A 115,343-nucleotide genomic window follows, 5' to 3' on the forward strand; every position below is an offset into this window, starting at 1 on the left:
TTTAGCAGGGATCTGCATGCAATATTTATCACTATCTAACACTAGTTTACTTGCGATTGCCATTAGTTTCGCTGTAATTTGCATCACCATCGTGCTCCTACGCATCCTAACGCAAATCAAAGCAAAACAAGCGCTTAAGGAAGAACTAGCCCAGCATGATAACTTTGCAATGGGGATCAGCTTTGCCAGTGAAATCTTAGTAGTGATCGCGACTATCGCGTACATTTTTGATGAAATTAGTTTAAGTGCAGCCCAGTCTAACCCACTCAAGGTGGTTATTTTAATCGCGTTATTATTTGCCTTTATTAAAGTCGGCCACTTAATTCATCGCAAATGGATTCTACATCGCTTTAACGAAGAGGCCGCCATTCTCAAGCAAAACGTGTGTGCCGCGCTTGTTGACTCCGGTATGTTAATCGCAAACTGTATTATCAGTTTAGGACTTTACAACTGGTGCCATACTCAAGGATACAGTAGTTTATTAATCGCAACGGTCAGCTTTTTTGTATTACAAGGGATGTTTGCGCTGGACAGTAAAATTCGTGAATACCGCTTTGCTAAAGCAAATCAAGGTGCCTCATTACAAAGTAACTTTAATCTAGAAAACACCTCTATTGGTATTCGCTATGCGGGTAAGTCTATTGGCCTTGCATTGGCGGGTTACGCTGGTCTTGCCAGTGCTTCATTTATTAGTGGTAAGATGGTTGAAAACTTATTTACTTTAGTGTCTCACTGTGGTGCGATGTGGGTATTGTTATATGTGCTAAGCTACATAATTAAATATATTTCACTACCCAATATAGATACATCATTAGAAGTGGATCACCAAGATAACATAGGTATTGCATGCATAGAGTTTGCCGTTTTCGGCGCGATAGGCTATTTACTAATTAGTATGTTTTCAATTTGATACGGAAGTACGTACATCGTGAGGCACCATGCCATTTAAAGTAAACAATTACTTACTTGTTGATGTAGACAGTGACTTTAGTCGCGCATTTACGCAACATTACTTTGCCAACGCACAAGGGTCTACCCTTGTAGTAGCAGGTGCGAATAGCCGTCATATGGTCAAACTGATGTTTGAACAACTCATCAAAGATTATTGCTACTGTGATTTTAGTAATGAAATAAGTGTCTCTGAGCTTGCCAGCTATTTACATGAACACCATAACATTCAAGGTGTTTTAATTAATCAAACCGATTACCAATTAGCAGACGACGCGCAAAAATTTATTTATAACTCACTGCATAAAGTACGCTTTTTAGTAAACCAAGACGAGCAAGGCTTTGATTTCATTCCCTGCCCTGATCCCGCACATATTAACCACCTATCTTGCCAAACAGATATTGCCGAAACACGCGCTGAAATCCTCACTTTAAGCGAAGATTTAAATAAATAATTGCACCTAAGCCGCTGCTTACTTACCATATCGCTAAATTATTTTATAAGTGACAGCCCATGCGAGTTCCTCATATTTATCAACCTTCTGTTATCACATTAGATAACCCCGTCACCCTTGATGAAGATGCTGCTGGCCATATTGGTCGCGTACTTCGTATGAAAGTCGGTGAGCAGGTGTCAATATTTAATGGTGAAGGTGGCGAATACCTCAGTGAAATCATTGAAGTAAGTAAAAAGAACGTCGTTGTACAACCACTCGAGTTTATTGATCATGACGTAGAGTCTCCACTTAAAATCCACCTAGGTCAGGGGGTTTCACGAGGTGACAAAATGGACTTTACTATTCAAAAATCAGTGGAGCTGGGGATCACTGAAATCACTCCTATTTTTAGTCAACGATGTGGTGTCAAACTCAGCGGTGAACGTTTAGCTAAAAAACACCAACAATGGCAAAAAATAGCCATCGCAGCTGCTGAGCAGTCTGGACGAAATTTTGTCCCTGTGGTGCACCCTCCAATTGATATCAAAGAGTGGTTAGAACAAAGCAGCGATGCCATAAAGTTAACCTTGCACCCACGTGCAGAGCACAGCATTAAGACCATTCAAGTTCCTTCGTCAGGCGTGCGGTTCTTAGTGGGCCCTGAAGGAGGATTTACCGATGAAGAGCTTGAGATTGCGAAACAACAAGCGTTCGTTGATATTCGTTTAGGCCCACGTGTACTGCGCACCGAAACCGCGGCATTAACGGTACTGAGTGCATTGCAATTACAGTTTGGTGATTTAGCGAATTGAAAATCGTAAAAACACCCATATATCAAGATCACTAACCACAGTATGGCAATACCATTGAAAGGCAAAAACATGGCAATTAAGTTAGGCATAATCTCTGATCCTATTAGTGGCTTTAATATTAAAAAAGACACTGGCTTCGCAATGATGATAGAAGCACAAAAACGCGGTTACGAACTTTACTACATGGAAATGGACGACCTGTCACTGCGCCAAGGTCAAGGCTATGCCACAGCAGCAAAAGCCCGTGTATTTGATGATGTAAATCATTGGTATGAGCTTGAAGAAAAAGCCTCCATTGCCCTTGCTGATTTAGACGTAATTTTAATGCGTAAAGATCCTCCTTTCGATACCGAATATATTTACGCAACTTATATTTTAGAGCGTGCAGAACAAGCAGGCACTTTGGTTATCAACAAACCACAGAGTTTACGTGATGCCAATGAAAAACTGTTCACCGCTTGGTTTAGTGAGCACACTCCAGATACGCTCGTAACACGAAGCCAAGCCGATATTCGTGCATTTTTAGCTGAGCATAAAGACATTATCTTAAAGCCATTGGACGGTATGGGGGGAGCGTCAATTTTCCGCGTTAAAGAAGATGACGCGAATATTGGTGTTATTTGCGAAACGTTGACTGAACATGGTAGCCGTTTTGCCATGGCACAAAACTATATTCCAGAAATAAAACAAGGCGATAAACGCGTATTAGTCGTTGATGGTGAAGTCATGCCATACTGCCTTGCTCGCATTCCTCAAAATGGCGAAACGCGCGGCAATCTTGCGGCTGGCGGGCGTGGCGAAGCACGTCCTATTAGTGATTCAGACCGTAAAATTGCTGAAGCTGTCGCACCGACACTAAAAGCGAAAGGGCTTATTTTTGTTGGTTTAGATATTATTGGCGACCGCCTAACAGAAATCAATGTGACGGCACCAACCTGTGTCAAAGAAATTGAAGCCGCTTACGACATTTCAATTACTGGTCACTTATTTGATGCCATTGAGAGAAAACTGAGCCATACTTAATTAAACCTAACAAAAGGGGCGACCTATGCAGTCATTAGAGAACCATTTCTTAATCGCGATGCCAAGCATGCAAGACCCTTTTTTCAAGCGTGCTGTTACTTATATTTGTGAGCATAATCAAGATGGTGCGATGGGCTTGGTGATTAACCAGCCTATCAATATCACGGTGGGTGAGTTACTCGATAAAATCGAGATTGATAACGACAAGACGCAACAAGCCGCAGGCCGCGCAGTGTTCGCCGGCGGCCCCGTGAAAACGGATCGCGGCTTTGTACTGCACTCGCCTAAGCCGGGCTACACGGCGAGTCAAAAGCTCAGTAGTGATATTATGATCACCACCTCAAAAGATGTGCTCGCAACTCTCACCACAGCGCAAGCACCCGAGCAGTTTATTATCACCTTAGGTTATGCCGGGTGGGATCAAGGACAACTTGAACAAGAACTACTTGAAAATGCGTGGCTAATCATTAAAGCTGACCCTGAGATTATTTTTAATACCCCCGTAGAAAAACGCTGGGAAAAAGCGGTTTCTATGCTGGGTTTTGATGTCAGTCAACTAAGCTCTGAAGCCGGTCACGCTTAACCTAAACGCACTAATTAAACGGCAACTATGACAAAACGCACTTTTAAGCCCATCGGTGAACGCACTGTAATGGGCTTTGACTTTGGTACCAAAAGCATTGGTATCGCCATAGGTCAAGAGTTAACAGGGACAGCCTCTAGCTTACAAGCAGTGAAAGCAAAAGACGGCATCCCAGACTGGCAACTTATTAAAAAACAGGTCGATGAGTGGCAACCTGATTTGATGGTTGTTGGCTTGCCACTCAATATGGATGGCACCACGCAAGATGTCACATTCAAAGCCAAAAAGTTTGCAAACCGACTACACAATCACTTTGCGATTCCGGTTGAAACCCAGGATGAAAGACTCACCACGGCAGATGCCAAAGCGCGCTTATTTGAACAAGGCGGTTACAAAAATCTAGGTAAGGGTAACGTGGATAATATGTCTGCGGTGATTATTCTTGAAAGTTTCTTTGAACAGTTTTATGGCGACTAAGGTTGTTTATTAATAACCGTATAGTGTGTTAAATCAGGAATAAAGCCTGCCTCGCGGTAGGCTTTTTCTATTGCACCCGCCTCGCGTAATTGCTGCAAGCCTTTTTGCAAAGCCGTATACGCTGCTTTGCCATCGGGGTGTTTCTTCGAAATAATAAAATGACGACTATCATTTAGCTGCAGTAGCACATCAGGCACCGCGACAAGGTTAATATCTTCCAGAATATAGCGATTATTTAAACTTGGCATTAAGGGCATCATCACAAAATCAACCCATTGCATTGATACCATTCGGACTTGGCTCAGCCACTCATCTTCGCGCAGTAATTCTTTTAGCGGTAACGCAGACAGTGTCTGCCAATCGGTTTGCCAGCGTGGTGTAGAAACCGCCGTTAACTGAGAAAAGTCAGACAGCTGGTTTATCTTAAATACTTTTTCATTACGAGGCGAAGTATATACCCCCGCAAAATACTCCCCTTCGCGGATCACCGGGGCTGACACATACACATCCCGTGTCAACTTATTTGCATCGAGTGACCACACACTGTCAAAACTAATAAGCAACTTACCATTTTCTAACAGTTTGGTGTTTCGGTAATTGATATTGCCTTTGTGATATCGAAAAGGCTTGGTAAATCCCCCCAATATCAAAGCTTGCTGGGCAATGATCATATCAACCACATCACGACGAATATACGCGCCGCTAAAGTCTTTTACTTCAATAGGCTCTCGCCCTTTTAAAAACCGGCTGTAATCATCAAACACATCATCGCGAATAAATATAACCACTTCATTTGCATCAATACTGTGCGCGGGCAGCGCACAACTCAACAGCAATAACACAGCGATTAAATTTATTCGCAACAACATCAGTCCTCACTCTTACCATCAAGGCCATCAATGGTGACGCCCTGTAAGAATCCAGCGCCCTTTTGTTCATTATTTTGCAGCTTAATCATCAAGCGTAAGTCGTTTGGTGAATCAGCATGATGCAAGGCATCGGCATAATTGATGCGATGTTGCTTGTAAAGTTCGAACAAAGCTTGGTCGAAGGTCTGCATTCCCATTTCTTTCGATTTTGCCATGGTCTCTTTTATTGAGCCAATATCGCCGCGCTTAATAAGCTCCGCAACCATAGGAGAATTAAGTAAAATTTCAATGGCAGCAACGCGCCCTTCCCCATCAGAGGTCGGCACTAATTGCTGCGCGACGATGGCACGTAAGTTAAGTGCTAAGTCATACTTAAGCTTATCGTGCTTTTCTTTTGGCACTAAATGCATGATACGGTCAATGGCTTGGTTAGCATTATTAGCATGCAGTGTTGCCACACATAAATGCCCTGTTTCAGCAAAGCTTAATGCGTACTCCATGGTTTCTTGCGAGCGAATCTCACCAATCAAAATGACATCTGGCGCCTGACGCAGTGAGCTTTTCAACGCCGATTCGAAACTCTCGGTATCAAGGCCCACTTCACGTTGAGTAATGATACTTTTACGATGTTCATGGACAAATTCAATCGGGTCTTCAATAGTTAAAATGTGCCCGCGCTGGTTTCGATTACGATAACCTAGCAGTGCCGCAAGCGAGGTTGACTTACCCGTTCCCGTGCCACCTACAAACAGAACTAAACCCCGTTTCGCCATGATCACATCGGTAAGAATAGAGGGTAAGCCTAAATCAGTAACATCAGGGATGGTGGTCACGATTCGACGAATAACCATGCCAGCCCGATCGCGCTGCCAAAATGCCGAAACACGGAAACGGCCTTCATCGTTAGCAATCGCAAAGTTACACTCTTTGGTGTCGTGAAACTCTTTGCGCTGCTTCTCGTTCATCGCTGACTCAACCATAGCAAGTGCGCTTTCATCAGAAAGTTTCTCGTCACTTAACGGGATGAGTTCACCATTAATTTTCGCACTTACTGGCAGCTCACTTGAAACAAATAAGTCAGAGCCGTTTTTAGTAATCATCACTTTTAAGTAATGATTTAAAGGTAAAGACATGTCAACTTTCTCCGTTAGCCACCAAATTGGGTTTTATCTTGCGCCTTCGCGCGCGCATCCGCGTTTGTAACAATCCCATAGTTCACTAGATTTGCTAAACATTGATCCATGGTTTGCATACCATGAGATGCTCCCGTTTGAATCGATGAGTACATCTGCGCAATTTTATCTTCACGGATCAGGTTTCGTATTGCAGGCACACCAATCATGATTTCATGTGCAGCCACTCGCCCGCCCCCTACTTTTTTAAGCAGTGTTTGCGAGATAACAGCCCGTAATGATTCAGACAACATTGAGCGCACCATGTCTTTTTCTTCACCTGGGAAAACGTCAATAATACGGTCGATTGTTTTTGGTGCCGAGGTCGTATGCAAGGTGCCAAAAACCAAGTGACCCGTTTCGGCCGCGGTCATAGCAAGACGGATAGTTTCTAAGTCACGTAGCTCACCAACCAAGATAACATCTGGGTCTTCACGCAACGCACTGCGCAGCGCATTCGAGAAACTGTGAGTATCACGGTGCACTTCACGTTGGTTAATCAGACTCAGTTTGTTATCGTGAACAAATTCGATAGGATCTTCAATCGTGAGAATATGATGATGCTTAGTTTGATTAATGTAATCAACCATTGCCGCTAAGGTAGTTGATTTACCCGAACCCGTAGGCCCAGTAACCAACACTAAACCACGCGGGTTATCGGAAATGGTTTTAAAAATATCTGGCGCACCTAAATCATCAAGCGTTAATACTTCGCTGGGGATAGTACGGAATACCGCCGCAGGACCACGGTTTGAATTAAATGCATTAACACGAAAACGCGCAAGATTAGGGACTTCAAATGAAAAATCCACTTCTAGGTTTTGTTCATAGTCCTTACGCTGATTATCGTTCATAATATCGTAAACCAGACTATTTACATCTTTTTGTTCTAATGCTGGAATATTTATACGACGCACATCGCCATCAACGCGTATCATAGGTGACACACCCGATGATAAGTGTAAATCCGAGGCTTTGTGTTGCACACTAAAGGCCAATAATTCGGTAATATCCATTTATGACTCCACAACCAACTGATAATTATATGGTTACAATAGCAGAACGACTCAAATCCGCCTACGCAAGAATTGCCCTAGCTGCAAAAAATAATCAACGCGATGAACACGCTATTAGCTTGTTAGCAGTTTCAAAGACTAAACCAGTCGAAGATATTGTGGCTGCCTACCAGCACGGCCAACGCCAATTTGGTGAGTCTTACGTGCAAGAAGCCGTGACAAAAGTCACTGAACTTGCCCACTTAACAGACATAGTTTGGCACTTTATTGGCCCCATTCAGTCCAATAAAAGCGCCCAAGTGGCCACACATTTTGACTGGGTACAAAGTGTCGACCGTACAAAAATAGCCAAACGTCTTAGCGAGCAAAGACCAAAAGACAAAACACCACTGAACGTATTAATCCAAGTTAATATCAGTTTAGAAGAGGCTAAGTCAGGCTGCCACCCTGATGAGCTAATGTCACTGGCAGAATTTATTAGTGGCTGCGATAATTTATGTTTGCGTGGCGTGATGGCTATCCCAGCCAAAACCGACGATGCACAGCAACAATTACAATATTTTGAGCAATTAAGCGCTTGCTTTGATAAACTAAAGGCCCAATATCCCCAAGTAGACACCTTGTCGATGGGTATGAGTAACGATGTTGAAGCAGCAATTGCAGCTGGTTCAACCATGGTACGCATTGGCACGGATATATTTGGCCAACGAAATTAAAAGGTGATAACAGACATATGTCAGATAAAAAAATCGCATTTATAGGCACGGGTAACATGAGCTACGCCATTATTGGCGGCATGGTAAAGAACGGTTTTGCAGCAAAAAACATCATTGCAACCAATCGCAACCAAGAGAAATTAGCTAAGGTTGCTGCTGATTTCGGGGTGCAAACCACCGCGGATAACAACGCGGCACTTCGTGATGCAGATGTGATTGTATTGTCTGTTAAACCACAAATGATGGGCGATTTATGCCAATCATTCCAAGATTCAGGCGTTGATTTTAGCGACAAGCTATTTATCTCTGTCGCGGCAGGTTTAACCGTAAATCGTTTACGTGAAATGCTGGGCCAAAAGGTAAAAATGGTTCGTTGTATGCCAAATACACCATCATTACTTGGTCGTGGCGTGTCGGGTCTATTTGGCGCTGACGAAACCGCAGAAGAGCATGAGTTTGTACAGCAAGTATTTGAATGTACAGGTATTGTTGTCTGGGTCGAGCAAGAGTCGCAAATAAACGATATCATCGCCGTTACCGGCTCTTCGCCCGCTTACTTTTTCTTATTTATGGAAGCCATCGAAGAAAAGGCAAAAGCACTTGGCTTTAGTGATGAAGATGCACGCCGCTTAGTACAACAAACGGCGCTAGGTGCAGCTGAAATGGCGCTTTCTCAGCAAGACATTAGTATTTCACAGCTGCGTGCAAACGTCACATCAAAAGGCGGTACAACTCACGCAGCCGTTGAGCACCTGAAAGCACAAGGCCTTGTTGGTACCGTTGCCGATGCAATGGATGCCTGTATTGCCCGCGCAGAAGAAATGGAAAAAGAACTTTAAGCTTACTTTGTTGAAGGTAAAACTATGCAAGCCATGCAATTCCTCGTTGAGATTATTTTTGATCTCTTTTTAATGGTGGTCCTTTTACGCTTTTGGTTACAAGCGGCAAAAGCTGACTTTTATAATCCAATTAGCCAGTTTGTGGTAAAAGCTACATCGTTTGCAGTAAACCCATTACGTAAAATCATTCCAGGGTTGGGTGGCTTTGACATCGCGTCGTTAGTCCTTGCGTATTTAGTCGCAGTGGCAAAGCTTAGTGCCGTCTTTTTACTGTTTTATGGTGGTTGGGCTGCCGCGCCTGTCTTTGTGACTGCGTTAATCACGGTAATAAAAGAAGGGTTAAACTTACTATTTTGGGTGTTAATTATTCGTGCTTTATTAAGCTGGGTAAGCCAAGGCTACAACCCTATTGAAGCGGTTTTCCACCAGCTAACTGAACCTATGTTACGCCCTATTCGTAAAGTTATACCACCACTGGGTGGTTTAGACTTGTCAATTTTAGTACTGATCATTGCCTTGCAGTTCTTACAATTTTTATTAATTGATTTGATTGGCTAAACATTGAGTATCTAATTTAGAGGCCGTAAGGCCTCTTTTATTAAGTGAGAAATACCATGAAACAGATTATTCTTTTTACCTTACTTGCCCTCAGTTTATTCACAACAGCAGCGAAGGCTGAACAACAAGCCGGCGCACAATATAAAATACTTGGTCCATTTGAAGTACATTACATCGCTTTTCCTTCAACCTTTATACAACCCGACATTGCCAAAAACTACGATTTAGTGCGCAGCCCAAGCAAAGGAATTATTAATATTTCGGTGCTAAAAAACAGCGATAAAACGGCGCAAACTGCCACACTAACAGGCACGGCACGTAACCTACTCGGCAATAGTAAACAACTTGAATTTAAAGAAGTTGTTGAAGGCGATGCGATTTATTACCTTGCACAAATCGACTACAGCAATGAAGAAATTTACCGTTTTAATATCGAGATTAATAAAAACGGCAAAGTACAAACACTGACATTTCAGCAAAAATTTTACGTAGATTAATGCCCCTATGAACAACACTTTAGTTTTAGCCACGGGTAACCCTGGCAAAGTAAAAGAGCTGGCGAGCATGCTTAGCCCGCTTAACATTAATGTGGTTCCGCAAAGCGATTTTCAGGTTCCTGACGTGCCAGAAACAGGCACTACATTTGTTGAAAATGCGATAATAAAAGCGCGTCATGCAGCAAAGATTACTGGGCTGCCTGCAATTGCAGATGATTCTGGCCTCGAAGTCGATGGCTTACATGGCGCACCAGGTGTTTATTCTGCACGTTTTGCTGGCGAAAATGCCAGTGACCAAGACAACATTGATAAACTTTTAAGCGAGCTGGCTGATAACCCTGTACGTAGCGCTCGTTTTTGGTGTGTTCTGGTTTTAATGCGCCATGCTGATGACCCGACACCGCTTATTTGCAGTGCGAGCTGGGAAGGTGAAATCACGCACAGCCAAGATGGCCAAGGCGGTTTTGGTTATGACCCCATCTTTTATGTGCCTTCAGAACAATGCACCAGCGCACAGCTGACAAAAGAGCAAAAAAATGCCCTGAGCCACCGCGGCCAAGCACTTAAGCAACTACTTGCGCAATTGCAGCAAAAAGGCGGCCTGTGAGTTTACCCCCGTTAAGTTTATATGTGCACGTACCGTGGTGCGTGCAAAAGTGTCCGTACTGCGACTTTAACAGCCATGGTCAAAAAGGTACGATCCCCGAGAAAGAGTATGTTCAACACCTAATTGATGACTTAAAAGCGGATTTACATTTAGTACAAGGGCGTAAAATCCACAGTATTTTTATAGGTGGCGGCACGCCAAGTTTACTCACAGGTGAGGCATACACCCGCTTACTTGGCGAGGTCGATAGATTAATTGGCCTGAGTGAAAACTGCGAAATCACTTTAGAGGCCAACCCAGGCACTGTAGAAACAGGCCGCTTTAAAGAGTACGTCGCGGCTGGCATAAACCGAATTTCGATTGGTGTGCAAAGCATGCAGAACGACAAGCTGAAAGCCCTCGGTCGTATACATGGCGCGGATGAAGCAAGCTATGCAGCAAAACAAGCACACCAAGCTGGGCTCAACAGTTTTAATTTAGATTTAATGCATGGTTTACCAGGGCAATCTCTTGAAGATGCACTTAGTGACCTTGAAAAAATCATCGCATTAAATCCCCCGCATATTTCGTGGTATCAATTAACAATTGAACCTAATACTCAGTTTGCCTCAAAACCCCCCACGTTACCGCACGACGATATATTGTGGGATATTCAAGAACAGGGACAAGCACTCCTTGCAGATGCAGGTTATCAGCAATACGAGATTTCTGGCTATGCGAAACCCGGCTACCAATGTCAACATAACTTAAATTATTGGCGATTTGGCGATTATCTCGGTATTGGCTGTGGGGCCCATGGTAAGGTGACTGACGCAAATACGAAGATCATCACGCGTACAGTAAAAGTAAAACATCCGCGTGGTTATATGGATCTCGCAAAGCCTTATTTGTACGAACAATGGCAGGTTGCTGACGATGATTTAGCGTTTGAATTTTTTATGAATCGTTTTCGTTTAGTTGAGCCTTGCCCAAAAGGTGATTTATCTTTGCTTACAAATTTGTCACTGCAAAGCCAAGAACAAGCCTTGAACGAAGCAATTAAAAAAGGCTTACTAACAGATAATAAAAACAATTGGCAAGTCAGTGCAAAAGGCCAGCGCTTTTTAAATGACCTGCTAGAATTGTTCGTTTAAGAATTCTATTAATAATTAAATTTCTAACAAGAAAGGAACGATAATGCGTAAACTGACCTTCATCGCTGCAGCGGTAAGTGTTGCATTACTTGGCGGTTGCCAACAAATGCAAGAACAACCAACCCCAGCGCCCACTGTACAAACCCAACCTGTACAAAGTGAAATCGATAAAGCGAATGCGTTTTTTGAAGACACGTTTAACCGTGATGTAATGAAAAGCCCTGTTTATCAAACATACATGGGTATCAAAAAAGATTACGATAAATGGGATGATGGTAGCGAAGAACGCGTTCTTGCAGACTTTGAGCAAACCAAAGCTGATCTTGTCGCTTTAAAAGCAATTAACCGCGAACTATTAGATGACGCGACAAAAGTAAGCTACGACCTAAAAAAACAAGCACTTGAAAATGAAATTGCAGATTTTAAATGGCGTCATTACAACTACCCTGTAAATCAAATGTTTGGTGTTCATTCGATGATCCCTGCATTTTTAATTAACCAACATCAAATTGCTGATGTCTCAGATGCGAAAGCGTATATCTCTCGCTTAAACGGCGTAACGATGGTTATTGATCAGCTAATCAAAGACCTCGACGTGCGTGCTGATAAAGGTATCATCGCACCTAAATTTGTATTCCCACATGTCATTGATTCAAGCAAGAACATTCTACATGGTGCACCATTTGATACAGGTGAAGACTCAACTCTTTTAGCTGACTTTAAACGTAAAGTTGCCGCATTAGAGATTAGTGAAAGCGAAAAATCAGCGCTTATCAACGATGCAGAAAAAGCACTAAAAGCGGCTGTTAAGCCTTCTTACACGAAGCTAATTAACTATTTAGCGCAGTTAGAAAAACGCGCTGACGAGCGTGATGGTGCGTGGAAATTCCCAGATGGTGAAACGTTCTACAACAATGCCCTTGCACGCACAACAACAACCGATTTAACAGCAAAAGAAATCCACTCAATTGGTTTAGCTGAGGTTGCACGTATTCACGACGAAATGCGCGCGATTAAAGAAAAAGTAGGCTTTGACGGTGACTTAAAAGCATTCATGCAATTCATGAAAACTGATAAGCAGTTCTACTACCCAAATACAGCTGAAGGTAAACAGCGCTACCTTGATGAAGCGACAGCCCTCATTGATAACATGAAATCTCGCTTAGATGAGCTTTTCATTGTTAAACCAAAAGCCGATTTAAAAGTAAAAGCTGTTGAAGCATTCCGCGAAAAAGCAGCAGGTAAAGCGTTCTATCAACAACCTGCGCCAGATGGCTCTCGCCCAGGTATTTACTACGCAAACCTTTACGATATGGAAGCAATGCCAACTTACCAAATGGAAGCACTTGCTTATCACGAAGGTATTCCGGGCCACCACATGCAAATCGCCATCGCACAAGAACTTGAAGGCGTGCCTAAGTTCCGTAAGTTTGGTGGTTACACTGCGTATGTTGAAGGCTGGGGCTTATACTCTGAGCTAGTACCAAAAGAAATGGGCTTATATGAAGACCCATATTCAGACTTCGGTCGCCTTGCAATGGAATTATGGCGTGCGTGTCGCTTAGTTGTTGATACCGGTATCCATGCGATGAAATGGACACGCCAACAGGGTATTGACTATTACGTTAATAACACACCAAACGCAACGTCTGATGGCGTTAAAATGGTGGAGCGTCACATTGTAATGCCGTCTCAAGCAACCGCTTACAAAGTGGGTATGTTAAAGATATTAGAGCTGCGTGAAGCTGCAAAAGAACAGCTGGGTGATAAATTCGATATTCGTGAGTTCCACGATGTTGTACTTAAAAATGGTGCAGTACCATTAAATGTACTTGAGAAATTTGTTGACCAGTGGGTTGCAAAAAAACAAGCTGCTTAAACTAAATAGACTTTAAAAAGGCCGCTCAGCGGCCTTTTTTATTTATTTAAACAAGTCGTTGAGCTATAAATGTATAAATAATAAAAAACGAGTATTTTCATGCAAAGCGCTATTGATCAATTGAACAGCCGACTTCAGCATCATCAATTAAAAGAACTGCTTAGCGATTACCAACGTTTATCGGGGGTTTTGCAGGCAGCGCAATTACAACACCTCTATCAACTAGCGTGCAGTAGTGAAGTAAAATACCTGTTTTTACAAAATGTTGCAGCGCACTTACTTGAGGCAAGCCCTTTGCCTCGCGAAGCGGTGAGCTTTATAGATGATATTGATAAGCTTAGCTTTTTCACACCCGGTCTGAAATTTCAAAACGCGTTTAGTATCACCGATCAGCAAGGCAATACCCTGTTACATCACCTTTTTAGTCAATGTAGAGCAGACGCGCTACCATTTAACTACCTGCGCTCACTCATGCTCTTTGAAAGTAACGAAAGTTTAGCTGATGCTCTAACAACCCTAAACCATGATCAGTTAACGCCAATTGGCTGCTTTATCGCGTGTAATAAAAATACCCAGATGCTGGCAAAGCATGAGTTTTCAGCTCTGCTGGCCATGATGGAAGTTGACCAACGCCACAGTCCTTCCGCCGTAAATGCATTAATCTCTCAACTAAAAGCGTTTTACGCGCCGCATTTGCCAACAAATGCAGACTGTAAAGTTTTGCTGTGTGCAGCCTATTTACAAGTATCAACGAGTCAATTAATCACGGCACTTAAACAGTCGTAATATGAACAAAGATGTCGTCAAAGGCTTTTTGTCTTTAAGTAGTTTTACGGCCCTTAACCATGGCAGCCGTATCATTCTTACCTTGTGCTTGGCACGGTTACTTACCACTGATGAATTTGGTACTTTTGCTGCTTTATTAGCGCTGTGTGAAATTCTTCTACTGCCAGCCAGTATGGGTTTTTCCTCATCATTAATGCGCATTAGCTACCCGCTATACACACACCAACAACATGACTTATTACGTGGTTTAAGGCATGTTTATTTAGCTGCGTCGGCTATTTTTGGAGTGCTTTTTGTGGCCTCTATCGTTATTAGCTTTCAAGCAATTTCACCGCATCAAAGTGCCAAAGAACACGTTATTTATTTACTGCTACTAGTCCCGATTGGTGCCATTATGCAAAGTCAGTCTGCTTTTTTAGTGGCTTTAAATAAACCTAAAATCGGCCTTATCACCCAGCAATGCATTTTTGAACTGCTCAGCGCGCTTTTATGTCTTTTGCTTTATTTTAGCTATGGCGAATTATCACTAGTCAGTATTTGTGTGTTGTTGTTTTGCAGTATGCTCTGCGTAGTGTGTTATCAATACTGGCTCATCAAAGGCATAATTGAACCACGTATCGCACACTATCAAACGAAACAGTGGTGTAAAGATTCCTTAATCATGTTAGCAAGCGGTGCTGGCACAGTGCTGGTTGCCAAGCTCGATGTGCTTCTTGTTCATCATTGGTTTGGCGCGCAGGGCGTGAGTGTGTTTTTTCCTGCGGTTGTGATTGCAGGCTTGCTGACTATTTTAGGCAATGCCGCCAACCAGTATTTAAAACCGATATTAATGGCCGAAAACGATAATTCAAAAGCCGTTAGTGAATTAATGAGTGTACTGTGGCGATTTAATTTTGGCGCAATCATTATCCTAGCACTATTAGCAAAGCCACTGCTGAGCCTGTATGGCGAAACACAATTACAACAAGGTTTTTGGGTGCTTATGCTCATGTTACTCGGGCAACTTTTTCTGCCTGCACGCATACTCGCAAGCAGTCTTATAAAATTAAAAGGCAATCCGCTGATTAATTTATACGTATTATTAGCGGCGACCAGCGTGACAATTTTAATGGCATTCATTTTAAAAGATCAGTGGGGTTTGCTGGGAGTTGCCATCGCATTTAGTGGCGGGTTTATATTAGGTGCACTGAGTCGCATGGTGATAGTGTGCACTCACATGCGACTGCCTCTTGCTGTTGTATTTGGCTTAGTCAGATAAATAATATTCAATACTGGTCACCACGCGTACTTTTTTAAGTTGTGGTGTGTTTGAATCTCTATCATTAATCGAAAACTGGCCTTGATGCGCCGTTTTTATTTTGCCCAATTTAGACTGTGAGTCTTTGGCAAATTTCATGGCGACTTCACGTGCTTTCTCGGTCGCTTCTTGGACCATTTTTGGTTTAATTTCGTTTAAACCATTAAACAAATATTGAATGCGTGTTTCGTAATTATCTTGTACCACGGCAATGCCCTGCTTGGCTAATTGACTAACTTGGCCCAAAGCATGCTGAACTTTTTCAATATCGCTAGAATATACAATCACATTTGAGCGAGCAATGTAGCGAAATTGCTGATTTTCTCCCCCATACTCTCGGGCTTGTTTATCAATAATTGATTGGCTGCCATTGCTAATTTCTTCGTCATTAAAGCCGTGTAATTTTAAAAATGCCACCACCGCATCATTTTTATTCTCAATGCGTGCAACAAGCTTCTCTAGGTTATTATCGGCATCTGAAAATTGTAATGGCCAAATTACGGTGTCTGCAGCCACTTCCATTTCAGCAAGCCCTTTAACATTGACGGTGCGCTCCATTGCTTTGACATCAAGTGCCGCACTTTTCAATATAAAGCCAAGTCCCAGTAAACCTATTGCCAATGCCACAGCAGCAATAACAATATTAAATGGCTGTGCTTTACTCATGCCTTTCTCCTTGATATAGGTCACTGTTTTCGACTCGAAAAGTCACAGTAAACAGGTTATCTTATATGTATAAAAGGGTTATCTTATGTATATAAACTTAACAGACCCTGAAATGTTTACAACAATGCGCAAGCAAAGGACACAGCATGAGCGTTAAACGCATTAGCCAATTCTTTAATCCAACGTCAGTCGCTGTTATTGGCGCCTCTAATTCCCCTAACCGAGCCGGTTTTGTGGTAATGCGTAACCTTTTGCAAGGAGGCTTTAAAGGTCCAATCATGCCCGTGAGTCTAAATCACACGGCGGTGCATGGTGTACTTGCCTACCCAAGTATTGCCGAGTTACCAAAAATACCAGACCTTGCTGTTATTTGTACTAACAAAAATACCTTAATAAATATTATTAATGAGCTGGGTGAAATAGGCTGTAAACACGCGGTGGTGATTGCTGCGGGGCTTAACCCTGAGCAAAAGCTGGCTCTAAAAGAAGCCGCTTTAACGGCAAATGTATCTTTACTTGGGCCTAATTGCCTTGGCTTATTAATTCCGCATATTGGCTTAAATGCAAGCTTTTCGCACACAATTGCAAGCCCAGGTAAGCTCGCTTTTGTTTCGCAATCAGCCGCGGTGTGTTCAACCATACTTGATTGGGCTAAAAACAAAGAAATTGGCTTTTCGTATTTTGTCTCTGTTGGTGACTGTCTGGATATTGACTTTGATGAGCTGCTCGACTTTTTAGGCCGTGATGCTAAAACCAAAGCCATTCTTTTATATATTGATAACATTGAAGATATTCGCAATTTTATTTCAGCAGCCCGTGCTGCAGCATTCAGCAAACCTGTTATTGCCATAAAAACAGGTAAAACTAGCGCAGGGGCACTGGCCGCCGAAATCCACACCGGTGGAACACAAAGTTCAGATGCTGTGTATGATGCACTCTTTCAACGTGCGGGGATGCTTCGCGTTAACGATTTGCGGGAGCTATTTGCAGCCACACAAACGCTGGCAATGCACCCAAAACTTCTAAAAGTTGAGCAACTCACTATTCTCACCAATGGCGGTGGGCCTGGTGTGATGGCCGTTGATACCTTATTACAAAGTTCAGGTAAGTTAGCAGAGCTTAGCGATGAAACACGCGCAGCGCTTAATAAAGTTATTCCACAATCAGAGATGACCTCAAACCCAGTGGATATTTTTGGCGATTCAGCACCTAAACGTTATCAACAAGCTCTAGAGATATTGCTGCAAGCAAAAGAAGTTAAAAATCTTTTGATTATTCATACTCCTTCGGCCCTTGCCCCTAGCGAAGATTACGCTGAAATTATTGTTGAAACACTGCAAAAAATTCCCAAAATGGCGCGCCCTTATGTGATGACCAATTTTATGGGAGAAGATGCTGCTTACGCTGCGCGTCGAGTGTGTGCCAATAATGCGATTCCTACGTACCGTACTCCTGAAGGCGCGGTGGGGGCATTTATGCACTTAGTAAGTTATCGTCGAAATCAAAAACATTTAACACAGACACCCGAATCAAATACAGATGATGCGAAAATAAATAAAGAAGCTGCCAAGGCGTTGGTCAATGAGTTTCTGCTCGATGAGCAAAGCTACTTATCAACACATCAGGCAAGCCAAATTTTAACCCACTATGGTATTGACTGTATTCAAACCGAAGTTGCTTACACGCCTACAGAGGCGAAAGAACAAGCCATTGAGCTTGGTTTTCCAGTGGCGTTAAAACTAATTAGCCCCAGTATTCCGTCTAAATCAGAAGTAGGCGGTGTGGTACTTAACTTAAACGATGCACAAGAAGTAGAGCAAACCGCCTTTGCGATGCTGCTTAGAATTAAAAACACCTATCCTGATGCGCATATAGAAGGATTTTCACTGCAAAAAATGGCCCCCCGTGCCGGCGCAAATGAACTGCGTATCGCCATTAAAACAGAGCCAAACTTTGGCCCTGTTATTTTACTTGGCGAAGCAGGCACAGGCCTTGAGTTTGGGCAAGCGGCGGTCGCGCTTCCTCCTCTTAATATGAATCTTGCGAAATATTTAATTGCAGCAGCCCACGACAAAGGCGTGTTAAAAGACCGCGTATTACCGGAAAAAGTCGATAAATACCGTTTATGTGCCCTACTCACTCGTATCTCACAATTGGTAATAGACCAGCCTGATATTACCAGCGTAGAGCTCAACCCTATCCTTGCTAGCAACGGGCAATTTTTAGTTCTTGATGCCACAATAAGCTTAAGCCGCTACAAAGCAAAAGCAAACCGCAAGCGCTTGTGTATACGCCCTTATCCCATTGAGTTGGTCAAAGAAGTAACTTTAAAAAACAATACTCAAGCTCAACTTAGACCAATAAAACCCGAAGATGAACAGGCGCACCTTGAGTTTGATCAATCGTTAACAAAAGAAGATCGCTACAAACGCTTTTTTGGCGAACTGCCACAGTTTAATCACGACCAACTGGCAAAAATGACACAAATTGATTACGACCGTGAAATGGCGTTCATTGTTAGCCAAGAGCAAAATGGCTCTGCATGCACGCTAGGCGTGTCTCGCGTATTAATGGATCCTGATAAACAAGAAGCCGAATTTGCAATTGTGGTACGCTCTGACTGTCAAGGTTTAGGGCTTGGCACTATACTCATGAATGCCGCTATTGAACATTGCAAAAGCCAAGGGGTTAAACGCATTGCCGGAATAACATTACCCGAAAACACCGGCATGATCGAACTTGCGCGTAAACTGGGCTTTAAAATTACCCGCGACTTTGAAGAAGGCAGCATCAATATGCTGTTAAATTTAACTTAAAAACGGATTAGAACGTTGCATCGCTTAAGAACTTATACCGCCCGTGTTTTTGAAGGAAACGGCAAGTACCGACGCCTAGGACGAGCACTCGATGTGTTCTTAATGTCACTTATCATGATCAATGTGGTGGCCATTGTTTTAGAGTCTGTAAGTCACCTCGCTAAACAGTATAAGCATGAGTTTTTAATGCTCGAGCTTATTTCTGTCGGTATTTTTACGCTCGAATACATTTTGCGCCTTTGGTCATGTGTCGATAAAAGTGCCCACAAAGAGAGCCCGCTAACCAACTCAAAAATTCGTATTAAATACTTTTTTTCTCCCTTAGCACTCATCGACCTTATTGCCATTTTACCGACCTTGCTAATGGTTTTCGTCAGTGTTGATTTGCGCTTTTTGCGGGTATTACGTTTAATGCGTATCTTTAAACTCACCCGCTATTCTCGAGCTATGCAGCTGTTGTTACAGTCATTTCGCGATGAAAGTAGCTCTTTGCTTGCCGCTTTTTTCATTATGGCGGTTGTGCTGATCATTGCATCATGCGGAATTTATTTAATTGAGCACGATGTGCAACCCGACAAGTTTGGCTCTATTCCATCGGCTATGTGGTGGGCCATGGTCACTCTGACGACTGTAGGTTATGGGGATGTGGTGCCTGTTACTCCGCTTGGACGATTATTTGGGGGTGCCATTACCTTAGTCAGTATGGGAATGGTGGCAATTCCTACCGGTTTATTAGCATCCAGCTTTTCTGAGCAACTTCGTAAGCGCCGTTTGTTGTTTACTGATGCGGTGCATGAAGCGATGGAAGATGGTCATTTATCAGCGATTCAAGAAGAACACCTTGAGAATCTGCGTTACAAGCTCGGTTTAAGTAAGCAAGAAGCAAACAAGGCGATTCATAACGAACTTAAAAATCGTCACAGTAATCTTTATTGCCGTCACTGCGGTAAACGCCAAGATTAACAGTAAAACAGATAAAGCCCGCGGCTTTATCTGTTTTAGTCATCAAATTCTGCATGCCACTGCGCATTTAACAAGGGGCTTACTTCATCCCCCGGAACAGCTTTACTAAACAAATAACCTTGTAAGTATTCACAACCACGAGCGTGTAAGAAGCGAAGCTGGGTGGTATTTTCAACCCCTTCAGCAACACACTCCTTGCCTAGGCTTTTCGCCAATGTGAGTGTTGAATTAATAATAGCTTCGTCATCTTTATCAACCCCGATATCGTGCACAAAGCTTTTATCTATTTTTAAAACATCAACCGGGAACCGTTTTAAATACGTTAGAGAAGCGTAGCCCGTGCCAAAGTCATCCATATAAATTTTACAGCCTAATGCTTTTAATTTATTCATGCTTAATTGGGCTTTCTCTGAATCTCGCATCATCACTGATTCAGTAATTTCGAATACAACAGCACTGGCGGGTACATGGCTGAGTGTTAAAGCTTGATGAATATTTTCGACTAAATGAGTACTTTCAAAATCAAATGCCGATAAGTTAATAGAGATATATAAATCGGGGTGCGACACGCGCCATTGTCGTAACTCGATTAATGCACGCGATAAAGTTTGCAGCATAATTTTGGTGATAAGCCCTGAGCTTTCAGCAGCATTGGCAAAGTCTTCAGGCTGATAATCATCATTACTAGGCCAGCGTAATAACACCTCTAACCCTACAACTTGACGTGTTTTTGAACTAACAATGGGTTGATAGTAATTACAAAATTCATGCTCTTGATACGCTTTGCTTAATTGTGACTCTAAATGCAGAGTCCGCTGCACTTGTAAATTCATCTCTTGCTTATAGAACTGATAACGTCCCTCCACAGACCGCTTAGCATGGTAGAGGGCAACATTCGCCGCTTTTAACAGCGCTTTTGTATCGAGGGCGTCGTCGGGATACACAGCAACCCCAACACTTAAGTTCACTTTTACCGCTTGTTGATTAAGCTCAATATGGCTTTCAACACAATCCATAACTTTCGCGCATAGCGATAATAGCTCATCGACCTGTTTGAGATCTTCAGCGAGGATCACAAACTCATCACCTTCAAACCTTGCCAAACTATCTTGCGGGCGCAGCACTTGTTTCAATCGCTTTGCAACTCGCTTGATAAGCTCATCAGACTCTTCGTGACCCAATGAATCATTAAAGTATTTAAATCGCTTAATATTTACATTTAACAAGGCTGCTTTCGTTTGATGGTAATCAGCTTGCTCGATAGCATGGCTTACACGGTCACTGAATAATGTTTTGTTCGGCAATCCGGTGAGCGTGTCGTAATTGGCTAATAAGTGCAGTTCATTCTCAGCCAGCTTTTGCGCGCTGATATCAGTGACAATAATCACATAACTGTCGAGTTGACGATTACTCCCCGCAACAGCACTTATTTTAATGAGCACTTGACGCTTTTCGCCGTTGGCAACTTCAACAACATCTTCTGCTGAAAAGTGTTCACCTGATTGCAGTTTTTGCATTACTCGTAAATAGTGAATACGTGCCGGAATAGACAACCCGAGAGTTAAAGAACGACTCGAACGCGGATCAGCAGGAAAGCCAAAGGCACTTTGGAACGACTGATTAGTAGCACGAATACGCAAGTTTTTATCCATAATAAACACCCAGTCTCGGGTTTGTTCAAACGCCGCACCAAATAAACGGGCGTTTTCTTCAAATACCAGTTCTCGGGTCATATTCGTGTAGGTGCCAGCCACTTTCTCAGGCGTGTTGTCTTGCCATTCAACCACCTTGCCGAAATCTTTATACCAACGCCATTGACCATCGGCGTGTCGTAAACGATACGTGCAGTTAAAATAGCCTTTTTGAGTAGATAAAAACTCCAGCCACTCTAAGCGAAAGGTTTGTTTATCATGTGGGTGAATCTTTGCCAAATAGTCATCTAGATTAACACTGTCACTGTCATAGCCCAGTTCATTTTTCAGCCTAGGCTGATAAATAATCGGGCTTTGCGACGACCAATCCCAAACACCAGAATGACTTCCCTCTAATGCAAGTTTTAGTCGCGCCTCACTTTCTTTACTTTCTTTGTGTGCGGCAAGCAAAATTTGCTGCATACGATTACGTCTAAAGAGCCAAGCAGCTACAAGTAGCGCCGCTAATATAAGGTAAAGCAAAATAAAATGTGGCGCACGCCATGGTGGGTATTTTACTTCGATGTTTAATGTTGCCGGCGGGGTTAAATCTCCCGTTAAGGGGTCTTTTGCCCACACTTTAAGGTGGTACTTGCCTGCACTTAATTTTGGAAAAAGAACACGGTTATTATTTCGCGTGTAGGTTTTTTGCCCATCGCCAAGTTGATACTCATAAATAACACGCTCTTGGTAATTGAACGCCATGGCTGAGAAAGCAACCTCGAGACCGATGTCATCATGCTCAAGTACCACACTGTCTATTGGCTGTTTAAGCTCAGCAGGTAAGTCACGAGACATTAAATCCAAGTTGGTGATATTAACGTGATCAATCAAAGCTTGCTGATAGTGGTTATCCATCGGGTAAAAATAGGTAAAGCCTTTAAGGGTGCCATAAACAATTTGCCCAGACTTTAATTTGGTAAATGCGCCACTATTAAACTCGGTAGAAAAAAGCCCCTCTGAACCAGTAAACTGTTGAAAGTGCATATTATCGGGGTTGAGTCGCCACAGCCCTTTATGACTACTCATCCAAATCATTCCGGCTTCATCAAGCACCATATCGTACAATAAAGTGCCTAGCTTATTTTTTTCAAGATCAATGGTGTAGATATGCTCGTACGTTGTGGCATCTAGGCCAATCAAGCCAAAATTCGATAACGATAACCACAAGACATTATTGTTATCAATAATGTAAGACATCACATTCACAGCAACATTTTCATGCTGCTCGGGCACCGTATAAATGGTGGTCAGTTCATAACTGTGAGGATCAACCTGATATAAGATCCCCGCATTATAAAATAACGGTGCATCGGGCTTGCTTGATAAGGCCGGCAAGAACCCATAGGCTAAGAAAGGCTCAAATTCATCAAATTTACCACCTAAACGTGTCACCTCTTGGCTATCAATATTGTAAACAAACATACCGAAATCGGGGTGAACGTAATACAAATCGCCCGACGGCATTAATAGAACCCCATGCACCCAATCGTTAATGAGTTCTTGCTGCTTAGGGTCTGCCGTATTAACGGGAGTTACTTCACCCGTCTTTGGATTAAAGCTAAAAATTCCCCGATTCGTGTGCAACCAAAGTTGCGCTTTATAAGGCATTATTTGGTAAACAGTGAATTCGGTCGTGATTAAATCTATTTGGTAGTCTTTTAAAAAGACTTCGCTTTCATACGTGTCTAAGTCAACGGCCGTTAGACCATTGTGGGTCGCAAGCCACAGCCTGCCCTGAAACTCTGCAATACCCCAAATTGAATGATGCGATAAGCCGTCACCTTTAATCGAATTGGCCACCACATTTACAAAGTTATAATTATCATACGAGAGATAAAAAGCGCCATCGTTCTTGGTGGCTAACCACATGCCTCCGGAGCGATCTTTTACGATATCAATGATACTTGTATCAGCAAGGGTGTAACCGTTGTCTTTTAAGCGTGTACTTTTAACCAAGTCGCCGGTTGCCCGGGTAAAGTTAAATAAGCCTTTATCGGTTCCCAAGGTAATCGTTGAATTTTGTGGAATAATTTCCCAAATATTTAAGTCGCTAATTAGGGTCTTATTTTTAAACTGAACCTCAGGCGTGTTAAACATCTCTGGTAAGTTGCTAATATCGACTTCGTATAAACCCCGAACAGCCCCGACCAACAAAGTATGCTCATCTATTACGGCAAACGACTTCACATAGTTTTGATACATGTGTGTTGGCGCTTGGCTTAGATGCTCAAGCTTTCTTACCTGGCCCGATGCGATTTCATAAACAAATGCCCCATTACTCGTGCCCATAAATATGTAACCTTGATAAGGATACAACTCACGAATAACGCTGCTTTTTACACGATCGGGTATTTCAAAAATAGACGTGACTTGCTGCGTTTCTAAGTCGAGTTTTGCAAAATCCCAGCCTCGGCCTAGCCAGAGCGTTTTGTCATCAACCGCAACCATACTAAACACAGATTCTATAAAAATTTGCTCTTCGGTGGTGGGCTTTGCAATAAATTGTTGGTAGCTGTCAGTACTCGGATCATAACGGAATAGCCCTGCTTGCAAAGATGCTATCCAAATATAACCTTGGGGGTCTTGATAAATGCGGTCAATGATGGCGTCTTCAAGCTCTCCATTAGGGCCTTTGATATGCACAACCTCATAGCCATCATAACGATTTAAACCGCCCTCAGTGGATAACCATAAATAGCCACTGTTATCGATAAGCATCGTATTGACATAACTTTGCGACAACCCTTCGCTGGTTGACAAGCGTTTCACTTGCGCAAAACTGGAATGACTAAACAAACCACAAATCACAATAATGAGTAGAGCTGATAAAGAAAAGAACTTAGTCATTGACGTTCCAAATTACTAACTTGGCGCGGTGTCACACGTAAAGTGCATCGCGACGATATTGCGATGCGCATATACCTCAAACAACGATTGCAAAGAATTGGGTAATGTTAATGTATAGTTAAACCCATTTACTAGATAGAAATCAATCAGATTTTCATAGGCAAAGGTAAAAACTGTCCCTTTTTGTTCAGCAATAAGCGTGGTGAGTAACTGTGAGGCTACTTTTTTACCTCGCCATGCAGCATCAACATACAGAGTTGATAAAAATAAAAAGCCCGCTTTATTTTGAACCCGACATGCCGCAACGATATTCAAACCATGGTACGCCACCCACACTTGATCAGCTTTAGTGGCACGCCCCCGCGCATTGTGTTTATCGTAAAACTTATTTACCAACGGGGTTTTGATTGCGTCAAGTAAACAAAATTTCAGCTCCGTCATGATTAACTCATTAAGGATAAATAATGCTCAAACTGTTGTTTTAAAAAGGCTTGCTCTGACATAGGACGATTATTAATTGCTGTATACACCCCTTCGCGGGTATTTTTTCCACGCTTAATCTGGTAGGCCCAAAAAGAGGCTTCGTAGTCTAATTGAATTTGATATTTTTGCTCTCGAGGCAATTTACATAAATTAAAGCTCATACTTTCTCAGCAACAGTGTATTGATTTATGAAGTATAACAAAGTTGCTTCAAATTAATCGCCTATTTTAAACCTTGATTTTGGAAACACATAACAGTAAATTAACGCCGAATACATGCTCGCAAGGAACGCACGTTGCCAAAATTTCTGATACCTAGTTTGACCATTATTCTGCTGTTTTTTTGCTTTCCTAGCAGCGCAAATTCTCATATTTTAATTTTTAATCGCCCAGCCGACACACCGCAAGCACGTTATGTGGTTGACTTATTGAGCACCGCTTATAAAGAGATAGGTTATGAGCTTCACGTTATTGATTTTAATCATCAAGGTTCGTTAGCAGCTGCAAACCAAGGTGTGCTTGATGGACAGTTAGGGCGTATTGATTTTGTTACCCGCGATTATCCAAATTTATTAAAGGTCGACTTTCCCCTGTTCGAATTTAACCTTGTGTTATTAAAAAACTGCAAGCAATGCAATTATCGTGATCTTAAGTCACTCGCTATTCAGTCAAGTTATCCCGCAGCACAGAGCTACATAGAAGAAAATCCCATTAAAGGTGATGTGATAAAGGTAAGAAACGTCACGGCTCAATTGAATTTATTGACTCAAAAACGCGTTGAAGGCACCATTTTATTAGACTTTTTACTCTCTACAAAACACCCTGACTTTAACCAAGCGGCTTTTAATAAAGAGATCTTAATGTCGATGCAAAGCTTTCACTTTGTTCATAAACGCCACGCAGCACTTATTCCGCAACTGACAAATATTCTTAAAAAGCTTGAAGCCGATGGCACGGTGCGCACGCTAAAAACGAAATACAATCTCACCGAGTTTTAAAAATCAAATCCGCCTTGCTCAGGTGTCGGTTGGTTATTTTCTGCCAACTGTTTTTTCTGTAAATAACGCTTATAACGCTGCTGACATAAGCTGATTACTTTGCGTTTTTCAGCATTACTCAGCTGATTCCAGTAAAACCGTTCATCGCGACTGCGATAACAGCCTTTACAATAGCCCCGATTATTAACCTGACAAATCCCTTTACAAGGGCTTGGGATCTCAAATATTTCAATTTGTTGCATCACAATTGCCAGTTAATTAATCATCTTAGAAGTATAGCCCGAAAATTAATCATAAAAAAAGCCACTTCAATAAGTGGCTCATTTAACGAATCAAAACATTGCTTAAAAAAGTAATTAGCACATTGATTTAAATGCGAACGCATTCTATCAACTTTAGATTATTTAATCTGATTCGCTCGTAGAAAGTTCTGCTTTGCGATGAAAAGGTTTCGCGTACATTGCTAAAACCAGTGGCTTTAACTCTTCAGGTACTTTAGCTAAACGCGCATTAAACGCTTCAGCATCTTTTTTATCAATCACGGCCTGCTTACCCCCCCCCGCAATATAGTTACCTGGGTGTAAGAAAAACGAATCAACAATTTGCTGGTCAATCGTTTTTGCAAGCTCTTCTGGTGACTCGCAGCCAGATTCAATTGGCTCACCAAACGCTAAATGTACATGCCCTTTTGCTGTGCTAAAGCCCTCAACAATGCTGGCAATGTCTTCACCTTGTTGCTTTACATATTGGCCGTGATGCTGTTTGTGATAAAGCTCTTTCGCTTTCGCAATCGCACATGGTTCATATTGATACGAGATAGAGACTGGCACTATTTTTAATTCGCGAACGTAATCAGCAAATTCTTTTTTCTGTTTACGACCTTGTAGCTGCAACATTTTAAGCAGTGCAGGATCCGTTTGATCAAAACCATCTTTTGCACGCCCTTCTTTTTGTGCAATCCAAATTGAATGGCCCTCTGACAATGAATCATAAATATAGGCTGAGAGTTGTGATAACGCTTTGAGCATTTCTTTGGGTGCTTTTGCTGAACGTTTCACTATAAAGCTTTTATTTAAGCGCATTAACTCTGTGATATACGGAATTTGCAGCAAATTATCACCAATGGCGATGCGCACTGTCGGCATATTGTGTTTAAACAAACCCCAGTTAACTAACGCTGGATCCAAGACAATATCGCGGTGATTTGAAATGAACAAATACGCTTGTTTTGGATCCAGTTTATCAAGACCCGAAAATGTCACTTCAGATGTGGTACGGGTGATCAGTTTATTTAAATAGCTGGCCACCTCTTGTTGAACTTGCTCAACAGATTGCGTATTTCCCCACTTTTTTCTTAATTGCTGGCGCACTAATGGGCGAGTTATAAATGGAAAATAAGATAAAAAGCGCGGCAGATTATACTTGGCGATAACATCCACAAAGGCATTATCAGCAATTAATCGGGCGACTGAATCAGCGACTTCGTCATCATTGTAAGGTCTAATATCGGCGTATTTATCCACACATTCACTCATAAAAACTGCTTAAGTTAAAAAACGGCACGCATGGCGTACCGTTTAAATAGTTGGCGGATTATAACTCAGGCAATTTTAAATGCGAACCGAGACGCGATAGTTAACCTAAATATTTCCCTATATTGATAAAATTTTTATTTTTACAACAATTAATTAGGCAATGCTCTTACCAGTATCAACGAACTTTTTTAATGCCATTTTGAACACTAATCTCAGCATTAAAATAGCCAAAATGATACCCGAAGCAAGGCTTAACCAATGCGGTAGAACCTCGTGTTCAGTGCCCATCATGGGAGCCACTACAAAGCCAAATTCATCCACTAAATAATCCGTTAAAAAGCCAAACAGTAAAGCCATTCCGATTACCCCAGTTAAATAAGCAAACACCGCGCGTTTACCTAACTCCTTTCCCACCACTCCCAAGGTGGCAATATTCGTCGCAGGACCTGCAAGCATAAACACCAATACCGCACCTGGGGATACGCCACTTAACAGTAACCCTGCTGCTATCGGGGTCGAGGCAGTCGCACAAATGTACATTGGTATACTAATCAGTATCACCACCAGCATCGCAAAAATACCGCTTCCCCATTGACTTAAATAAGACTCAGGAACATACGTTTGCACTAGCGCCGCGAAAAAGAGACCAATCACCAGCCACACCATGGTGTCTTCTAACAGTTTATTGCAGCTAAAACGAATAGCGCGTTTAAATTTAGCAACACGGCTCTCTATCGAAAGACTGGGCTTTTCGCTTTTACAGCAACGGTCTGTTTTTATCGATGCAGAATCTTCAGTGCTAAAGCCGCTCGACTCTTTTTTAACTTCAGCTGAGGTATTACTGCTGCAACAGCTCGGCTCTTTTTTAACTTCAGCTGCGGTATTACTGCTGCAACAGCTCGACTCTTTTTTAACTTCAGCTGCGGTATTACTGCTGCAACAGCTTGACTCTTTTTTAACTTCAGCCGAAGTATTGCTGCTGCAACAGCCTGCACTATTATCATCTGCAGTGGCGGCTTGATGCTTATGCTGTGAATGAATTTCATGGTCTTTCCCAACCAAGACACCCGCAGCTATCGCACTGCACACCGCTGCGATTGGGCGTATAATGGCCATAAATGGCCCCAATAAAACATACGAGACTGACACTGAATCAACGCCCGTTTCGGGTGTTGAAACTAAGAATGCCGTCGTCGCGCTTTTCGATGCTCCCGCTCTTCTAAGCCCAATTGCTGCTGGAATAACACCACACGAACACAATGGCATAGGCGCACCAATAAAAGCCGCCTTAATGGTTGTCCAAAGCCCCTCTTTTCCTAAGTGACGATTGAGAAAATTGGCCGGTAAATACACATTTAATAAACCAGCAATCAATAAACCTAACATTAGCCATGGGGCAGATAATAAGAATAACTGCCAAAAATTATTGAGTAAGTCCATCAATATCCTCCAGTGTCGTCAGTATCGAGCAGTTCTCAGCGGGCTCTTCACCACCACAACATTTATCTGCTAATAATGAAAGAGAGTCATAAAAACGCGTGAGTTCAGCAATGCGTGCGGCCACTAAGTCACGTTTTTGTAATGTCATTGCTTTAACCTCATGACATGAATGCTGATTTTTATGAAACTTAATTTGCAATAACTCTTTTATTTCAGACAGACTAAAACCAACGTTTTTTGCCCGCAAAATGAACGACATTTGCTTGTAATCTGCATCAGAGTAAAACCGATATCCCACCTCAGAACGCGAACTTGGCGTTAACAAACCATGTTTTTCGTAGTACCTTAACGTATCTGTTGAGACGCCTAATTGACGGGCAAACTCACCTATTTTCATCACTGTCTCCATTGTGAAGCGTTTATTTATTATGCTCACTATAAACCTTGGAGTACACCCTAAGGTCAAGCAAAAATTAATAAGGAAAGTATATGAATATCGTCGTCCTTGATGCCGCCACATTAGCAGACACTTCGTTAGATGAGCTGGCACAATTAGGTTCACTCACTTGCTATAACCTAACTAATCAGCACGAATTAATTGAACGCTGCCAAGACGCTGATGTAGTAGTAACGAATAAAGTAGTTATAAATCAACAAGCAATGGCGCAGTTACCTCATTTAAAATTAATTTGCGTTGCTGCAACTGGCACCAATAATATTGATTTACCAGCAGCAAAAGCCCATAACATCGCCGTGACCAATGTGGCTGGATATTCAACACCTTCAGTGGTTCAACACACGTTTACATTGATCACCAATCTGCTTGGTAACACACACAAGTACATTCGTGATTGCCAGCAAGGTTTATGGCAGCAGAGTCCGATGTTTTGTCGCTTAGATTACAGCTTTAATGAAATTGCTGGGAAAACCTTAGCAATTATTGGCTACGGCTCGTTGGGCAAAGCGGTTGCTGAAGTTGCAACCGCATTTGGTGCCCATGTAATTATCAGTGAACGTAAAGGACATACACCGCGTGAAGGTCGCGTTAGTTTTGAGCAAGCATTAAAAACGGCTGATATAATCAGTGTTCACTGCCCGTTAACAGAAGAAACTCGCGATCAAATTGCGGCTCATGAGCTGAACATGATGAAACCCTCTGCCATCCTTATTAATACTGCCCGTGGAGGGATTATTAATGAGGCTGATTTAGCATCTGCGCTTGCTAATAATGTGATTGCTGGCGCGGGTGTTGATGTACTCAGTAAAGAACCCGCCGAGGCAGATAACCCACTTGCCCGATACACTGGCGACAATTTATTACTTACGCCGCACATTGCCTGGGCAAGTAAAGAGTCTATTATTCGCTTAGTGAAAGAAATCGCGTTAAATATCAAAGCATTTAACCAAGGAAATGAGCGCAATAGGTTGGTCTAAATTGCAATTTTTTGGTCAATTGAGCGAACTGGTTTGCAAAAAAGCTCCTAGCCAATTGACCAATTAAAATCTAATTACTTGATTTAATTTACTTTTTAAAATGTGGCAAGCTGATTGCTAATTAAGAGCAACGTAAACATTAAATTCTAGGGATAAAAAAATGAAAAAAGCACTTTTAATTGCAGCGCTTACTGCACCATTTTTAACTGGCTGTGTCATTGCAGTATCTGATGGTGAAGCTGAAACACATTGGGCAGGTGATTCATCGACGAGCTGGCAAAAGCAGCACAAAAATAACCGCGAAATCATTTCGACTCTTGCGCTTGATACTAACTACCAAGTGGTACTTAATAAACTTCACACCCCTAACTTCACTGAATTACTAAAACAAGGTGACGATGTTTACCAAGTATTGTTTTATGCAACTCATAGCATTCACTCTGATGGTAAAATGACAAAAGATGAGTGCACACCACTGGTATTTAAAAACGATAAGCTAATTGGCGTTGGTGATACCATTTATAAATCACTGAGCAATGGCTAATTAGCCAAAAATGGCAGAGTAGGCCTTGCCTACTCTTTACCCACTCACATTCACTAATCGCGAAACAACTTGGTCACGTCCGCCATCTTTAGCCTGATATAACCCTAAGTCAGCTTCTTCAAGCAGCGTTTGTTCAGCGTATACTTGGCCTGTTTCTGTGGTCGCAATGCCGATACTAATTGTCACATGATCCGAATTTAACGAAGCGGTATGGGGAATACCTAAATTACTCACTGCATGTCGTAATTTATTAGCAAATGCGATTGCTTGTGTTGCCGTTGTATTAGGCAAAACAGCCGCAAACTCTTCCCCCCCATAGCGCGCCACAAAGTCACTGCCTCGCTCGCAGGCCCCAACAAGCGCATGAGCAATTCGTTTTAAGCAATCATCACCCGCTCGGTGGCCATAGCAATCATTAAACCGTTTAAAATGATCCACATCCATGAGTAATACAGACAAAGGGGTTTGATCGCGACGACAGCGACGCCATTCTCGGGCAAGATTTTCATCTAGATAACGTCTATTAGGAATTTCAGTCAGGCCATCGATTGACGCTAACATTTCGAGCAAGTCATTTTTTTGTTTGATTAATAACTGATTACGCACACGCGCACGAACAATCGCAGCACTAAAGGGTTTAGTTATATAATCCATCGCCCCCAACTCGAGGCCTTTTGCTTCGTCGTCATGGCTCGAATTAGCAGAAATAAAAATAACAGGCAGCATATTTGTGACGGTATTTTCTTTTATTTTGCTCAGTACCTCATACCCATCAATACCGGGCATAACAATATCCAGAATCAATAAATCAACGGACTGTGTTTTTAAAAACGTCAGTGCCTTTTCACCACTTTCAACACAAAAAACATCATAATCTTGCTGTAATGTTTTTTCTAATACCAAACGGTTCAACGGATCGTCATCAACAATCAGTACCTTGGCTCTTTTTAGCATCTGTAGATCCTTGTTCGATGATAAATGCAATGACTTGTTTGATCTGCCACTGCAACTCATCGTTTAATAACTCAGGGAGTTCGCCTTGTGCTTTAAGCTTAGCCTCACATTGCTGAGCGCAGGCTGACAAACGTTTAAAGCCTAGATTACCGGCCGACCCTTTCACATTATGGACAACTCTGATCAACTCATCGGTGGTCTTTAATGTTGAAATTTGTAATAGCTGTTGTGCTGCCATGGTCGCAAACTTTGACAGCATAGTTAATACTAATTCTGTATTATTTGAAAACTGAGTGAGAACAAACGTTCGGTCAAAAAAAGCCTGTTTCTGTAATTCAAGTTCACTCATCGCCAAAAACAGTGTACTGGCAACAATGGGTTTAGTGAGGTGTTTATTCATGCCCGCCGCAACGGATTGCTCTATGTCAGCCGCTTCGCTGTGTGCTGTTAATGCATAAATCGGCATTTGCTCTTTCGTGAATGACTGGCGAATTATACGCGTAGCTTGGCAGCCATCCATCTGGGGCATTTGAATATCCATAAAGATCAGGTCGGGTCTGAGACAATTAGCAAGCTCAATGCCCTTTTCACCACTGTCTGCACACACAACGGTGATATCGGCTTGCTCTAAAATACTTTTAATAATGCTTAGATTAAGTGGGTTGTCATCTACGGCTAACACTAATAGACCCGATAAATCGGCACTTGAAGGGAGGGATACAACCGCCTTTTTCGCCGGTTCGCTGGTTTTATCTAGCTGTAAGCAGAAACTAAATTCACTGCCTTTGCCTCGTTGACTTGCTAGTTTTATTTCGCCACCCATTAACGCCACTTCGTACTTTACAATTGCAAGCCCAAGCCCAACGCCTTGATGTGAACGTGTAAGTGACTCATCACCTTGTGTAAAGGCATCAAATAAGCGACTTTGATCCGCATCGCTAATCCCAATACCGGTGTCTTTTACAGCAAAGCAAATTAGTTGTTGTTCAGAGGTTTGTTCGACTAAGTTTAAACTTAATTTAACGCTTCCTTGCTCTGTGAATTTAGCGGCATTAGTCAGTAAATTACCTAACACCTGTTGTAAACAGATTTGATCGCCCCTTAGGTTAGAATTGATCTTTTCATCGCACTCAACGCTGAATTCTAACCCCTTCGTTTTACACAGTGGCGCGACGATTCCTTCGCAATAATTAATTAAATCAGACAAGCTAAAGGGGGCTTTAGTTAATTTAACTTGCGAACTTTCGGCTCGGGCAAAATCGAGCATACGGTTTAATAAAGACAATAAGCTGTTGGCTGCTGACTTCGCTTGCTCAGCATGTGTGCGCTGCTCCAACGACAAGCCTTGCAACGCAATCACATCTATTAGGCCCAGTACGGCATTAAGTGGGGTGCGTATCTCATGACTTAAATTGGCAATAAAGCGGCTTTTAGCTAATGTGGCACGCTCGGCGTCATTTTTAGCTTGTATTAAGTCAGTGATATCTTGGACATGGACAACAAAGTAATCTGGATTTTTTTCACCATTCCATACCAATGAAACACTAATTTGTAGCCAACATTTTTGTTCTTGCTGGGGCAAACTAAAGTGATACACTTTTTTCTTTTCGCTGAGCAATTCAAGTAAGGTACCTTTTAACGTGTCTAGTGATTGCTCGCCAAACAAATCATCCAACCTATATTGGCTGCTCAAGGTGTCACTGCGTTCTAGTGAAAATATTTTACGCGCCGCTTTATTCATTTGCAGTACGCGGTAATCAAGAGACAGTAATATAACCCCATTTGCAGCGTACTCCATTGCACTGCGTAATTTGGCTTCAGAGCTTTGTAATGCGTTTAATGCCGCGTGCTGCTCAGTAATATCACGGCCTATCGCCATGGTTCCCAATAATTGTTGATGCTCGTTATAAAAAGGCGCAATACTCAAATGATAGGTTTTATCATTGGTTACTAAACGTTTTTGATACACTTGGCGGTCTTGTAATACTTGTCGCTCAAGTTCACTTAGCTCGCCGTTATCGTCACTGATATCACATAACTGCTGGCCAACGAGTTTCTCTTGCGGTAAACCGATATAACTCTCATACGCCTTGTTACAGCCTAAAAATGAACCATCAATATTTTTAAAATAAATAAGATCTGGCACATTATTAAGCATGGTGTTCAGTAAGGCTAAATGACGTTCTTTGGCATCAATACTGCGGCGCAATTGTTTTGATTTAACTTGCACTTGTGAATCAAGCGCTTTGTTCGCCTCTTGCAATGATTGAACAAGCTCTTCATTACGGGTAAAAACCCGCTTAACTCGGCTAAACCAAGGTTGCCAATCAGCAGGAATACGATAATTTACCAGTGTATGTTGGCCTTCATCATGTTTTTCTAGGTAATTCATCAAGTGAGTCATTGGCTTTACAAATATGCGCTGACTCAACCAAAATACCGCGCTGAACATCATGACTAAAAAAACACTTAAGAACACAAATTCTATAAACATGTCGTAGCGGACAGGCCCACTGAGTGCTTTTTGAGATTCAAAGTAACGGGTATAAATTGGTAAATCAGACGATGGTTGCACTAAGTGACTGTGACTCTTTGTGTTTTTGTTTATCTCACTTTCGGGCCAATAATCATCGGCATTAATCGCTGTTTTTAATATTTTACTTGAGCTGGCTATTACTTGGTTATCTTGATTAATGAAAATATATTCGCCGTTACTCGGGGCAATTTTCATTAACCACTTAGAGATTGCCTCTAAGTCATAAATTAAAATGATGTAGTCGTCGCTTTGTAACGCTCGTCTTTTTCCTATTGCAAAGTACGCGTGGCCATTAACAGTAATAACAGCACTTGAGGCCAGCGCTTTATCATTTAAACGCGACGGTCGAAATTTATTATCCAACACACTCGTCAGCAATTCACTTTCAGCTGTTGAACGGCGCTTTATATAAACAAAACCCTGTTCGTTAACATAGGCAACACCTTGCAACGATTGAATCAATGCCAGCGTTGTGTTGAACGAGGGCCCTAATGCAAGCACTTGACGCCACTGAGTAAGAGCAAAGGCAGTGGATGCAAATTTACCTTGCCCCACAATTTCACCCACTCCTCCCTTTATGGGTTGATAATAGTAGTGATCAAACTGATTTACATTGCGGGCCCAGTTGGGGTCGAAGTCATATGATAGTGGTTGCTCATACAACTTAAACATCGTATCAATCAATCCATCAGCCGCATGCATTGCATGACCAAGCTGAGCAGAGATATTATTAAAACTACTTTGTCGGCTTTCTTGTGAGCGTTCTAGCTTTAGATTATATAAGTGTAAACACAGAATAAACGCCACCAGCAATGGCACAATAAGCGCCACGGCCAGAGAACGATAATAATGCTTTAGTGGTAAAAAATTCACTCGATTTTAAGTACCTTGCCTCGGTAACACCTAGATTAACGAGGCAAAGATTCACTGGCAAGTTATAAATTTTCTTCAGCGAAGCTTGCCAAGCGACTACGAACAACACCATTCAAGTTAACGGTTGCACTTCCTTCAAAATTTTTAAATCGTTCAACAATATAGGTTAAACCTGAGGTAACAGGGGTTAAATAGTTACTATCGATTTGCGCTAAGTTTCCTGAGCAAATTAACTTCGTGCCCTCACCGCAGCGGGTGATTATGGTCTTCAATTGAGAGGCGGTTAAATTTTGACTTTCATCTAATATCACCCCCGAATTGATATAATACTATCATACCCTTAATAAACTTGAACAAAAAAGTTTTTACACACATACTCTAGCTAAGAATCAAAGGTGAACGAAAATGATACTTCGAAATACAACAAAAACTAAAATAATTAAAACATCAGTCAACTTTGGAAAAGGAATGTCTTTTCACCTCGATAAATCAGGGCAACCTATTAAGACTGAAAAAGGCATCAGAACTCACTCATATAGGCACGATAAAATAGAACCTAATTTTCCAGTGCTATATCACCCGACTCGCTTCACAGAATGCCAAGAAATGAACTTATTTTTAATGCACCGCTTTGAAGGTCATTTCAGTCTCAAAAAGAATCAAATAGACAATGAGGCTTTTAGTGACGCTTATCATGCCAGCCAACCGGGAAAGCCATTAGATGTTAAGTCTGTTCGCAGTATAGCTAAGCACTTAAAAGCTTTCTTAGATTGGTTGGATAAAGATGGTGCATCCTATTTTGAAGTAATAGCCGCGCCACTTTCGAAACAGTCTGTAGATGATGAGATTTCTAGGTTACCTGTGTGGAGATATCACGAGCATTTGTGTGAAAGAATCGAAACCAAAGATAAGTCTAAACGCATAAGCTTTAACAGTGCTCAAGAACGAATTAGAGCGGTTAAAGCATTCTATATATGGAGTCATAAACGCGGGGCTATAGATAGCCTCCCTTTTTCGCTCGAATATAAACAGGTACGTATTAAAACAAAAGCTAAATCAGGTGTCAGTTCGTTGTTTCAATTACCTACCAGCAACAATCGTTCTGGGGGCTTATGGAAATGGGTCAGTAATTTGAGCATTCCAAATACATTGAAACAAAAAGAAGACTCACCAGACAAAGGTCTACAACCATATTCTCCAAAAGAACTTAAACAGTTACTGGAGACGAATACAGCTCAAAAAGAGACTTATAAACTTTATTTGCAATGTGCTTTGCTAGGTGGACTTCGTTCTTTTGAGATTTCAGCCATCGACCAGAAAGACCTTTTTGATCCTGATGAAAAAGAAAACGAGAAACGTATTCCAAAATTGAACATTGTACGAAAAGGACATAAGCCAGTGAGATTAACAATAGCGCGAGTTCTAATGAAGCTTTTGTACAATCACACTTTGACAATTCAAAATATGAAGCGACGTACCAAACATGAGACTAATCATGGTATGGACAATAGTGAACATCCGCTTCCTTTGTTTATGAATAGTTCAGGATCGCGGATAAGCGAAGATACACCGGGGAATACTATTTCCATAGTTAGAAAAGAACAAAGGAAGCAGGGATTAGAAATACTATTACGCACATTCCATGACTTACGCGCTACCTTTGCTACTTATGTCGCTAAATACCTAATTGACAAAGGTGAATCGGAGAGTTCCATCAGACAGACACTAATGACCTTGATGAGTCACGAAAGTTTTAAAACAACCAAACGTTACATCGACTTTGCCAAAAGTGTAGCAGTGGATGCATACGGAGCAATGTCAGAGTGGGTGAAAGATATCTACGGTGATGTTGACGAATTACTGATGCGTGAGGCTGAAGATGCAGCAGCAAGTTAAAACGCGGAAGTCCAATCGTATTCCTGCTAGATTTAAACCTCATTCAATTGTTCTAGCCAAACAGTTAGACGTTTTATTTAACAGGGCATATGACAAAGAAAACAATATTAGCGCAGATGACGACACTGCTATTTCAATGAGTCGCTTGCGGAATGCTTGTGTCAGTTTACAACACACTCTTCCTCTAGCCCTTAATAAGGTTAGTACAGATACTGCGACATCAATTCAAACTTCGGGATTAAATGCTCTATCAGACTTTGAAATTTGGCAAGAACTGGAATACTTTTGCATTAATGAAATAAATGATGTCAAGCTACCTAGTTATGCTACTCGTATAGAAGAAGCCTTAGAAAACTTAGCTAAGTTTCATTTTTATGATAACGCTATCAACGCTCCTTTTAGGCTAGTAAATGGGGCTACTTCAATCGACATAACTAAATTATTCGAACTTGAATTCCATCAAGTAAAAGAGATTCGTAAATTACTAAATAAATATCTGGACTATCTCGTCCTTCCAGAATTAAGCCTCAAAGATTCTTCTATTAGGGACAATATCCTCAAAACTGCGACAGCTATTATAAATCTTTGTCTACATGATACTTTTAAGAATACTGAACGCGTCAAACTGCCATTATTGGCAACATTACAGGATAGGGAATTCGTTTCATCATTTATATGCAATCACAACTTCCGTACTTTTTTAAAATTTATACTACCCGATGTGTGGGGTAAAGCTAGAGTCAATCAATTTAAAACTGAAGCCGAAGTAATAGGGTATGCACAAAGCATATCATCCAAATTTGGCAATGAAGTTGATGCTTTTTTGAAAAATCAGATAGCAAGCGCTTCGGAAGCTAATACAACAAGAGTTAGATCCTCAACTTTATCATTTCCAAGGTGGTTGAATAGTGCTGGTAGCGTAGCATCACCAATAATTAAGCTGCTTAGTGAGCGTGGAATTCAAGGGTTTGCAGAAAATGGCCTTCAGGGATTTAAATACCTTTATAAGCATTACCAAGAAGAAACTCAAAATAACCAGCAGTTTTTACTGCTACTAAACGCTGCATTGGACCTTTACCACTTTGTTACGGGTGAAAAAATCGCAAAGGAAAGTTTATTACCCTACTCATTGGGCTATTACCTTAAAGAAAGTGACACTACCGAATGGCAGAAGCATGAGTGGGTATATGACAATGCCTATAAATTTTATCAAAACCTAGTCGAATACCATAAAGTTTTTACAAAGCGAATTGATGGCGAGAGCATAGGTATCGTCACTCTCAAAGGTTACATAGGTAGTATGGCTAGAGCATTGAAAGAAAATGCATCATCATTAACAGATGAACAAATGAAGCTTATTGCCAGTCATGGGGTTCATGCTTTTGTTGAAAATAACTGTGAGATACTAAAGGCTATAAGAGAGGCAATTCAACTAAAATCAAAACAAGGCGACTTGTCGGTTTTTGTTGGTAATCAATATCAGAGCGCTATCGACAAATTACTATCGTTTTATGGTCTAGATACTATTAAAAGCTTTCCGGTCAACACCGAATTAACTGCACAACATCAAGAGCAACTCTCTCAGAATCAAGATAAGCTCTACTCATATAGAGAAGTAGTAGAATTAGCATATTACATAGAAAAAGGGCTTTCTGAGACCTTACTCACAATTAAAGACAAAGTTACACTTTATGCAGCAAAAGTCATATTGAAAACTGGTTGGAATTCAACTCCTACGCTAGAGCTTGATACTGACGACTTATTTTTCTTTAACACGCCATTACATTCAAGTAAAACTCCTGCTCTTCGTTTATTTAAACGCCGAGCTAATTATCAAACACAATGGCATAAATTTGAAATTCAAGCCGAAGATCTAGAAAAAGAAGGCGTCTTATACGGCGACGTTGTCGAACCAGTAATATTTGATATTAAGGCTGCGACTAAACTTACGTCTATTTACCGCCCTTCTATTGAGAACCTATCAAAAAGAATTTTTGTTTTTCCCAAAGTAAATAGTATTGGAGAAGTAAAGATTCAATTATTAACAGCATCACGTTTCAAGACCACTATAGATAGGATATTGACTGAGCTTGGGTGTGATATCGTATTTAATTCGCAAAAGATCAGAAAATCAGGGCTTAACTACATTTACCGAAAAGTTGCCAAAGAATTTAAGTGGTATCAAAAAGCTGGCAAGCACTCTTATGAAACGTTCTTGCGTCATTATTTAATGCAAGATAACAAAGATGTTGCAATGACAATCAACAGAGCGACAAAAACAATGGCAGACTATTTTGTTCGCGATGTTACCGACAAAGTAATCATTTTGCAGACTCCACCAGAAGACGGTAAAAAAGTCCCGAATGGCACATGCATTAACTCAAAAGATAAATCCGCAGTAGTGGCATTCGAATCACAAAACAGGAAATTATTAGACCAGCGAGATACAAACGAGCATGCATGTGCCGACTTTAACGCATGCTTGTGGTGTCCGTTCTATCGCTGTGTTGCTGACGCATTGCATGTTTGGAAACTTTTGTCATACCGGGATTTTGTTGTTGCTGATATGGAAAACTCAGCCGCAACATTTGACTCTGTAACAGAGCAACTGGAAAACATAGAGCAGTTGAAAAATAGAGTTAACGAAATATTAACTGATATTGCCAAGCTTAATGCTCAAGCTGTGATTGATGGAAAAGAATTATTGAGAACAGAGGGTATTCATCCTCATTGGAAAAACACAGGCTTGCTATGACCAAAGAGATAACTAAAACAAAACTACTTGATATCGCTGTTGTAAAAACACATACAGGTCAAATCACTATAAAACCTTTGGTTCAGGTGTTAGAAGATTTTAAAGTTGATGATACTAGCGCTTTTAATTCGATTGCTTTGTGGGAAAACAGAGCATTGAATATTGCTAAACATGGCACTATTCACTTTGGCGATGACACTTGGATAAGCTATGAAGAAACGCAAAGAAATGTGAATTTTAAAGGTGTTGATGAATTAGCATATCAAATTCGAATTTATTCACTAATTAAACTCACACATGGTGATGTTGTAGGCGGTAAACCTCTAAAAATCTCTACACTTCAAAATGATGTAACGTATCTAAATTTAATTGCAGCCTTCTTAAGACAAAGAGGTTATCACTCATTTCATGAGTTGGAGTTCAAATCTGACTTAGTTATTAGGAATCTCATAAAAGACTATTTATATGAAGTCGGGAAAATAGCTATTTACAGACAATCACACTCATTTACTAAACTATTTGACGTGCAACGAAGCTTTCGTCTTTTTGGCCCTAAGGTGTGTAGTGTTTTTATTAATGTGCTTAACCAACTAAACGAGTTACACCATCCGAGACCAGTCACTTATTCGCACCCTGTCATTCCTACTAAAGTAATGAAAAAAATTCTGAAGTTTGCAGAAAAAATAGTTGAAAACTCTAAGGATAAGATAGAACGATGGCTAGAATTAAATGCACGCTTAATAGATAGTTTACATGAAGGCTCCATTGAACCACCGCCCAAAATGAATACAGGTGAGCTAATAGCAAAACATGTAAGAAACTTACCCAATGAAGAGGAATTCATTCAATTATCCGAAGAATTAGAAGATTTAAAATTAGCCACATACATTAATATCTTGGCCTATACAGGTATGAGATATAACGAAGTACTTACATGCAAGGTTGGCTGTGCCAATTACAAAGATGATATTTATTACATTACGGCAATTATGACCAAAACCGACAACAGTAAGGTTGAGATGGAATGGTTTTCAAACGCTGAAGTACATGAGTGTGTTGGTATTTACGAAAAATATGTGATCGGTATGCAAGAAAGGGCAAAAGCTGTACTTTCTTCATGCAGAGCCAATATAACAAGTAGTCAAGCACACAATTTGAAAGAAGGGTTAGAAAGAAACCGTCTTTTCGGGGTTTCACATAGTAGCTGTAGTGTTAGTTTTAGCGATGCTGGGCGATTCACAAAATTTGAGGTTAAAAACAGTGAAAACATTGAGCTTTTTGACTTAACTCTAGACGATGATGATATAGCAGAGCTTGAACGCCTTGAATCTAACTACAAAGAGGTTAGAGGAGAGAATAGAGGTGTCCCATACGAAGAAGGCGATACGTTTAGATTAACCGCTCACATGTTTCGACATACGTTGGCCTACTTTGTCATTGCCAATAAATTAGGTGAGCTTGATGATATTAGATATCAATTTAAACATTTAACTAGCCTAATGACGTTTGTTTATACTCGAAGAGCATTTTTGGCCTCAACAACTTTAATTAAAACTACTGAAGAGTTTAATGAGATTTTAATTGACCGTGTTGCAGAAGAGTTAATAGATGAAGCCGAGTCACAATCACTTAAAGGTGGTGCTGGTGAGCAAATTAATAAAACATCTAAAGATCTGATAATAGGTATTACTGATAGTCAAAGTAAAGATTCGACTGTGATTAAGCAGATCCATTTCAGTTCAATTGAAGAACTGAAAAAATTTCTCGTCAAAAATATTAAAAACATACGTGGCTTACCTACGGGGTACTGCACTGCGGGAGAAGCTTGCAAGATAAAAGGAGCAGGAATCCCTAGTGGCTGTGTGTATTGTGGTAGTAAAATCATTACCAAACGCCACAAGGTCAATTGGCAAATAATAAAAAAAGAAGCAACGCAGAAACTAGAGGCATATGCGGCATTAACCAAAGAAGAGCAAGAAGATTACGAGCTATTTGCTATTCACTGGAAAAATAATATAGCAGCAGCTGACTATGTATTAGATGAAGGCAAAGCGCATACAAACCAAGGAGAACAAGCATGAGTAGCGCATACGATGATATAAAACGTGCTTTTGAAGAGATGAAATCTGATGGCAGCAAGATAACCAAAAATGCAGTAGCAACGAGAGCTAAAAGAAATATTGCAAATCTATCTAAAGAAGAAGAAAAATGGGTAAAGTTACGAGAAAATATTGAAAAAGCTCAATTAACTTGGGAAGAAAAAAATAAAGATAATTTAATAAAACAACTCAGAACAAAGGTAGCCGAACTAAAAAGCAAGCTTGCTAAAGAAAAGCAAAAAAACGAGATTGACCCTAAGGAAATCGATAAGGATTTTGAAAAGCTACTGGTGCGATTACAAGAAATGTACGCTGAAATAGATAAGCTCAAACTGATTAATGCTGATTTAAAAAATCAACTTCAGCACTCAGGGCAACATACAGAAATAAGAGTGGATACGTCTACTGGTGAAATTATTGAATTAGTTTCAACGAAACAATAGATTAGATGTAGTAGTAGATTAGATGTAGTAGCTCATATCTCATCTTACAGTTTTGTTGATTAGGTTTAGACTTCACCTGACAGGCAGCAAGAGCGAACAAGAGACGGTCAGAGTGATCTGGATATGTGAACTTAATTCTACAAAGCGGACGCTTAGCGACCCCGTTCATGCAATAAAATTGAGTTTAGGCAATCCGCATTAATTGTATAATGATGTCTCTGCTTCTAAAGAGTATGTTTATGAGAACCATTGGAAAACTGGCAAAAGATTTAGATATCAATGTTGAAACGATCCGCTTTTATGAGCGCCAAGGTTTAATAGAGCAGCCTCCAAAACCCGAATCAGGTTATCGAAAGTATGACGAGACACACGCTAATCAACTCAAATTTATTCTGAAAGCTAAAGCATTAGGGTTTACGCTGAAAGAAATTGAATCACTGATGTCACTAAGTAGCAGTTGCGCTGATATAGAATCGATGGGATTGCAAAAACTTAATCTCATCCGTAATAAAATTGCTGATTTACAGCGGTTAGAGAAAGTAATTCAAGATATGACAGATTCTTGCAAGGCCAATCAAGACCCTCAATCCTGCCCGGTAATAAATTCACTTAAATAGCTATTGACCCCGTACTTATGTACGGAGTTTATACTACCTTAAAAATTGAGGTAGATAGTTATGATCAATAAAATTCTAGATAAAGTAGGTTCTGGTGGCGTTTGGCTAGCCGCCCTTAGTTGCACAGCATGTTTTCCTGCGCTCGGCTCATTGGCATCTGCTCTTGGGTTAGGTTTTCTTTCACATTTTGAAGGGATAGCGGTGAACACCTTATTGCCATTATTTGCTTCACTAGCGTTGTTAGTTAATTTCTATAATTGGTATCAACATCGAGAGTCATTAAGAGGCATTTTAAGTGTCATTGGCCCAATTGCAGTATTGCTGACCCTTTATCCTTTATGGCAATACGACTGGAGCACTTACTTATTTTACTTTGGGATCATTTGGATGGTCGTAATGTCTATTTTAGATATTGTTAAGCCCATTAAGGAACCAGTATGCAAGGTATAGAATTAAAATCTAAGATAACTTGCCCTGAATGTGGATTTAGCAAAGTTGAAACCATGCCTACAAACGCTTGCCAATGGTATTACGAATGCGAAAGCTGTAAAGCACTACTTAAACCGTTCAAAGGTGATTGTTGCGTTTACTGCTCTTATGGAACAGTTAAGTGTCCTCCTATTCAAGAAGGCAATGCATGTTGCTCAGGTAAGTAGCCTAGTATTCGGTGGTTCTGTGCCAACCAAGTAATATCTTAAATGCGATTGCGATTAACACTAAACCACCAAATAGTTCAGCTTTAGACTCCAGCCATACGCCACTTCTTTCGCCGATATTCACACCAATCTAGCTAAAGGCAAACGTCGTGACGCCTATTATCAAGCAAGCTACGGCTATATCTACCTCAAGCAATGTGATTGCATAACCTGCCGCCATTGCATCAATACTGGTGGCAATAGCAAGAACAAATAGCACACGATGAGTAACATTAGCAATATCTTCTTCAATTCCTTCAGATTGGGACTCATAAATCATTTTTGCCACCGATAAATAATAGCAAAATAAAAGCTATCCAAGGTGCATAATCTTCAATCCAAGATGATCATCCTTTACCGCTGTAATAGCCTAAAAGAGGTATAAAGCCTTGGAAAAATCCAAAATAAGCAACGGCTTTAATAAAGAGTTTTTCAGCATTTGCTACTTTTTTAGAACCTAAGCCTATGGATACTGCAAACACGTCCATACTGGGTGCTATAGCTAATACAAATACTTCAAACAAATCGATTAAACCTGAATAAAATTGTTATAAGATTACGTGACGTATAATTAGTTACTTGACTGATGTTAAACACCTAAGGTTTGCTGACAGTTGCTCAATTATCGAAGCCTTATTTTTACACCAAATTTCAGCCAGATATTCAGTAACAGTGCCAACACTTGAAGGAAACAGAATATTCCCCGCCACTTTGGCGAAAGGGCCATCAGTTTCGAGTAAAATCCTATCTTGAGGTATCCACGATATTACTTTTTTAGCTCTGGCTGAAGTAAGCATGGCTGGCCCAATAGAAAAGAAACAGCCTAGCTCGACGGCTTCTAGAACTTGCTTCTTAGTACCTAAAAACCAATGAAGAATGGCAGTACCAGCATTGGGGTATAACTTAAGTTGTTCAAGTACTTCACCTGTCGCGTTGAGACTATGGATAGTTAATATTTTGTTATCAAAGCCTTCACATTTTTTCAAAATATGCGTAAAAACCTCTAATTGATCATCAAAGTAATCAGCATAACCTTTTGAGCCATCCAGCCCAATTTCTCCAATATATCTAGTTCTATCAACTAGCTTATCGAATAGTGCTAATTCATTTTTTCTTAGATGAGCAAGTTGAGGGTGCAGACCCAAAGCCGTTTTACAGTGTTTTATGTCACTTGTTAACTGGACAGTACCTTCAAAAGCTGACGGCACCGTAGTTACTGATAGCACGTAATAATTACTGCTTTTTATGTCGTTCAATACCTCTTGATAATCTGGATATAAATCAACATGGCAATGAAGATCCATCATGATGATTTATCCGCTTGGAGAAATAATTCAACCTCTGCCAATCCTCGCTTAATAGTTGATTCTAATTTTTCTCGTATATCTTTTTCTTGTGGTATTGGTCCTGACTTTCGAAGCCAAGAACGATAGTTATCGGATTGTTTCAATCTAATAATGGCTGTTTGAACCGCTTGAAGATCATCACGCGTATCTTTTTCTTTCATAAGCCCTTTCAACCTCTTTGTCTTGTATGGCGCATCTTGTGTAAAACCAGCATGAAAAACTGACGCTCTTCGAATAAGACAAGGTACACAATGTCCACACTGTTTATGCTCTCTGTGCCAATGACTACATGAAACACTCAGAGGAACAGCTTTTCTAATTGCGTCTTGATCAACACATTCCGCTAACATTTCACCTTTAGTTTTGAATTGATAGGGGTTTACAAATTTGACATGAAACCCAGTGTCTCTAAGCAAAGATTCAAGCCTGCTTAGAAAATTAGGATGAGTAGTTCTAGTACTATGGCTACCAATCCGTCTTCTGGTAAGCGGTGGATTTATAGAAATATAGCCATTCTCAGGGACGACAATAGTTTCAATACTGCTATCGCAATTAGCATTTCTTAAGGCTGATATACCAAGTACCGCCATAGCTAGGAAGTTGAAGCTTCTTCCCCTCATGCTAATGTCAGTTTTACCTTCTAAATGCTTGATAATATGAGGAGACATTGAATAGGACAATTCGCCGAATGGCGGGGATAATAAATGCTTAATATCTTCCTGTTTTGCGCCATCACCACGATAAGCGTGACTAACCAAAAGCGGTTTTAAGGCTGACTCTCCGTTTAAAATGTCAATTGCACCAACTGCGCTGTCAAGACCTCCTGAAAAAAGGCAGACTGAGTTGAGTCCAATTAATGATTTTGCTTTTGCTTTCGCTTGCTCACTTGTTTTAGGAGTCGGCATCGGCATAGTTGTTTTTTCAAAAGTAAACTGCCATTGATCGCCCGTTAGAAAGTTGAGCAAAGAACTTAGTTCAGGCTCAACAGTATTCCACATATCCTCATCGGTAACAGGAACATGTAAATGCATTTTTCTAGCCCATGCATTTTCTGCATTATCCCTCAATTCAAATGTATCAGCGGCGGTAACGGCGGTTGCAATTGTTATCAGATCTATTGCATCAGCATCTACATGCAATCCTAAATCACGAACTGTTTGTAGTAGTTGTTTTGACACCAAGCTGTGCTTAGTGATGTCATTTTGATGCGTGTGAAACATTTGGACAGGATGACAGTCTTCAGAAAAATCAGGCAAGTTAGCTGGGTCATGGTTAAAATAAAAATTAGTCATCAAAACTCTCCCATTCATCCACTGTCATTGCAATTGCATCAGCTTGAATTTTAGTAATATTTTCCTTGCTAATAGTACTAGGGTTGCCATTAGTTACTTTGTCTAACTGCTCTTGTGTGATCACTTTTATTAATTCCCTTAATTCTACTTCCATTTGATGATGCTTACTTGCAGGCTCAACATGAAACCAAGCTCTGCCCATGCCTTCAACCACATCCTGAAAAATAAGATCTGTTAAATAACAGCCTATGGCTTCTTGAATAACTTCGTCAGTAAAACTGTTTGGGTCAAATTCTTCTGTATCGGGGAGTGCTTCTTCTAGTGCGTAATCCAACGCAACTCTTACAGCATCCGAATCGGCATTATCAGGTGCCAAATGACTAGCAATTTTGTCAATTGCTTGGTCAGTCGATAACCCAGTTAGATCACCTAATGATAAGCTTTGATTATTAACCGTTACGGTGTCGCCACGCATGACACCAAGCAATCCAGAACCAGCCGTTATACCGCTTGCTAGTCTCCGGCTTGTGCTTTTACCTCCGCCAGAGCCTTTTCTAGAGTAACTTTTTAATGAACGCCTTAGATCTGAGGTTGAGCCACCTGTTTGTGCATATTTACCAAATGCTCTTCTGGCGCTGGCAAACCTATTTGGAGGTGGCGTTGCTGTTGGCGAACCACCGATTTCTTGTTGAACCTTGTCATTGTCAATATCGTTGGTATGGTCATTCTGATCATCAGATTGATTGTTATCAGAACCAGTTTGATCATCCCCATCAGTACCTGATGCAGGCTCTATTGTGACGGGATCTCCTTGCTCTGCCCAAGATGGAATTAGCGGACTCTTGTTATTCGGTCCTGTAGACGATGCGGACGTACCCATATTACTTAATTCCCTCTAGTTCTTTTAAGATTGGATTGAGCCACCTTTGACGAGGCAAGCTTTTTAAGAATGTAAGAAGACTTAAGCAACATTTATCATCCTGCTTGGCAAGTAACACGGCTCCATAGATGCCTGTTGGTTTTTCGGTCCAATCACCAATCAACTTAAAGTTTTCAATCAAACCATCCATGACTGACATGTACTCTTCCTTCGGAGTTGTGGTAATCGCAGTAGAGTTAACGCCACTGACCCTTACCTTTTGCTTCATTAATTCTTCTACAAGTTTTTGAGCAGCTCCCGACATTACCGCATTAACAGCACCCATTGGAATGCTTTCTCGGCTAAGGTATGCCGCTGGGGTCAAATCCATCTCAGTAAACATTGGAGGTAATTTTGACCATTTATCAATAAAAGCTAGGTCGAGTTTCCACTCTTCAGGTAACTTTATTTCATCAAATTCAACTTCTGAATTTTCGAGATCCGCTAAAACTTTTGGATATCCGTTTTCCTTATCAATTAATTCATAAAGCTTGTTAGTAGCCTGAGTGCCTAAGCACCTCTCAAAAATTACCAGCTTAGTGATAGTTTTCTCGTCAAGCTGCATTCCTCGACGGTGAGCCGTTTTCTTTCTCATCTTAACTTGATTGAGTAATCGCTTAACTATGCGAGGGTTACCGTTAATGTTTGTGGATTCAGCTAATAGTGGAGCTAACTGTTCAGCAACTACAAATTTGCTTCTGAGTCCTGAATGCTTTTCGATATCGTGATCCTGAAGAAGCTCATCAACGGTAATTTGTGGTTGTTTCCAAGAAAGCCTTAATGATTCTTCAAGGGCACATCTTATCGCTTCTAACTGAGCATCTGTCACTCCGTGGTCTTGAGCGGTGAGCATCATTAAATATGCCCTTATCTCAAGAACACCGGGCCTTGGTACATGCACAGGAATTTGAATAAGCTTGTCTAAATAATCAGTTTGATGTCGTTGAGATGCACCTTTGTGATATTCAGGTACTGCCAAACGGATCATGTCTTCATCGGCGGCAATGACAAATGCGGTATTTGGTAAAAATAGAAATAATCTGATCGCCTCAAGTGTTGAAATGGCATTAAATGGAGAGCAGCGATCTAAATTATCGACATAGACAATAAGTGGCTTATCAAACTCCTTTAACAGATCAGAATATGCTTTTCGGAATTCTTTAATTTCTTTAGGAGGTGAGAATGATTTCTTATCTTTGATCAAACCTTTGTTTTTCTTCGCAACATCCTTAGCGCCATCGACAGCACCTTTTACATCATCAACATCAAGTTCACCATCGTCACCACCACTGAATAGTCCCATGATCTTCTGTATACCACCCATAGTCGGTATACCAGCTAATGCTGCACCACCATTCATTAGCAGTCCCATCAGTCTGATCTTATCTATTCGTCCAGCAAACTCTATTGCTTTTGCACTTAGATTTTTATCGTCTGCTGCTTTTTTTACTAAAGTAGATGCAATTGTTTCTAATAGCGCTGCTTTAGCGTCATCGTATCCTTGGAAAGTCCATGCATCGAAATGCACTTGGATATATTCTTGTTCATCAGTTTCCAAAGATGCTTTGGTAAGTTCAAGAATCGTGGATTTTCCAGCGCCCCAATCACCAAAGACACCTATACTAATAGGCATTAATTCCTTTTCAGTGATAAGATCTTTAATCGACTCAGCCGTTTCATTAAAGTTTAAGAAGTCAATTTTTGACTCTTTATCAGACCACATAACATCTCCTTTTGTTTATTATTTTTTTGTTCCATTCTTTCAATAGTTCGATGAACCGTCGGGCGGCTAACAGAATATTTCTTCGCTAATGCAGAGATCGATTCACCATTTAATTTATCTTTATATAATTCTTTCGCTTGTTTGTCTGATAAAGCAGGCAACCTACCCATATGTTTGCCTTTAGCCTTCGCTTCTTCGCGACCTTCTGCGGTTCTGGCTTTTATAAGATCCCGCTCAAGTTGAGCGAATACTCCACATAGGTTGATCATGGCGGTGGCAAACGGATTATCATTTTTAGTATTGAGAGAGCCGTCGATAATATTTAAACAAGCCCCCTTTTTGTGGATACTTTCAATAGCCTCAAGAATAGACTTTAATGATCGGCCTAGCCGATCAAGGCGAGTAACAATTACCTCATCACCCTCCCTGATAAAATCGATGAGTTCCTTTAGCTTTTCTTCATTTCTAATGGAAGCACCTGACTGTTTTCCTTGAAATATTTTTTCACAGCCATGAGCGTCCAACTTGGACAGTTGAATATTTAAATCTTGCTCTTTAGTTGAGACTCTTGCAAAACCAACTTTCATATGTACGAAACCTGTAACTTTCGTACATCTTAACAATCAAGTGAACGAAAGTACATTAAATAAATTTCGTACATGAACGTAATAAAATATAGTTATTCGTACACAACACGGATAGAAAATGAATGACAATTCTAACTATCAAGTGACTTAATTATTCCACACGCTTCAATGGTGTTTTCAGTTGTACACAAACTTGCCATTTGTTGAAGCTCAGCTTTTAGTGCTTTGAGTTCTCTCATTCGATTGTTAACTAAGGCCAATTGTTGAGCAATGAGCTTATTAACACTTGCACAGCTTTCTTCTGGCTTATTTTTCAGTTCCATAAGGCGTTTAACATCTGTTAGAGGGATATCCAAACTTCGGCAATGCTTTATAAACTCTAATTCTTTTAAAGCCCGTTCACCGTATAACCTGTAATTCCCTTCAGTACGTTCAGGAGTTGAAAGCAACCCTTCTTTCTCGTAATACCGAATTGTTTGTATCGAACACCCTGTCGTTTTTGAAAGTTCACCTATCTTCATAAAACTTTAGTCCTAAATCTTGACTCTATAGTCACTATAGACTTTATAGTTAAGTTATCAAGCAAATAACTAAGGCCGTGCAATGAGTGGTTGTGGTTGCGAAGTCGAACTAAAAGATGCGAAACAAAAACATGTGCTGTATTGGTTGCTAGGTATTAATGCGGTTATGTTCTGCGTTGAGATTACTGTGGGCCTATATGCAAACTCAACGGCTTTGATAGCAGATTCAATGGATATGCTGGCTGACGCAATTGTCTATGGTATTGCTCTATATGCCGTGAGCCGATCTTTAAAGCATAAAGCCAATGCAGCCCTTATCAGCGGTTACTTTCAGCTGACACTCGGAATACTGGTAATCTTTGACATAGTAAGAAGACTCGGAGAAGGTGAGCCTCACTCTTGGTTCATGATCGGCTTTGGTTTTGTAGCATTAATAGCAAACGTCATTTGTTTAGTTTTAATCAGAATGCAAAGCAATGGTGAAGTCCATATGCGTGCAAGCTGGATATTTTCAGCCAACGATGTGATCGCAAACTTGGGGGTCATTGCTGCTGGTGTTTTAGTGATGCTACTTGATTCTCGCTGGCCTGACATTGTGATTGGTAGTGTGATTGCAACCCTAATTTTAAGAGGGGCTTACCTGATTATTACTGATGCGAAGAAAGAGCTGAGCAACGCAGAGTTAACAAGCGAAAACAATAGCTGTAGTGGAAGTAAATCAAAATCATGTTCTTAAAGGAGATGGATAATGAGTGCTAATTATTTAGAGAAAACACAAATATTAGACTTAGATGATCACAGCATCCAATCTCTAATAGCAGATCGGAATTGGAATACAATGGATGAATACAACACAATAGGAGCTGCTTACACCTTTGTTAAAGATGAGATTCAGTTTGGTTACAACCGCAGCGATGATATATCTGCGAGTGAAGTTTTAGCGGATGGCTATGGACAGTGCAATACCAAGGGAAACTTGTTAATGGCTCTATTCCGAGCGCTTGGTATTCAGTGCCGATTTCATGGTTTCACGATTGACCAACAGCTTCAGAAAGGCGCTATTCCTTCTTATGTATTTTGGCTTGCCCCAAAATCCATTATCCATAGCTGGGTAGAAGTGCTCTATGAAGGTAAGTGGATCAATTTAGAAGGCTTCATTCTCGACGAAGCTTACCTAAGTTCAATTCAATCCAAATTCAGTCAAGCTAAAGATAATTTTTGTGGTTATGGAATAGCTACTACCTGCATAAGTAACCCAGAGACGAACTGGGTTGGTAAAGATACTTATATTCAAAAAGAAGGCATACACGACGACTTTGGCTTTTATGACTCACCCGATGAATTCTATGCTGAGCAGGGAACCAATCTAACGGGTATTAAACGTTGGGCGTACCAAAACTTTATCCGTCATATCATTAATTGGAATGTACAAAGGCTTAGAAGAAAAAATGTAACCGCCGAGGCTCAACATGCATAACCACTCTCACGGTCATGATCACCCTCACAATGATGAGGACGCTTCGAGACGCATTGGCTGGGCTTTTTTTCTAAACCTCACGTTTACCATCATCGAATTTATCGGAGGTTGGTTAACCAATAGTACGGCAATCATGGCAGATGCTATCCATGATTTAGGAGATAGCATCTCCATAGGCACCGCATGGGGATTAAATAAGCTCAGTAACAAGCCTGCCTCTAGCCAGTTTTCATATGGTTACAAGCGCTTTTCATTGCTTGGCGCATTGATTAACGGTTTGGTATTAACTGTTGGTTCTGTTTTTATACTAATTGAGGCCATACCAAGATTAGCTAACCCCGAAATGCCTCAAGTCGAAGGAATGCTTTTATTAGCTATTTTTGGCATGGTGGTAAACGGTTACGCTGCCTATAAGCTAAGTCATGGAAAGACCTTAAATGAACGAGTTTTAAACTGGCACTTGCTTGAAGACGTTTTAGGTTGGATAGCTATATTTATTGTATCAATCGTATTGATGTTTGTTGAATGGCCCATACTCGATCCTATTTTATCAATTGGGTTTACCCTTTTTATTTTATTTAATGTTGTAAGAACACTGAAAACGACACTTATGCTCTTCTTGCAAGCGACACCAGATATTGATCTTATTGAAAATATTAAATCGAAAATAGTTTCTAAAGCCATTGTGGGTGAAGTACATCACTTACACATCTGGTCACTTGATGGTGAACACAACGTTTTAACCGCCCATATTGTTTTAAACACTGAAATATCTAACGAAGAGCTGAAATCGTACAAGCTAGAGTTGCGACAGGAGCTTAAAGAGTTTGATTTTGCTCATACAACAATTGAAATAGAGTTCATAGACGAGCAATGTCGTGACGCAAGCTAAACGATAGTGTTAACATTGGCATAACTAAGAGATAGTTGAAACGAAATGAATATTAAACAATTCCCTGCATACATCATGATAGTGCTGATATTACTTCAGTCATTTTCTGCTGTGGCAAAAGTTGCTGATGTTCATATTGTTGATTCCGAGCATATAAAAACCGAGCATGTTCATGCTTTAGATGACCACATTTCTTCTGAAAAATTAATACAATCATCAGCAGATAATGACCAACACAACCCCGCTGATTGTCATCATTGCGGACACTGCAATGGCTCGCATGTACAGTTTGCTACGCATGTTTACATCAGTAGAGACATTGATTTCAAATCAAGTCAGGTATTTGATTATTTAAAAGTAGTCATTGAAGCTCCCCCTTCCAGATTACTTCGACCTCCCAAAAGTTAGTCCTTTTATTTAATTGGCGCGTTAGGCGGTGAAGCCAACGCTCGTTTCATAAAATAAACAGGACAAAATATGAATATGTCTTATTTTAAGGCCCCCGTACTTGCTTGGAAGAAAGTAAAACGGTTGCTTCTGTTGTCGTTTTTAGTGACAACTAATAATGTATTTGCAAATGACTTAACTGTTGATTCAGTTTCATTGTCAGAGGCAATACAACGAACACTTGCAAACAACCCACAGCTAACAGCTTTTAAATACAAACAAAAGCGTTTAGACGGCGAGTTAGCTACCGCAGGGTTAAAACCTGAATATAACGTCAGCGCTGAATTGGAAAACTTTGCAGGTACAGGTGATGTATCTGGATTCAGCGACGCTGAACTTACCTTATCAATATCTTCCGTGGTGGAATTGGGAGATAAGGTAAATAGCAGAAAGCTTTATGTTAATGCCCAACAGCAAGCAATAGCTGTTGAAAAAAGAATACAAACACTCGATATTTTGGGTGAAGTAGCAGCTCGCTATATCGATGTTTTGACGTTACAGCAAATCATGCTCGTCAATGAAAATGCAGAAAAGCTAGCACGAGAAACCTATCAAACTGTCTCCAAAAAAGTTCGTGTTGGTTCGGCACCGTCATCAGAGCAAAAACGAGCTGATGCAGCTTTAGCAACAGCTCGACTAAAGACGCTAACCATTTCCAAGCAGTTAGAGGCCAGTGTTCGTAAGTTAGCTATTATGTGGGGAGAACAATCACCGCAATTCTCTCGTGTATCAGGCGATTTATTTGCACTTCCCAAAACAATATCACTCGAATACATCATGGCTCAACTTTCTCAAAGTCCTCATATATTAGCTTATGCAGAGCAATCGAGAATTCAGCAAGCTCAATTACAATCAATCAACGCACAAAGCCACGCTAATATAACGTGGAGCGCAGGTGTGAAAAGACTTGAAGGTAGCAATGAGACTGCGTTGGTTGCAGGAATTAGCGTCCCTCTGTTTACGAGTGATAGAAATAGAGGCAGCTATCAATCTCAAAAAGCAAAACTCGATGAAGTTGAGCAGCAACGGAAAGCCAGTGAGCGAGCAATTTACAGCCAATTAGCGACATTTTATGCGGCTCAGGAAGAGGCTCGCCTTACGGTTGAAACCTTACAAACCAGTATTATTCCGCCTCAAGAAAGTGCTTTGTCATTAGTGCAAAAAGCCTATTCGGACGGGCGCTTTAGTTATTTAGAGCTAGTTTCAGTTCAAAAAGAGCTTATTGAGATGCAATATGCGCTTATTTTTGCCGCAAGTGAGGTTCACAAACAAAGCGCCTCCATTGAGTCCTTATCAGGCATTCCATTAATTTCTTCCGGCAATACAGAAAGCCAACTTTCAAGCTTTATTGAGAATTAATCATGAAAAAGAAAAATATATTAAATTCACCAATCAGCCTTTTCAAATTAATGCTTGTTGCTGTAATTGGTTTCACCTCCATCACGACCTCAGCCAGTGAAGAACACAAAGATGAAATAGTCTCTATGTCTGTTGAGATGGCTAAACAAAACAGCATTGAAACAGTAGCAGCAACTAGCGGTGTTATTCATAACGAAGAAGTTGTATATGGAAAAATCGTTGCCGATCCTGCCTCACTTGCGCACGTTAACGCTAGATTCGATGGTGTTATTAAGGAAGTAAAAGTCAATCTCGGCGAAGAGGTCAAAAAAGGTGAAACGTTGGTAGTGATTGAATCCAATGAGAGCTTAAATCAATATTCGATAAAAGCACCAATGTCTGGGCGTATAGTCGCTAGGCAAGCCAATATTGGCGAGCTTACAAATGGTGAAAACTTGCTGACAATAGCCAATTTTGACGTGGTTTGGGCACAACTATCAGTGTTTCCTACTCAGCTAAGTAAGGTTAACGCTAACCAGCAGGTGCTAATTCATAGCACTGAATTTAATCAAAGTGCGCAAATTAGCTATTTAACACCATCACTAAACGACAAGCCATACTCATTGGCATTTGTAAAATTGGATAACAAAACCAACAAGTGGCCGCTTGGCACTGTAATTAAAGGTGCGGTTACGACCAGTCAACACTCTGCTCCAGTTGTTGTGCCAAAAGGAGCCATTCAAGAGTTTGAAGGCAAAGATGTTGTTTTTATTAAAGAAGGCAATGAATACCACCCTAGCGCCGTAAAAACTGGCGCTTCAGACGCTATCAATATTGCTATCATCGACGGTTTGAACGTCGGCGAAAGTGTGGTTGTAAAGAACAGTTATCTGCTAGTTGCTGATCTAAAAAAATCGGAGGCTGGACATGAACACTAATCTCCGACCTTTTTGTCCTCTACATATTGGCTTCAGTATTATCGAGGTGAAAATATGATCGCTTGGATACTAGAATTATCTATCCGTAGACGTGGTACTATGTTGCTTATGGCCTTGTTTATCATCGCTTTAGGAATATGGAACTATCAGAAGCTACCTATTGACGCTGTGCCAGATATAACCAATGTACAGGTACAAATAAACACGCAGGCTCAAGGTTATTCACCTTTGGAAACAGAGCAACGGATTACGTTTATCGTCGAAACGGGCTTGGCGGGTTTACCTAAGCTGGATTATACCCGTTCACTTTCTCGATATGGCCTGTCGCAAGTGACTGTTGTGTTTGAAGAAGGCACAGATTTGTATTTTGCCAGAAACCTAATCAATGAGCGACTTAGCGCAATTAAGGAGCAACTACCGTTTGGCATTGAACCAGAAATGGGACCAATTGCTACGGGCCTCGGTGAAATATACATGTACAGTATAACTGCCGACGAAAGTGCAAAGCAGAATAATGGCTTACCCTATGATGCGATGGCGTTAAGGGAGATCCATGACTGGGTAGTGAAACCACAACTTGCATTGGTTAAAGGGATTACGGAAATCAATGCAATTGGTGGCTATAAAAAGCAATACCATATCAATCCCGATCCGTTAAGGATGTTGCACTTCGGTATTACCAGTGAAGCACTATCAAATGCAATAATGCGAAATAATGCAAATCAAGGGGCTGGATTCATCGAAAGAAGCGGACAGCAAATTCTTGTTCGTTCACAAGCTCAGTTGCAATCTATTCAAGACATCCAAAACGTCATTATAAAAAGCGACGACGGCACACTTGTAAAAGTTAAAGATGTCGCCGAAGTTGCGATAGGAAAAGAGCTAAGGACAGGAGCTGCATCACTGGAAGGCAAGGAAAGTGTGATTGGCACCGCAATGATGCTGGTAGGAGAAAATTCACGCTCGGTGGCATTGGCTGTTGGTGACAAGCTTAGTGAAATCCAAAACAGTTTACCTCAAGGCGTGTCCATAGTTCCCTTATATGACAGGACAACTCTGGTTGATAAAGCAATTAGCACCGTACAGAAAAATCTTATTGAAGGTGCATTACTGGTTATCTTCGTATTGTTCCTATTACTGGGTAACATACGCGCCGCTTTGATTACCGCCGCAGTAATTCCTTTGGCAATGTTGGCAACAATCACGGGCATGGTTCAAAGCAAAGTCTCTGCGAATTTAATGAGTCTGGGAGCCTTAGATTTTGGATTGATTGTCGATGGCGCGGTAATAATCGTTGAGAACTGCATTAGGCGGTTAGCAGAAAGCCAAAAACGAAATAGTTCTGTCATTTCCCTGAAAGAACGCCTAGACATTGTTTATTCTGCTACCAATGAGGTTATACGACCTAGTGTTTTTGGCGTATTGATCATAACGATTGTCTATTTACCTTTGTTTACCTTATCGGGTGTCGAGGGCAAAATGTTTCATCCGATGGCCGCAACGGTGATAATCGCTCTATTGTCTGCAATGGTATTTACCTTCACGCTAGTCCCCGCTGCGGTTGCTTTATTCTTGAAAGGCAAAATCAGCGAAAAAGAAAGTCCAGTAATTGTCGGCGCTAAGTCAGTTTATAGTCCTGTTTTGAAGTGGGCTTTAAAACTACGTTGGCTAGTTGTTTGCGGCGCTGCTTTACTTGTGACATTTAGCATATTACTTGGTAGTAAATTAGGATCTGAATTTGTTCCTCAACTTAATGAAGGTGACATTGCACTGCACGCGATGCGTATTCCGGGCACGGGTATTGACCAAGCTGTAGAAATGCAGAAGGTACTTGAACAACAAATTATGAAATATGATGAAGTTGTTACGGTGTTTTCAAAAACGGGCACAGCAGAAGTTGCGACAGACGCGATGCCGCCAAATGTGACTGATACTTTTCTGATATTAAAGCCGAGAGAGCAATGGCCCGACCCTAATTTAACGAAAGAGGATTTTGTTGAAAGGCTGGAAAAAGATCTCAGCTCTATTCCCGGCAATAATTATGAGTTTACTCAACCAATTCAGATGCGATTTAACGAATTAATTAGCGGAGTAAGAGCTGATTTAGGGATTAAGCTCTACGGTGATGATCTATCCCAACTTGTCATTTCTGCACAAGAAGTTTTGGCTACACTCAATACAATTTCAGGTGTTGCTGATGCGCGGCTCGAACAAGTTGATGACGTGCCTATCTTTACCGTTAACCCCAAGCCTGAAGCATTAGCGCTATACGGGTTGGATGCAAGCGACTTACAGTCTTGGTTAAAAACAGTCGTGTCAGGTGAAGGCGCAGGGTTAATATTCGAAGGTGATCGTCGATTTGAAATTGTAGTTAGATATCCTGAGCTGTTGAGAGCCAACCTTGATCAGCTAGGTAATTTGCCAATCGCGACAGAAAGTGGTGAGTTTGTACCTGTAAGCGAAGTTGCAGAGTTAAATTATACGACAGTTCCAAGTCAAATAAGCCGAGAAAATGGTAAGCGACGAATTGTAATTACAGCAAATGTTAGAAACCGAGATCTAGGCTCATTCGTACAAGAGGCACAGCAAAAAATTCAACAAAATGTTGAATTGCCTGCTGGTTATTGGCTTGAGTACGGCGGAACATTTGAGCAACTTGAGAGTGCAACGCAAAGATTATCCATCGTAGTACCTGCCACATTGTTTGTAATTTTGACACTGCTTGTCATAGCATTTAGTTCAATAAAAGATGCCCTGATCATATTTAGTGGTGTGCCTTTAGCACTTACAGGCGGCGTATTGGCTTTGTGGTTAAGAGACATGCCTCTTTCAATTTCTGCTGCTGTTGGATTTATCGCTCTTTCAGGGATAGCTGTATTAAATGGACTGGTGATGCTGTCATTCATTAAACAGCGATTACTTGAAACAGGAGAGCTAATAAACTCAATTATCGAAGGTGCAACTATCAGGCTTCGCCCTGTATTAATGACCGCTTTGGTTGCTAGCTTAGGTTTCATTCCTATGGCATTAAACGTCGGAACTGGGGCTGAAGTTCAGAGGCCATTAGCAACGGTGGTAATTGGAGGGATTATTTCCTCTACTTTACTTACTTTAGTTGTTTTGCCTGTTCTATATAGAATTGTTTACAGTAAATACAAATCTTAACTTTAATTTAGAGGCTTCTCGTAATGTTTTCGAGAAGCCTTTTGTTAAGTTACTTTTGCTCGTTCAGGTGTGTAAAAAGACCTATTTAAAACTAAATTACTTTTAAGACGCCGCGATACATTTGTATCTGACAATGAAACTCATGCTCTCCCTGTGACAAGTTTAATAAGGTAATTTGAGTAATTTCATTTAACTTAAGCTGTTCGCTTATATCCAATGAAGGAATAAGCATTATTTCAGCGCAGGGGGATTGCTCTTTATGACCGTTATGAACGCACGTCATTATTGCTAATTGCGCAGATTATGAATGAAACTGGTAAACGGATTATCATTTTTTGTACTGACAGAACCATTAATAATCTTTGAACAATCGCCCCGTTTGTGAGTACTTTCAATGTCCTCAAGAATAGACTTTAATGATCGGCCTAGCCGATCAAGGCGAGTAACTATTACCTCATCACCCTACCTGATGAAATCGATTAGCTTCTTTAACTTTTTTCATTTCTAACCGAAGTACCAGACACATTGCCTTATAATATTTTTTTACAACCATAATAGCCCAACTGAACAGTTGAGCATTCAAATCTTGTTCTCTAGTAGATACTCTTGCAAAACCACTTTCATGTGTAGGAAACTTTTAGCTTTCGAACATGAACGAGATAAAAGATCAATATTCGTTCATTTAAAAAGTGAAATAAATGACAACTCTAACTATCAAGATTAATTCTTCCACATGCTTTAACTGTGTCTTCACTTGTACACGAGCTTACATTTGTTGAAGCTCAGCTTGTAGTACTTTGAGTTCCCACATTAGATTGTTAACTAAAGCCAATTCCGCCTGTGTCTATCACAAGTTCAAAACTCAAACTCTAAATATAAGCTGATTTGATCTCCTTCAAAGAAGATTTTTTGCCCATAAACTCTTACACCGAAATGTGTAGATTAGTACTGATTCACAATAATTGCGCTGAAATTGAGTCAATCGTATTACAAATACTCTTATTGATACTGGCTCATTACTTGCAATTTTTCGAGAACATGACCACATGTAGAGAATAATAGGCTAACAGTGGGAAATATTTACACTATCAATGTAAGGATTACTTATGAAATACTCAAGATTTGCTGCAATGATCATCACCTCAACCATTGCTATGTTTGTCATGATGTATCTCAACACTTACGCAGTATCACATATATGGTTTAGTGAAACGCGTATCTATATGTCGTTGTATATGGGAGCAGGTATGGCAATGATCATGCTGGCCTTTATGCTTGGCATGTACAGTAACAAGAAGCTCAACATGGCTATTTTTCTATTGGCGACAATACTGTTCGCCATATGTCTTTATCTTGTTCGCTCTCAAAGCACAATTTCTGACACTGCCTACATGAAAGCGATGATTCCTCATCACTCCATTGCTATTCTTACTAGTGAGCATTCAACTTTGGAGGATGTACGCGTGCGTGAATTGGCAAATGGTATTATTAAAGCCCAACGAAAAGAAATAAAAGAAATGGAATGGCTGATTAAGGATATTTCTGAAAATGGAAAGGTCAGCTCACAAGCTCAGGCTGAGCAACGACCGCTCCCAAAGTTTGAAGGCACACTGAACAAAGGAGGCTAAGATGACTAAGACAGCTACCCTGTACAGAATGGTCACTGACGAACATATCTGCCCCTATGGTTTAAGGTCGAAAGATTTGCTGGAGAGGCAAGGGTATGATGTAGAAGATCATAAGCTCACGTCAAGACAACAAGCTGATGACTTCAAAGATAAGCATGATGTCAAAACTACGCCACAAACCTTTATTGAAGGAAAGCGTGTCGGAGGATACGATGACTTAAGAGAGTATTTTGGTAAAGATGAAGCAGGTCAAACTGGCACAACCTACACGCCAGTTGTAGCCATTTTCTCGATAGCTGCACTTCTTGCTGTCGCATCTCAACATTTTGCTTCCGGCTCATTTATCTCCATCAGAACACTGATGCTATTTATAGCTTTTTCAATGACGCTCTTAGCGGTGCAAAAACTGAAAGACCTATACAGTTTCACAAATTCGTTTATTACTTATGATTTACTAGCGATGAGATGGATAAGATATGGTTATATTTATCCCTTCATTGAAGCATATGCAGGTATTGGTATGGTTGCCCAACTACAGCCTCTCGCAGTGGCACCATTTTCATTGTTTATCGGCACAGTTGGAGCAATTTCAGTTTTCAAAGCCGTTTACATTGACAAACGCCAGTTAAAGTGTGCCTGTGTAGGCGGCGATAGCAGTGTGCCACTTGGATTTGTATCGCTATCTGAAAACTTATTTATGATCGCGGGAGCATTGATTATGCTGCTGATGTAAAGGTATAGCTCTATTCGGCGGCCCCTTAACTGTTAAGATTAGACCTAGGATGCCAGCCCACACCTTTCTAATCCATATGTAACATTTTTTTCTGTCGTACTGGCATCAAGATAACCAGAACTGAGCAAACAATCTCAAAGGTTGTACAAAATAACACTAAAGCTTTTTCATTAAGTTTTATTGTTATGCTCTTGTGGTGGCTTTCGCCACCACTTTATTAGTTTTCAAGTTCCACCATATCTTTCGCTGCAATGTCACCAGACACTAGCTTTACAGTTGCGAAATGATCATTCACAATTTTAGTAATTTGTACCGTTCCTACCTTTTCGATAGTGTAGGGATCTTCACCTTCACTCAATACTATTCTTTCATGGAATCTAATAACACTGTATTTTTGCCCAACCTCTGCGCCATGCTTAGCACCAATACAGATTAGAGTTCGATTATCAGAACTTTCTACTACCTGACCTCTCATCATGTATTTATGATAAAAAGTGGTATTGGAACAACCCACTAAATATAAACCGAATGTAAGCAATAAAAGAGCTTTTATATAGGGTGTTTTCATCACTGTTACCTCATTTGACTAACTAATTATCTATACACTTTTTTATGAATTCATTTGTTTTTCCGGCCAGCCCCCGAAGGTGCTTGATGACAACTCCAAGGCTTATGAACAGAGTTATCTTTGATGTTCTGATCAACAAATTTATAGTAACTTTCTTTAGTATGTGTCCACCAATCATCATGAACATCTGCGCCATACTTACGGATTACCTCCTCAATCCCATCAAGGCTTACGTTTGCGGCATCATAGGCAAGGTGTATTTCACCTTCTTTGATGTTGTAACTAACTTCATCTATACCAAAAAGCTGATCTATTTCTTTTACTAACTCGTCACAGCTTTCTTCTGTGACATGGCTAAGCTTTAGATTTCGAACAACTAAATTTTGCTCTCTAACGCCAACTCTATGATCTAAATCGCTCATAATTTTTCTCCTAATGTTTGTGTGAATGCTGTTGATTGCTATCTTTCATTTCTTCCATTTTCCGGTTCATCTGCGGCATCATGTTCTCCATCATTTCTAAATGATGTTCAGTCATCTTGATTTGTTGATGCATTGGCATTTCTTCCATGTTTTTGTGCATGGATTGCATCATCTTCATCATTGAACGGTGATGTTCAACCATCATCTGCTGTTGCTTGTCAGGATCTTTTTCAGTTTTAATGGCATGGACTTCCTTTTTCATTTCCATCATCTTTTTATGCATTTCTCCCATGTTCTCATGTGGTATTGTCATGCCTTGATGCATACCAGCTTTGTTCGCACCTTCATGTTTATGCTCATTGTTTTGGGCAAATAAGCTAGTGGTTATCAGTAGTGAACCAATAAATAAAATTGATTTAATTAACGTTTTCATGATTTTTACCTTCTACACTTTTATTAAAACTTGGGATCCAACTTGGTGTCGATTCCATATACCTGTGGTACTCCGAACCAAATTCAGCAATCGCCTGTGCTTCTTCGCGTTTCGCTAGCTTGACGTAAACAACGACTAAGATCGGAAACATCGCAAGTGTTGGGATTGTCGGCCACTGCAATAAAAAGCCGAACATGATTAGAATGAAAGCTACATACTGTGGGTGGCGACATCTTGCATACCATCCAGTTGTAGCCAATTGATGATGTTTTTGCGCGTGATGCAATACATTCCATGCTGAAGACAACATAAAGAAACCTGCAACAATAAACACCATACTCACTATATGAAATGGGTCCCAATGGGCATCACCTTGAAATCCAAAGAAAGTATGTAATAAATGCCCATTTTCATGCGCAAAGAAATTTACTTCTGGATAGGTCTCCGTCAGCCACCCCGACAGAAAATAGATAGTTAAAGGAAAGCCATACATTTCAGTAAATAGGGCAACAATAAAGGCAGAGAACGCGCTTAGACTTCTCCAATCAGTTGATGTTTTTGGTTTGACAAAACTAAAGGCAAAAAAGATAAAAATTGCTGAGTTCAGTATCACCATTGACCATAAGCCATAATCATATGTTTCATTCATCACTGCTCTCCTTTTTATGTGATTCCTTACGTGCCTTTTCTAAGCCTTGTATGTAGCCATCGCGATAGGCTGCATTTTTATCCGTGAGTTCTTGAAAGCTCTCTTCCTTTTTTTCATCAGGCGCATGTGAATGATCGTGACCATGTTTACCATGACTGCCATGCATAAATACGTGCATCAAGGGGCATAGCAATAAAATCAAGTAGGGAAGAAATTGCAGCGTATGTTGACCATGCTCAAGCACTAAGAAGTAGGTCACTGCGGCAATAAGTGCCAGTGCAGCCCAGCCTGTAGGTGTTGACCAAAAATTAGGGTGTTGATTTTTCATATTGCCCTCCTAAACGACTTTTAAGACACCGCGATACATTTGCATCTGACAGTGAAACTCATGCTCTCCCGGTGACAAGTTTAATAAGGTAATTTGAGTAATTTCATTTAACTTAAGCTGTTCGCTTATATCCAATGAAGGAATAAGCATTGTTTCAGCGCAGGGGGATTGATCTTTGCGTATAAACTTCAAGGTAACAGGTTGGCTAGCAGACACCTGAATTGAGGATGGGGAATACACGCCATCCCTCACTTCAATGAGTACTTCATTACCTTGAACGATTGTTTTATTGGGTTTATATAGCCAAAACCACCAAACAATCAGCGCGATTAACATTAAGCCTAATAAGTTAATTAACATCATCGCTCTTCTCCTTAATGCTCTTTTGCTTTAAAAAAGCGAAGTCGATTTGCATTTGACACCACAGTCAATGACGAAAACGCCATTGCAGCACCTGCAATTACAGGGCTAAGCAGAATGCCAAAGAAGGGATATAGAACCCCCGCAGCAAAAGGAATCCCGGCTACGTTATAGACAAACGCGCCAAACAAGTTTTGTTTGATATTTCGTAAAGTAGCTTTGCTTACCGCTATGGCATCGGCAAGGCCATGAAGTGAACCACGCATTAGGGTAATGTCAGCACTTTCGATAGCTACATCAGTCCCTGTGCCTATGGCGAATCCAACATCGGCTAACGCTAGCGCAGGAGCATCGTTGATGCCATCTCCTGTCATACCAACAATTTCGCCACTGCCTTGTAGCTCTTTCACCTTGTTGGCTTTATCTTCTGGCAGCACCTCAGCAAGAAATTCGCTAATACCTGCTTTTTTGGCAACAGCGGCAGCGGTTTCCTTGTTATCACCTGTTAACATGATGACGCGTATACCATTAGCCTGAAGCCGTTTGATAGCAGAGATTGAGTCTGACTTAATGGGATCTGCGACAGCAATGATTGCGGCAAGTTCACCATCTACAGCAAAGTACATAGGTGTTTTGGCTTCTTTGGCTAAAGACTGAGCTTTTCCAACAAAGCCTGTGAGGTCTATGCCTTTTAACTTCATTAGTTTATCGTTACCAAAAAGCAGGACTTTATTGTTACAGTTTGCTTCTACACCAAAACCCGTAATAGCATTAAACGATTCAATTTTTAGTAACTCAATATCCTTATCTAAAGCACTTTCAACAATCGCTTGCGCTAAAGGGTGCTCTGAGCCGCTTTCTAAACTTGCTGCAAGCTGTAGTACGTCTTTTTCGTCAGTAGCTTTTGCTAAAACAATATCGGTTACCTTAGGTGCCCCTTCAGTAATAGTGCCCGTTTTATCTAAAATCATGGCAGTGATTTTAGAGGCGGTTTGCAGTGCCTCACCGTTGCGAATAAGTACTCCGGCTTCTGCTGCTTTTCCTACTCCGACCATGACAGACATGGGTGTTGCCAAGCCTAAAGCACACGGGCAGGCAATAATAAGCACAGTAGTTGCTGATACGATAGCAAAAGCAATTGCTGGCTCAGGGCCAAAGTTAAGCCATGCTAACGCACTTAACACCGAGATGATCATGACTACAGGAACGAAATAGGCGGAAATAACATCGGCCAAGCGGCCAATCGGCGGTTTTGAATTTTGCGCTCGTTTCACCATATTGATGATCTGTGCAAGCGCCGTGTCTTTACCAACGCGTGTCGCTCTAAATAAAATCATGCCTGATTTGTTCAAAGTACCAGCGACAACCTCATCTTCTTCGGCTTTTTCAACAGGCATAGGTTCGCCTGTCAGCATGGACTCATCAATAGAGGTGTGTCCTTCCAATACAACGCCATCCACGGGAATTTTTTCACCCGGCTTTACTTTCACAACATCATGAAGCAAAACCTGTTCGATACCTATCTGAACCTCTTTATTATCACGAACTACAGTTGCCGTTTTGGCCTGCAAGCCGATAAGACGTTTAATGGCCTCAGAGGTTTTACCTCTGGCTTTTATTTCTAATGCTAGACCTAAATCAATTAAGCCAATGATCATGGCGGTAGCTTCAAAATAGACATGTCGTGCCATCAATGGAACGGCGTCAGGTGCAAACACGACAACCATCGAATACACCCAAGCTGTACCTGTTCCTAAAGCTATTAGAGTGTCCATATTAGCGGAGTGGTTTTTAAAGCTTTTCCATGCTCCTACATAGAAATGCTTACCTGAAAAATACATAACGCCAAAAGTTAAAATGCCTACAACTAGCCAAGACATGCGTTCAAGGTTTGTTTCAACCGTCATTTCTCCAACCACAATGCTGTAGATCATCAAAGGAACGCCGAGTGAAAGGGCAATAAACGTATCGCGCATTAGCTTTTTGTAATATGCCCAATCCGCCGCCTCTTTCTCATCAAGCGCATCTGTTGCTGAGCTATCATCAATTGGCTTCGCGTTATACCCCACTGACTCAACAGCTTTGATCAATTCTTCTGTTTTAGCTGTCCCATAAACTGTTACTGTCCTATCAGCAAAATTCATTTCCGCACTGACGACTCCAAGAGTTGCCTTCAACGCCCCTTCAATTTTGCCTACACAGCTAGCACACCCAGCGCCTTCAATGATAAGCTGTTGGTTATGTGATACTTTCTCCAACGTATTCTCCTTAGTTTTACACGAAGAGGATTGAGCTTTTGCCTGACAGCAACAGCCTGATTCAGTTTTTATATTTGTGTTAGTAGCCACCCTTTTTCCTCCTATGCTTTTTTAATTTGCTCAAAGTTTTCGATGAGATGACAAACCATGTTTGCAGTCGGTGCCTTGTCTTCCATTTCTTCCCACTGAGAAAGCGCAGAAGACATTTTTCCTCGAAGTGCCAACATTGCTTGAAACTGCTTTTCTGTTTCTTCAAGCCGCTCTTTGATCAGGCTTCTGACTAATGGGCACGCACTTTTACCATCTTCAGATTCATTAATAATTTCCTTGATATCTGCAACGGAAAAACCAAGGTTTCTGGCACTTAAAATGAATTTAAGTCTCGATACTTCTTTATTCGAGTATGACTTGTAGCCGTTCACTGACTTAGCAGGTTTTAACAATCCTAATCTGGTGTAATAGCGCACCGTATCAGCAGTCGTTCCAAGGCTTTTTGCCAGCTCCGCAACTTTCATATTCACTCCTCAGTTTTTAGCTAAGTTTGTACTCTCATCTTCAGCTTAGACCTGTGTCTAAGACACAGGTCAAGTACTAATTCTAGTGAATAAGCTAAAAACTAATTTTTTGGTAAAAGAGAAATCTCGGCCAAAATCGACAGCATTAAGTACTGTAAATGGCAATAGTTTGAGAATTTTCATAGTGCCTTCAAAATATCGTACTAATCGTTCAAAACAATTGATTATTTAAATCAATGAATAAGTCATTCTATTTTTGATGGGAGTGGCGAAAAAAAGACGCACTGATCCCGTGATTAGCCAATAATTGGTGGACGATAAAGTAAGAGATGGATACCAGATTTTGGTAGAGGTGTACGCTGTAGAAATAGCTCAGAGTAAATATTGCAAATACCTTCCTCTTGCGCTTGCACAAGATAGGCATTTAAATGAAAGCTTGAACAAAATCCCCCCTCACAACAAACACAATCACTAGCTTTGCATTTTTCACAGACTTCATCACCATGACGGTGTTTAGAGTCTTGCGAGTTTACAGTGTGATAGTGACTATTGTCATTCATTGATTGATGGTGAATATTTTTGCTTCGTTGCATAATATGCGTGTCGGAAGATCCATTTTGATGTTCTTCACAATTCATTGGCTTAGCTGTAGCAAAACTATGCTGCGTAAGCAACACAGTTATTATCACTATTTTAAACCACCTGAAAAGTCCAAACATTATCATTCCTTCTTTAGCTCCTACAATATTAGCCACTTTATAAAAATAATTTTATGATCTTGATCAACCTTTGAACTAAAACCTAAACTTTTTACTTTTTTAAACAGCTTAAACTTAACAAGTATAAAAGGGGTGTCTAATTTAGACTCATGAGATTGAAGCCAAGCATGAGCACCATTAAAAAAATAAAAACCCTACGCTCATAACTAGGTATTGAGTAAGGGATCATTTTTCCAATTGTTCAGCTTTAAGCACAGTACTTTGCAACAATCGGTTCTATCCCGAGCACACCCAATTCCCGTTCATCAAAAGTGATAAAATGGCCTATTGTACGTCTTTCAATGGCGATGTTTTTTGGCTTGACTCTTTAACCTTAAACATTCGCCAACTTTACTTCTTAGCTGATATTCCACCTTGATAGGTATACACCAGACTGGCACCGACTGAAAACAAGAAGTAGCTTACTATTACTGCTCTTAGTTCTTTCCAAAAAAACTATTAGCTAGGCCTTTTCTAACATAACTAAAATGGTTTAAATCCCAAAAAACGAAAGCTACCATCAATATAGTTGCGGTAGCTCTCATCAAGTCAATATAGTATTTCTTCACATCAGAGCCAGAACTTGATACCTGCAACAAAAGCAGTATCACGCGTACTTTGCCCATTTAACTTCGCAAAGTCGGCTGTATTACCAAATTTATTTGTCCACTCAACGCCAACATAGGGAGCAAACTGGCGGGTAAACTCATAACGAACCCGAAAACCAATAGCACTGCTAGATAAGCCACTACCAAGGTTATTTTGGACGTCATCCTTACCGTAAAGCGTCAACTCTGCTCGTGGTTGAACAATTAACTTTTGAGTAAGTAATAGCTCATACTCAGCTTCGATCGAAAATGCACTATTACCTTGCTCTCCTAAATACGCAGTCATATCAATTTCAAACCAGTAGGGGGCTAGACCTTGTAAACCAAAAGCTAGCCATTTGCGGTTTTCACCTTCGTTATTGTAATCAAGTCGAATACCGACTTGTGTATCCCAATAAGCAGATATTGCGTGGCCCCATAGAAAATCTGTTTGGTTCTCCTCTAAATTACCTTCGCTAAAATCTCCCTCAGTTTTGATGACTAATCTATCAAAAGTAGTGCCATACCATGCCTGAAAGTCAAAAACACCTGCGTTTGTTTGCTCATTATATTCAAGACGATCCCCTAGTAGCGCGTAAAATGAATGCTCATCTGCCAAAGTCAGTCGTTTGTCGCTATTGAGTGCATAAGGACCTTCAGTCAATGTTGTACCTGCGGCATAAGCATGAGGGTCTCTAGCATCTTTAGGTGCATCTCCACCTTGTGCTTGCATTTTAGAATCACCCATCTCAGTCATCTCATCTTTTGCAGATACAGATACACTTATAAGGGGCAAACCTATTAATAATAGTTTTAACGTATTGGTTAGTATTAATTTTCTCATGATACAACTACCTCTCTAAACATACCTGCATCCATGTGGAATAATAAATGGCAATGCCATGCCCAGCGACCTACGTCATGAGGTGTTGTTAAAAAACTAATTCTTTGCGCTGGTTGTACAGGGATAGTATGGCGACGAACCTGTACATCACCTTTTTCATTCTCCAAATCGCTCCACATACCATGCAGGTGCATTGGATGTGTCATCATTGTATCGTTTTGTAAAATAACTCTTAAACGTTGATTATGCTTCATGTGAACTGGCGTGCTTTTTCCAAATTCCAAACCATCAAATGACCAGCTATAACGCTCCATGTTTCCAGTTAAATGTAATTCAATTTCAGCCTCTGGCTCTTGCTGGTTTGTAATTCCCTCAAGAGAATGTAAATCTGCAAGTGTTAAAACACGGCGTCCATTTTTACGTAAACCTATACCGGGATCATCAAGGTTTGTTCTAGGCATATCAACACGCATATCAACAGAAGCTCCATACTCTGTTTTTGCATGACGCACTTTAGTGCTAGCAACAGCTAATGGGTTTTTAGTCATTCCATGTTTACTATGATCCATTGCCATCGCTCCATGACCCATTGCACTATGATCCATTTTATTAGAATTCATGCCCGACATACCTGCCGTATCAGCCATTGTAGAATGCACACTATCATGGGTCATATTGCCCATCATATCTGTCATCGTTAACCACTCAACGGGGTCTAAAGAAGGTACTGGTGCATCAACGTTAGGTGCCATTGATAAAGTACCTTTAGCATAACCTGAGCGATCCATGCTTTGTGCAAAAATCGTATATGCATCATTTTTTGGCTCGACAAGTACATCATAAGTTTCACCGGGACCAAATCTAAATTCATCTACTGTCACAGGTTCAACATTTTGTCCATCAGCTTGTACAACTGTTAACTTCAGCTCAGGTATTCTTACATCAAAAAACGTATTGCTAGAACCGTTAATAAATCTAAGCCTAACCTTTTCGCCAGCTTTAAACATTCCACGCCAATTTGTCAAAGGCGCACAACCATTCATTAAAAAAGTCATTGCAGATGCTGATAAGTCTGCAAGATCTGTAGGGTTCATTCTCATTTTATTCCACATTTCCCGGCGTTGTAGCGCATTTGAAACGCTGCTATTTGAAATGTCATCAAAAAACTCTGGAACAGTAGGTTGATTAAAGTTAAATACATCGCTCTGTACTTTTAACTTGCGAAACAAATCCATTGGGTCATCATCAGTCCAATCAGACAATTGAATGACATGCTCATTGTCAGCACTAATAATATCCTTTTCTCTTGGCTCAATAATTAATGCGCCGTACATACCTGTCATTTCTTGAAAGCCACTGTGTGAGTGATACCAATATGTGCCGCTTTGTTGCAGCTTAAATTTATAAACAAAGGTTTCACCCGGCATTATACCTTTAAAGCTAATACCCGGTACGCCATCCATTTGATACGGAAGAATGATCCCATGCCAATGAATTGAACTCGGCACTGATAATTTATTAGTTACCCTGATAGTAACGTCATCACCTTCTCTGAGGCGCAAGGTAGGAGCTGGTATTGAGCCATTGATTGTTGTAGCCATTCTTACAACACCTGTGAAGTTTACGGGTGACTCATCTATCACTAAATCTATTACTTCTCCACTTAGTTCGGGCGCAGTACCTGTTGAAGTTCCAGCAATCAAAGATGAAGCTGCATGAAGAACACTTGGAAAAGCAGCTAATACACCGCCAGCAGCTAATCCTTGTACAAAGCGTCTACGTGGCGTAGAAACTTGATGTAATGGATTGTTGTTTCTCATTTTACTCTCCGTTGTTTGACCAATAAATTAATGTGACCAATGAATGTGCTTAATCTTCCATTCACCATTTTGTTTTTCCAGCACCATCGTTTCCATGCCTTGATAATCGCGTTCAACACCTTTATGAGTACCTGTAGTTTGACTGCGCGACGCAGAGATAGCGGTATTTCCAAGTATCGTCACTTGATGTTCAAGTGTGTCGCTCTTCATCGCTGCTAAATACTTCATATCCGACAACATATGATGATGAGCATATTCATCAGCGCTCCTTTCAACGCGGCCTCCCTCGAAAATGGTGACATCATCCGCTAACTGCGCTCTAGCCTGTTTTTGATTGCCAGTTTCAAGTGCTTGATGAAATGCCAAAACAACTTTTGCGGCAGGGGTATCTATACCTTTAAACAAACCTTTGTCTTTGTTCTTATCACCATGAGCGTTTGTTGCGAAACTAAACGTCATTAATAAAACGAGTAATATATTTATTGTTTTCATTTTCATTCTCTCTTTTAGGTTTTAATTTGCAGGGCCAACAACACTAGTAAGCCCAGCCGTTACAGATAAAATGGCAAAAGCTACTACCATTTCTATCGAGATAGATTTAGATAAAGCCTCTCTGCCTTGACTATTTTTAAGTTGTGGAACGAGTATTAGTTTATGTTTAGCAGCAAGTGCCAAAATAGACACTACAAGAGCCAATTTAAACAACAGTGTTTGTCCGTAACTTGAGCTTATTAGTGCATCAAGACTTCCGACCAATTGAATCACGAGCCAGAGGCCTGCTACCAACAATAGGCTCAATGTAAAACTTGCTTGTTTGCCAAAGCTTTCCATCAGCAAATGAAGTTCTGCATAACTTAGCTGATGGCAAGCCTGTTTTAGTGGCAATAACGCCCCAAACCACCATGCCATAACGAGCACATGCAAAATAAGCAAGCCTTTTTCAATTGTGCCTAACTCAGAAATATGACCCAGTAACGTGAATGAGTATGCAAGGATTAATAAACTCAACATTAAAGCGCTTTGTTTTAAGTACGAGTTCACAGCGAATTTGAACCTTAAAGCTAAAGCGATTATTGCGGTAACTAGCCCAAGCGCTCGAAGCAAAGCTCCAGTGCCGACAGAGGAGTCCCACATAATAGCCAATATATCAGCGTCTATCGCCCCCTGAATTCCCTCTTCTGCCATTGCACCAGTACTGGCAAAGAACCAAGTAATATTAGCGATCAAAGCCATAACTATATAAGTTCTTGTCCACGTTAAATTCGCTATTACAGCATTACTATGAGATTCATTATGCTCAAAAATTTGTCTGAAAAATGTATAGCCGGCAATACAGGCAAAGCCGACGTAAAATACAATTTTTGACAGTACAATGACTGTATTCCAGATATACATTTCCATATCAATCACACAGCCTTACTAATGAACCATAAAGCCGAAGCTATCTTTCATTTTATGTCCATCTTTACCTAAATAGGTCACATCAACGATATAGTTTGTTGGAGCTAATTTAGGTAGTTCCCATGAAAACTCTCTGGAAGCTTCTTTTGATGGTTTAAAGTCAAATTTAATATTTTCACCTTTTTTATTTTTCAACGTAACTTTAACTACACGTACCTCTTTGCTAAATCCCAATGTCAATTTTTCTGGAGTATTCATTAGCATTGCATTATCAGCAGGCACGCTTTTTTCAAGATGCACATGTGCAAATACTGCACTACTAAAAACAACACTGATTATGGTTAAAAGTTTAATTAATGTTTTCATATATACCTCTATTTATTTAATGGATTAACGACTAAATTTATCTTTGAAAATTTGATTACTTGGAATCCCAGCATCTATAATTATTTTTTCCACTTCACTCATCATTGCTTCTGGACCGCATAAGTAAAACTCAGCCAAATGTAGTTCTGATTTTTGGTTCATATACGGCAGAAGTACTTTTTGAACATAGCCTGAGTGCCCTTGCCATTCTTCTGAAGGATTAGAAAGAGTAGGAATATAAGAGAAGTTTTTATGCTTCTCACTCAGTGACTTCAATTCATTATGGTATAGCAAGTCATCTTCAGTTCGCGCACCATAGATAAGAGTCAAACCACTTTTATCTTTATGCTTTTTCAACTGTTCAAAAATAATAGACCTCAGTGGTGCAAGTCCTGAACCCGCACCTATAAACACGCGACTAACTTTTTTATTTGAAGTGGCATAAAAATCAGAAAAAGGGCCTCTTGCAGTTATCGTTTCACCTACTTGAAGTGAACCTAAATAACTTGAACCTATTCCTGCTTTAAAACCATTCTTTGCGGTCTGCCAACGGATATTAAACATTAACTCATCAGACTCCTCGTCAAAGTTAACTAATGAGTAGTGGCGAGTTACACCGTTATGAGAAAATTTTCCATGATAGTAGCTATCCCAGTATTTTTCATAGCACTCTGGCATATCATCTGGACGTAAGCTATTCATCCCTGCTGGCACATCAAATTGCATATATGCACCAGCTTTAAATGCCAACTGTTTGCCTGATTTCAGCTTAAATTTCACTTCCTTGATAAAAGGAGTAATGAAATTAGTCGCAACCACAACTAGCTCATGATTTTCAATATTGCGATCAGTATTAACTTCAATCGAACTAATTTCAGAAAACCTATGCTGACATCCAAGCCGATAACCTTCCTTAAGTTGCTCCTGAGATAAATGTTCCTGTTCAGATAGTGTGATAGGTAATTTAGTTGAACTTAAGAACACGCATTTGCCACAAGTACCGCCACCACCGCAACCTGAAGGAAGGTATACATGTGAACTAGCTAGCCCTTCTAATACAGTTGAGCGACCAACTGCTGAGATGTCAGTAATAGTATTTTCATTGGAAAACGTCACTGCCACTTTTTGCCTGTTAGTGCCCCAACCTAGCTTCAGTAAACCACTTCGATACTGTTGTATCAGCCAAGTAACACCAGTAATTGAAAGGAATAGCGTTGCAAAAGCAAATGCAATGATCAACCAATGGTTAAATCCTCCAGAATTGCCATAGTCCATAAAGTGAAGCTTCATCATCAGATCTTTCAATCTGAAATCATCATTGGCATGGCGAAGTACTTGACCTGTAATACTATCTAAATAAATAGTTGTATTGTTCTCATCCTCAACGGCAACTTGCCACATAGGATTTTGCTGCCTTACGTGATCAGAAAACGGAGGTTGAGATAACACTGGAGTAGTTAACTTACCCTGTCCTGAGTAGGAGTTTTTTGCCAAAGTTAGTACTTGTTCTTCAGACAAATTAAATGGCTTTCCTGTTACAGCATCAAATAGCTTTGAGTGGCGTTCTTGATAGCTATGCTGCCCCTTATCGAACACAAAATGATAGTAAGGCTGATGTAAAACCCATATAAGGTTTACTTCCTGCGGAGCATTACTAGTAATGTCTTTAATAGGGAATAGGTCAAAGCCTGTAATGCTACCTTCATGATGAGAATGAACTCTAAGTTCATTACCACTGGCTTTACTGTGATCCATCAAATTGAAGTAAAGGCCCGTTCCCAACCAAATAAGCAGTTGTAAACCAACAAATAAAGAAAGCCACTTGTGTATCGTTGTATTTAACTTAAATAGTCGCATCAAATGACTCTCTTTTTATTTGGGGAAAGCACTCGGTAATAAGTCAATACTGCGCCAGTAATTGCTCCCATTAGACCTAGAGTTGCGACCAAGAACAAAAACCAGTTAGATACGTTTTCTCCATCATAGTAATCCATAATGTGGAACCGCCACATCCAATCAAACAATCGCCAGTAATCATGACGCTTGGCAACAAGTGATCCTGTTTGTTGACTTATATAAAATGTCGGTGTGGAGAATTGCTCAAACGTCACTCTCCAAACAGGTAAATGCCTTGGGGACAACTCAGCAGGCAAGTTTGTCGCTGACTTAATCAACCTTATGCTGTCGATTTGATGATTCAGCACATAATGGTATTGTGCGATTTCTTTAGCCTTGGTTTCATCTACAAGGGCCTGAACAGCTCCAGTTTTAGCATCTATTGCTACTTTTCCATTTTCTCCATTAATAAAAGAATACAAAGGACGGCCCATACTTTGAGTAAGTGTAACTTGGCTAGCTTTAGGATAATCCGCAGCTAGCTTTACAATGGAGTAATCCATACTTGCTAAATCTATTTTGGCTTCCTCACTCTTAGCCAAGGTTTCGCCGTGTATATAGTGAATATCCATAGTCACCATATACACACCAGTAATCGACCAGAAAAGGAATTGTATCCCTACAAATGCCATTAGCCATTTATGGTACTTCCTAGCTTTTCTAAGCATTGTTTTTTAGCTCCGAGTTAGAAAGTTCCTTGTTAAAGGCGTTTACTTCGGGCTTTTTAACGATTGAATAAATCGCGGGTAAAACAATTAGAGTTAGCAGGACTGCACTTGTCATCCCACCTACCATTGGTGCAGCAATACGACTCATTACCTCAGAGCCTGTTCCTGTACCATATAAAATAGGCATTAGGCCGATAATGATTGTCGCTACTGTCATCATTACAGGACGAACACGTAATCCAGCACCGTGCAATAAGGCATCTTGATATTCATCTTCTGAGATGAGTTCTGCTCGCTCTTTCGCTTTTTCCTTAAGTTCAGCGAGCGCCTGATTGAGATATACCAACATTATTACGCCAATCTCAACAGCTACTCCAGCCAGAGCAATAAAGCCTACACCAACTGCTACAGAGAAGTTGAACCCTTCTAAATACATCAACCATAACCCACCGATCATTGCCATCGGTAAAGTCACAATGATGATCGCAACTTCGCTAAACGCTCTGAAGTTCAAATAAAGCAAAATAACAATAATGGCGAGCGTCAATGGAACAACGTAAGTAAGCTTGGCTTTGGCTCTTTCCATATATTCGTATTGACCAGCCCAAGTAATCGAATAACCTGCTGGTAATATAAGATTTTTAGCTAAATGCTCTTTTGCACTTTCAACATAAGTACCTACGTCAACGCCCTCTATATCAATGAACGTCCAACCATTAATACGTGCATTTTCACTCTTGATCCCCGGAGGGCCTACTTCTACTTTTATTTCAGCTACGTCACCTAGTGCGATGCGTTGTCCATTTGGAGTGACAACAGGCAAGCGCGACAACTGCTCTGGAGAGTCACGATAATCTTGTGGGTATCGCAAGTTGACAGGATAACGCTCTTGACCTTCTACTGTTTGAGTGACATTCATCCCACCAATAGCAGTTGAAACTACTTGTTGTACGTCATCGATGTTTAATCCAAAACGACTTGCTTTCTCACGAGAAATATCAACTTTGATATATCGTCCACCTGCAACTCGTTCAGAATAAACTGAAGCGGTTCCTGTCACCTCTGGTAACAATTGCTCTATTTGTTGCCCTATCTCTTGAATCGTATTTAAATCAGCTCCTGCTACTTTAATACCTACTGGCGTTTTAATACCTGTTGCCAACATATCAATACGAGTTTTGATTGGCATAACCCAAGCATTCGTCAAGCCCGGAAACTTAACCAACTTATCAAACTCAGCTTTTAGAGATTCTGTTGTAACTCCCTCACGCCACTCTTCTTGAGGCTTCAACTGAATGAAGGTCTCAATCATAGTTAGAGGCGCGGGATCAGTTGCAGTTTCAGCTCTTCCTACTTTACCAAATACTGTTTCAACTTCTGGCACTGTTTTAATTAGCTTGTCTGTCTGCTGTAGAATTTCTCTTGCCTTACCAATGGAAATTCCCGGATAGGTAGTCGGCATATACATAAGATCGCCTTCGTCTAAAGGAGGAATAAATTCACTACCAATTTTATCGACAGGCCAAAAACCAACAATCGTCACTAATATTGCTGCTACTATTGTCGATTTAGGAAACTTCATAACTTGCTTTAAAACAGGCATGTAGATAGCAATAAGCAGTCTGTTTAAAGGGTTTTTCTTTTCTGAAACAATTTTTCCTCGAATAAAATACCCCATTAAAACAGGAACTAATGTTATCGCTAAGCCTGCTGATGCGGCCATTGCATATGTTTTTGTGTAAGCAAGTGGAGAAAACATTCTTCCTTCTTGCGCTTCCAAAATAAATACTGGCAAGAATGAGACTGTAATGATGAGCAAACTAAAAAATAGTGCTGGACCGACTTCACTTGCAGCTTTCGAGACTATTTGCCAACGATTTTCATCCGTTAGCGGTGTCTTTTCCATATGCTTATGCATATTTTCAATCATCACTATTGCGCCATCTGTCATCGCACCAATTGCAATAGCGATACCACCTAATGACATAATATTCGCATTGATACCTTGCATATGCATGATGATAAATGAAGCTAAGATGCCAATAGGTAGAGTGACAACTGCAACAATCGAAGATCGCAAATGAAACAGAAATGCAACACATACAATCGCGACGACAGCAAGCTCTTCGAGCAATTTACTCCATAGGTTTTCTACCGCCTCTCCTATTAAGCCAGAGCGATCATAAACCGTAACTATTTCAACTCCTTCGGGTAAACCTTTTTTTAACTCTTCTAATTTGGCTTTTACTCCATCAATAGTTTTTTGTGCGTTTTCACCAAAGCGCATAACAACAACACCACCAACGACTTCTCCTTCACCATTTAGTTCAGCAATGCCTCGTCTCATTTGTGGACCTAGGTTGACTTCCGCCACATCGCCAATGGTAAGCGGGGTTCCTTGTGCGTTAACACCAAGAGGGATCAACTCTATGTCGGAAATACTTTTGATATAGCCAGTTGCGGTAACCATGTACTCTGCTTCCGCCATTTCAACAACTGAGGCACCTGTTTCTTGGTTACCACGTTTAAGTGCCATTTGAATGTGACTAAGTGGTATACCGTAGGCTCTTAATTTATCGGGATCGACTTGTATTTGATATTGTTTAACCATGCCACCAACAGCAGCAACCTCAGAAACTCCCGGTACAGTTTGCAATTCATATTTTAAGAACCAATCTTGAATACTACGCAATTGGCTAATATCTAAGCTGCCCGTTTTGTCTACAAGGGAATATAAATAAACCCAGCCAACGCCTGTGGCGTCAGGTCCTAGTTGTGGGCGTGCGGTAGCAGGTAGCGAAGGGGCTACTTGACTTAAATATTCAAGTACTCTGCTCCTTGCCCAATATAAATCGGTGTCTTCATCAAAGATGACATAAACAAAGGAGTCTCCAAAAAATGAATACCCCCGAACTGTAATAGCCCCCGGAACTGACAGCATTGCTGTTGTTAAAGGGTAAGTAACTTGATCTTGCACTACTTGTGGTGCCTGACCGGGATAATTCGTTTTAATTATCACTTGAACATCAGAAAGATCTGGTAATGCATCAACTGGTGTATTTTTAATTGAGAATAACCCACCACCAATCAAAATTAAGGTAGCTAAGATGACAAAAAAGCGATTACCTATCGACCACCTAATAATTGATTCAATCATTATTTATCTCCTAACTTAATGATTTGAATGGTCAACAGCACTTTTAGGTTCATGCTTTAGTTGCTCATTTGATTCAAGATAGATTTCAGTGATAACCAAATTATTTCTCACCTCAAAAGTGAAAGTGACGTTATCACCAACATTGAAATCAACTATTTCTATATTGTCCGCGACTATAAAATCCATCGTCGCAGCAGGTCTATCCCATTTCTCTATTGGGCCTCGGCTAATATTTAGAATACGCGTATCAACATTAATCGCATTGATTAGACCTGATACTGTTGCAAAAGATACTTCTTCACTCATATCAGCAGACTCACTCATGATATGAATTCCAGTAATTTCATATCCACCATCTTCGGTTTTACTCACCTCAAAGTGCAAAGATTGACCAGACTTTAATGAGTCAATATCAACTTTTTCAGCCACAGTAAAATCCATAACCATCTCAGGCCAATCCCAAGCTTCAGCGGGGCCGTGACTGATATTAACCATGCGATGCCCAGTCATAACACTATTAACATCTCCTTGCATCCAAACAGAGTTGGGCACTTCATCGTGAGTCATTCGTTTAAAGTCAGAGCTTTTACTTGATTCAGAATCAATCAAGAATTGAGCTGATGTCACCACAACATCATCTTCATTAAGGCCCTCTAAGATTTCGATACTATCGATATCAACACGGCCAATAGTCACTTCAATAGATTTAAACTGGCCATCCCCTAACGCAAGTACAACTCTGTCTTGTTTACCTGTTCGAATAACAGCTTCTTTAGGCACAAGTATGGTGCTATCAGCTTGATTAGCGTGAATAGAGACTTGTGCGAACATGTTTGGTTTTAATTGATAGTCAGGGTTGTCAAACTTCAACCTCACTCTGAGTGTGCGTGTTTTACTGTTCAAGGTTGGATAGACATAATCAACGACACCAGCCCAGTCCTCACCGGGTAAATAGTCAAGTGTCATTGATACAGGAAGTCCCTCTTTAATTAAGGCTGCGTCACGTTCAAACACTTCTGCTTCAACCCAAACTTGATCTAGCTGACCAATGCTTAATATGGTGTTTCCCGGCTTTACATAAAAACCCTCTCTAATCTTCAAACCATCAACAACACCTGCCTGAGGGGAGTAAAAGGTGATGTTTTGCTGAACCTTTCGTGTCTTTTCTAGCTTTTGAATAAAGTCTGCTGAAAGCTGTAACGCTTTAAGCCGATCTTTGGCCGCCGCAATTAAGGAACTATTATTGCGCTTTATAGCTATTAATAGTTCTTCTTGCGCGTTAACTAGCTGAGGAGAATATAGTGTATATAGAGGCTGCCCTTTCTCAACAGGATTACCTGCGGCTTTGACGTAGAGCTTTTCTATCCAACCATCTACACGTGGATGGATGTGAATTAGCTTATCTTCATCATATTGAACGTAACCTACGGTTGATATTTCAGTATGCATATTTTTAAGCTCAACAGGAGCAGTGCGAACCCCAAGATTATTCACTACATGAGGCGCGATTTTTACGGCTCCGGGGCCAAAGTCATCACCAGATGATCCTTCTTCATACACAGGAATTAAATCCATACCCATAGGCGACTTACCGGGCTTGTCACGACGGTAATTAGAATCCATCGGTGCAACCCAATACAGCGGTTTTTTCTCTCCTGATGTAGCTTCATTGCCATTACCGCTTGAACCTGTACCTTGATATAAACTTAATGCTCCAGCACCTAGTGCAGCACCAATGATGATGGCAATAATTGTTTTAGTATTCGTTGACATTATTTTTCTCCAAATTGCTGATTGGATAAGTGCTGATTAGTTTTGTGTGAAGTTTGCATCGACTTATGTTCAGCATTTGAATTAGATTGAGAATGCGCAAAGAAATAGTTGATACGAGCAACTGTTTTAAGTGCGTCAACATCAATTCTTAAGGCTGATATTCTGGCATTTAATTCTGCGATTCTTGCTCGAACAACTTCGGCAAAATCGCCATCATCATTTGTGTAAGCTGTCAATGACGCTTCTGCTTGGTCATGAGTTTGTTTAAGGAGTTGTTCTTGATAGATAGATTGCCTATCAGATAAACGCTTAAGCTGTCTAAGCTCCTTTTCCACCATACTGATCATTTGCTTTGTCAGTAATAGTTTCTCGGTTTTAATAGTCTCTGAATCTGCAATAGAAGCTGCAACTTGCTTATCTTGTCTGTTCTCGGTGAACAAGGGTAAATCAAACGTTACTCCAACAGAAAATAAATCAGCTCGGCTATCACCAGAGGGCATATTGTCACGATAGGCATAACTAGCATTAACACCCCATTGCGGCTCATATTGCTGTTTAGCTAACTCAACTGCTTTTTCTGAAGCTTTGCGTTTTATATCAATTGCAAGTATGGCTGGGTGATTCGAAAGCTCCTGAGCCAATAGATTTCTTGAGTAATTAGATGCTTTTAGGACTGTTGAATTGTTCAAATGAATTGTAGGCAACTTTTTAGAAACCCTAAACTCTAATGGTTGCGTATCAAAGTTGAATGATTCATTCAAGCCAGCAGCATCGTAGATATGAAGCCACTCATTAAGGCGAGCGATTGTTGTTTCTAGTTTCTGCTTTTGCGAAGTTAATCGGTCATCTAACTGCACGATTTCCAATTGAGCACGAATAACATCTTGTTGTCTGGTTTTACCAACAACATTTGAGTAGCTAGCTTTAGTAACTTCCGCCATCTGCTCAAAGAGCGCCCAATCCGCTTCAATCAATTTAATGGTTTGTTGGGCTAAGTAAGCATCTAACCATAACTGTGATACTTGGCTTATCAGTTTAGCCTTACGATCCTCTCGTAGCAGTGGAAATTTCGTTGACTCAATTTTTAATTGCTCTTGTTTAATCTTTAAACTATCACCTCTAGGAAACATTTGAGAAACACCAACCTTTAGTTGAGTCATTCCTTCCTGATCTAAGTCCCAAGTATCTGTTGGTAAATTCATTATCCCTAGTGATACTTTGGGGTCAGGCAAAGTACCTGAAGCGATACTTCTATTTTCAACCGCGCTTTGTTTTAACCGACTCCCATGAAGCCAAGGATCATTTTGCTGAGCCAAGGTGATAGCTTGTTCAAGTGACACTACTTTCTCAGCTTGAGCTGAGAATACAGACAAGCCGAGCATTAGCGAAGTTGAAAGTAGAGTAAGGCTTGAAACATTTAATCTCATTAGAATTGCTCCTCATAAGCCTTAACTTCTGCATATACTTTACTCGTTCCATCTTTAAATAAAATTAATACGTTATATGACATAAAGCGGTCGCCGACTTCCATACCCGGAGAGCCAACAGGCATTGCTGGGACAGATAATCCAATCGCATTGGGGTGCTCTTCTGACAAGAACTGCTGAATAAACTTAGCCGGTACATGACCTTCAAAGGCAAACCCATTTCTACTCACTGCCGTGTGGCATGAACGGTAATTAGGTTTGATACCATACTTAGTTTTGATGTTGCCGATGTTTCGGAAATCTTTGGAATGCGCAACGATCCCTTTGTCTTCAATATGAGTTATCCATTTTTTACAACACCCACAAGTTGGGGTTTTATAAACGATTAACTCCAAAGGTGTTACGTCGTTATTGTGTGCATGCTTATGTTCATTAGCGTTTGCAAACGCAGGTGAAAGCAGCATTACAACTGCTATTTTTAAATACTTATTGATCATTTTTGCCCCCAGACGTCGCTGGAAAATAGCTATAGCGCTACGACGCTATATTGACTAACAGAAAAATTAATTACATGTGTGCGAAATTTGGACGCACTAATCCTGTATTAGGCAAAAATTGGTGGACGATAAAGGGAAGTGGAAATTGAATGAGGTTGTTTAGATTGCATAGCAGCTACAGATTCACTCAATATTTGAATATCTGTCGAGTCAACACTGGAATTTAGGACTGTCGTAGATGAGCAAGCATTTGCAGGACAAATACATTCAACGTCACAACAATCTTCTGATTGACCATTACTGCTTTTATTCATATCACCATGATCCATGTTCATGTTCATGTGTGATTCATGAGAACCTGATGACATTTCGCAAGGCATAGCAGAATACGCAAATGCTTGCCCTACAAAGGCAAACAGCATAAGCGTTATCACTAAGACTTTTGAAAATGCTTTAGACATAAAATTCTCATAAAAATATACATGTCTATGCTAATACAAATTTTCGAATAAGTAAATTGATGTCATGTAAACATTTATGAATATTTGACTAACGTCAACTTTTTCAAAGAGGTAAGTGACAAATAATAATCTCATCAGACTTCTTATCTTCGTTATTCAATGGCTTTTATTTTGAGACTTAAGTTGCTCTCTCATTTCTAAAACTCGATCTACCGAATAAGCTCCCGCCCTCATAACAACCAGTTCAACAAACGAAATATCAATTAACTTATGGTCAGCATCAATCACATAACAACTCTCACTATGTGTGTATATTTCTAACTTATCCTCATCAGCAGATTTGCTAACAATCTTTGAAGTTACCATTTGCTCAAATGGCCGAAATCTGAATGTTTCATCGTCAATAACAACCCCTGACAAAAACTCCCCAAGAAATGATTTTTCAAAGTCTTTATAGTCATAGACCGAGAGTATGTAAGCATCCTTTAAATATGTTTTGTCCATTTGTTACTCCCTACTAATAGCCAGCAGGGAGCATTTCTCGCAACTCTAATAGCTCATTTGGAGAGTACATACACTCATGCATTAAATTGAACTCAAATACATCTACATCAAACTTTTGGGGTTCTGCATCTAAGATATAAAAGTCAGCACCAAAAGTTCTATATTCAAGACCGTTTACTTCCATGACTTTCGTGGAAAACAAAGCCTCACCTTTTTTACCGTTCTTACTATCCTCAGCAAAAGTAGCGTAAAGCACCTGTTCAACCTTATCTTCTAAGTCAGATTTAATTGAGATAAGTGTTGCGTTAGTTAGTTTTACTCTTGGTCTCATGCTTTTGCTTCCTTCTTATCTTCTAGGCAAAACGGGCGGAAAAAACTAAGGTACTTAACTCCATTAACTTTTAGTAAATTGTTGTCAGCATCAAAATGTGACAGAACGCTAGACTGATACAACGAAATATATTTTTCATAATCGATGGTGTTAAAAAAATTGGTATCGACACGTCGTGCATGGAAAACAAGAGCTTGCTGATCGATACGAACAATGAACTTTTGATCACCATCTAGATTTTTAACCTGTAGACATAAATCAGGTTTGTGCCAATCAGATACAAAGGAAGGAATCAGTGGGAAGCCATATACCAAATAGCGCATACCTTCGATTTTGAAGGTTGTTGGATTGAACTGAGCCTTATTTACTTTGCCGCTACGGAATAATTCAAGTGTCAACACCAGCCAGTGCTCATGCTTAGAAAATGTATTTCCTTCAGAAATACAGCCTTCGAACTCACTATCATGGTTTACATGATTGATGTACATGTATTTTTTAATGTCATTCAAGGAAAGCTTTTCAACCGGAAACTTTGAAGCTATGAGCCTGAAATAACAACCATGAACTTTTAAATCTGCATATTGAACTATCAACGGATCATCAAAAGCATCGAAATATGGTCGCCACTCCAGCCTAAAGTCAGCACCAGTGTTTACAATAAACTTGGCATCTTCTGGCAACCCTAATACTTGGTATATCACTGAAACTAACTCTAATGTTTCGATATCTACCAGCATCAGGCTTTCAATACGGTTTGCCATTGACTCAATTTCTTTATGAAGCGATTCAATAATTTCTTGATCATCGTATTCATTGATCATTAAGTATTTCAGGGAATCGTGCTTTAGAATTGAATCCAGTTTTTTCTGTTCAAATGCTTCAGTGAGGCTATTATGGGTATCAGAAAAATGAGGGCAGTTATAAACACCTCTAGCCCACAGGCCTTGGGCGTAAAGATCAGGAAACTCTAATAACTCAGCAAACTCTTTTGCTTGTTTATTGAGTTTATTCTTTAATTGATAAAGTGAGATCATTTAGTTCTCCAAACAACTTTCTAATAAACAATGGCCTACCAACACATTGCTTTATTTATTGTTCAAATAACCAAATTTTTACGGATGCTCCGCTTCACTGTTCACGTTTTTCAAGGCGAAAAACATGTGTAGGCGTAGGCTGTCCGTTCAGCCTTCTTATTATAATATCGCCAAAAAACAAAATGACAACTTACGTATTTGTACAACTTTAGGTAGATATTTTGAGTTTGAACTCTGAAAAGCTAAGCCCAAACAAGGATACGACCATCTCTTCATTTATATTGGAGCCGGGAAATTTTTTTTCAAAATTTCCAATAATGCTATCTAGGTGGCTAGCTAATATTTTTACTAAAAATATTTCCGAGTTTGGTGAGAGTGCAGACAGTGCTATCAATGGGTTGTCAAAGGATTCAGCTTTTATTTTTACTAGTAAATCGCTGTAACTGTCACAGCCATATAGACAAATAGCTGCCCCTTCTTGGGCTTGTCCAAGGGGAATAGTTAATAATTTAGATAATCGTTTTGCCTGCCTTTTTATATTTACTAGCAGGTCTTCTTTTTTAAAAGACATCAATACACCAAAAAACGGCAACGCTAGGCCACGCACCTATGTCACTCAGTTTTTATGTGAATATTTAATCTTTTAGTTCAGAGTAAATCCATTTCGTCCTGTTTTCGTGGGAACGGGCTTCTCTGAAAAGCCACTGCAAAAAGCAGTGGCCATTGTCGCAATATTATAAGGAAATGTGAATGGTAGTTTGATGCCTACATATTCTTTTCAGTGAATTCAGCCAAGCTACTACGCTCTACTTCATCAAAAATCAGCACTGATCCTTTTTCATAATGACGAAACACATTAACAGCCGCACTTGCACCAGAAGAAGCAGGTGTTACAAACTTATCGTCAATCTGGGCTAGGTTGCCCAATACGATTGTCCGACAATTTTTGCCACCGCGACTAAGCATTCCTTTAATTTGAGCACGGGTCATATTTTGTGCTTCATCAATTATTAAAACAGCATCGTCTATTGAACGGCCACGAAAATAAGCCATACTGGTAAATTCTATATTAGCTCTTTCGATCACATGTTCAACTGTAGCGTGAATATTTCCTTCATGATTATCATCCGAGTGCATCGAAATTAATGCGTCAGTAATACCTGCCAGAAGAGGCATTGATTTTTCAGTTAAATCCCCCGGTAAGAATCCCGGATCGTCGTCCATAAAGTCTCTGGAGCGCACCACAACGATTTTTTTGTACTTTTTCAACTCCAATACTTGATGCAGCGCCGAAGCAACTGCCAAAAAAGTTTTTCCGGAGCCAGCAGGACCAAGGATGATATTTAAATCATAGTAAGTGTCTGTTAATTGGCTTAAAGCTACCGCCTGACGCTGGTTTTTAGGCAATATGCCCCATATCTTTTCTTGCTTACGCGGCAATAATTTTGTGTATACCTCAGTATCTGTTACTTCTGAAATCCGGCCAATGTGTCCGGCTTCATCGTACCAATACATGTTTGGCTGAACTTCATCGTTGAACAAGCTTATTGGGAATGTATAAACCTCTCCTGAGACTTTGAAATCTTTATCTGATTCAATTCGATCAAAAAGATCGCCTTCAAAAGCCTGTACTCCTGTGTATAAAAGATCAATATCTGATATTTGATTATCTACGGCAACGTCCTCAGCCCTAACCCCAACTGTTCGAGCTTTCAATCGCATATTAATATCACGGCTAACAATTGTTACGTCTTTATTGAGTTCTTTTTGAAGATATAAAGCATAATTAATTATTCTGTTATCAGCATCACTTCCTATCCCGTGCTTTAACTCCTTAGCCAGATCCAATTGAGTGTCAATTCCAATGAAAAGCTTTCCTCTCTGGGCTGTTTCGGTAGATGGTAAAGGAATACCTATTTCCATTTCCTCGGCTGTATGTCCATTTATAATGTCTTCAAGCATTCTAATGCACATACGGGCATCGGCACTTACCGATTTATTAGTTCTTTCTTTCAGGTTATCAAGCTCTTCAAGGACAGTTAGACAGATGTAAATATCATCTTTGTAGCTAAAAATAGATTTTGGATCATGTACTAATGCAGATGTGTCTAGTACACGAGGATTTCGATTATCAATAGAGCTTTTCATTACGCAGCCTCCCAAAAGATTGAATCGTTGCTAGGCTTTGTGTTGTACTTTTCTTGTAAATTACAAATTTTGAGTAAAGGTTTATTGTTGAGAGACTGCTCAGAGTAGCTAAGGTAATCAATTTTTTTGGAAATTCTTTTTACTTTTTCTACAGGCCAATAAAAACAAGGGGGTAAAAACTTTAAAATACCCCCAATTCGGGGTTGTAATATCACCACGGCATTTTGAATACTTCTTCCTCGCATAAAGTTAACCGACTTAAACTGCATGTTGGCTTTTTCCATAATGTAGTTGCGACTAGATACCGGGTTTTCATCGCCTTTGTGTAACACTTCTAGGGTATCGGTTATGGCAGCAAGCCAAGGGGCCATTTTCTCTTCTTCGGTACCAGGTAAAAAGCCTATTGATTCAGCTATTTCGGGGGTATTTCGGGTTACGATAACTTTATCGTAAATGCCTTTTTCAATAATCATTTCAAGTGCGCTGGCAAGGGCAAGTAGAGTTTTACCACAGCCTGCAGGGCCGGTTAAAATAACCAGTTCAATACTTGGGTCTAGTAAAGCATCAAGCGCCATGCCTTGGTACACATTTTTTGGCTTAACGCCCCACGCAGTTTGGTTCATTAGACGTTCGACACTAATGTCTTTTAAAGTAATGGTTTTATCGTCGTAGCTTTTTACTCGTGCCGCAAAATGGTCGCTGCTATCAAGTATATACTCGTTATAAAACACATCACTTATGGTACTCTTTGCTATATGATGGTAAGTGTCGCGTCCTTGTTGCTCAGTTTCACACTCACCGACATGTTGCCAAAAATCACCTTCTATTTTTTTGTAGCCGCTAGTTAATAGCGCAATATCATCAATTAATTGGTCTGTGCGATAGTCTTCAACAAACTTCAGCCCTGCTCCTTTCGCTTTAAGGCGCATGTTGATGTCTTTGGTAACTAGCACAACTTTGCTATCACTGTGCTGTTTTTGTAAATGTACCGCGCAGTTAATTATGCGGTGATCATTTTCGTTGCCTGGTAACCCTGAAATGCTATCGGCAAATAAATGGTCATTGACAATAATTAAACGACCGCGAGACTCTGTTTTCGCCTTTTTATTACTTGGCAACGCGACACCTTGCAACATTTGCTCTGGTGAGGCGTCTTTGAGTATTTCATCCAAACCACGAATTGCAACACGGGCATCACGGCTAACATCATGTTTTCTATCCTTTATATGATCGAGCTCTTCTAATACGGTCATCGGGACAACAACATCGTGTTCTTGAAAAGATAAATAAGCGAGGGGTTCGTGGAGTAAGACATTGGTATCGAGCACATACATTTTACTATCAAGGTTCGAAGCTTTTTCCATAGCACTTTCCTTACGTTTTATGATTTTTATGCTATACCCAATTAACTAAACAAGCAGCGATTAAAGCGGTTATTTATTTGTTAGGTATATACTCAGTTTAGTCTATTTGCAGCAAAAGTCCTTTTTATGACAGCCAAAATTACAATTATTTAAGTGGTTAAAATACATACAAAACTTACCTGTAATATTGACTTAAAAAGGTTGACTAAATTTAATTGTGTGCGGCGAGTTTACTGCCTTGAAGTAGCCTGATGTTACAGGTAACATAGCCGCCTTTTTCTTCATAGACGAGACATACATGAATTTTTCCTTAGGTCAGCGTTGGATCAGTGATACTGAGTCAGATTTAGGATTAGGCACCGTAGTTGCCCTTGAAGGCCGTCAGGTCAGCATTTTATTTCCAGCCAGTGGTGAAAACAGAGTTTATTCTTTAACAGAAGCACCTGTTACTCGTGTCGCATTTAATCCAGGCGATGTTATTCGCAGCGTTGAAGAGTGGGAACTTGAAGTAGAGTCAGTTGAAGAACAAGGTGAGCTTTTATGCTACCACGGTACACGTGTTGATAACGGTGAAAAAGTTCAGTTAAAAGAGACCTTTTTAGATCACTTTATTAAATTTAATAAACCGCAAGACCGCTTATTTGCAGGCCAAGTAGACCGTTTTGATCGTTACACCCTTCGCTATCAAACTTGGCAGCACCAGTTCGAGCGTCAGCAATCACCTTTAAAAGGCTTAATTGGTCAACGTGCCAACCTAATACCTCACCAGCTTTATATTGCACAAGAAGTGGGTAAACGTTTCGCGCCGCGTGTTTTATTGTCAGATGAAGTGGGCCTTGGTAAAACCATTGAAGCGGGGATGATTTTACATCAACAAATCATTAGTGGCCGAGCTAGCCGCGTATTAATTGTGGTGCCTGAAAACCTGCAACACCAATGGCTCGTTGAGATGCTTCGTCGCTTTAATTTACGTTTCTCTATTTTTGATGAGGAACGTTGTGATGAAGCATTCGCAGACTCACCGAATGTATTCGAAACAGAACAGTTAGTACTTACTAGCCTTGAATTTTTAAGCAAGAAAAAACGCTGGTTTGAACAAGCAACATTAGCCGATTGGGATTTACTCGTGGTTGATGAAGCGCACCATTTGAGTATTACAAATGGTAAACCAAGCACAGAATATCAACGCATGGCTGAACTTAGCCAAGATATTCCAGGCCTTATTTTACTGACAGCAACACCCGATCAATTAGGCCACCGCAGCCACTTTGCGCGTTTGCAATTACTCGACCCTGATCGTTTTTATGATTACGATGCTTTTGTTGAAGAAGAAAGTAACTACAAAGATGTCGCAGAAGCTGCCAATCAACTACTCAGTGAGCAACGCTTAGATGACACGGCTCGCGAGACATTAAAAGCCTTATTAAAAGAAACCGATATCACTGAGGTGCTTGCTAAAGCTGAGCAAGGTGATGAAACCGCGCGTAATGAAATTTTATCAATGCTACTGGACCGCCATGGTACCGGCCGTATTTTGTTCAGAAATAGCCGCAGCGGTATTGATGGTTACCCAAGCCGTAAACTCCACGCTTACCCAATGGCGATGCCAAAGCAATATAAAACCGCAATGTCGGTCTTAGGGAATATAGGCGGCATTCAAAGTGCTGAGCTAAGTGCTCTGCGCGCGTTATTCCCAGAAAAAATATTTCAAGAATTTGAAGGTGAAAACGCCAGTTGGGGCGCCTTCGACCCACGTGTTGACTGGTTAATTGAAACATTAAAAACACTAAAACACGAAAAAGTCCTGCTAATTTGTGCTAAAGCTGAAACAGCGATTAGCCTTGAACAAATTTTACGAGAGCGCGAAGCCATTAAAGCATCTGTGTTCCATGAAGGTATGTCGATTGTTGAGCGTGACCGTGCTGCGGCATTTTTTGCTGATGAATACGACAGCGCACAAATCCTTCTGTGTTCAGAGATTGGTTCAGAAGGCCGTAACTTCCAGTTCTCACATCATTTAGTGCTCTTTGATTTACCTTTGAACCCTGATTTGTTAGAGCAACGTATTGGTCGCCTTGACCGCATTGGTCAAACGCAAGATGTAAACATTCATGTGCCTTACTTTGAAAATACAGCACAAGAAGTCTTGCTACGCTGGTATAACGAAGGCCTAGATGCGTTTGAAACAACATCAACCACAGGGCAAATGTTGTATAAAGAATTCGGTGAAGAGCTGCTTGAATTCATTGGTACACATAATTGTGATGAAGAAGAGCTAGACCCACTACTAGAACAAGTTGCTAGCCAAAATGCAAAACTGCGCAAACAAATGGAAAGTGGTCGTGACCGTTTATTAGAGCTGCACTCAAGTGGTCAAGGCCGTGCTGAAAGCTTAGTCGCTGATATCGAAGAGCTAGATGACCAGTTTACATTGCCAAGTTACATGATCAATGTGTTCGACACTTTTGGTGTAAGCCAAGAAGATAAAGGTGAAAATACCATTATCTTAAAACCAACCGAGCATATGTTGAATCCCTCTTTCCCTTGCTTAAAAGATGACGGTATTACCGTGACCTTTGACCGTGCAACTGCACTATCGCAAGAAGATGCGCATTTTATCAGCTGGGATCACCCGATGGTGCAAGGCAGTTTAGACATGATTTGCGATGATGACTTTGGCACAGCATCGGTTGCCCTGCTGAAAAACAAAAAACTCCCTGCGGGTACATTTTTTGTTGAGCTTATCTTCATTGCAGAAGCCATGGCACCGAAGTCATTACAGGTAGGTCGTTTCTTACCGCCGACTCCTATTCGAGTTTTACTTGATAAAAGCAGCAATAACTTAGCCGATAATGTTGCCTTTGATGCCTTTAACCAACAGCTTTCTGCGGTTGGTCGTCAAACGGCAAGTAAGTTAGCCAGTGCGCTACAAAGTGCCATTCACCCAATGATCACCAGCGCTCAGGGGTTAGCCCAAACAAAACTCGACGCATTGCGTGTTGAGTCATTAGAAAAAATGCATACCGCATTAGGTGAAGAGCAAGCCCGTTTAACCGCGCTTAAACAAATTAATCCGAATATTCGTGATGAAGAGCTTAGCTTCTTTGATAAACAACGCAGTGACCTGACGACCTATATTGAAAAAGCCCAAGTTAAATTAGATGCGATTCGTTTGATTGTTGTGTCGCACTAGAGCGAGTGACGTAAAACGTTTAAATAAGCAACGCGATGTCATCCCACATCGCGTTTTTTATATTAAAAACGCAGCGAGGCTTATCACCAACGCGACGGCGGCTAATTTGCAAAATAGAGCAGCTAAGCCTTTATTTTTCTTAATAACATCTTCTGTGTAAGCTTTTTTTAAATACACAGCTTGTAAGTCAGTAAGGTCTTTGCAGTGCCAACACTCAGGCTCGCGGTCGTTAACGTGTAATCCGCATCGTGTGCAAGGCTTACTGCGAATACGGCCCAAAAAAAACATTCAATGACTCCTGTTTTGCAAATTCGCTAAGTAAGCAACTGTATATCGGATAACAATTCAAAACCACTCCTAGCATTGTGTAAGCATTGATACTCCTTTAAAATAACGCCCTTGCATATCATCGAGGCTGGCTGTGTTACTCAATTATAATCCCCCAATGACCCCCTATTTGAGCATTGTTTATCAAGATGATGATTTACTGATCGTCAATAAACCAAGTGGTTTACTTACGGTGCCGGGTAAGGACCCAAAACATGCCGATTGCCTTATTGCACGCGTTAACCGCGTATTTCCTAACGCTAAAATTGTTCATCGCTTAGATATGGCAACCTCAGGGATTATTTGTTTAGCGATGCATAAAGAAGCACATCGCAATCTAAGTATTCAGTTTCAAGATAGAAAAACCGCCAAACGCTATGTTGCGCGTGTATTTGGTAAGCTTGAACAGCAAACAGGTTCCGTCGATTTACCGCTTATTTGTGATTGGCCTAACCGCCCTAAACAAATGGTTGATCACGACAAAGGCAAGCCTTCATTAACACACTTTAAAGTACTTGAGCATGAAGCTCAGGCAACGCGCGTTGAGCTGACCCCAATTACAGGGCGCTCTCACCAACTACGTGTGCACATGCTGTCTTTAGGTCACCCAATTTTAGGGGATAGACTGTATGCCCACTCAGAAGCATTAGCGCTGGCTCCTCGTTTGCAACTGCATGCAGAAATGCTGAGTTTAACTCACCCTGTCAGTGATGAAACGCTTGTTTTTGAGGCAGCTCCTGAGTTTTAAGACAATTAGCTAAATATTTTACCAATACTGCCGATAGTTAATTTAATCACTGATTTAATTTAAGACTCAGGAAATTTCGGCATGAAGTTAAAACCCGCACATTGCTTAGTTTACGCAGCCTGTTTTGCGTTGATGGGTAATGTGAATGCTGCCGATTTTATTAAACCCACCCCTTGGTCAAGTTTGGTCACTAACGATATTCAACGCTTTTTACCCAGCGATGAAGTACGTCCCCTGCTTGCCGGTGAAGATGAGTTCATTAGTTTATATCGTCAATCTATGGCGCCAACACAACGTGGCATCGTGTTAATTATTCCTGACTGGCAAGACGTGCCTACCAATAATGCGGGGATCAACTTTTTACGTAAGCAATTAAATGATATTGGCTATGCGACACTCGCTATGACAATGCCTGATATTGACTGGCACCCTGCCGATATGGCGATGCCAGAGCCCACTGATAACTCTGAAACTGAGTCAACAACGCAAAATAACCAGCAAGCTGACTCAGCTCCACCAGCCCAAACACAACAAGCGCCTCACTTTGTCTCAGCGAAGCCAAACATAAGTGAAGCGATACTTGATGATTATAAGCTCAAGCTTATTGCACGTTTTAATGCGTTATATAACAGCGCGATGGATGAAGGTGGCAACATTATAGTACTGGCGCAGGGTGCCAGTGCTGGGCTACTTATTGAGCACTATGCAAGCTTTCCCAATAACGAGTTGAATGCCTTTATTAGTTTAGGAAGCTACCTTCCAAACAGTATTCGAAACCAGCATCTCAATGCCACGTTGTCGACCATTAGCCCACCACTGTTAGATATTTTCTACAGTGAAGGTAACCCAGACACACTTCAAAGCGTCAACGATAGAAAACGCTGGGTTAGGCGCAACGCTAAATATGATTATCGACAACGAGAATTGTTCGGAACCCCCACAGAACCTGAGCAACACGAGCGGTTGCTCAAAGAAGTCGACGGCTTTTTACGCCGCCTTCTTTAAATATTCATAAGCGGCTTGAATATCTTGGCTTTTCTTCACCGCGACTTCCATCATGTGCTTAGGTAGCCCTTGCGATACCAGCTTATCAGGGTGATGCTGTGCCATGAGCTTACGATAAGCTACTTTAATATCACGCGCAGACGCATCCTTACTTAAGCCAAGTAACGCAAGTGCCTGAGCACGGTTCATGCTATTGTTTGGCGGGACTCGATGACCATGTTGCTCATTATGAGTACTGTGTTGTTGGTTTTGTTGCTCATAAAAGCGCTGTTGCTGCTGACGAAATGCAAATTCAGCTTGGTAACGTTTTAGTAAGAATGAAAATTGTGTGCGCGAAATTCCTAACTGTTTACTCACCTCGTGCAATAATTGTTTTTCTTGTTCTGCAAGATGACCATCAGAGAATGCCATTTGAATTTGAATTTCTAGAAACAATTGCAGCAAGTCATGACGACGGGCAAAACGTTCTTTAAAATCATGAACCGTTTCTTTTAGTGAAAAATCGGCTTCTTTACCGCTTCGAAATGCATCTTGTGCTTCACGGCGCTCATCACCCGACAAGCCCATTTCATTCATAAAGACACTCGCAGCTTTAATGTGCGTTTCACTGACTCGACCATTTGATTTGGCAATATGACCCATAACCGCAAAGCAGCTTGAAAAAAACAGCGCTTGACGTTCATTAATATCATCACCTTTAAACAGGCCGGAGAAACCGCCCGCTTTATCAAAGTCTTGTTTTAAGCTGCGATCAAACATGTGACCAAGGTACAACCCCAGCAAAGCGCCAACAAACCGGCCAAACATAAAGCCAAAACAGAATCCCAGTACTTTTCCCCACATAATGATAAACCCTCGTTGTTATTTTACAGCTAAGCGCTGGTTTAGTTCGTCGAGTCTGGCTGGTGTGCCTATGTCGTCCCACTGACCAAGGTACAGCTCAGTGGATACTTGATACTCTGCCAGCTTCTCACGCAGGATAGGCCCTAGTGCAAGCACACCCGGTGTTAGGCCTTTAAAAAAGTCAGCATGAAAACGGCTAATACCTGAAAACGTGTACTTTTGACTATCGGGACCTAAATGGCGTAACGCAAAATCACCGTCAGGATTGTGGGCTGGGTTTTCAACCAAAACAAGGTGCGCTTCGCCGGGTTCTAAATGCAGTTGTGTGAGTGACGTCATATCGTAATCAGTAAATACATCCCCGTTAATCACCACAAAGTGCTCGCCAAGCAAGGGCAAAGCGTGAAGTATGCCACCGGCTGTTTCAAGCCCACCTTCGCACTCTTGGCTGTACTGTATGGTGACGCCAAACGCTTCGCCATTGCCAAAGTACTGCTTTATTTTATCTCCTTGCCATGCAAGGTTTATGACAATATCAACAATGCCTGCTTGGCGTAAGTTAATAATGTGGTGTGCTAATAATGGTTTACCTGCCACTTTTAACATCGGTTTAGGCAGCGTACTAGTCAACGGCATCATGCGTTTTCCACGGCCTGCCGCTAAAATCATTGCTTTCATTTAATCTCTTTGTCTAACCGCTTTTTAGTCTGCACAATGATAGTGTGTTCAATCCACTCACTGAGTGCACTTAACTCTGGGTAATCTTTACTTACATTACTAATATACTGAAGCGTTGGCAGCACATTATTTAAATAGCCAGATTTTCCATCGCGTAATTTTAAACGACAAAAAATACCGGCCGCTTTCAAGTGACGCTGTATTCCTGTTAAATCAAACCACCGTTTGAACACCTCAAACGTAATTCCGTGAATTAACTGCTGCTTGGTAAATTCGTCATAGGCAAAATGCAGTAAATAGTCGAGTTCATGTTCAGGAAGTTGAAAGTAGCAATCTCGAAGTAACGACACTAAGTCATAACACACTGGCCCTTGCACTGCATCTTGGTAGTCAATAATCGCCCACTGCTGTCCTGTACGCATAATATTTCTACTATGAAAATCACGGTGTACGGTCACTATAGGTTGCGCCAGCGCATTATTGACCAGCAGTTGACAGGCATCTTGCCACATCTGTGTTTGCTCATCCGACAACGAACAATCAATAAACGCATCGACAAGCCATTCGCTAAAAATGCTCAATTCAAATTGCAAAAAGTCATCATCAAACACTTTCATATATTGAGCAGGCGGTGTTTGCGCCCATTGTGCACTGAGCTTTATGAGATGCTTATAATGTAGCGTGCGGTCTTCATCGCCAAGTAAGTCAGCTAAATGTGTATTGCCTAAATCACTCAGTAAAAAGAAGCCTTGCTTTTCATCAGCCTGAAGAATTTTTGGTAATTTAAAACCATGTTTAGAGAACACTTTGTTTAGTTCAATATAGGGCGTGTTATCTAATTTATCAGGATCAGAATCCATCACAATGAAGCTTTGTTCTGCGGTATTAATACGAAAATACCGACGAAAACTCGCATCGCCAGTGATGGCTGCTAATTGATATTCATCCTCCTTAAAATGAGGATTTAAAAACTGCTGTAAACTTTTATAACGATTCATTTAGTAAGATATCTATTTTTCACTAAGTCAATTACTGTATTTGCCATTGTTTTCCTTTATTATGTCTAGCTTATATCCAACCAAAGAGCATTAAGGTCATTAAATGAGCAAAACCTGGGGCATAATGATGCTAAGCGTACTTAGCGCACCATCGTTCGCCGAAACTGAACTGGCACACAACTTTTGTGGCACTTCAATGCAAACCAGAGCTTGGCAACCGCTCCCTGGCCTTGAACTTAATATGATCGATATCAAATCCGATGATATTGAACTATTGGGTACCCAAAGCGCAGAATTTACCGGTAATGTAGATATTAACACCCTAACGATGAATTTGTCCGCACAAAGTGCACTGATTGACAAACAACGTGGTCTACTTAATGCAACCGGCCCTATCGTTTATCGCGATAAAGTTAGCCAAATTAATAGCTCTGGGCTCAACGCAGATTTAAATAACTCTGAATTAAGCCTACTTGGCGCTGACTATAAGCTCACCGACCAGCTCGGTCATGGTGGCGCAGAAAAACTGACAGTCAATGAGTCTGGCCTAAACCTCATGAACGCAAGCTTTACTACCTGTCCGGGCGAAACACCGGTATGGGCAATTGAAGCAGATGAAATTGATTTATCGAGTGAAGATGGCTGGGGTGAAACTCACAATACCGTATTACGCGTATTCGATACGCCCGTGTTGTATATCCCTTATTTCACTTTTCCATTAGATGACCGCCGTAAGTCAGGATTATTAACACCTAATTTCTCAAGCTCTGGTCGCTACGGTCTTGAAACTATCACGCCGTATTATTGGAATATAGCGCCAAATTACGACGCAACAATTACGCCACGCTATATGTCTAAGCGTGGCTTACAAATGATTGGTGAGTTTCGTTATTTAACAGAGCAAAATAACGGTTTAATCGCTGTAGAGTACCTTGATAAAGACGACGAAGAGCCAAGTGTTGACTCGCGCTATTTATTTCACTGGCAACAGCAAAGTTATTTTGGTGAGAACTGGCGCGGCAACATTGATATTACCAATGTGAGTGATGATAACTACTTAACCGATTTAAATTCGAATTATGCCACTCGCACAGATACCCAGTTATATCGTACAGGCTCACTAACGCATTTAGGTGATACGTGGCGTACCGACATCAAACTTCAAAGCTTTGAAGTGCTCGGTGATCACCGTGAATCTTATGCAGCATTACCACAAATTAGTTTTTCACAAACTAACCCATACGACTTTTATGGTGTCGATTTAACACTCGACGGTGAACTTAGCTACTTTACCAATAACAATGCAGTGATTGATGAAGCAAGCCGCCTTCACATTGAACCAAAAGCCAGTTTGGGGTATCAAGAGTATGCGTGGTCTTTTTTATCTGAAGTAAGCCTATTACACACCACTTATAATCAACACGGTGATCTAACGGGCACTGACTTTGAAGAAAAAGTCACACGTACACTGCCAAAAGTACGTTTATACAGCCAACTAAACTTTGAACGTGAAACCGCTTTTTTCTTCAAAGAAGGCATTCAAACGTTAGAACCTCAAATTCAGTATTTGTATACACCCAATAAAGACCAGTCGAATATTGGCCTTTACGATACCACCAAGTTACAAGATGACTTTTTTGGTTTATTTAGAGATCGTCGCTTTTCGAGCATCGACCGCATAGCAACCGCAAACCAATTTACTTTAGGTGCAACAACGCGCTTATTTAGCAGCGACAATGAAGAAGTGTTTAATTTCAGTGCTGGGCAAATCTTTTATTTAAGCGATGATGCCAAACCGACTTCGCAAGGGATTCAGTCTGATACAAACTACAATGCCTTGTTTGCCGCGCAAACCATGTTACATTGGCACCGTCGCTGGTATTTATCTGGGGGGATTCAATATGACACCGATGGTAAAGAAATAATCCAGTCAAATATCACTTTAGATTACAAAGGTGACGATAAACAGCTCGTACAATTGAACCATCGCTATGCAAATGATGTCTCAGGCAATACAATCGAGCAAGTTGGTCTATTTACCAGCATTCCGCTAACACATGATTGGCAGTTTGTTGGCAGCTATCACCGCGATTTAGAAAGTGGTCGTAGCATTGAGGTTTTCAGCGGCCTGCAGTATGAATCGTGCTGCTGGGCGTTTCAAATCACTGGCCGTCGTCAAATCGAAACCGATTTGAATCAAGCGATTGGCCAAGAGCAAGCCACTTTTGATACCAGTATTGGCTTCAATATCGTGTTAAAAGGACTTGGTAGTAAAAGCCGTTATGATGCACAAAAATTATTACAACAAGGTATTTTTGGCTATCGTAGACCGTATTTTCTTAATAACTAGTACCGCAGTACTATTAGCAAGAGTATTAGAAAAAGTATGAATTTAAAAAAATTATTTGCATCAGCATTATTAACAGTTGGCTTATGCCAAAGCGTTTTCGCAAAACCTGTCGAAATAGACAAAGTCGTCGGCATCGTTAACCAAGGTGTTATCTTACAAAGCGAAGTCGACACAATTATTAATCGCGTAAAAGCACAAGCAGCCGAGCAAGGCCAAGAGCTCCCATCGGATGATACGTTGCGCATTCAAGCGATTGAACGACTTGTAAGCCAAACTCTTATGATGCAACTTGCAGAGCGTATGGGCCTTGAGATTTCGGATTCACAGCTTGACCAAACGCTAGAAAACATGGCTCGCGAGCAAGGTGGCACGATTGCTGATTTGCGTCGCACGATTGAAGCGGCTGGTGAAAGTTTTCCCGCTTACCGCGAAGAAATACGTAAAGAGATCACCACCCAGCAAGTTACACGTGCTAACGTCGATCGCCGTATTTACATCAGCCCACAAGAAATTGATAACCTTTTAAAAATAATGGAAACACAAGGTAAAAATGCCGAAGAGTACAATATCGGCCACATCTTGATTGATATTCCAAGTGATGCAACACCCGATGAAATTGCCAGCGCTAAAACACGTGCTGACAAAGTCATTGAATTTTTAAAAGAAGGTAAAGAGTTCAAGCGCATTGCGATTTCATCATCAAGTGGCTCAAAAGCGCTTGAAGGTGGTCAGTTAGGCTGGATGGGTATTAATGAAATGCCTTCACTCTTTGCAGAGGCTGTAAAAGGTCAGAAAAAAGACGATATCGTTGGTCCGCTTCGCTCAGGCGCAGGTTTCCACATTATTAAAGTACAAGATGTACGTGGTCGCCAAGTAGTTGAAACCACAGAAGTTCGCTCTCGTCACATCCTTATTAAACCGTCTATCATTTTAAGCGAAGAAAAAGCGCGCGAGATGCTTAAAGGCTTTGCGAAAGACTTGCGTGAAGGTAACGCCGACTTTGCTGAACTTGCAAAAGAGTACTCTGAAGATCCAGGTTCTGCGCTAAAAGGCGGCGAATACGATTGGACAGACCCAAGCACCTATGTGCCTGAGTTCAAAAATACCTTGTTGTCACTTGATAAAAACGAGATCAGTGAGCCATTTAGAACGCAATTTGGCTGGCATATTGTGCAGTTGCTTGATAAACGCGTCGCAGATAAGACTGAACTTGCTAAACGTAACCGTGCGCATCAACTGCTGTTTAATCGTAAGTTTAAAGAAGAAAGCTTCAACTGGCAGCAAGAAATGCGTGAGCAAGCTCATGTTGATATCTTCCCTGTAGAATAATCATTATGACAATAAGAGTAGCAATCACCCCAGGTGAACCCGCAGGTATAGGCCCTGATTTATTAATTAAGTTAGCGCAACACGCGTGGGATGCCCAACTTGTCGTAATTGCTGATGGTGCGTTATTAAAACAACGCGCCAAACAGCTTGGTTTAAACATCGACCTGATCAAATTTGATGAAGACCAAGCTCCAGCAATTGCACCGGCAGGCAGTGTCTATTTGCATCAGGTTGACCTAGCTGAAGAAGTTGAAGTGGGTGTCTTAAATGATGCAAACGGTCAATATGTGTTAGATACGCTTCGTATCGCCAGTGAAAAAAATATGGATGGCACCTTTGCGGCAGTAGTCACAGGCCCAGTGCACAAAGGCATTATCAACAAAGCGGGTATTTCGTTTAGCGGTCATACCGAGTACTTTGCGCAGCAATCTAATACAGCAGATGTAGTGATGCTGCTTGCAACCGAGGGATTACGTGTTGCCCTTGTCACTACACATATTCCATTAGCTTATGTGTCACGTGCTATCACCGTTGAGCGCCTAAGCAAGGTGGCAACGATTTTAAACCACGATCTACAGACTAAATTTGGTATCGAAAAACCACGTATTTTGGTCTGTGGTTTAAACCCACATGCAGGTGAAGATGGTCATCTAGGCCGCGAAGAAATAGATACGATAGCCCCCACCCTCGAATTATTAAATAATCAGGGTATGAATTTAATTGGTCCGCTGCCCGCTGATACATTATTTCAAGATAAATACCTGTCACAGGCCGACGCCGTGCTTGCTATGTATCACGATCAGGGATTACCTGTGCTAAAATACAAAGGTTTCGGCAACTCGGTGAACATCACCCTTGGCTTGCCATTTATTCGCACATCAGTGGATCACGGTACGGCGCTTGATTTAGCCGGTACAGGAACCGCCGATGTGGGTAGTTTTGAATTAGCGATCCGCGAAGCAATTAAGCTCGCCCATGAAAAAGCACAAAATTAATGACTGATAAAGTACATTTAGGACACCGCGCCAGAAAGCGTTTTGGCCAAAACTTTTTAAATGATGACATGATCATCGATAAAATTGTGACGGCTATCGATCCTAAACCCGAAGACAATTTAGTAGAAATCGGCCCTGGTCTTGGTGCTATCACCGAACCCGTTGCAGACTTAAGTGGCCATCTAACTGTTGTTGAGCTAGATAAAGACTTAGCAGAGCGTTTAGTAAGCCATCCTTTTTTAGGGCCAAAACTAACAGTGCATCAAGGTGATGCAATGAAGTTTGATTTTAGCACCCTGATTAAAGAAGACGAAAAACTAAAGATTTTTGGTAACTTGCCATACAATGTTTCGACTCCTCTGCTGTTTCATTTATTTGAATTTGCTGACAACGTTGAGCATATGCACTTTATGCTTCAAAAAGAGGTTGTTAAGCGCATGGTAGCAAGCCCTGGTAGCAAAGCTTTTGGCCGCTTAACTGTCATGACACAGTATTACTGCCATGCAATGCCAGTGATTGATGTGCCCCCAGAGTGCTTTAAACCTGCACCTAAAGTTGATTCAGCGGTCATTCGTTTGATCCCTAAGAAGCCTGAGCAACGTACAGCTAAAAGTACCAAGCTTTTAAACACTGTGTGCTTAGAAGCGTTTAACCAACGTCGTAAAACACTGCGCAACAGTTTATCAAACCTACTGACTGCTGAAGAACTTACAGGCATTGGTATTGATATTACACTTCGTGCAGAAAGTCTGTCTTTACAACAATTTATTGATATAGCTAATTGGATTTATGACAACAAGCAGTAATTTAGGTTCGCCAATTAAGGTCTCTGTTGAGACCTTCTACGTTGAAGGTCAATCGGAGCCTGAACAAGATAAATACGTTTTTGCTTACTCTATCACGATTAAAAATCATAGTTTGTGCAGTGCTAAGCTATTAAGTCGCTACTGGTTAATTACCGATGCCAATGGCAAGGAAGTCGAAGTTCAAGGCGAAGGTGTCGTTGGTGAAACCCCCACTATTGCCCCAGGTGAAAGTTATAAATACACCAGCGGCGCAGTGCTCGACACCCCTGTAGGGACAATGCAAGGTTATTACACCATGCGTAACGAATTCGGCACTGAATTTGAAGCCCCGATAGACGTGTTTCGTCTAGCACGCCCTAACATACTGCATTAAGTATCGATGGCTGACTACGCGATAGGGGATTTGCAAGGGTGCTACAGTGAATTTGACGCACTACTCAAGCGCGTTAATTTTAATCCTAGCAAAGACCACCTATACCTAGTTGGTGACATAGTTGCTCGAGGCCCAGATTCCCTTGGGTGCCTTGAGCGACTCTATGCAATGCAAGGCAGTGTCAGCATTACGCTTGGCAATCATGACCTGCACATGATCGCGTGTTATCATTTAAATAAACCACACAACCCAAAAGATAAGCTCAGTGCTGTTTTTAGCAGCTCTAAACTCACTGACTATATTCAATTTTTACAGCAACAACCACTTGCTCTATGGCTTGAAAAATATGACATGTTCATAAGTCATGCCGGTTTAAACCCCAATTGGTCGATTAAGAAAGCATTGAAACGCGCTCGCTTTGCAAAGAATTGCTATCAAGGTGCTGATGCTCGACATTTTTTTAGCCATATGTACGATACTCATCCGCCTAAATGGCAGTCAACACTCAGTAATGAAGCTAAGTTTCGCTACATTGTAAATTACTTCACACGCATGCGTTTTGTAGACAAAGAGGCCCATTTAGACCTCACAAACAAAACCAGTACCAGTGCAAATAGCTCAACAATACCGTGGTTTGAACACCCGAATATAACGCAATTAACGCAGCAGATTGTTTTTGGTCACTGGGCGGCAATTGAAGGAAAAACCCAACGAGCAAATATACATGGCCTTGATACAGGCTGTGTGTGGGGAGGAGAAATGACTCTCATGGAACTCAGTAAAAAAGAGCGTTTTGTCGAAAGTTCTCACTCTTTTATCTAAATTAACTGAAAAATAACTGAACATCTGTTAGATTTATATCAATTAAAGTAAATTTAAATAAAAGCCAATTTAATTTAAATACTTAACTTATCAGCAACCCTGCCGATAAATACTGATTAGTACTATTAGTGGAATTACATATGAACTTGACCGTTAGACAGCGTATTTGGGGCGGCTTTATTGTCATTACCCTACTCTTGCTATTTATTGGTGGTAACTCATTGATCAGAATTACCAATATTGATCAATCTACACAGCGAGTTAATCAGCTGTCACTCCCTGCTCTCGATAAAAGCTATGAGCTACAGGTCGAATTCATCTTAATGAGTAAATCCGCACAAGCGAGCTTTTACACAGCATCACAAGATGAGCTAGCAGCGACACGTAGCAGCTTTAATGAACAGAAAAAACGTTATGATAATTCTTATCAAGATTTACAAAACGTGGTTAGTGATGACCCAAAACTAAAACAAAGTAGTCAACAAGTAGAACAAACCTATAAACGTTTTGCTAAATCGGTTGATAACCTGTTTAAAGATAAAAAAACGCAGCTTGAACTTAACAAAACTCTCAGTACTCAACTTGAAAGTATTGAGCTTAGCGCTGAAGATGCAAACTCTGTGGTACTCGATATTATTGATATTGATGGCTTAGAAGAGAATCACTCACGTGCTTATCAAGCGGCAAATAACTTAGAAAATCATTTTCAATCATTAGTGACTAACAGCACTGATATGCTCACAGTGAAAACACTGAATACGCTAGAAATCATTAAAAAAGAGCAAATATATTACCTTGAAGAAATTGAGCGCAGCTTAAGCTTAATTCGCCCCGCTGTTATTGAGTCGAATGCAAGCCTATACAATGATTTAAACGGCTACTTTGAAACACTTGCCAACAATGTAAAAGGTTCAAATAGTTTATCGGCCAACAAAAAACGTTTAATTGATGCCATTGCTCAAACTGAAGCGGAGCTTGCTAATGCCGAAAACTCGACAACAGAAGCATTAACACAACTGCGTGAACTCGTTGATCATGCCACAGTGCTTGCCTTTGATTTACAGCAAGACGTCAGTGGTAACGTAACAACGGCTACGCTTTGGACTTGGGTCGCTATGATTATTGCAACGCTCATTGCAATCGTTGTTGCAGCCATGACTGTAAACCGTATCACTAAGCCACTTTCTGAAGTAAACCGTATTCTAGATATCGTTGCCAGTGGTGATATGACACAACGTTTAGATGACACTGCAAAAGATGAATTTGGTGAGCTTTCACGTAGCTGTAATACATTAATAGAAAGCTTACGTACGCTAATCCAAGGTATTATTTCTCGTTCTACGCAACTTGCCGCTGCGTCTGAGGAAACATCGGCGATTACCGAAGAGTCAAGCCAAGCCATTCGTAACCAGCAAGCACAAGTAGAACAAGCAGCAACGGCGACGACAGAAATGAGCAGTACCTCTCAAGCGGTTAGCAGCAGTGCTCAACAAGCGCTGAGTGAAATTAAAAACGCAGATAAAGAAGCCGAGCGTGTTAAGGGTATCTCATCGCAAAACAAAGCGACGATTGAACAGCTTGCTCGTGAAGTCGATGACGCGTCTCAAGTCATTAATAAGCTGCATAAAGACAGTGCATCAATTGGCGGTATCTTAGATGTGATACGTGGCATTGCAGAGCAAACAAACCTTCTTGCACTTAATGCCGCTATTGAGGCAGCACGCGCAGGTGAACAAGGCCGTGGCTTTGCTGTTGTCGCAGACGAAGTACGCTCTCTTGCGAGCAAAACTCAAGAGTCTACGCAGGAAATCCAAGCCATGATTGAATCACTGCAAATTGGTGCTGAAGCCGCTGTTGCCGCAATGTCTAAAGGTAAGCAACAAGCTGAATCATGTGTTGAGCAATCAGACCAAGCCAACACTGCACTTGACTCAATCACCGCAGCTGTTGCCCAAGCACATAACGTAAGTGAAGAAATATCGACAGCTGCGCACGAACAACAACAAGTCTCGCAAGAGATCAGCGAGCGCTTAGAGTCAATCGTTGCTATTGCTGAACAAACAGCTGAAGGGGCTAACCAGACGAACATTTCAAGCTCAGAAGTCGCTAAATTAGCTGAAGAGTTACGACTGTCGGTGGATGCCTTTAAAGTTTAAATAGCCTTCGCTATACCTAAATAGAAAAACCGTGTTTAGCATCGCAAACACGGTTTTTTTATTCCCCATCAGCTCATTCAATGATCCCCATTCATACCACTGCGCTTAATTAAAAGGTCTATTTTGAGGCAATAAAACCGCGTTGATAACAAGGCAAAAATTTAGTTATTTAGTTGTTCTCGGCAATTGCTCCTGCATTACTCTCCCTCCGGCATCCATGCAGTCGTAAATCAGACATTTTTAACGCAGCTAGCGACTGGTGTAATCACTCAAAATGAGTAAGAATTATTGCAGATAGGTATTAGTATGATTTTGAATTGGTATTATTCACAGACATAAAAAAACCGCAACGAGTGCGGTTTTTATAAATCTGTTTGGCTTTACTATTAAAGACCTGCGCGCTCTTTAATAGCAGCAACAACTGGCGAGCCACCAAAGCCATTGGCTTCAGCCCATGCGATGTCTGCACCGTCTTCAAATGAAGAAGATGGTAAACGCTTAACAATATACTCACCCGTATCGTTTGCACCACTCACAATTGCATGACGAAGCATGTTGTTGTCATTGCACTTAAAAGCGTCGATGATATTACGGATCTTTACGCGTGAACTTTTTAGTTTATCACGTAAACGATTCTTATCATCTGCAGCAATGTACTCACAAAGTGAAAGCGCCAACTGTTGATCGTCGGCTTTAACAGGTGCTGTGTACGCAACTGAAGCCGTAACAACTGCTGCGGCTAATAACATATTTGGTAACTTCATCATATTTTGCCCTTATGTAATACTTTTAGCTTACCAAGCTTGACTATTATTGTACCAATCAAACCATTTTATCGCAATATTGTTAAGGTTTTTTATACAAAGTAACAAAAGTATACGGGTGTGGATTGTTGTTATCTGGCAGTTTCTCTTCCTGCTCGACAACTGTCCAGTTAGCAACACTTTCGTAATCTGGGAACTGCGTATCTCCCTCTACATCAAGATCAATGAAGGTTAAATAAAGTCGCTCTGCGTGAGGAAGAAACTGCTGATAAATATTTCCTCCACCGATGATCATCACTTCATCTGCCTCTTTTACTAGGGCTAGCGCCGCATCTGGCGACGTTACAACCTCAATCCCTTCCGCTTTATAATCAGCATTACGGCTAATAATTATGTTTTGACGCCCTGGTAATGGTCGACCTATAGACTCAAAGGTTTTACGTCCCATAATCACAGGTTTAGCCATAGTAACCTGTTTAAAGTGCTGTAAGTCGGCAGGCAAATGCCAAGGCATTTGATTGTCTTGACCAATAATACGATTATTTGCCATTGCAGCAATCATTGAAATTTTCACACTACACCTTTAATACTTTTTTCTTATTAATAAAAAAGGAGCGCGAGGCTCCTTTTCCGTTTTAAACTTTAACGTTGGTAGATAACTTCAACATCGTAGTCATCATCGTCCCAATCATCCCAATCGTCGTCGTCATCTTTCGACGTTGCTTTTTGATGGTATGTATCCCATTTAAATTCAACTTCTTCTTTCTCTTCTTCAGCGAATTTCTCTTTCGGCATACTATCAAGCAACGCCATGATATCGTGGCAAAGTGCTTGGGTATTTTGCTTGTTTGCGGCAGAAATTCGGTAAACATTGGTTTCTTCACCCAGCTCTTCAGCTATTTGTTGGCAAAGTGCTTCAGCTTCGTCTTCTGGCAGCAAATCTATTTTATTAAACACTAACCAACGCGGTTTATCAGCAAGTTTAGGGCTGTACTGATGAAGCTCATTAACAATCGCAAACGCATTGTCCACTGGGTTAGTGCCATCGACAGGCATAATATCGATGATATGTAACAGCACACGACAACGCTCTAAGTGTTTTAAGAAGCGAATACCAAGACCCGCTCCATCAGAGGCACCTTCGATTAATCCTGGAATATCGGCTATGACAAATGACTTATTAGCATCAGGACGCACAACCCCTAAATTAGGAATAAGCGTTGTAAATGGATAGTCAGCAACTTTAGGTTTAGCCGCAGATACACTGCGAATAAATGTTGATTTGCCAGCATTAGGTAACCCCAGTAAGCCAACATCAGCAAGCAACATCAGTTCTAAACGTAAATTTCTTACTTCGCCAGGCGTACCTAATGTTTTTTGGCGCGGAGCACGGTTCGTACTTGATTTAAAGCGTGCATTCCCCAAGCCATGGAAGCCCCCTTTTGCAACAACCAGTTTCTGGCCATGCATCGTTAAATCACCTAATGACTCTTCAGTATCAACATCTGTAATACGGGTTCCAACAGGTACTTTAAGGACTAAATCATTGCCCTTCTTACCGGTCATATTGCGACCGTGACCATTGGTGCCACGCTCTGCTTTATGAAAACGCTCAAACTGATAATCAATTAAGGTATTTAAGTTTTCATCGGCCTGTAGATAGACACTGCCACCATCGCCGCCATCGCCGCCATCAGGACCGCCATCCGGCACATATTTTTCACGTCGGAAAGATACGACACCGCTGCCGCCATCACCCGCGTCACAACGAATTTCCACTTCATCTACAAACTTCATGATTACTCACTTTAAGATTGGCTTGTTAATAACTGTATTATACACCTAATTATATAGCTAAGCATCTTCGTACAGTGCCGAAGATGCTTAGCTATATAATCGAGTGCCTTAAAACAAAAAACCCCGCAAAGGCGGGGTTTTTCAAATATCGAGATGATTACTCAGCTACGATATTTACGTATTTACGGTTTAAAGGACCTTTCTGTTCGAATTGAACTTTACCATCTGCTTTTGCGAAGATAGTGTGGTCTTTACCGATACCTACGTTTGCACCAGCGTGGAACTTAGTACCACGTTGACGAACAATGATGCTACCCGCTAGAACTGACTCGCCACCAAAACGCTTAACACCTAGGCGTTTGCTTTCTGAATCGCGACCGTTACGAGTACTACCAGCTGCTTTTTTATGTGCCATTTCTAAGTACCTCTAATTAAGCGCTAATGCCAGTGATTTTAACTTCAGTGAACCATTGACGATGGCCCATTTGCTTACGAGAATGCTTACGACGTCTAAATTTAACAATCTTCACTTTCTCACCGCGACCGTGTGAAACAACCTCAGCTGTCACTTTACCACCGTTTACGAACGGTACACCGATCTCGATTTTCTCACCATCAGCAACTAAAAGTACTGAATCAAATTCAACTGCTGCACCAGTTTCAACGTCTAATTTCTCAAGACGAATTGTTTGACCTTCAGTCACACGGTGCTGTTTACCACCACTTTGGAAAACCGCGTACATAATTAACTCCGTCTGTGCGCCCTCAAATCGACGCAACTAAAATATTCTTCAATAGGGCGCGAAGTTTACGCTAATGCGCAAAAACTAGCAAGCCTCTTTTTAGATAAAATGAATAAAAAATAGCTGCATTAAGGGCAATTCAATATTTTCCCTTATTTTATCCTAAAAACACCGCTTGCCAAGCGGTTTTTGCGATCTTGTGACAATTAAATGACCGAGGCAAATATAGCTAATAAATCAGTCTAGAATGTTCACTTATTAAACAAGCAGATAAAATTAAGTCGCTATAATTGAGCCGAAAACAGAAACTTTAACGTGTTTTTTTATTGAATCATCACAAAATATCGAGCAAGCGCAATTTTTGATGTACAATCAGCCTCGTATACCCATAAAAATTGGCTCGGAGATCAATGGATATAAAAGCTATCCAGGCGTTAATCGAAAATGAAATGGATGACGTCAATCAACTTATACATGCCCAAATGCGCTCAGATGTCGCGTTGGTTAATCAACTTGGTTTATACATAGTTAACAGTGGTGGCAAGCGTGTTCGCCCCATGTTAGCTATTTTAGCAGCTAAAGCTTTAGGCTATGAGGGTAAAGATCACATTACCCTAGCAACCATCATTGAGTTTATTCACACAGCAACTTTGCTGCATGATGACGTGGTTGATGAGTCTAATTTGCGTCGAGGTACACCTACCGCAAACGCAGAGTTTGGCAATGCAGCCAGTGTGCTCGTGGGTGATTTTATTTACACTCGCTCATTCCAGCTTATGGTTGGGCTTGGCAAAATGCCGATCATGCAAATTTTAGCTGATGCGACCAATGTCATTGCTGAAGGTGAAGTGTTGCAGCTTATGAACTGTAATGACCCTAACACCACCGAACAAAGCTATATGCAGGTTATTTACAGCAAAACCGCCAAGCTTTTCGAAGCCGCAACGGGTCTTGCCGCTATCATTACCGAGCAAGACGAAAAAGTCCTCGACGCATTAAACCTATACGGCATGCATTTAGGAACTGCTTTTCAACTAGTAGATGATGTACTTGATTACAATGCTGATGCACAGCAACTTGGCAAAAATATTGGTGATGACTTAGCTGAAGGTAAACCAACTTTACCGCTTATTTACGCGATACAAAAAGGCACACCAGCGCAAGTAAAACTAGTTCGTGAAGCCATTGAGCTAGGCAATGGTATGGATCACTTAGACAGCATTCTAGCGACGCTCGCTGATACCAAAGCCCTTGAGTTTACAATGCAAAAAGCAGAGCAAGAAGCTGATAAAGCCATTGCATGCATTGCTTTTTTACCCGACACGCCATACAAACAAGCATTAGAAAGCTTAGCGCGGATTGCGGTCGCCCGCGATCATTAAGCGATACTTTATTCGAGCCATTAAAAAAGCCTGCAATTGCAGGCTTTTTTGTTTTAAGCGCTTCAACATGCATGTGAAGCGCTTAGCATCAATCGAGATTAACCGTTGATGAAATCAACACCTTCTTGGATGTCTTTGTTAAGTGTCGCTAGCATGTCGTTCTTAGCTTGCTCTTCGAATGCACTTAACTCACCGTAAGAAAGAATTTCTTCAACACCGTTCTTACCTAAACGTACTGGGTGTGCGAAGTAAGCAGCATCACCATTTTCAACAGCAACGTATGCGTAATCTACCACGTCTTCACCTTGTAAGCCTTTCACTAAAGACATACAAAAACGAGCCGCTGCGGCACCCATTGAAAGTGTTGCTGAACCGCCACCAGCTTTAGCGTTAACAACTTCAGTACCTGCATTTTGGATACGTGGAGTAAGTGCTGCAACTTCTTCATCAGTGAAAGTAACGCCTTCAACTTGTGAAAGAAGTGGCAGAATGGTTGTACCAGAGTGACCACCAATAACAGGGACTTTAACGTCAGTTGCGCTTAAGCCTTTAAGCTCAGCTACAAACGCTTCAGAACGGATCACGTCAAGAGTCGTAATACCGAATACACGGTTAGCATCGTAAGTACCCGCTTTTTTGAATACTTCAGCAACGATTGGCACAGTGCCATTTACTGGGTTAGTGATGATACCTACTAACGCTTTAGGGCAGTTTTTAACGATGCCTTCAGCTAATGTTTTGATGATACCTGCGTTTACGTTGAAAAGGTCCGCACGGTCCATGCCCGGCTTACGTGGCATACCCGCTGGAATAAGAACGATATCACAACCTACTAATGCAGCGTCCAAGCTGTCTGCACCAAAGCCTTCAACTTTAACGTCAGTTGGGATGTGAGAAAGATCAACCGCTACACCAGGAACAACAGGGGCAACATCGTATAACGATAATTCAGAACCTGCAGGTAAACTTGTTTTTAATAATAAAGACAATGCTTGGCCGATACCGCCAGCTGCGCCTAAAACAGCAACTTTCATTGGAATTCTCCGTAATTTGAGGTAGGAAATATTTGTGGCCCTAAAGATAATGAAATTAGCGACTAAAAACAAATTTATCCTGCTTATTTCGCGTATAATTTCGACCATAGTTGTAAACTTAGCTGTAACGTGACGGTATTTGGACGACAAATGCAAACAAATACTGCATAACTATGCAGAATTGTGTAGAATTACTTCATATTTGATGAATAAAAGAAACGACAACATGCAACCACAAGACAAACAAGAAGCACTGATCAAAGCGTTTAAATCGTTATTAAAAGAAGAAAACTTTGGCTCACAAGGTGAGATTGTCGAAGCATTAAAAGACCAAGGCTTTGATAATATTAGCCAAAGTAAAGTCTCACGCATGTTGAGTAAATTTGGCGCTGTACGCACACGCAATGCAAAACAAGAAATGGTGTATTGTTTACCTGCCGAAATGGGTGTGCCAACCGCAAAGAGCCCTCTTCGTCAGCTTGTTATCGACATCATGCACAACGAAATGATGATTATTATTCGTACCAGCCCAGGGGCTGCACAGCTGATTGCCCGATTACTTGATTCATTAGGTAAGGCAGACGGTGTACTGGGTACAATTGCAGGCGACGACACTATTTTTATCGCCCCTGCAAAAATTTCTGAAATCGATGTCACGCTAGACCGCGTTAGAACATTATTCGATACAGTTTAACGTTAAAGCTGCTTTAAAAAGTTTACTGACGGGGCGAAAAATGCAGACCCCATGTCGGCTTGTGTAAAATCGAGCCAATGGTCATAACATTCGCCCTGCCCTAATCGGCTTTTGAGTACCTGTTCAAACGCATCACCTTGCGCTGCACACGACACCATTAAAATGCCCTGTTTATGAACGTCACCAAACGGCATGCTTTGATTGAGTATGAGAGGCTGACCCTTTTCATCTTTTAATTCACTTCGTACTGCATGACTCGTTTCAACAGCTGGCATTATTAACGTGTTATCAAGACGTGTACGCCCCATGATTTGCTCTTGCTCAGATAATGACAAATGTTGCCACACGCTTAGGTCATGCACAAAACGCTGCACATGAATATAACTTCCCTGATCTTCAAAATGACCCGGCTTATCAATCAGTGCGGTGCTTCGCTTTTGTCGCCCATGCGGAGTGTCTCCCGCATAAATAAAGCCATTAAAATCGCGGCCATCTAAAAAGCGAAAGTTACGAACTTGTTCCACCAGCTCAACATCAGGTGTAAATAATTTAATGATTTGTAGAGCAAAAAGGTGATTTACATCTTCACGATCAGAGCGAATTTGCACAAACAAATCGAATGGCTGCGCACTCATGACGTGCTCACTGTGCGTCACATTTGGAAAGCTTTGTAATTGGCTTGGAATAAACTCTGGCAGTATATGCGGCCAGTACTGCGCACCAAGCGCAACCACACATGACAACATGGCTTCAGAGAATTGGTCTGCAAACTCGTCTTGAATGACGCTTACGCGTTTAAGTTTTTTGCGTAATGACTCATCGTGACCATCATAAACATTAAAAAACAGGTGCAAACCGTGTAAGTTTGCTTCAGCACAAATCCCAGATTGCGCTTGCGCCATAATGAATCCTTAGCTACTCGTTATCAAACATACAGACAAGGAATTCAGGATTATAACGTTCTGTTTAATCTTCGAAAAAATTGACCGTATGTGGCATTATTTTTATTTTTACTGGTTGCTCGACCGCTAGTACACGATCATTTTCGGCAGCAACTTCTAGCTCCTGCCCAGCAATACGTACCTTATACACATAACGCGTACCGATAAAACGTCTGTTTAGTATGGCTTGACTACTTACATCGCCGTGCTCTGCCTCACATAACTTAATATGATGAGGTCGTACATACACCACACCGTGTTGACCTTGATGCTTGCTTTCGGTTAGCGAATGTATGACACCATACGTCGTTTCATATTCAGTTGGCGTTAAGACTTTTGCCGTTAAGTATATGCCCGTACCAAGAAACTCTGCAACCTCCTTTGAGTTAGGTTGGCTAAATAACTGCTCAGGAGTGCCTTGTTGCGCTATTTTTCCACCGTGCATCACCGCAAGCGTATCAGCAAAGGCAAACGCTTCTTCTTTTGAGTGCGTCACAAAAACAGCGGAAACTTGTTGGTCTTTTATAATCCGACGGATATCAGCAATTAGTTCAAAACGCACTTGGGTATCAATGTTCGAAAATGGCTCATCAAGTAGTAATAAACTGGGTTTATATGCCAAAGCTCTCGCTATTGCGACACGTTGTTGCTGCCCACCGGAGAGTTGATGTGGGTATCGTTTTGCACAGCCATCTAGTTTAACCAACCTGAGCATTTCACTCACGCGCTCACGTTTTTGTGCTTTACTCATATTGCTCAAACCAAAGGCAATGTTATCGCTTACTGTTAGATGCGGAAACAAAGCGTAATCTTGAAACATCATGCCGATATTTCGTTTTTCTGGCGCAATAAAGTGATGATTGTCACTGACCACTTGTGAGTCGATACTCATGTATCCTTGCGATGGCTGTAAAATACCTGCAATTGCTTTTAACGTGGTGGTTTTACCACACCCACTGGCGCCTAATAAACAGACTATTTCGTCTTGTTTCACATTTAGAGTAAGCTCACTCAATACCTTAGTGCCATTATATTGGTAGGCTAAGTCTTTAATTATCAAATGACTCATGAGTGATTGTGCTCCATCGAACGATTAACGAAATACAAAGGAATTAGTCCTACTAAAACAATAAACAAGGCCGAAATAGACGCTAACTCTAATTGCTCATCACTGACGTACTGAAAAACATGCGTGGCCAAAGTTTCAAAGTTAAATGGACGCAAGAGCAATGCGGCGGGTAGCTCTTTCATACATTCAATAAATACCAATAATCCTGCGGTTAATATACCGCGTTTTAGCAAGGGTAAATGAACTTTATACAGGGTTGTAAAAGGCCCTTTGCCCATTGATTGACTCGCCATATCGAGTGAGGGGCTGATACGTAAGAAACTACTTTCAAGCGCTCCATGCGCAATTGCATAGAAACGCACTATATAAGCAAAAACCATCGCAAATAGAGTACCACTTAATACTAGGCCTAACGAAAAACCGTGCGGCTCTAACCATGCATTCAGTAAGTCATCAAGCTGCGTTAAAGGCAGTAAAACGGCGATAGCAAGCACCGTGCCTGGTAGTGCGTACCCTGTACTCGCTAGACGTCCAGGAATAAGGGGGTAACGGTCTTTACTTATGCGTTGATAAAACAGCACACATAAGCTCAGTATAATAGTCGCCAGACTCACGACGACAGCAACCTTGAGGCTTTGCCATGCATAATTAAAAAATGCACCATTCCACGCATCTTCCGCATACACAATAGCGTACTTCACAAGCACTGCCACGGGTAATAAAAACGCCAGCAGCAAAGTAAGGCCACAGGCTATTGTTGCCCCCCAGGCTGCGCTGCCTTTTAAGCTGTATAACGTCGCACTATTAACACTTGATTGGCGCTCATACACGGCTTGGTTTCTTCGGCTGTAGCGCTCAAGCATCAGGGTTAAGAATAAAATGAGCAGCATAATGCCAGAAATTTTTGCAGCCGCAGTGAGAGAGTAATACCCCAACCAGGTATCGTAAACGGCGGTCGTCAATGTACTCACAGCAAAATAATTCACTGTTGCAAAGTCAGCCATCGCCTCCATGCTAATTAAGGTAATACCCGCCACAATAGCGCCGCGGCCAAGTGGCAAGCTTACTCGTAAGAAGCTTTGCAAAGGGGACAACCCCATTAACTGGCTGGCTTGCACAAGTTTAAATGATTGCTCTCTCAGTGCTGTTTTGAAAATTAAATACAGGTAGGGATACAACACAAGGGCAATCATCACAATTGCTCCTGTTAAGGTACGAATATCGAAAAACCAATAGTCATCCGGCGATTGCCAACCAAACCAATCACGTAGCGCAATTTGTACGGGACCTGCATAATCGAGTAAGTCCGTGTAAACATAAGCAATTAAGTAGGTCGGCATGGCAAGTGGCAGCATGAGCGCCCACTCAAATTGCTTTCGCCCCGGAAACTCACAATACGCAGTCAACCACGCTAATGGCAGCGCGATGAGGCAACTTAAAAGCCCGACTCCAGCAATCAAGAATAGAGTATTGCGGGTGTAATCCCACAACACAGTATCAAACAAGTGCTGAAACACATCAGAGCCTCCTTGCAGAGACTCCACTAATAAAAAGCCAAGAGGTGTTACAAGCAATAACCCGATAAACCAAGCTATTAACTGCCAGCGAGACAACGAAAACTTCACATGCATACGAGGCTGTTATTCCTTCATTAATAACAGGGCGATATAAAACAAAAGCTGTTTAAGCAATGCCGCTTAAACAGCTTTTTCAAATTTTTAAGCTGGAATAACGCTTTGTGCGTTATAAATCAAACTTCACTTCATCAATTAGCTTAAGTGCCACAGGGCGATATTTGCTAATTTCATCAAGCGACAAAGTATCTTCTTTAAATTTGCCCCATGATGCCACCATATCAGATAAAGCAACCCCTTGTTTTACTGGGTACTCCATATTGACTGAGGCATACATATTTTGCGCTTTATTGTCGGTCATATACTCAATCAGTTTCAAGGCATTTTCAGGGTTTTTGGCATATTTCGTCATCACCACCCCCGATACATTAATATGTGAGCCTCGGTTTGTTTGATTAGGGAAGTTAATATGCACCGCTTCAGCCCATGACTTTTGCTGCTCATCCTGCAACATTTTACCAAAGTAATAACTATTACCTAAGGCAATATCACACAGCCCTTCTTTTACCGCTTTAACTTGTGCACGGTCGTTACCTTGTGGTTTACGAGCTAAATTTGATTTTACGCCTTCAAGCCATTCTTTTGTTTTTACTTCACCGTGATGCGCCACCATAGACGCTACTAAGCCTAAGTTATAAGGGTGCTTACCAGGGCGCGTACATAATTTACCTTTGTATTTTGGATCGGCTAAGTCTTCATAACTCAGTGTGGGTAACGCGCCAACTCGCTCTTTTGCTGAGTAGACATTGCGCACTCGTTTAGTAAGTGCAATCCACTGCCCTTGTTCATCACGAAAAGTACTGGGGACATTTGCATTAACAATATCACTGTTAATTGATTGCGTTAAACCAAGCTCTTCTAACTGTACAAGCGCACTAAAATTTGACGTCAAAACGAGATCAGCCTTGCTATGCTTACCTTCGCGCTTTACGCGTTCAATCAGGCCCTTTTTAGCAAAAACAACATTGGTTTTTATGCCCGTTTGCTGAGTGAAATCATCTAAAATTGGTTGAATTAAAAAAGGTTGTCGGAATGAATATATATTAACGACATCCGCTGAAAGTGCAGGTGTGCTTAGTAAAGCCGTGAATAAGACTAACGCTGTTTTTTTCATTATTTAACACCTAAATAAAAACAATTCTCAAAATATT

The 115,343-nt window shown here is 40.9% G+C and carries 110 protein-coding genes and 2 pseudogenes; 48 read left to right on the top strand and 64 right to left on the bottom strand.

Annotated elements, in window-relative coordinates:
• The first annotated feature begins 16 nt into the window (after positions 1-16).
• From GZH31_RS12895 to ruvX, 6 genes are all read left to right on the top strand, one after another.
• On the top strand, positions 17-910 hold the full coding sequence (locus tag GZH31_RS12895; protein WP_036966104.1) for a hypothetical protein: 894 nt from the start codon (positions 17-19) through the stop codon (positions 908-910).
• Positions 911-938: 28 nt separating this feature from the next.
• Positions 939-1,403 carry a hypothetical protein gene (locus tag GZH31_RS12900; RefSeq protein ID WP_036966101.1) on the top strand — a complete coding sequence of 155 codons (465 nt, stop codon included), beginning with the start codon at positions 939-941 and terminating at the stop codon, positions 1,401-1,403.
• Positions 1,404-1,462: 59 nt separating this feature from the next.
• On the top strand, positions 1,463-2,197 hold the full coding sequence (gene rsmE, locus GZH31_RS12905) for a 16S rRNA (uracil(1498)-N(3))-methyltransferase (protein ID WP_036966098.1): 735 nt from the start codon (positions 1,463-1,465) through the stop codon (positions 2,195-2,197).
• Between the two features lie 69 nt (positions 2,198-2,266).
• Positions 2,267-3,220: a glutathione synthase gene (gene gshB / locus GZH31_RS12910; RefSeq protein WP_075594030.1), complete on the top strand. Its 954-nt coding sequence runs from the start codon at positions 2,267-2,269 to the stop codon at positions 3,218-3,220.
• 25 nt (positions 3,221-3,245) lie between these two features.
• The gene (locus GZH31_RS12915; RefSeq protein WP_036966093.1) at positions 3,246-3,803 is read left to right on the top strand and encodes a YqgE/AlgH family protein; all 558 of its coding nucleotides are present in this window, start codon (positions 3,246-3,248) and stop codon (positions 3,801-3,803) included.
• A gap of 27 nt (positions 3,804-3,830) precedes the next feature.
• Complete coding sequence (gene ruvX, locus GZH31_RS12920) at positions 3,831-4,280, top strand: Holliday junction resolvase RuvX (protein ID WP_075594029.1); 450 nt, start codon at positions 3,831-3,833, stop codon at positions 4,278-4,280.
• Here the strand turns inward: ruvX and GZH31_RS12925 are convergent.
• Genes GZH31_RS12925 through GZH31_RS12935 form a run of 3 tightly spaced genes read right to left on the bottom strand, consistent with a single transcriptional unit; the run spans position 4,277 to position 7,337 of the window.
• Positions 4,277-5,149, bottom strand: a complete 873-nt coding sequence (locus tag GZH31_RS12925) for a hypothetical protein (RefSeq protein ID WP_065979692.1) — start codon at positions 5,147-5,149, stop codon at positions 4,277-4,279. The two genes, ruvX and GZH31_RS12925, sit on opposite strands and share 4 nt — an antisense overlap.
• A complete protein-coding gene (locus GZH31_RS12930; RefSeq protein WP_036966084.1) occupies positions 5,149-6,282 on the bottom strand; it encodes a PilT/PilU family type 4a pilus ATPase in 1,134 nt (377 codons plus the stop codon). The genes GZH31_RS12925 and GZH31_RS12930 overlap by 1 nt, the downstream gene beginning before the upstream one ends.
• Before the next feature lie 14 nt (positions 6,283-6,296).
• On the bottom strand, positions 6,297-7,337 hold the full coding sequence (locus GZH31_RS12935; RefSeq protein ID WP_036966081.1) for a type IV pilus twitching motility protein PilT: 1,041 nt from the start codon (positions 7,335-7,337) through the stop codon (positions 6,297-6,299).
• 2 nt (positions 7,338-7,339) lie between these two features.
• Here GZH31_RS12935 and GZH31_RS12940 point away from each other — a divergent pair, with 2 nt between their 5' ends.
• The 9 genes from GZH31_RS12940 to GZH31_RS12980 all read left to right on the top strand — a co-directional run bounded on the left by GZH31_RS12940 (position 7,340) and on the right by GZH31_RS12980 (position 15,610).
• A complete protein-coding gene (locus GZH31_RS12940; protein ID WP_065979691.1) occupies positions 7,340-8,053 on the top strand; it encodes a YggS family pyridoxal phosphate-dependent enzyme in 714 nt (237 codons plus the stop codon).
• A 17-nt stretch (positions 8,054-8,070) separates the two neighbouring features.
• On the top strand, positions 8,071-8,892 hold the full coding sequence (gene proC / locus GZH31_RS12945; protein WP_036966075.1) for a pyrroline-5-carboxylate reductase: 822 nt from the start codon (positions 8,071-8,073) through the stop codon (positions 8,890-8,892).
• 24 nt (positions 8,893-8,916) lie between these two features.
• Positions 8,917-9,450 carry a YggT family protein gene (locus GZH31_RS12950; protein ID WP_036966072.1) on the top strand — a complete coding sequence of 178 codons (534 nt, stop codon included), beginning with the start codon at positions 8,917-8,919 and terminating at the stop codon, positions 9,448-9,450.
• 56 nt (positions 9,451-9,506) lie between these two features.
• Complete coding sequence (locus GZH31_RS12955; protein WP_065979690.1) at positions 9,507-9,947, top strand: DUF4426 domain-containing protein; 441 nt, start codon at positions 9,507-9,509, stop codon at positions 9,945-9,947.
• Positions 9,948-9,954: 7 nt separating this feature from the next.
• Positions 9,955-10,554, top strand: coding sequence for an XTP/dITP diphosphatase (locus tag GZH31_RS12960; protein ID WP_065979689.1), 600 nt, complete (start codon positions 9,955-9,957; stop codon positions 10,552-10,554).
• Positions 10,551-11,687, top strand: a complete 1,137-nt coding sequence (gene hemW, locus GZH31_RS12965) for a radical SAM family heme chaperone HemW (RefSeq protein WP_036966064.1) — start codon at positions 10,551-10,553, stop codon at positions 11,685-11,687. Before GZH31_RS12960 ends, hemW begins: the two co-directional genes overlap by 4 nt.
• Before the next feature lie 43 nt (positions 11,688-11,730).
• The gene (locus GZH31_RS12970; RefSeq protein WP_036966060.1) at positions 11,731-13,566 is read left to right on the top strand and encodes a DUF885 family protein; all 1,836 of its coding nucleotides are present in this window, start codon (positions 11,731-11,733) and stop codon (positions 13,564-13,566) included.
• A 99-nt stretch (positions 13,567-13,665) separates the two neighbouring features.
• Entirely contained in the window at positions 13,666-14,352 is a 687-nt protein-coding gene (locus GZH31_RS12975; protein ID WP_036966057.1) for a hypothetical protein, read from the top strand.
• 1 nt (position 14,353) lies between these two features.
• A complete protein-coding gene (locus tag GZH31_RS12980) occupies positions 14,354-15,610 on the top strand; it encodes a lipopolysaccharide biosynthesis protein (RefSeq protein WP_180311075.1) in 1,257 nt (418 codons plus the stop codon).
• Here the strand turns inward: GZH31_RS12980 and GZH31_RS12985 are convergent.
• Complete coding sequence (locus GZH31_RS12985; protein ID WP_036966051.1) at positions 15,599-16,315, bottom strand: SIMPL domain-containing protein; 717 nt, start codon at positions 16,313-16,315, stop codon at positions 15,599-15,601. The genes GZH31_RS12980 and GZH31_RS12985 overlap by 12 nt on opposite strands.
• Before the next feature lie 146 nt (positions 16,316-16,461).
• Between GZH31_RS12985 and GZH31_RS12990 the strand changes: the two genes are divergently transcribed.
• Positions 16,462-19,131: a bifunctional acetate--CoA ligase family protein/GNAT family N-acetyltransferase gene (locus GZH31_RS12990; protein ID WP_074988931.1), complete on the top strand. Its 2,670-nt coding sequence runs from the start codon at positions 16,462-16,464 to the stop codon at positions 19,129-19,131.
• Between the two features lie 15 nt (positions 19,132-19,146).
• Entirely contained in the window at positions 19,147-20,094 is a 948-nt protein-coding gene (locus GZH31_RS12995; protein WP_036966045.1) for an ion transporter, read from the top strand.
• Between the two features lie 35 nt (positions 20,095-20,129).
• On the opposite strand, the gene GZH31_RS13000 is transcribed toward GZH31_RS12995, so the two are convergent.
• From GZH31_RS13000 to GZH31_RS13010, 3 genes are read right to left on the bottom strand one after another with little or no spacing between them, the layout of a single operon-like run.
• Positions 20,130-24,635 (bottom strand): EAL domain-containing protein, encoded by a 4,506-nt coding sequence (locus GZH31_RS13000; protein ID WP_180311076.1) that lies wholly within the window; start codon positions 24,633-24,635, stop codon positions 20,130-20,132.
• Positions 24,636-24,650: 15 nt separating this feature from the next.
• Positions 24,651-25,076, bottom strand: a complete 426-nt coding sequence (locus tag GZH31_RS13005; RefSeq protein ID WP_036966040.1) for a GNAT family N-acetyltransferase — start codon at positions 25,074-25,076, stop codon at positions 24,651-24,653.
• 2 nt (positions 25,077-25,078) lie between these two features.
• Positions 25,079-25,279 (bottom strand): DUF3283 family protein, encoded by a 201-nt coding sequence (locus tag GZH31_RS13010; protein ID WP_036966037.1) that lies wholly within the window; start codon positions 25,277-25,279, stop codon positions 25,079-25,081.
• Between the two features lie 134 nt (positions 25,280-25,413).
• Between GZH31_RS13010 and GZH31_RS13015 the strand changes: the two genes are divergently transcribed.
• Positions 25,414-26,115 (top strand): transporter substrate-binding domain-containing protein, encoded by a 702-nt coding sequence (locus tag GZH31_RS13015; protein WP_230235931.1) that lies wholly within the window; start codon positions 25,414-25,416, stop codon positions 26,113-26,115.
• On the opposite strand, the gene GZH31_RS13020 is transcribed toward GZH31_RS13015, so the two are convergent.
• From GZH31_RS13020 to zntR, 4 genes are all read right to left on the bottom strand, one after another.
• A complete protein-coding gene (locus GZH31_RS13020; protein ID WP_036966031.1) occupies positions 26,112-26,357 on the bottom strand; it encodes a DUF1289 domain-containing protein in 246 nt (81 codons plus the stop codon). The genes GZH31_RS13015 and GZH31_RS13020 overlap by 4 nt on opposite strands.
• 162 nt (positions 26,358-26,519) lie before the next feature.
• Positions 26,520-27,650 (bottom strand): 1-acyl-sn-glycerol-3-phosphate acyltransferase, encoded by a 1,131-nt coding sequence (locus GZH31_RS13025; RefSeq protein WP_180311077.1) that lies wholly within the window; start codon positions 27,648-27,650, stop codon positions 26,520-26,522.
• A gap of 153 nt (positions 27,651-27,803) precedes the next feature.
• Positions 27,804-29,090: an SO_0444 family Cu/Zn efflux transporter gene (locus tag GZH31_RS13030; protein ID WP_180311078.1), complete on the bottom strand. Its 1,287-nt coding sequence runs from the start codon at positions 29,088-29,090 to the stop codon at positions 27,804-27,806.
• Positions 29,074-29,487, bottom strand: a complete 414-nt coding sequence (gene zntR, locus GZH31_RS13035; RefSeq protein ID WP_083202809.1) for a Zn(2+)-responsive transcriptional regulator — start codon at positions 29,485-29,487, stop codon at positions 29,074-29,076. Before zntR ends, GZH31_RS13030 begins: the two co-directional genes overlap by 17 nt.
• 92 nt (positions 29,488-29,579) lie before the next feature.
• On the opposite strand from zntR, the gene GZH31_RS13040 reads away from it, so the two are divergent.
• Together GZH31_RS13040 and GZH31_RS13045 are read left to right on the top strand one after the other, a co-directional pair.
• A complete protein-coding gene (locus GZH31_RS13040; protein WP_036966023.1) occupies positions 29,580-30,524 on the top strand; it encodes a D-2-hydroxyacid dehydrogenase in 945 nt (314 codons plus the stop codon).
• Positions 30,525-30,684: 160 nt separating this feature from the next.
• The gene (locus GZH31_RS13045; RefSeq protein WP_036966020.1) at positions 30,685-31,068 is read left to right on the top strand and encodes a DUF3192 domain-containing protein; all 384 of its coding nucleotides are present in this window, start codon (positions 30,685-30,687) and stop codon (positions 31,066-31,068) included.
• 36 nt (positions 31,069-31,104) lie between these two features.
• On the opposite strand, the gene GZH31_RS13050 is transcribed toward GZH31_RS13045, so the two are convergent.
• The 3 genes and pseudogenes from GZH31_RS13050 to GZH31_RS13060 form a co-directional block, all read right to left on the bottom strand.
• Positions 31,105-32,022 carry a diguanylate cyclase gene (locus tag GZH31_RS13050; protein WP_036966017.1) on the bottom strand — a complete coding sequence of 306 codons (918 nt, stop codon included), beginning with the start codon at positions 32,020-32,022 and terminating at the stop codon, positions 31,105-31,107.
• Positions 31,991-35,431, bottom strand: coding sequence for a PAS domain-containing hybrid sensor histidine kinase/response regulator (locus GZH31_RS13055; RefSeq protein ID WP_180311079.1), 3,441 nt, complete (start codon positions 35,429-35,431; stop codon positions 31,991-31,993). The genes GZH31_RS13050 and GZH31_RS13055 overlap by 32 nt, the downstream gene beginning before the upstream one ends.
• A 62-nt stretch (positions 35,432-35,493) precedes the next feature.
• Positions 35,494-35,751, bottom strand: a pseudogene (locus GZH31_RS13060) (PhoH family protein); the annotation flags it as partial.
• An 85-nt stretch (positions 35,752-35,836) separates the two neighbouring features.
• On the opposite strand from GZH31_RS13060, the gene GZH31_RS13065 reads away from it, so the two are divergent.
• The 7 genes from GZH31_RS13065 (at position 35,837) to GZH31_RS13095 (ending at position 43,897) form a co-directional block, all read left to right on the top strand.
• Positions 35,837-37,327 (top strand): site-specific integrase, encoded by a 1,491-nt coding sequence (locus GZH31_RS13065; RefSeq protein WP_075594024.1) that lies wholly within the window; start codon positions 35,837-35,839, stop codon positions 37,325-37,327.
• Positions 37,311-40,082 carry a hypothetical protein gene (locus GZH31_RS13070; RefSeq protein WP_075594023.1) on the top strand — a complete coding sequence of 924 codons (2,772 nt, stop codon included), beginning with the start codon at positions 37,311-37,313 and terminating at the stop codon, positions 40,080-40,082. Before GZH31_RS13065 ends, GZH31_RS13070 begins: the two co-directional genes overlap by 17 nt.
• A complete protein-coding gene (locus GZH31_RS13075) occupies positions 40,079-42,163 on the top strand; it encodes a hypothetical protein (RefSeq protein WP_045979590.1) in 2,085 nt (694 codons plus the stop codon). The genes GZH31_RS13070 and GZH31_RS13075 overlap by 4 nt, the downstream gene beginning before the upstream one ends.
• Positions 42,160-42,624 (top strand): hypothetical protein, encoded by a 465-nt coding sequence (locus GZH31_RS13080; protein ID WP_016708220.1) that lies wholly within the window; start codon positions 42,160-42,162, stop codon positions 42,622-42,624. The genes GZH31_RS13075 and GZH31_RS13080 overlap by 4 nt, the downstream gene beginning before the upstream one ends.
• 239 nt (positions 42,625-42,863) lie before the next feature.
• Complete coding sequence (locus tag GZH31_RS13085; protein WP_016708221.1) at positions 42,864-43,241, top strand: MerR family transcriptional regulator; 378 nt, start codon at positions 42,864-42,866, stop codon at positions 43,239-43,241.
• A gap of 60 nt (positions 43,242-43,301) precedes the next feature.
• Entirely contained in the window at positions 43,302-43,691 is a 390-nt protein-coding gene (gene merC / locus GZH31_RS13090) for an organomercurial transporter MerC (protein WP_016708222.1), read from the top strand.
• Complete coding sequence (locus GZH31_RS13095) at positions 43,679-43,897, top strand: GDCCVxC domain-containing (seleno)protein (RefSeq protein ID WP_062566147.1); 219 nt, start codon at positions 43,679-43,681, stop codon at positions 43,895-43,897. Before merC ends, GZH31_RS13095 begins: the two co-directional genes overlap by 13 nt.
• 1 nt (position 43,898) lies before the next feature.
• Here the strand turns inward: GZH31_RS13095 and GZH31_RS13100 are convergent.
• The 7 genes and pseudogenes from GZH31_RS13100 to cadR all read right to left on the bottom strand — a co-directional run bounded on the left by GZH31_RS13100 (position 43,899) and on the right by cadR (position 50,324).
• A pseudogene (locus tag GZH31_RS13100) lies at positions 43,899-44,460 on the bottom strand (manganese efflux pump MntP family protein).
• A 51-nt stretch (positions 44,461-44,511) separates the two neighbouring features.
• Positions 44,512-45,243, bottom strand: a complete 732-nt coding sequence (qatD, locus tag GZH31_RS13105) for a Qat anti-phage system TatD family nuclease QatD (RefSeq protein WP_180311080.1) — start codon at positions 45,241-45,243, stop codon at positions 44,512-44,514.
• Positions 45,240-46,574, bottom strand: a complete 1,335-nt coding sequence (gene qatC, locus GZH31_RS13110; protein ID WP_180311081.1) for a Qat anti-phage system QueC-like protein QatC — start codon at positions 46,572-46,574, stop codon at positions 45,240-45,242. Before qatC ends, qatD begins: the two co-directional genes overlap by 4 nt.
• Positions 46,567-47,454, bottom strand: a complete 888-nt coding sequence (locus tag GZH31_RS13115) for a hypothetical protein (RefSeq protein WP_016708226.1) — start codon at positions 47,452-47,454, stop codon at positions 46,567-46,569. The genes qatC and GZH31_RS13115 overlap by 8 nt, the downstream gene beginning before the upstream one ends.
• A 1-nt stretch (position 47,455) precedes the next feature.
• Entirely contained in the window at positions 47,456-49,216 is a 1,761-nt protein-coding gene (locus tag GZH31_RS13120; RefSeq protein WP_016708227.1) for a P-loop NTPase fold protein, read from the bottom strand.
• Positions 49,180-49,803, bottom strand: a complete 624-nt coding sequence (locus GZH31_RS13125) for a recombinase family protein (RefSeq protein ID WP_016708228.1) — start codon at positions 49,801-49,803, stop codon at positions 49,180-49,182. The genes GZH31_RS13120 and GZH31_RS13125 overlap by 37 nt, the downstream gene beginning before the upstream one ends.
• Positions 49,804-49,934: 131 nt before the next feature.
• Complete coding sequence (gene cadR, locus GZH31_RS13130) at positions 49,935-50,324, bottom strand: Cd(II)/Pb(II)-responsive transcriptional regulator (RefSeq protein ID WP_016708229.1); 390 nt, start codon at positions 50,322-50,324, stop codon at positions 49,935-49,937.
• An 82-nt stretch (positions 50,325-50,406) separates the two neighbouring features.
• Between cadR and GZH31_RS13135 the strand changes: the two genes are divergently transcribed.
• The 7 genes from GZH31_RS13135 to GZH31_RS13165 all read left to right on the top strand — a co-directional run bounded on the left by GZH31_RS13135 (position 50,407) and on the right by GZH31_RS13165 (position 58,581).
• Positions 50,407-51,060, top strand: a complete 654-nt coding sequence (locus GZH31_RS13135) for a cation transporter (protein ID WP_016708230.1) — start codon at positions 50,407-50,409, stop codon at positions 51,058-51,060.
• A 12-nt stretch (positions 51,061-51,072) separates the two neighbouring features.
• Entirely contained in the window at positions 51,073-51,801 is a 729-nt protein-coding gene (locus GZH31_RS13140) for a transglutaminase family protein (RefSeq protein WP_016708231.1), read from the top strand.
• Positions 51,794-52,693 carry a cation diffusion facilitator family transporter gene (locus GZH31_RS13145; protein ID WP_016708232.1) on the top strand — a complete coding sequence of 300 codons (900 nt, stop codon included), beginning with the start codon at positions 51,794-51,796 and terminating at the stop codon, positions 52,691-52,693. The genes GZH31_RS13140 and GZH31_RS13145 overlap by 8 nt, the downstream gene beginning before the upstream one ends.
• A 75-nt stretch (positions 52,694-52,768) precedes the next feature.
• Positions 52,769-53,101, top strand: coding sequence for a hypothetical protein (locus GZH31_RS13150; protein WP_227006811.1), 333 nt, complete (start codon positions 52,769-52,771; stop codon positions 53,099-53,101).
• A 75-nt stretch (positions 53,102-53,176) separates the two neighbouring features.
• Complete coding sequence (locus GZH31_RS13155) at positions 53,177-54,499, top strand: TolC family protein (protein ID WP_231387283.1); 1,323 nt, start codon at positions 53,177-53,179, stop codon at positions 54,497-54,499.
• A gap of 2 nt (positions 54,500-54,501) precedes the next feature.
• Positions 54,502-55,416 carry an efflux RND transporter periplasmic adaptor subunit gene (locus GZH31_RS13160; protein ID WP_016708235.1) on the top strand — a complete coding sequence of 305 codons (915 nt, stop codon included), beginning with the start codon at positions 54,502-54,504 and terminating at the stop codon, positions 55,414-55,416.
• Between the two features lie 54 nt (positions 55,417-55,470).
• Positions 55,471-58,581, top strand: coding sequence for an efflux RND transporter permease subunit (locus tag GZH31_RS13165; RefSeq protein WP_016708236.1), 3,111 nt, complete (start codon positions 55,471-55,473; stop codon positions 58,579-58,581).
• Between the two features lie 91 nt (positions 58,582-58,672).
• On the opposite strand, the gene GZH31_RS13170 is transcribed toward GZH31_RS13165, so the two are convergent.
• Both GZH31_RS13170 and GZH31_RS20120 read right to left on the bottom strand, forming a co-directional pair.
• A complete protein-coding gene (locus tag GZH31_RS13170) occupies positions 58,673-58,864 on the bottom strand; it encodes a cupredoxin domain-containing protein (protein WP_227006812.1) in 192 nt (63 codons plus the stop codon).
• Positions 58,865-58,869: 5 nt separating this feature from the next.
• A complete protein-coding gene (locus GZH31_RS20120) occupies positions 58,870-59,031 on the bottom strand; it encodes a hypothetical protein (protein WP_353956868.1) in 162 nt (53 codons plus the stop codon).
• A gap of 656 nt (positions 59,032-59,687) precedes the next feature.
• On the opposite strand from GZH31_RS20120, the gene GZH31_RS13175 reads away from it, so the two are divergent.
• Positions 59,688-60,209 (top strand): DUF305 domain-containing protein, encoded by a 522-nt coding sequence (locus GZH31_RS13175; protein WP_016708237.1) that lies wholly within the window; start codon positions 59,688-59,690, stop codon positions 60,207-60,209.
• A 1-nt stretch (position 60,210) separates the two neighbouring features.
• Positions 60,211-60,942 carry a MauE/DoxX family redox-associated membrane protein gene (locus tag GZH31_RS13180; protein ID WP_016708238.1) on the top strand — a complete coding sequence of 244 codons (732 nt, stop codon included), beginning with the start codon at positions 60,211-60,213 and terminating at the stop codon, positions 60,940-60,942.
• A 217-nt stretch (positions 60,943-61,159) separates the two neighbouring features.
• On the opposite strand, the gene GZH31_RS13185 is transcribed toward GZH31_RS13180, so the two are convergent.
• The 27 genes from GZH31_RS13185 to GZH31_RS13315 form a co-directional block, all read right to left on the bottom strand.
• On the bottom strand, positions 61,160-61,510 hold the full coding sequence (locus GZH31_RS13185) for a hypothetical protein (protein ID WP_004589646.1): 351 nt from the start codon (positions 61,508-61,510) through the stop codon (positions 61,160-61,162).
• Between the two features lie 50 nt (positions 61,511-61,560).
• Positions 61,561-61,932, bottom strand: a complete 372-nt coding sequence (locus GZH31_RS13190) for a hypothetical protein (RefSeq protein WP_016708239.1) — start codon at positions 61,930-61,932, stop codon at positions 61,561-61,563.
• A gap of 10 nt (positions 61,933-61,942) precedes the next feature.
• Positions 61,943-62,365, bottom strand: coding sequence for a hypothetical protein (locus GZH31_RS13195; RefSeq protein ID WP_016708240.1), 423 nt, complete (start codon positions 62,363-62,365; stop codon positions 61,943-61,945).
• On the bottom strand, positions 62,349-63,014 hold the full coding sequence (locus GZH31_RS13200) for an isoprenylcysteine carboxylmethyltransferase family protein (protein WP_016708241.1): 666 nt from the start codon (positions 63,012-63,014) through the stop codon (positions 62,349-62,351). Before GZH31_RS13200 ends, GZH31_RS13195 begins: the two co-directional genes overlap by 17 nt.
• Positions 63,007-63,342, bottom strand: a complete 336-nt coding sequence (locus GZH31_RS13205; RefSeq protein WP_016708242.1) for a DUF2933 domain-containing protein — start codon at positions 63,340-63,342, stop codon at positions 63,007-63,009. The genes GZH31_RS13200 and GZH31_RS13205 overlap by 8 nt, the downstream gene beginning before the upstream one ends.
• Before the next feature lie 9 nt (positions 63,343-63,351).
• Positions 63,352-63,705, bottom strand: a complete 354-nt coding sequence (locus GZH31_RS13210; RefSeq protein ID WP_045979597.1) for a cupredoxin domain-containing protein — start codon at positions 63,703-63,705, stop codon at positions 63,352-63,354.
• Between the two features lie 11 nt (positions 63,706-63,716).
• Positions 63,717-65,960 (bottom strand): heavy metal translocating P-type ATPase, encoded by a 2,244-nt coding sequence (locus GZH31_RS13215; protein ID WP_016708243.1) that lies wholly within the window; start codon positions 65,958-65,960, stop codon positions 63,717-63,719.
• 101 nt (positions 65,961-66,061) lie between these two features.
• The gene (locus tag GZH31_RS13220) at positions 66,062-66,475 is read right to left on the bottom strand and encodes a MerR family transcriptional regulator (protein ID WP_016708244.1); all 414 of its coding nucleotides are present in this window, start codon (positions 66,473-66,475) and stop codon (positions 66,062-66,064) included.
• 296 nt (positions 66,476-66,771) lie between these two features.
• On the bottom strand, positions 66,772-67,230 hold the full coding sequence (locus GZH31_RS13225) for a hypothetical protein (protein ID WP_257473660.1): 459 nt from the start codon (positions 67,228-67,230) through the stop codon (positions 66,772-66,774).
• A gap of 573 nt (positions 67,231-67,803) precedes the next feature.
• Complete coding sequence (locus GZH31_RS13230) at positions 67,804-68,664, bottom strand: copper resistance protein B (RefSeq protein ID WP_016708246.1); 861 nt, start codon at positions 68,662-68,664, stop codon at positions 67,804-67,806.
• Positions 68,661-70,484, bottom strand: a complete 1,824-nt coding sequence (locus tag GZH31_RS13235) for a copper resistance system multicopper oxidase (protein WP_016708247.1) — start codon at positions 70,482-70,484, stop codon at positions 68,661-68,663. Before GZH31_RS13235 ends, GZH31_RS13230 begins: the two co-directional genes overlap by 4 nt.
• Positions 70,485-70,511: 27 nt before the next feature.
• Positions 70,512-70,982: a DUF4440 domain-containing protein gene (locus GZH31_RS13240; protein WP_016708248.1), complete on the bottom strand. Its 471-nt coding sequence runs from the start codon at positions 70,980-70,982 to the stop codon at positions 70,512-70,514.
• A 15-nt stretch (positions 70,983-70,997) separates the two neighbouring features.
• A complete protein-coding gene (locus GZH31_RS13245) occupies positions 70,998-71,885 on the bottom strand; it encodes a copper resistance D family protein (protein WP_016708249.1) in 888 nt (295 codons plus the stop codon).
• An 18-nt stretch (positions 71,886-71,903) separates the two neighbouring features.
• Positions 71,904-72,251: a copper resistance CopC family protein gene (locus GZH31_RS13250; RefSeq protein ID WP_016708251.1), complete on the bottom strand. Its 348-nt coding sequence runs from the start codon at positions 72,249-72,251 to the stop codon at positions 71,904-71,906.
• A 24-nt stretch (positions 72,252-72,275) separates the two neighbouring features.
• Positions 72,276-74,108 carry a 2Fe-2S iron-sulfur cluster-binding protein gene (locus tag GZH31_RS13255; protein WP_016708252.1) on the bottom strand — a complete coding sequence of 611 codons (1,833 nt, stop codon included), beginning with the start codon at positions 74,106-74,108 and terminating at the stop codon, positions 72,276-72,278.
• Entirely contained in the window at positions 74,108-74,815 is a 708-nt protein-coding gene (locus GZH31_RS13260) for a hypothetical protein (protein WP_008109638.1), read from the bottom strand. Before GZH31_RS13260 ends, GZH31_RS13255 begins: the two co-directional genes overlap by 1 nt.
• The gene (locus tag GZH31_RS13265) at positions 74,808-77,972 is read right to left on the bottom strand and encodes an efflux RND transporter permease subunit (protein ID WP_074988939.1); all 3,165 of its coding nucleotides are present in this window, start codon (positions 77,970-77,972) and stop codon (positions 74,808-74,810) included. Before GZH31_RS13265 ends, GZH31_RS13260 begins: the two co-directional genes overlap by 8 nt.
• Before the next feature lie 15 nt (positions 77,973-77,987).
• Positions 77,988-79,745, bottom strand: a complete 1,758-nt coding sequence (locus GZH31_RS13270; RefSeq protein WP_016708254.1) for an efflux RND transporter periplasmic adaptor subunit — start codon at positions 79,743-79,745, stop codon at positions 77,988-77,990.
• A complete protein-coding gene (locus GZH31_RS13275) occupies positions 79,745-81,172 on the bottom strand; it encodes a TolC family protein (protein ID WP_016708255.1) in 1,428 nt (475 codons plus the stop codon). Before GZH31_RS13275 ends, GZH31_RS13270 begins: the two co-directional genes overlap by 1 nt.
• Positions 81,172-81,669 (bottom strand): DUF411 domain-containing protein, encoded by a 498-nt coding sequence (locus GZH31_RS13280; protein WP_016708256.1) that lies wholly within the window; start codon positions 81,667-81,669, stop codon positions 81,172-81,174. Before GZH31_RS13280 ends, GZH31_RS13275 begins: the two co-directional genes overlap by 1 nt.
• 107 nt (positions 81,670-81,776) lie before the next feature.
• Positions 81,777-82,130, bottom strand: a complete 354-nt coding sequence (locus GZH31_RS13285) for a hypothetical protein (RefSeq protein ID WP_074988940.1) — start codon at positions 82,128-82,130, stop codon at positions 81,777-81,779.
• 156 nt (positions 82,131-82,286) lie between these two features.
• The gene (locus GZH31_RS13290; RefSeq protein ID WP_045979609.1) at positions 82,287-82,634 is read right to left on the bottom strand and encodes a hypothetical protein; all 348 of its coding nucleotides are present in this window, start codon (positions 82,632-82,634) and stop codon (positions 82,287-82,289) included.
• Positions 82,635-82,647: 13 nt separating this feature from the next.
• Positions 82,648-82,965 carry a hypothetical protein gene (locus tag GZH31_RS13295; RefSeq protein WP_045979610.1) on the bottom strand — a complete coding sequence of 106 codons (318 nt, stop codon included), beginning with the start codon at positions 82,963-82,965 and terminating at the stop codon, positions 82,648-82,650.
• Entirely contained in the window at positions 82,962-83,999 is a 1,038-nt protein-coding gene (locus GZH31_RS13300) for a hypothetical protein (RefSeq protein WP_016708260.1), read from the bottom strand. The genes GZH31_RS13295 and GZH31_RS13300 overlap by 4 nt, the downstream gene beginning before the upstream one ends.
• 208 nt (positions 84,000-84,207) lie before the next feature.
• On the bottom strand, positions 84,208-84,570 hold the full coding sequence (locus GZH31_RS13305; RefSeq protein WP_016708261.1) for a hypothetical protein: 363 nt from the start codon (positions 84,568-84,570) through the stop codon (positions 84,208-84,210).
• 194 nt (positions 84,571-84,764) lie between these two features.
• Positions 84,765-86,147, bottom strand: coding sequence for a PhoH family protein (locus tag GZH31_RS13310; protein WP_016708262.1), 1,383 nt, complete (start codon positions 86,145-86,147; stop codon positions 84,765-84,767).
• Entirely contained in the window at positions 86,147-87,511 is a 1,365-nt protein-coding gene (locus tag GZH31_RS13315) for a PhoH family protein (RefSeq protein WP_180311082.1), read from the bottom strand. Before GZH31_RS13315 ends, GZH31_RS13310 begins: the two co-directional genes overlap by 1 nt.
• Positions 87,512-87,809: 298 nt before the next feature.
• Here GZH31_RS13315 and rapA point away from each other — a divergent pair, with 298 nt between their 5' ends.
• A complete protein-coding gene (rapA, locus tag GZH31_RS13320; RefSeq protein ID WP_074988942.1) occupies positions 87,810-90,704 on the top strand; it encodes an RNA polymerase-associated protein RapA in 2,895 nt (964 codons plus the stop codon).
• 57 nt (positions 90,705-90,761) lie between these two features.
• Here rapA and GZH31_RS13325 read toward each other — a convergent pair whose 3' ends face one another.
• Positions 90,762-90,992 (bottom strand): hypothetical protein, encoded by a 231-nt coding sequence (locus tag GZH31_RS13325; protein WP_036966004.1) that lies wholly within the window; start codon positions 90,990-90,992, stop codon positions 90,762-90,764.
• A 133-nt stretch (positions 90,993-91,125) separates the two neighbouring features.
• Between GZH31_RS13325 and rluA the strand changes: the two genes are divergently transcribed.
• Both rluA and GZH31_RS13335 read left to right on the top strand, forming a co-directional pair.
• Complete coding sequence (gene rluA, locus GZH31_RS13330) at positions 91,126-91,779, top strand: bifunctional tRNA pseudouridine(32) synthase/23S rRNA pseudouridine(746) synthase RluA (protein WP_180311083.1); 654 nt, start codon at positions 91,126-91,128, stop codon at positions 91,777-91,779.
• A gap of 81 nt (positions 91,780-91,860) precedes the next feature.
• Complete coding sequence (locus tag GZH31_RS13335) at positions 91,861-92,784, top strand: DUF3530 family protein (RefSeq protein ID WP_180311084.1); 924 nt, start codon at positions 91,861-91,863, stop codon at positions 92,782-92,784.
• Here GZH31_RS13335 and djlA read toward each other — a convergent pair.
• Genes djlA through GZH31_RS13350 form a run of 3 tightly spaced genes read right to left on the bottom strand, consistent with a single transcriptional unit; the run spans position 92,767 to position 95,303 of the window.
• On the bottom strand, positions 92,767-93,627 hold the full coding sequence (djlA, locus tag GZH31_RS13340) for a co-chaperone DjlA (protein ID WP_065979659.1): 861 nt from the start codon (positions 93,625-93,627) through the stop codon (positions 92,767-92,769). The genes GZH31_RS13335 and djlA overlap by 18 nt on opposite strands.
• Positions 93,628-93,645: 18 nt before the next feature.
• On the bottom strand, positions 93,646-94,305 hold the full coding sequence (gene murU / locus GZH31_RS13345) for an N-acetylmuramate alpha-1-phosphate uridylyltransferase MurU (protein WP_065979658.1): 660 nt from the start codon (positions 94,303-94,305) through the stop codon (positions 93,646-93,648).
• Positions 94,302-95,303 (bottom strand): aminoglycoside phosphotransferase family protein, encoded by a 1,002-nt coding sequence (locus tag GZH31_RS13350; protein ID WP_036965989.1) that lies wholly within the window; start codon positions 95,301-95,303, stop codon positions 94,302-94,304. The genes murU and GZH31_RS13350 overlap by 4 nt, the downstream gene beginning before the upstream one ends.
• Before the next feature lie 103 nt (positions 95,304-95,406).
• Between GZH31_RS13350 and lptD the strand changes: the two genes are divergently transcribed.
• The 7 genes from lptD (at position 95,407) to GZH31_RS13385 (ending at position 104,134) form a co-directional block, all read left to right on the top strand.
• Positions 95,407-97,653 (top strand): LPS assembly protein LptD, encoded by a 2,247-nt coding sequence (lptD, locus tag GZH31_RS13355; protein WP_065979656.1) that lies wholly within the window; start codon positions 95,407-95,409, stop codon positions 97,651-97,653.
• A 36-nt stretch (positions 97,654-97,689) separates the two neighbouring features.
• A complete protein-coding gene (gene surA / locus GZH31_RS13360) occupies positions 97,690-98,982 on the top strand; it encodes a peptidylprolyl isomerase SurA (RefSeq protein WP_036965983.1) in 1,293 nt (430 codons plus the stop codon).
• Positions 98,983-98,987: 5 nt separating this feature from the next.
• Positions 98,988-99,977: a 4-hydroxythreonine-4-phosphate dehydrogenase PdxA gene (pdxA, locus tag GZH31_RS13365; RefSeq protein ID WP_065979655.1), complete on the top strand. Its 990-nt coding sequence runs from the start codon at positions 98,988-98,990 to the stop codon at positions 99,975-99,977.
• Positions 99,977-100,783 carry a 16S rRNA (adenine(1518)-N(6)/adenine(1519)-N(6))-dimethyltransferase RsmA gene (gene rsmA, locus GZH31_RS13370; protein WP_036965978.1) on the top strand — a complete coding sequence of 269 codons (807 nt, stop codon included), beginning with the start codon at positions 99,977-99,979 and terminating at the stop codon, positions 100,781-100,783. Before pdxA ends, rsmA begins: the two co-directional genes overlap by 1 nt.
• The gene (gene apaG, locus GZH31_RS13375; protein WP_036965974.1) at positions 100,767-101,156 is read left to right on the top strand and encodes a Co2+/Mg2+ efflux protein ApaG; all 390 of its coding nucleotides are present in this window, start codon (positions 100,767-100,769) and stop codon (positions 101,154-101,156) included. The genes rsmA and apaG overlap by 17 nt, the downstream gene beginning before the upstream one ends.
• Positions 101,157-101,162: 6 nt before the next feature.
• Complete coding sequence (locus GZH31_RS13380) at positions 101,163-101,978, top strand: symmetrical bis(5'-nucleosyl)-tetraphosphatase (protein WP_036965970.1); 816 nt, start codon at positions 101,163-101,165, stop codon at positions 101,976-101,978.
• Positions 101,979-102,118: 140 nt separating this feature from the next.
• Complete coding sequence (locus GZH31_RS13385) at positions 102,119-104,134, top strand: methyl-accepting chemotaxis protein (RefSeq protein ID WP_036965967.1); 2,016 nt, start codon at positions 102,119-102,121, stop codon at positions 104,132-104,134.
• Between the two features lie 386 nt (positions 104,135-104,520).
• On the opposite strand, the gene GZH31_RS13390 is transcribed toward GZH31_RS13385, so the two are convergent.
• The 5 genes from GZH31_RS13390 to rplU all read right to left on the bottom strand — a co-directional run bounded on the left by GZH31_RS13390 (position 104,521) and on the right by rplU (position 107,438).
• On the bottom strand, positions 104,521-104,901 hold the full coding sequence (locus GZH31_RS13390) for a DUF3718 domain-containing protein (protein WP_036965965.1): 381 nt from the start codon (positions 104,899-104,901) through the stop codon (positions 104,521-104,523).
• Positions 104,902-104,980: 79 nt separating this feature from the next.
• The gene (gene folA / locus GZH31_RS13395; RefSeq protein WP_036969051.1) at positions 104,981-105,460 is read right to left on the bottom strand and encodes a type 3 dihydrofolate reductase; all 480 of its coding nucleotides are present in this window, start codon (positions 105,458-105,460) and stop codon (positions 104,981-104,983) included.
• Positions 105,461-105,540: 80 nt separating this feature from the next.
• A complete protein-coding gene (gene cgtA, locus GZH31_RS13400) occupies positions 105,541-106,695 on the bottom strand; it encodes an Obg family GTPase CgtA (RefSeq protein ID WP_036965963.1) in 1,155 nt (384 codons plus the stop codon).
• A 157-nt stretch (positions 106,696-106,852) separates the two neighbouring features.
• On the bottom strand, positions 106,853-107,110 hold the full coding sequence (gene rpmA, locus GZH31_RS13405) for a 50S ribosomal protein L27 (RefSeq protein WP_036965960.1): 258 nt from the start codon (positions 107,108-107,110) through the stop codon (positions 106,853-106,855).
• 16 nt (positions 107,111-107,126) lie between these two features.
• Positions 107,127-107,438, bottom strand: a complete 312-nt coding sequence (gene rplU / locus GZH31_RS13410; RefSeq protein ID WP_036965957.1) for a 50S ribosomal protein L21 — start codon at positions 107,436-107,438, stop codon at positions 107,127-107,129.
• A 410-nt stretch (positions 107,439-107,848) separates the two neighbouring features.
• Here rplU and ispB point away from each other — a divergent pair, with 410 nt between their 5' ends.
• On the top strand, positions 107,849-108,820 hold the full coding sequence (ispB, locus tag GZH31_RS13415; protein ID WP_036965954.1) for an octaprenyl diphosphate synthase: 972 nt from the start codon (positions 107,849-107,851) through the stop codon (positions 108,818-108,820).
• Between the two features lie 98 nt (positions 108,821-108,918).
• Here the strand turns inward: ispB and mdh are convergent, their stop codons facing one another.
• On the bottom strand, positions 108,919-109,854 hold the full coding sequence (gene mdh / locus GZH31_RS13420) for a malate dehydrogenase (RefSeq protein ID WP_036965950.1): 936 nt from the start codon (positions 109,852-109,854) through the stop codon (positions 108,919-108,921).
• 226 nt (positions 109,855-110,080) lie between these two features.
• Between mdh and argR the strand changes: the two genes are divergently transcribed.
• On the top strand, positions 110,081-110,548 hold the full coding sequence (gene argR, locus GZH31_RS13425) for a transcriptional regulator ArgR (RefSeq protein ID WP_036965948.1): 468 nt from the start codon (positions 110,081-110,083) through the stop codon (positions 110,546-110,548).
• A gap of 2 nt (positions 110,549-110,550) precedes the next feature.
• Here the strand turns inward: argR and GZH31_RS13430 are convergent, their stop codons facing one another.
• The 4 genes from GZH31_RS13430 to GZH31_RS13445 all read right to left on the bottom strand — a co-directional run bounded on the left by GZH31_RS13430 (position 110,551) and on the right by GZH31_RS13445 (position 115,306).
• Positions 110,551-111,450 (bottom strand): Dyp-type peroxidase, encoded by a 900-nt coding sequence (locus tag GZH31_RS13430; protein ID WP_118844615.1) that lies wholly within the window; start codon positions 111,448-111,450, stop codon positions 110,551-110,553.
• A 64-nt stretch (positions 111,451-111,514) separates the two neighbouring features.
• Positions 111,515-112,558 carry an ABC transporter ATP-binding protein gene (locus GZH31_RS13435; RefSeq protein WP_180311085.1) on the bottom strand — a complete coding sequence of 348 codons (1,044 nt, stop codon included), beginning with the start codon at positions 112,556-112,558 and terminating at the stop codon, positions 111,515-111,517.
• On the bottom strand, positions 112,555-114,189 hold the full coding sequence (locus GZH31_RS13440; RefSeq protein WP_065979649.1) for an iron ABC transporter permease: 1,635 nt from the start codon (positions 114,187-114,189) through the stop codon (positions 112,555-112,557). The genes GZH31_RS13435 and GZH31_RS13440 overlap by 4 nt, the downstream gene beginning before the upstream one ends.
• 112 nt (positions 114,190-114,301) lie before the next feature.
• On the bottom strand, positions 114,302-115,306 hold the full coding sequence (locus GZH31_RS13445) for a Fe(3+) ABC transporter substrate-binding protein (protein WP_036965938.1): 1,005 nt from the start codon (positions 115,304-115,306) through the stop codon (positions 114,302-114,304).
• Positions 115,307-115,343: the final 37 nt, after the last annotated feature.

The organism is Pseudoalteromonas sp. JSTW (assembly GCF_013423925.1).
In the GTDB taxonomy this organism is placed as follows: domain Bacteria; phylum Pseudomonadota; class Gammaproteobacteria; order Enterobacterales; family Alteromonadaceae; genus Pseudoalteromonas; species Pseudoalteromonas lipolytica.

What these genes read in the sequence shown, in the direction of transcription:
- cadR (WP_016708229.1), bottom strand. Translation starts at nt 50,324, where the DNA reads ATGAAGATAGGTGAACTTTCAAAAACGACAGGGTGTTCGATACAAACA.
- GZH31_RS13250 (WP_016708251.1), bottom strand. Translation starts at nt 72,251, where the DNA reads ATGAAAACATTAATTAAACTTTTAACCATAATCAGTGTTGTTTTTAGT.
- lptD (WP_065979656.1), top strand. Translation starts at nt 95,407, where the DNA reads ATGAGCAAAACCTGGGGCATAATGATGCTAAGCGTACTTAGCGCACCA.
- GZH31_RS13385 (WP_036965967.1), top strand. Translation starts at nt 102,119, where the DNA reads ATGAACTTGACCGTTAGACAGCGTATTTGGGGCGGCTTTATTGTCATT.
- GZH31_RS13195 (WP_016708240.1), bottom strand. Translation starts at nt 62,365, where the DNA reads ATGAAAACGTTAATTAAATCAATTTTATTTATTGGTTCACTACTGATA.
- GZH31_RS13220 (WP_016708244.1), bottom strand. Translation starts at nt 66,475, where the DNA reads ATGAAAGTTGCGGAGCTGGCAAAAAGCCTTGGAACGACTGCTGATACG.
- GZH31_RS13080 (WP_016708220.1), top strand. Translation starts at nt 42,160, where the DNA reads ATGAGTAGCGCATACGATGATATAAAACGTGCTTTTGAAGAGATGAAA.
- GZH31_RS12925 (WP_065979692.1), bottom strand. Translation starts at nt 5,149, where the DNA reads ATGTTGTTGCGAATAAATTTAATCGCTGTGTTATTGCTGTTGAGTTGT.
- GZH31_RS13335 (WP_180311084.1), top strand. Translation starts at nt 91,861, where the DNA reads ATGAAGTTAAAACCCGCACATTGCTTAGTTTACGCAGCCTGTTTTGCG.
- murU (WP_065979658.1), bottom strand. Translation starts at nt 94,305, where the DNA reads ATGAAAGCAATGATTTTAGCGGCAGGCCGTGGAAAACGCATGATGCCG.
- GZH31_RS13435 (WP_180311085.1), bottom strand. Translation starts at nt 112,558, where the DNA reads ATGAGTCATTTGATAATTAAAGACTTAGCCTACCAATATAATGGCACT.
- GZH31_RS13030 (WP_180311078.1), bottom strand. Translation starts at nt 29,090, where the DNA reads ATGGACTTACTCAATAATTTTTGGCAGTTATTCTTATTATCTGCCCCA.
- GZH31_RS13115 (WP_016708226.1), bottom strand. Translation starts at nt 47,454, where the DNA reads ATGGGTACGTCCGCATCGTCTACAGGACCGAATAACAAGAGTCCGCTA.
- GZH31_RS13050 (WP_036966017.1), bottom strand. Translation starts at nt 32,022, where the DNA reads ATGCTAAAAAGAGCCAAGGTACTGATTGTTGATGACGATCCGTTGAAC.
- GZH31_RS13150 (WP_227006811.1), top strand. Translation starts at nt 52,769, where the DNA reads ATGATAGTGCTGATATTACTTCAGTCATTTTCTGCTGTGGCAAAAGTT.
- ispB (WP_036965954.1), top strand. Translation starts at nt 107,849, where the DNA reads ATGGATATAAAAGCTATCCAGGCGTTAATCGAAAATGAAATGGATGAC.
- GZH31_RS13155 (WP_231387283.1), top strand. Translation starts at nt 53,177, where the DNA reads ATGTCTTATTTTAAGGCCCCCGTACTTGCTTGGAAGAAAGTAAAACGG.
- GZH31_RS13280 (WP_016708256.1), bottom strand. Translation starts at nt 81,669, where the DNA reads ATGATCAATAAGTATTTAAAAATAGCAGTTGTAATGCTGCTTTCACCT.
- qatD (WP_180311080.1), bottom strand. Translation starts at nt 45,243, where the DNA reads ATGATGGATCTTCATTGCCATGTTGATTTATATCCAGATTATCAAGAG.
- GZH31_RS13305 (WP_016708261.1), bottom strand. Translation starts at nt 84,570, where the DNA reads ATGTCTTTTAAAAAAGAAGACCTGCTAGTAAATATAAAAAGGCAGGCA.
- GZH31_RS13070 (WP_075594023.1), top strand. Translation starts at nt 37,311, where the DNA reads ATGCAGCAGCAAGTTAAAACGCGGAAGTCCAATCGTATTCCTGCTAGA.
- GZH31_RS13235 (WP_016708247.1), bottom strand. Translation starts at nt 70,484, where the DNA reads ATGAGAAACAACAATCCATTACATCAAGTTTCTACGCCACGTAGACGC.
- GZH31_RS13285 (WP_074988940.1), bottom strand. Translation starts at nt 82,130, where the DNA reads ATGTCTAAAGCATTTTCAAAAGTCTTAGTGATAACGCTTATGCTGTTT.
- GZH31_RS13240 (WP_016708248.1), bottom strand. Translation starts at nt 70,982, where the DNA reads ATGAAAATGAAAACAATAAATATATTACTCGTTTTATTAATGACGTTT.
- GZH31_RS13095 (WP_062566147.1), top strand. Translation starts at nt 43,679, where the DNA reads ATGCAAGGTATAGAATTAAAATCTAAGATAACTTGCCCTGAATGTGGA.
- GZH31_RS13175 (WP_016708237.1), top strand. Translation starts at nt 59,688, where the DNA reads ATGAAATACTCAAGATTTGCTGCAATGATCATCACCTCAACCATTGCT.
- GZH31_RS13005 (WP_036966040.1), bottom strand. Translation starts at nt 25,076, where the DNA reads ATGACGGAGCTGAAATTTTGTTTACTTGACGCAATCAAAACCCCGTTG.
- GZH31_RS13075 (WP_045979590.1), top strand. Translation starts at nt 40,079, where the DNA reads ATGACCAAAGAGATAACTAAAACAAAACTACTTGATATCGCTGTTGTA.
- GZH31_RS13125 (WP_016708228.1), bottom strand. Translation starts at nt 49,803, where the DNA reads ATGAAAGTTGGTTTTGCAAGAGTCTCAACTAAAGAGCAAGATTTAAAT.
- ruvX (WP_075594029.1), top strand. Translation starts at nt 3,831, where the DNA reads ATGACAAAACGCACTTTTAAGCCCATCGGTGAACGCACTGTAATGGGC.
- GZH31_RS13000 (WP_180311076.1), bottom strand. Translation starts at nt 24,635, where the DNA reads ATGACTAAGTTCTTTTCTTTATCAGCTCTACTCATTATTGTGATTTGT.
- GZH31_RS13010 (WP_036966037.1), bottom strand. Translation starts at nt 25,279, where the DNA reads ATGAGCTTTAATTTATGTAAATTGCCTCGAGAGCAAAAATATCAAATT.
- GZH31_RS12915 (WP_036966093.1), top strand. Translation starts at nt 3,246, where the DNA reads ATGCAGTCATTAGAGAACCATTTCTTAATCGCGATGCCAAGCATGCAA.
- GZH31_RS13270 (WP_016708254.1), bottom strand. Translation starts at nt 79,745, where the DNA reads ATGTCAACGAATACTAAAACAATTATTGCCATCATCATTGGTGCTGCA.
- GZH31_RS13140 (WP_016708231.1), top strand. Translation starts at nt 51,073, where the DNA reads ATGAGTGCTAATTATTTAGAGAAAACACAAATATTAGACTTAGATGAT.
- cgtA (WP_036965963.1), bottom strand. Translation starts at nt 106,695, where the DNA reads ATGAAGTTTGTAGATGAAGTGGAAATTCGTTGTGACGCGGGTGATGGC.
- GZH31_RS13290 (WP_045979609.1), bottom strand. Translation starts at nt 82,634, where the DNA reads ATGGACAAAACATATTTAAAGGATGCTTACATACTCTCGGTCTATGAC.
- GZH31_RS13260 (WP_008109638.1), bottom strand. Translation starts at nt 74,815, where the DNA reads ATGCTTAGAAAAGCTAGGAAGTACCATAAATGGCTAATGGCATTTGTA.
- GZH31_RS12980 (WP_180311075.1), top strand. Translation starts at nt 14,354, where the DNA reads ATGAACAAAGATGTCGTCAAAGGCTTTTTGTCTTTAAGTAGTTTTACG.
- djlA (WP_065979659.1), bottom strand. Translation starts at nt 93,627, where the DNA reads ATGTGGGGAAAAGTACTGGGATTCTGTTTTGGCTTTATGTTTGGCCGG.
- GZH31_RS12955 (WP_065979690.1), top strand. Translation starts at nt 9,507, where the DNA reads ATGAAACAGATTATTCTTTTTACCTTACTTGCCCTCAGTTTATTCACA.
- GZH31_RS13380 (WP_036965970.1), top strand. Translation starts at nt 101,163, where the DNA reads ATGGCTGACTACGCGATAGGGGATTTGCAAGGGTGCTACAGTGAATTT.
- GZH31_RS13135 (WP_016708230.1), top strand. Translation starts at nt 50,407, where the DNA reads ATGAGTGGTTGTGGTTGCGAAGTCGAACTAAAAGATGCGAAACAAAAA.
- mdh (WP_036965950.1), bottom strand. Translation starts at nt 109,854, where the DNA reads ATGAAAGTTGCTGTTTTAGGCGCAGCTGGCGGTATCGGCCAAGCATTG.
- GZH31_RS13265 (WP_074988939.1), bottom strand. Translation starts at nt 77,972, where the DNA reads ATGATTGAATCAATTATTAGGTGGTCGATAGGTAATCGCTTTTTTGTC.
- GZH31_RS12990 (WP_074988931.1), top strand. Translation starts at nt 16,462, where the DNA reads ATGAGCGTTAAACGCATTAGCCAATTCTTTAATCCAACGTCAGTCGCT.
- GZH31_RS13160 (WP_016708235.1), top strand. Translation starts at nt 54,502, where the DNA reads ATGAAAAAGAAAAATATATTAAATTCACCAATCAGCCTTTTCAAATTA.
- GZH31_RS13025 (WP_180311077.1), bottom strand. Translation starts at nt 27,650, where the DNA reads ATGAGTGAATGTGTGGATAAATACGCCGATATTAGACCTTACAATGAT.
- GZH31_RS13180 (WP_016708238.1), top strand. Translation starts at nt 60,211, where the DNA reads ATGACTAAGACAGCTACCCTGTACAGAATGGTCACTGACGAACATATC.
- GZH31_RS13275 (WP_016708255.1), bottom strand. Translation starts at nt 81,172, where the DNA reads ATGAGATTAAATGTTTCAAGCCTTACTCTACTTTCAACTTCGCTAATG.
- GZH31_RS13440 (WP_065979649.1), bottom strand. Translation starts at nt 114,189, where the DNA reads ATGCATGTGAAGTTTTCGTTGTCTCGCTGGCAGTTAATAGCTTGGTTT.
- GZH31_RS13350 (WP_036965989.1), bottom strand. Translation starts at nt 95,303, where the DNA reads ATGAATCGTTATAAAAGTTTACAGCAGTTTTTAAATCCTCATTTTAAG.
- GZH31_RS13430 (WP_118844615.1), bottom strand. Translation starts at nt 111,450, where the DNA reads ATGGCGCAAGCGCAATCTGGGATTTGTGCTGAAGCAAACTTACACGGT.
- GZH31_RS12935 (WP_036966081.1), bottom strand. Translation starts at nt 7,337, where the DNA reads ATGGATATTACCGAATTATTGGCCTTTAGTGTGCAACACAAAGCCTCG.
- GZH31_RS13210 (WP_045979597.1), bottom strand. Translation starts at nt 63,705, where the DNA reads ATGATGTTAATTAACTTATTAGGCTTAATGTTAATCGCGCTGATTGTT.
- GZH31_RS13190 (WP_016708239.1), bottom strand. Translation starts at nt 61,932, where the DNA reads ATGAGCGATTTAGATCATAGAGTTGGCGTTAGAGAGCAAAATTTAGTT.
- GZH31_RS12950 (WP_036966072.1), top strand. Translation starts at nt 8,917, where the DNA reads ATGCAAGCCATGCAATTCCTCGTTGAGATTATTTTTGATCTCTTTTTA.
- GZH31_RS13315 (WP_180311082.1), bottom strand. Translation starts at nt 87,511, where the DNA reads ATGGAAAAAGCTTCGAACCTTGATAGTAAAATGTATGTGCTCGATACC.
- GZH31_RS13255 (WP_016708252.1), bottom strand. Translation starts at nt 74,108, where the DNA reads ATGCGACTATTTAAGTTAAATACAACGATACACAAGTGGCTTTCTTTA.
- rpmA (WP_036965960.1), bottom strand. Translation starts at nt 107,110, where the DNA reads ATGGCACATAAAAAAGCAGCTGGTAGTACTCGTAACGGTCGCGATTCA.
- GZH31_RS12975 (WP_036966057.1), top strand. Translation starts at nt 13,666, where the DNA reads ATGCAAAGCGCTATTGATCAATTGAACAGCCGACTTCAGCATCATCAA.
- GZH31_RS12895 (WP_036966104.1), top strand. Translation starts at nt 17, where the DNA reads ATGCAATATTTATCACTATCTAACACTAGTTTACTTGCGATTGCCATT.
- GZH31_RS13145 (WP_016708232.1), top strand. Translation starts at nt 51,794, where the DNA reads ATGCATAACCACTCTCACGGTCATGATCACCCTCACAATGATGAGGAC.
- GZH31_RS13165 (WP_016708236.1), top strand. Translation starts at nt 55,471, where the DNA reads ATGATCGCTTGGATACTAGAATTATCTATCCGTAGACGTGGTACTATG.
- GZH31_RS13230 (WP_016708246.1), bottom strand. Translation starts at nt 68,664, where the DNA reads ATGAGAAAATTAATACTAACCAATACGTTAAAACTATTATTAATAGGT.
- GZH31_RS12940 (WP_065979691.1), top strand. Translation starts at nt 7,340, where the DNA reads ATGACTCCACAACCAACTGATAATTATATGGTTACAATAGCAGAACGA.
- rapA (WP_074988942.1), top strand. Translation starts at nt 87,810, where the DNA reads ATGAATTTTTCCTTAGGTCAGCGTTGGATCAGTGATACTGAGTCAGAT.
- zntR (WP_083202809.1), bottom strand. Translation starts at nt 29,487, where the DNA reads ATGAAAATAGGTGAGTTTGCCCGTCAATTAGGCGTCTCAACAGATACG.
- GZH31_RS13205 (WP_016708242.1), bottom strand. Translation starts at nt 63,342, where the DNA reads ATGAAAAATCAACACCCTAATTTTTGGTCAACACCTACAGGCTGGGCT.
- GZH31_RS13325 (WP_036966004.1), bottom strand. Translation starts at nt 90,992, where the DNA reads ATGTTTTTTTTGGGCCGTATTCGCAGTAAGCCTTGCACACGATGCGGA.
- apaG (WP_036965974.1), top strand. Translation starts at nt 100,767, where the DNA reads ATGACAACAAGCAGTAATTTAGGTTCGCCAATTAAGGTCTCTGTTGAG.
- GZH31_RS12930 (WP_036966084.1), bottom strand. Translation starts at nt 6,282, where the DNA reads ATGTCTTTACCTTTAAATCATTACTTAAAAGTGATGATTACTAAAAAC.
- GZH31_RS13295 (WP_045979610.1), bottom strand. Translation starts at nt 82,965, where the DNA reads ATGAGACCAAGAGTAAAACTAACTAACGCAACACTTATCTCAATTAAA.
- folA (WP_036969051.1), bottom strand. Translation starts at nt 105,460, where the DNA reads ATGATTGCTGCAATGGCAAATAATCGTATTATTGGTCAAGACAATCAA.
- GZH31_RS13300 (WP_016708260.1), bottom strand. Translation starts at nt 83,999, where the DNA reads ATGATCTCACTTTATCAATTAAAGAATAAACTCAATAAACAAGCAAAA.
- GZH31_RS13390 (WP_036965965.1), bottom strand. Translation starts at nt 104,901, where the DNA reads ATGATGAAGTTACCAAATATGTTATTAGCCGCAGCAGTTGTTACGGCT.
- GZH31_RS13045 (WP_036966020.1), top strand. Translation starts at nt 30,685, where the DNA reads ATGAAAAAAGCACTTTTAATTGCAGCGCTTACTGCACCATTTTTAACT.
- GZH31_RS13065 (WP_075594024.1), top strand. Translation starts at nt 35,837, where the DNA reads ATGATACTTCGAAATACAACAAAAACTAAAATAATTAAAACATCAGTC.
- GZH31_RS13120 (WP_016708227.1), bottom strand. Translation starts at nt 49,216, where the DNA reads ATGTGGTCTGATAAAGAGTCAAAAATTGACTTCTTAAACTTTAATGAA.
- merC (WP_016708222.1), top strand. Translation starts at nt 43,302, where the DNA reads ATGATCAATAAAATTCTAGATAAAGTAGGTTCTGGTGGCGTTTGGCTA.
- GZH31_RS13310 (WP_016708262.1), bottom strand. Translation starts at nt 86,147, where the DNA reads ATGAAAAGCTCTATTGATAATCGAAATCCTCGTGTACTAGACACATCT.
- rplU (WP_036965957.1), bottom strand. Translation starts at nt 107,438, where the DNA reads ATGTACGCGGTTTTCCAAAGTGGTGGTAAACAGCACCGTGTGACTGAA.
- GZH31_RS12970 (WP_036966060.1), top strand. Translation starts at nt 11,731, where the DNA reads ATGCGTAAACTGACCTTCATCGCTGCAGCGGTAAGTGTTGCATTACTT.
- GZH31_RS13020 (WP_036966031.1), bottom strand. Translation starts at nt 26,357, where the DNA reads ATGCAACAAATTGAAATATTTGAGATCCCAAGCCCTTGTAAAGGGATT.
- GZH31_RS13185 (WP_004589646.1), bottom strand. Translation starts at nt 61,510, where the DNA reads ATGAAAACACCCTATATAAAAGCTCTTTTATTGCTTACATTCGGTTTA.
- qatC (WP_180311081.1), bottom strand. Translation starts at nt 46,574, where the DNA reads ATGACTAATTTTTATTTTAACCATGACCCAGCTAACTTGCCTGATTTT.
- argR (WP_036965948.1), top strand. Translation starts at nt 110,081, where the DNA reads ATGCAACCACAAGACAAACAAGAAGCACTGATCAAAGCGTTTAAATCG.
- rsmE (WP_036966098.1), top strand. Translation starts at nt 1,463, where the DNA reads ATGCGAGTTCCTCATATTTATCAACCTTCTGTTATCACATTAGATAAC.
- GZH31_RS13040 (WP_036966023.1), top strand. Translation starts at nt 29,580, where the DNA reads ATGAATATCGTCGTCCTTGATGCCGCCACATTAGCAGACACTTCGTTA.
- GZH31_RS12960 (WP_065979689.1), top strand. Translation starts at nt 9,955, where the DNA reads ATGAACAACACTTTAGTTTTAGCCACGGGTAACCCTGGCAAAGTAAAA.
- GZH31_RS13245 (WP_016708249.1), bottom strand. Translation starts at nt 71,885, where the DNA reads ATGGAAATGTATATCTGGAATACAGTCATTGTACTGTCAAAAATTGTA.
- surA (WP_036965983.1), top strand. Translation starts at nt 97,690, where the DNA reads ATGAATTTAAAAAAATTATTTGCATCAGCATTATTAACAGTTGGCTTA.
- proC (WP_036966075.1), top strand. Translation starts at nt 8,071, where the DNA reads ATGTCAGATAAAAAAATCGCATTTATAGGCACGGGTAACATGAGCTAC.
- GZH31_RS12985 (WP_036966051.1), bottom strand. Translation starts at nt 16,315, where the DNA reads ATGAGTAAAGCACAGCCATTTAATATTGTTATTGCTGCTGTGGCATTG.
- GZH31_RS13170 (WP_227006812.1), bottom strand. Translation starts at nt 58,864, where the DNA reads ATGACGTGCGTTCATAACGGTCATAAAGAGCAATCCCCCTGCGCTGAA.
- gshB (WP_075594030.1), top strand. Translation starts at nt 2,267, where the DNA reads ATGGCAATTAAGTTAGGCATAATCTCTGATCCTATTAGTGGCTTTAAT.
- GZH31_RS13085 (WP_016708221.1), top strand. Translation starts at nt 42,864, where the DNA reads ATGAGAACCATTGGAAAACTGGCAAAAGATTTAGATATCAATGTTGAA.
- GZH31_RS12900 (WP_036966101.1), top strand. Translation starts at nt 939, where the DNA reads ATGCCATTTAAAGTAAACAATTACTTACTTGTTGATGTAGACAGTGAC.
- pdxA (WP_065979655.1), top strand. Translation starts at nt 98,988, where the DNA reads ATGACAATAAGAGTAGCAATCACCCCAGGTGAACCCGCAGGTATAGGC.
- rsmA (WP_036965978.1), top strand. Translation starts at nt 99,977, where the DNA reads ATGACTGATAAAGTACATTTAGGACACCGCGCCAGAAAGCGTTTTGGC.
- GZH31_RS13200 (WP_016708241.1), bottom strand. Translation starts at nt 63,014, where the DNA reads ATGAATGAAACATATGATTATGGCTTATGGTCAATGGTGATACTGAAC.
- GZH31_RS13445 (WP_036965938.1), bottom strand. Translation starts at nt 115,306, where the DNA reads ATGAAAAAAACAGCGTTAGTCTTATTCACGGCTTTACTAAGCACACCT.